Here is a 112,449-nt window from a genome sequence, read left to right as displayed (position 1 = left end):
TCTCGAAAGGCCTGCCGCGAGATGCTCCGACCGCGCGCCAGTTCTTCGACCCCAGCCTGCGCAAGGTCTGGAGCAGCCAGCGGAGCGAGCCCTACGATTTCCTGGTGCAAAGCCAGACCTGGACACTCGGCCCGGTCGCGATCTCGGTGCTTCGCAAGCAATACGACAAGACCTATGTCGCGGCGCTGTTCGACAATAACGGCCGTCGGGTGACGCTGAACTTCATCCTGGTCGACGGGCCGGAAGGCTGGCTGATCACCGACGTCGAGAGCCCGCATGACAGCCTGCGGATGTTTCTGGAGCAGTTCAGGAACTAGCGGGCCCCTGTCACACTCGCCGCTGTCATGCCCCGCGCAGTGATCTGTCCGGTCTAAACAGCAGGCGGGGCATCCAGTACGCCGCGGCTTATCGATTCAATCACAGCCGTCTCGGAGTACTGGATCGCCCGGTCGAGCGATGACAACTGAGGATGTGGCGGGATGACCTACTGGTTCGCGCACATGCGTGAATACGTGCCGCGATCGGCTGGGCTAAGCCCCGCCCCGGCAGCGTCATCGAGGCATTTGCTGATGCGGTCGCTGAATGAGGATCGTGGCGCCGGTCTGTAATTGTTGCTCGGCCGCGCATCGAGCTGCGGGACTTTCGGTATCTCGATCTTTGGCGGTGGCGGCGGAGGAGGCGGTGGTGGCAGCAATAGCGGCGAGGTGCCCGGCACCAGCGTCTGCGCGAAACTGCCCTGCCCCGCCGCGAGCGCAGCTAGAACCACCAGGATGGAGAGCGTCGCCTTCATGGAGGACATGTCGTGCTCCTCCCGTGGTCGCGCAAGCGGATTACTCCTCCGGCGCGTTCTCGATCGGATCAAATCTTGTTGCGTCGAGGCCAAGCAGGTTCCACGACTGCTGCATGTGCGGCGGCAGCGGAGCGCTGGCGTCGATGACCCCACCGCGCGGATGCGGAATGACGATACGGCGCGCGAGCAGATGCAGCCGGTTTTGCAGGCCGCCCGGCAATTCCCAGTTCTCGATGTTGAAGTATTTGGGATCGCCGATGATGGGATGGCCGATATGGGCCATGTGGGCGCGAAGCTGGTGCGTGCGCCCGGTCACCGGCTTCAGCGACACCCAGGTGAGCTTGTTGCCGGCGGTCTCGACCACCGCATAGTAGGTCACCGCGTGGCTCGCGCCCTCGTCGCCATGTTGGGCGATGCGCATGATGGTGTCGTCCTCGCTCTCCTCTTTCGCGAGGAAGGTCGAGATGCGGCCCTGCTTCGGCTTCGGCAGACCCGGCACCAGCGCCCAATAGATCTTCCGTGCCGAACGCGAGCGGAAGGCACCGGTGAGATGGGTCGCGGCAAAGCGCGTCTTCGCGATCAACAGGCAGCCTGACGTGTCCTTGTCGATGCGATGCACCAGGCGTGGCTTCTGCCCCTTGGCGTCCCGCATCACTTCCAACATCTGGTCGATGTGCCGCGTGGTGCCGGAGCCCCCCTGCACCGCAAGCCCCGCCGGCTTGTTGAGCACGAGGACGTCGTCGTCCTCGTAGAGCGTCATCTCCTTGAGCGCTTGAAGCGTTTTTTGCGCGGCTTCGGAGAGCGCGCCGGGCAGCTTCGGCGTATCCAGCTTCAACGGCGGAATGCGGACGCTCTGCCCCTCCTCCAGCCGGTCCTTGCTGTCGACCCGCTTGCCGTCGACGCGCAGTTCGCCTTTGCGCACGACGCGCTGGATGTGGGAGAACGACAGCCCTGGGAAACGCGCCTCCAGAAACCGATCGACGCGCATGTTGTTCTCGTCGGCCGTCACGGTGACGGTCTGCACCTTGGTCGGCAGCAGCGCCTCGACGGGCTTTGCGCTCGCCGGCTCAGGCGCACGCCGCTCGGTGCGCTCGCTAGCGAAACGTGGCGGCTTCGAACCCGGCTTGCCGCCCGGCCGCGGCCCTGCCTTCTGCGCGCTACGCGCCTTGAACGGACGCGCTTCCTTGCGTTCATCACGCGAGCGGGGCTTTGGGTTGGTTCTCTTGATGCGGCGGCTCATGGTTGTCTGCCTAGCCTAAAAGCGGCTTCTCGTCACGACGAAATGGCCGATTTCAACGCGAGCCGCCCCGCTCCTTCCGCAGCTTCGCCCAGTAATCCAGCCGCTTCCTGATCTCCCGCTCAAACCCGCGCTCGGGCGGGTCGTAGAAGGTCTGGCGTCCAAGGGCCTCCGGGAAATAGTCCTGGCCGGAAAACGCGTCGGGCGCGTCGTGGTCGTATTCGTAGGCTGCGCCATAGCCCTCCGACTTCATCAGACCGGTGGGCGCGTTGAGGATGTGCTTCGGCGGCAGCAGGGAGCCGGCCTGCTTTGCGGTCTGCATCGCGGCGCCGAAGGCAGCGTAGACTGCGTTCGATTTCGGCGCGGTGGCGAGATAGACGACGGCCTGGGCGATCGCGAGCTCGCCTTCGGGATGACCCAGGAAGTCGAAGGCGTCCTTCGCCGCATTCGCGATGACGAGCGCCTGCGGATCGGCAAGGCCGATGTCCTCGACCGCCATGCGCACCACGCGCCGCGCCAGGAACAGCGGATCCTCGCCGGCGTCCAGCATGCGCGCAAGATAATAGAGCGCCGCGTCCGGATCTGAGCCGCGCACGGACTTATGCAGGGCCGAGATCAGGTTGTAGTGGCCGTCGGCGGACTTGTCGTAGATCGGCGCGCGGCGCTGCAAGATGTCCTGCAACTGCTCGGCCGTGAATATCTCGCCGGCGCGCGCGGAACGCCAGACTTCCTCGACCAGCGTCAGCGCAGCACGGCCGTCGCCGTCGGCCATGCGTGCGAGCGCGGCGCGCGCCTCCGCATCCAGCGGCAGCTTCTTGCCCTCGACGACTTCCGCATGCGCGAACAGTTTTTCGATTGCTGCGGCGTCGAGCGAATGGAACACCAGCACGCGGGCGCGCGAGAGCAACGCCGCGTTGAGCTCGAAGGACGGATTTTCGGTGGTGGCGCCGACCATCACCACCGTTCCGTCCTCCATCACCGGCAGAAAGGAATCCTGCTGCGCGCGGTTGAAGCGATGCACCTCGTCGACGAACAGCAGCGTGCCCTTGCCCATCTCGCGGCGGGCGCGCGCGGCGTCAAAGGCCTTTTTCAGGTCGGCGACGCCGGAGAATACCGCGGAGATCTGCTCGAAATGCAGGTCGGTGGCGTCAGCGAGCAGCCGCGCCACGGTGGTCTTGCCGGTGCCCGGCGGTCCCCAGAACACCAGCGAGCCGAGCGTACGCGTCGCCAGCATGCGTGTCAGCGCGCCGTCCGGGCCGAGGATGTGGTCCTGACCCACGACCTCCGACAGCGCGCGCGGGCGCAGGCGGTCCGGCAGCGGATGCGGGGCATCGTGATCGAGCCCAGCCGCGGCGAAGAGCGTTGGCGTCCCCTGTGGTCGCTTCGCGCTCATCCGCCGAGCGTGACGTTGATCTGCTGGCCGCCGCGCAGCAGCGCGATACGCCAGAGCCGCGCGGACACGCCCGCCGCCTTCTCCAGATCGCTGGTCTGGCCGATCTTCTGGTTGTTGACCGAAAGAATGATATCGCCCTTCTGGAAGCCGACGCCTGCGGCCGTGGTGTCGTCGCCGATTTCGGTGATCACGACGCCCTCGGTGTCGGCATCGAGATGCAATTCGTCGGCGACCGCCGGCGTGATGGCCGAGATCTTCGCACCCTGGAATGGCGAGCGCGCGGTGATGACGATCTCATTGCGACCGGTGTCAGGCGCGGTCTCGAGCTGCACGGTGAGCTTGATCGGTTTGCCGGCGCGCTGCACGTCGAGTTGCGCGGTACCGCCGAGCGGACGGGTGGCCAGGCGGTAGTCGAAGGCATTGAGATCGTCGACCGTCTGCCCGTCGATCGCGACGATCAGATCGGAGGCTTTCAAGCCGGCTTTCGCCGCAGGCCCGTTCGACACGACGCTCGCGACCAGCGCGCCCGTCGGCGAGCGCAGGCCCAGGCTCTCCGCGATGTCGGGCGTCACCCCCTGGAGCCGCGCGCCGAGCCACGGCCGCTTCACCGCCTTGCCGCCGCTCCTGGCGGAGGCAACGACGACGCGCACCATGTTGGCAGGAATCGCAAACCCGATGCCCTGCGAGCCGCCGGAGCGCGAATAGATCGCGGTGTTGATGCCGGCCAGCCTGCCGTTCATGTCGACCAGCGCACCGCCGGAATTGCCGGGATTGATCGCTGCATCGGTCTGGATGAAGAACTGATAGTCGGTGATGCCGACCTGCGTGCGCGCGAGTGCCGAGATGATGCCGTGGGTCACGGTCTGGCCGACGCCGAAGGGATTGCCGATCGCGAGCACGACGTCGCCGACCATCAACTCATCCGAGTTGGTGAAGTCGAGGGTGGGGAATTTCTCCTTGGCGTCCTTGAGGCGCAGCACCGCCAGATCGGTGCGGGAATCCTTCAGCAGAATCTCGGCCTCGAACTCCCGCTTGTCCGAGAGCGACACCTTGACCTGGTCGGCGCCCTCGATGACATGGACGTTGGTAACCACGAGACCCGAGGGATCGACGATGACGCCGGAGCCGAGCGAGCGCTGCATCTGCTCGGGCTGCTGGCCCGGCACGCCGAAGAAACGGCGGAAAATCGGGTCGTCCAGCAGCGGATTGCGGTTCTGCACCACCTTGGCGGCATAGACGTTGACCACCGCCGGCTGCACCCGCTGCACGATCGGCGCATAGGACAGCTTGAGCTCCGCCGGAGACGACGGGACCCGACGGTCCTGCGCGAGGGCGGGATCTAGACTGCCCAGAAGGGTCATGCAGCTTGCGGCAATAACAGTGGCGCGGATCAATCGAAACATTCCTACCTCTCGGAAAAGACGCCGGAATATAGGCATGTTCGACCGCCAATAGAAGGGCGGCTCCCGCCAATATTCGCCCCCTTTTCTCCCCGCTCCGGCATGCAAGTCCCGCACGAGGGGCTGCGATTTTGCCGGTCCCGCGGGATTGGCATGACGCCCATCATCCTCCAGAGTGGAAGTTAAGCACGATTCGGTTGATGCGAATTTGCATCAGCGGGAACCGGGCTCGTGCGTGATATTCGTCGCGGGGCGGTCATCTGCCGATCGTACGATTCTCCGTGATGATCGGGACGCTGATCAGTAAGGGAGTGGATGACGTGAATAGGAAAAGATTCACAACCGCGGCGCTCGGCCTCGCCGGCGCGCTCGCGGCTTCGCAAGGCCACGCACAGACGGCGAGCAACAGCGATCAGGAGATCGCATTGTTGAAGCAGCAATTGAAGCTGCTCGAGCAGAAGCTCGATAAACTGCAAAATCAGACCGCGGCGAACACGGCGGCCACGGCGAAGGCCAAGGCCGAAGCGAGAACCGAAGCGAAGGCCGCGGTTGCCAACGCGCAAGCCGCCATTCCGGTCAAGGGCCCGGTGGCTCCATCCGGTGTCGTCGTGACCATGCCGAACAACCGGCCGACCATCTGCACCGCGGACGAACAGAACTGCGTCGCGATCACGAGCCGCGTCCACTGGGACGTCGGCGGCTACGACTACCGTCCCAACACCGCGGCGACCGTGCCGCAGAAGCTCGACAGCGGCGAAAATCTCCGCCGCGCGCGGATCGGCGTCGTCGGCAAATTCTTCGGCGACTGGAACTACGCGCTGATCTATGACTTCGGCGGCTCGTCCGACGGCTTCGGCGGCACAGCTCCGGGCTCGCTGCCCGGCGGCGGCACGTCCGGCGTCGAAAACGCCTATCTGAGCTACACCGGCCTGAAACCGTTCGGCGGCAAGATGGCGGTCGAAGCCGGCATCATGGACCTGCCCTGGACGCTCGACGAATCGACCAGCTCCAACGACATCCTGTTCATGGAGCGTGCTTCGGTCGGCGTCATCGCACAAAATATCGCAGCCGGTGACTTCCGTTCGGCCGCCGGCACCCGCTGGTGGAACGACCAGCTCTGGGTCGGCGCCTATGTCACCGGACCAACCACGGGTCAGATCCACTCTGCGTCCAGCGTCTCTCCGCCCGGGACAAGCGAGCAATATGGCGCCGTCGCCCGCATTGCCGGCAATCCCATCAGCGGCAATGGCTACTCGTTTCATATCGGCGCCGATGCGGAGTGGCTGATCCAGCCGCCGCGCAATCTGGTGACGCAGGCGCAGACGCTCACGCTCAGTGACCGGCCTGAGCTGCGGATCGATCCAACGTCGCTGATATCGACCGGTGCGATCGCCAACGTTTCCGGGGCGCAGGTCTACGGCGTCGAAGTGGCGGGGACCTATGGCCCGCTCATCGCGCAGGGCGAATACTACTGGTTCAATGTCGACCGCACAGCGAATACTGGCCTGCCGCCCTTCAGCGCGCCGAGCCTGAAATTCGACGGCGGCTACGCGCAGGTCGGCTACGTGCTCACCGGCGAGACGCGTGCCTACAATCCGGCGACGGCCTCCTACGGCGGCATCAAGCCGGCGAATCCGTTCTCACTCACCGGTGGCGGGTGGGGTGCCTGGGAAATCGCCGCACGCGTGAGCACGATGAACCTGAACGATCAGCTCGCAACTGCGGCCGGCATCGCGGGTGGACGGCAAACCATCTACACTGCCGCGCTGAACTGGTACGTCAACGGCAACATCCGCTTCATGCTGGACTACCTGCATGGCGACATCTCCAAGCAGGTGAGCTCCACCTCTGCGGCGAATGCGGGCTCGAAGTTCGACGCGATTGCGATGCGGACCCAGGTCGCGTTCTGATACGACCCTTCCGGGAGCGGCACGTCCGCTCCCGGACACTTACGCTGCGCGCTTCGCCTTCCTCACGACCACCGGCGGCGGCGCGCAGGACAGCCGTTCCTGGTGGCTTTCACCCCAGGCTTTCAGGATATCGATCACCGGCCGCAGGCTCTCGCCGAGCTCGGAGAGACAGTATTCCACCCGCGGCGGCACTTCCGCATAGACCTTGCGGATGACGAGCTTGTCCTCCTCCAGCGCGCGAAGCTGTTTGGTCAGCATGCGCTGGGTGATGCCGGGCATCAGGCGACGCAATTCGCCGAAGCGCTGCGTGCCGCCCTGGAGGTGATAGAGGATCACGCCCTTCCATTTGCCGTCGATCAGGTCGAGCGTGGCCTCGACCGAGCACCCCGGCCGCCGGGCAAAATTGCGCCGTTTCATGCGTGTTTTCCCAATAGTATCCAAACAGGGACTATATCCCCATTTTTACAGTACTTGCAAAATCGGAGCTACCCGGACACTTAACCTGGCGATCTCACCTTCTGATGGAGACTTGAGACATGAAGGCCGTCGGCTACAAAAAATCGCTTCCGATCGAGGATCAGGATTCCCTGATCGATTTCGAAACCGCAAAGCCGGAGCCGAAGGGGCGCGACATCCGCGTCGCGGTAAAGGCGATCTCGGCCAATCCGGTCGACTTCAAGGTGCGCAAGCGCGCTGCCCCGCCCGAAGGCGAGGTCAAGATTTTGGGCTACGACGCGGCCGGCGTGATCGATGCGGTCGGGCCTGATGCCACGCTGTTCAAGCCGGGCGACGAGGTGTTTTACGCCGGCTCGATCCTGCGCCAGGGCACCAATGCCGAATTCCACCTGGTCGACGAGCGCATCGTCGGCCTCAAGCCGAAATCGCTCTCATTCGCGCAGGCTGCCGCGCTTCCCCTCACCTCCATCACCGCGTGGGAATTGCTGTTCGACCGCCTCGGCGCCGTGCCTGGCAAGAGCGTCGATCCGCGCACGCTCCTGATCACGGGCGGCGCAGGCGGCGTCGGCTCGATCCTGATCCAGCTTGCGCGCCGCCTCACCGGCCTCACGGTGCTCGCGACCGCGACGCGGCCGGAGTCGCAGAAATGGTGCCTCGATCTCGGCGCACATGCTGTGATCGATCACGGCAAACCGATGAAGGAGCAGATCGGGAAACTCAAGCTGCCGCCGGTCGCGGTGGTGGCAAGCCTCACCTTCACCGACCAGCACTACAAGGCGATCGCCGAATTCATGGCGCCGCAAGGCAGGTTCGGCCTGATCGACGATCCCCCGGAATTCACGATGGCCGTGTTCAAGGGCAAGGCAATTTCGGTGCACTGGGAATCGATGTTCACGCGCTCCTCGTTCCAGACGCCTGACATGGTCGCGCAGCATCACCTGCTGGGTGACGTCGCCGACCTCATCGACAAAGGCGTGCTTCGCACGACGATCGATCAGACCTTTGGCACGATCAACGCGACGAACCTCAAGCGCGCACATGCGCTGCTCGAAAGCGGCAAGTCGCGCGGCAAGATCGTGCTGGAGGGATGGTAGTTACATCGTTGGTGCGAAGGGTGGGCAAAGGCGCTCTTGCGCCGTACCCACCATCTCTCCACGTGCGTGATAGAAGTGTGGGCACGCTTCGCTTTGCCCACCCTACGATTGCTACAATTGCTACGTTCTACGCTCTCACTTCGCCTGAGCGGCCGTCTGGAGCGCCTTCCAGTCGAATTTCTCGGCGAGCGCCAGTCCCTCCTCCTCGGTAAGGCCGTCAAAGGAAAGATTGAACAGCGCGTCCTTGCCGAGCGCCACGATGAGCGTGCCTGATTTCTGCGGGTTGTTGTAGTTCTTGAGCACCTGCATTCCGCGCATGGTTGCGGACATGACATGACCGTCCGGAGTCTGGATGTTCATTCCGCTCTGGATCGGCGCCAGCGCTCCAGTGGCCGCCTGCCCGACCATGACCGCGGCCTGCAGATGCGCCGAGCCGCGCGTGTATTCGCGCGTCGCCGTGGTCATGCTCGTATCGGACATCTGCATCGACATACCATCCGGCTTCTTGCCTTCCCATCCGGCAAGGTCGACCAGGAGCGGCAGCAGCCGCTGAAACGGCTGGTCGGCGTGTGACGGCGAAAGCGGCCACAAGATCACCAGTGCAACGAAGAAACAGAAAACCTTGAATCGCGACTGAAGCATTCTCTTCTCCCGGTTGGGCTAACCGGGCGAGCATAGCAACCCTTCGTTGCACCAGAAAGACCTCACCCAGGCGGTACGCCGTCGACAAATATCAGCCGTCGCTCCAGCGCAGTCCTCCGCAACTTCAGCGCCTCGGCATATTCGACCGAGGCGTACCATTGGCGCGCACGCACTATCGATGGAAACTCGACGATGATGATGGTCCTGGCCGGCGGACCGCCCTCCACGACCTCTGCGGCGCCGCCGCGTACGAGGTAGCGGCCGTCATATTGTGCGATCGTCTTTGCGGCGAGCGTGCGATAGGCCTCCATGGCGCTCTTATCGTGGACCTCGACCTCGGAGATAACATAGGCGGGCATGCGGCACCCTCTTGTTGAGCATGATCTTCTCGGAAAACCGCTGCGCACTTTTCTGGATCATGCCCTACGCAATGATGTTGACGATGGAAATGTCGGGCGCCATCGGCGGCTCCGCAATTGGCACTCACTCATGCGTGAGGAAGGCATTCCCGTAGGATGGGCAAAGCTTTGTAGGGTGGGCAAAGGCGCTCTCGCGCCGTGCCCACCACTTCTGCTGCGGCACGCAAAGTGGTGGGCACGCTTCGCTTTGCCCACCCTACAATTCTCTACCCGCAAAACAAAAGCGGCGCCCGAGAGCGCCGCTTTCTCAAACTCTAAACTGCCGACAGGCTTACGCCGCTTCGGCTTCCTTCGCCTGGGACGGACCGGAGTCCTGGCCCTTGGCATCGACGTCGCGGTCGACGAACTCGATCACGGCCATCGCGGCGTTGTCGCCGTAACGGAAGCCGGCCTTGATGATGCGGGTGTAGCCGCCCTGGCGGTCCTTGTAGCGGGTCGCGAGCGTGTCGAAGAGTTTCTTGACCATGTCGACGTCGCGCAGCTCCGCGATCGCCTGACGACGGAGCGAGAGGCCGCCCTTCTTGCCGAGGGTGACGAGCTTCTCGACGATCGGACGCAGCTCCTTCGCCTTGGGCAGCGTGGTGACGATCTGCTCGTGCTTGATGAGCGAAGCCGCCATGTTGGCGAACATCGCCTTGCGGTGCTCGGCCGTGCGGTTGAGCTTCCGATGAACCTTGCCGTGACGCATGTAACTATTCCTTATTTTAGAACTGCCGCGACGGTTCGTCGGACCAGTTGCTCAGGTGGGCTTCCTGCGTTCGCCCATAAAAATGACGGCCGGGGACGCCGGCCGTCACGGTGAAGTCAGATCAGTAGTGATCTTCGAAGCGCTTGGCGAGCTCGTCGATGTTCTCCGGCGGCCAGCCCGGCACTTCCATGCCGAGGTGCAGACCCATCTGGGCCAGCACTTCCTTGATCTCGTTCAGCGACTTGCGGCCGAAGTTCGGGGTGCGGAGCATTTCCGCCTCGCTCTTCTGCACGAGGTCGCCGATGTAGACGATGTTGTCGTTCTTCAGGCAGTTGGCCGAACGCACCGACAGCTCGAGCTCGTCCACCTTCTTGAGGAAGGCCGGGTTGAAGGCGAGGTCCGGGATGATCTCCTGGGCGACTTCCTTGCGCGGCTCTTCGAAGTTGACGAACACGTTGAGCTGATCCTGGAGGATGCGCGCAGCGTAGGCCACCGAGTCATCCGGCGTGATCGCGCCGTTGGTCTCGATCGTCATGGTCAGCTTGTCATAGTCGAGGATCTGGCCCTCGCGGGTGTTCTCGACCTTGTAGGAGACCTTGCGAACCGGCGAGTAGAGGCTGTCGACCGGAATCAGGCCGATCGGCGCGTCCTCGGGACGGTTACGCTCGGCGGGCACGTAGCCCTTGCCGGTCGAGACCGTGAACTCCATGCGAATCTCGGCACCGTCGTCGAGGGTGCAGATCTGCAGGTCCGGGTTGAGCACGGTGACGTCGCCGACGGTCTGGATGTCGCCGGCGGTAACCACGCCCGGGCCCTGCTTCTTCACGACCATGCGCTTGGGGCCTTCGCCCTGCATCTTGATCGAGATGTCCTTGATGTTGAGGACGATGTCGGTAACGTCCTCACGGACGCCCGCGATCGAGGAGAACTCGTGCAGCACGCCGTCGATGTGCACCGACTGCACGGCGGCGCCCTGAAGCGACGACAACAGGATGCGGCGCAGCGCGTTGCCGAGTGTCTGGCCGAAGCCACGCTCGAGCGGCTCGGCGACGATGGTCGCAAAGCGGGCCGGATCGCTACCCGGGGATACCTGGAGCTTGTTCGGCCGAATCAGTTCTTGCCAATTTTTCTGGATCGTCACTGTTTCACCCATACAGGCCAGTCAGTCTGCCATTGCCGACACTGGCGTTGGAGAAAGGCCGCAAGTCACGCTTGCGGCTTCGCAAAGCAAAGTCATCGCGGACGACGACGGCGCCCGCGACCTCGTATCAAACACGCCTACGCTTGCGCGGGCGGCAACCATTGTGCGGGATCGTGGTCACGTCGCGGATCGAGGTGACGGTGAAGCCCGCAGCCTGCAACGCGCGCAGCGCCGACTCGCGGCCCGAACCGGGACCGGCGACCTCGACTTCCAGCGTGCGCATGCCGTGTTCCTGCGCCTTCTTGGAAACGTCCTCCGCAGCGACCTGCGCTGCATACGGGGTCGACTTACGCGATCCCTTGAAACCCATGGTGCCCGCCGACGACCAAGCGATCGTGTTGCCCTGCGCATCGGTAATGGTGATCGTCGTGTTGTTGAACGACGAGTTCACGTGCGCAACGCCGGAGGCGATGTTCTTGCGCTCACGACGGCGAACGCGGGTGGCTTCCTTGCCCATAGAGTACCTTTCCTGGAGATCTCAAACGCCGCCGTAATGCCAGCGGCTACACCTGTGAAAATGCGAGTGGCGAATGGCGAGTAGCGAATGCAATCATTCGCCACTTCCTATTCGCCATTCGCGTCGAATTACTTCTTCTTGCCGGCGATTGCCTTGGCCGGGCCCTTGCGCGTGCGCGCATTGGTGTGGGTGCGCTGACCGCGCACCGGCAGGCCGCGACGATGGCGCAGGCCGCGATAGCAGCCGAGGTCCATCAGACGCTTGATGTTGATGCCGACCTCGCGACGCAAATCGCCCTCGACGAGATAGTCGCGGTCGATGACTTCGCGGATCTGGAGCACTTCCTGGTCACTGAGCTGATTGACGCGACGATCCTCGGGGATCTTCACCTTCTCCATGATGTCACCGGCGATCTTGGGGCCGATGCCATGGATGTACTGCAGCGCGATCAGCACGCGCTTGTTGGTGGGAATGTTTACGCCGGCAATACGGGCCACGGCCTTCTCTCCTGTTGCCGATCCCTCGTCAGGAATCGGGCTTTAAGTGCTTGCTTTCTCGGGCAGGTGTTCACAAACGCGAACACGACGCCCACCCCCGGTCTTCCTGGGGCCCGGCATCGTCTGAAACTATCCGACTTGGATGCGGGGCTTATTAAGGGATTCCGGGGGGTTTCGTCAACCGCTGCTAGCGCTTAGCTCGCTTTTTCGTGACCTTTTTTTGACCCTTCTTCGGACCCTTTTTGGCGGTCTTTTTGACGGTCGTCTTGGCGGTCTTTTTTGCGGCTTTCTTGGTTCCTTTGGCGGCCTTCTTGGCGGACTTGGCCGCCTTCTTGGCTACTTTTGCGGGCTTTTTGACCGTTTTGGTAGCCTTTTGCGCACCCTTCCTGGCTGGAACCACCCGGGCCGCAGTATCGACCGCAGTCTTGGCATGGGCGGTCTTGGCGTGGGCAGTTTTGGCGTGGGCGGTTTTGGCGTGGGTCTTGGGCTCGACCGCCCCCAGCGCCAGCAGAAGGCGGTGGATGGCGCGGCTGACCTCCTCGATGGTCATCATGCCATCGACGGTCGAGAGCTTGCGCCGCTCGGAATAGTAGTGAATCAGCGGTTCCGTCTGGCTGCGGTAGCTGGCGAGTCGCTTGGTCAGGACCTCCGGGGTGTCGTCAACCCGGACCTCCTCGCCGCGTTCGCGCATCTGGGCGACGCGGGTCTCGACCCGATCGAGCAGTGCGCTTTCGTTGACCCTGAGCTCGATCACGCCGTCGAGCTTGAGGTGCCTGTGCTTCAACAACTCGTCCAGCGCCTCAGCCTGCGGCACGGTGCGCGGGAAGCCGTCGAGAATGAAACCCTTCTTGGCATCGGGCTGCTCGATCCGGTCGGCGATGATTCCGACCACGACGTCGTCGGGCACGAGGCCGCCGCCAGCCATGATCTCCTTTGCCTTCAGCCCGACCGGCGTTCCCGCCGCAACCGCAGCGCGAAGCATCTCGCCGGTCGAGAGCTGCACGATGCCATAGCGTTCGATCAGCCGTTGCGCCTGGGTCCCCTTGCCTGACCCCGGCGGTCCCAGAAGGATAATTCTCATCGGCGTTCGCCCCCCGGATCGGTGAGCGATAGGTCGCGCACCTGTGTTTGAAGATCGAGACCAGTGCAAACCACAATCAGCGCCGTACCACCACCCATAATGACACGGCGACGCCTTGCCGCAAGCGACGAAGGCTTTGGGAATCGGTCTGCACGGTCAGGTAGACGGCTCGAGCCGCCCCCGTCAACGCTACCAACGGAATAGTTCTGAACGGGGAGCAGCCACCGATCGCAACGGCGACCGGGACGCAAGTCCGAACTTACCTGTTGCGGCGGCCGCGTAGCTTCGACTTCCGGATCAACCCCTCATACTGGTGAGCCAGCAGGTAACCCTGAACCTGCGCCACCGTGTCCATGGTGACACTGACCACGATCAACAGCGACGTGCCACCAAAGTAGAAGGGCACCGAGGCGTAGGAAATCAGAATTTCCGGGATCAAACAGACAATCGCGAGGTAGATCGCGCCGATGACGGTGATGCGCGACAGCACGTAGTCGATGTATTCGGCGGTGCGCTCGCCGGGACGGATGCCCGGGATGAAGCCGCCGTGCTTCTTCAGGTTGTCAGCGGTCTCGGTCGGGTTGAACACGATCGCGGTGTAGAAGAACGCGAAGAACACGATCAGCGCCAGGTACATGATCAGGAACAGCGGCCGGCCGTGGCCGAGCTGCGTCGTGAGCCACTGGAACCATTCCGGTCCCTTGCCGGCGTTGAAGTTCGCAACCGTCGTCGGCAGCAGGAGCAGCGAGGACGCGAAGATCGGCGGGATGACGCCCGAGGTGTTGAGCTTGAGCGGCAGATGCGAGGACTGGCCCTCGAACATCTTGTTGCCGACCTGTCGCTTCGGATACTGGATCAGGAGCCGGCGCTGCGCGCGCTCCATGAACACGATGAAGGCGATCACGGCGACCGCCATGATGATGACGATCAGGATCAGGCCGGTCGACATCGCGCCCTGACGGCCGAGTTCGAGCATGTTGGCGAGCGCCGAGGGCAGCTCGGCGACGATGCCGGACAGAATGATCAGCGAGATACCGTTGCCGATGCCGCGCGAAGTCACCTGCTCGCCCAGCCACATCAGGAACATGGTGCCGCCGGTGAGCGTGATCGCGGTGGAGAGACGGAAGAACAGGCCGGGGTCGCTGACGACGTTGCCGGCGCCTTCCAGACCGACCGCAATGCCATAGGACTGGAACGCGGCCAGGATCACGGTGAGGTAGCGGGTGTACTGGTTCAGCGTCTTGCGGCCCGCCTCGCCTTCCTTCTTCAGCGCCTCGAGTTGCGGCGAGACGGTGGTGAGGAGCTGGATGATGATCGAGGCCGAGATGTACGGCATGATGTTCAGTGCGAAGATCGCCATGCGGTGGATACCGCCGCCGGCGAACATGTTGAACATGCCGAGGATGCCGCCCGCCTGCGAGCGGAACACCTGCTCCCAGATGTTGGGATCGATACCGGGCAGCGGGATGTAGGTGCCCAGCCGATAAACGAGCAGCGCACCCAGGGTGAACCAGATGCGCTTCTTCAGTTCGTCGGCCTTGGCGAGCGCGCCGAAATTGAGATTGGCTGCCAGTTGTTCCGCTGCTGAGACCATGTTGGGCTTTCTCCCGCCGCCTACTGCGCCGTCATACCCGCGGCCGGGCTACTTGGGCGGACGCCGGACATTATCTGGTGCACGGCTTCGATAAGTCCATCGTCCAGCATGCGTAAAGGCCCGCGAGCCGCGGGCCAATGACGCAGATGTTACGCCGCCTCACCTTCTTCGGTGGCAGGCGCGAGGATCTTCACCGAGCCGCCGGCCTTCTCGACCGCCGCGATCGCGGACTTCGAGGCGCCGTGCACTTCGATGTTGAGCTTGGCCTTGAGCTCGCCGCGGCCGAGCAGCCGGACGCCAGCCTTGGAGCGGCGCAGCACGCCGGCCTTCACCAGCGCTTCGGCATTCACGACGCTGCCAGTGTCGAGCTTCTTGGCATCGACGGCATCCTGGAGCCGATCGAGATTGATCTCGGCGAACTCGACGCGGAAGATGTTGTTGAAGCCACGCTTGGGCAGACGGCGATGCATCGGCATCTGGCCGCCTTCGAAACCCTTGATGCGCACGCCCGAACGCGCGGTCTGGCCTTTGCCGCCGCGGCCGGACTGCTTGCCCTTGCCCGAACCGATGCCGCGGCCGACGCGCATGCGCTTCTTGCGCGAGCCGGGATTGTCGGCGATATCGCTGAGCTTCATCGCCCTTCTCCTTGTTTCTTGCGCATGATCCTACCCGAAAACCGGTATCCAGTTTTCGAGATCATGCGCCGCTTGCTTACTTCCCGTCGACGATGCGGACGAGATGGTGAACTTTCTCGATCATGCCACGAACCGCCGGGGTGTCCGGCAGTTCGGCGACACGGCCGATCTTGTTGAGCTTGAGCCCGATCAGCGTCGAGCGCTGCGAGTGATGGCGGCGGATCGCGCTGCCGATCTGCTCGATCTTGATCGTCTTGGCGGCCTTGGCCATTTTTTAAAACTCCGAAAAGCTTCCGTTAGTCGGCAGCCGCCTCGGCATCGCCGCCGATACGACGGGACTGCAGGGTGGACACCTTGATGTTGCGGCGGGCCGCGACCGAGCGCGGCGAATCCTGGTGCTTCAACGCATCGAAGGTCGCGCGCACCATGTTGTAGGGGTTCGACGAGCCGATCGACTTCGCCACTACGTCCTGGACGCCCAGCGTCTCGAACACGGCGCGCATCGGACCGCCGGCGATGATGCCGGTACCGGCCGGGGCGGCACGCAGGTAGACACGGCCCGCGCCGTGACGGCCGGCGATGTCGTGATGGAGCGTGCGGCCCTCGCGCAGCGACACGCGGGTCAGGTTGCGCTTGGCGGATTCGGTCGCTTTCCGGATCGCCTCAGGCACTTCGCGCGCCTTGCCGTGACCGAAGCCGGCACGGCCCTTCTGGTCGCCAATCACGACCAGCGCTGCGAAGCCGAAGCGCTTGCCGCCCTTGACCACCTTGGCGACGCGGTTGATGTGGACGAGCTTGTCGACGAACTCGCTGTCGCGCTCCTCGCGCTCCTTGCGTTCACGTCCGCCGCGGTGTTCGCGTTCACCTGCCATGGTTTTTCCAATCCTTCAGAGGCTTACGCCTCAATCCTCAAATTCTGTTAGAAGCTCAGGCCGCTCTCACGCGCAGCATCGGCAAGAGCCTTGACGCGCCCGTGATAGAGATAGCTGCCGCGATCGAACACGACTTCCTTGACGCCCTTCTCCGCGGCGCGCTCGGCGAGCAACTTACCGACCGCCTTCGCCGCATCGATGTCGGCGCCGGTCTTGCCGCCATCGCGCATCGACTTCTCGAGCGATGAGGCAGAGGCCAGCGTCTCGCCCTTCAGGTCGTCGATGACCTGGGCGTAGATGTGCTTGGACGAGCGGAACACCGACAGGCGCGGACGGCCGCCACCGGAGCGGCGCAGCTTCAGTCGCACACTCCGCTTGCGCCGGGCATTCGTAACCTTGGCTTTGGACATGACCGGCTCCGTTACTTCTTCTTGCCTTCCTTGCGGAAGATGAATTCGCCAACATACTTCACGCCCTTGCCCTTGTAGGGCTCCGGCGGGCGATAGCCGCGGATCTCGGCCGCGACCTGGCCGACGCGCTGGATATCACTACCCGACACCGTGATCTCGGTCGGCTTCGGCACGGCGATCGTGATCCCTTCCGGGATCGCATAGATCACGTCGTGGCTGTAGCCGAGCGCGAGCTGCAGGTTCTTGCCCTGCATCGCGGCGCGGTAACCGACACCGGTGATTTCGAGCTTCTTCTCGAAGCCCTTCGTGACGCCCTCGACGAGGTTCGCAACCTGAGCGCGAGCGGTGCCGTACAGCGCCCGCGCGCGATTGGTGTCGAGCCGCGGCTTGACCTTGACCTGGCCGTTCTCGAGCTTCACCTCGACGTCGTCATGGACGACGAACTGAAGCTGGCCCTTTGGCCCCTTCATCTTGACGGTCTGCCCATCGACGGTCGCGGTAACGCCCGACGGCACCGTCACAGGCTTTTTGCCAACACGTGACATGGATCGAAAATCCTTCTCAGAACACCGTGAAGAGGACTTCGCCGCCCACATTCGCGTCGCGCGCGCTGTGGTCGGCCATGATCCCCTTTGGCGTCGACAACACCGAAATGCCGAGCCCGTTGTTGACCCGCGGCAGGTTCTTCACCGAGGCGTAAACGCGACGCCCGGGCTTGGAGACACGTTCGATTTCGCGGATGACGGGCTCGCCGTCGAAATACTTCAGCTCGATCTCGATCTCGCTGCGGCCCGAGGAATGCTCAAGCGTGGCATAGCCGCGGATGTAGCCCTCGGTCTTCAGCACCTCGAGCACATTCTCGCGCATCTTCGAGCCAGGCGTGGAAACCTTGGTCTTGGAGCGCATCTGCGCATTGCGGATGCGGGTGATCAGATCGCTGATTGGATCGTGCGTAGACATCTAAACGACCCTCCTTACCAGCTCGACTTCACGAGGCCCGGGACCATGCCCTTGGAGCCAAGTTCACGCAGCGCGATACGGGACAGCTTGTTCTTGCGATAGTTCGAGCGCGGGCGGCCCGACAGCTCGCAACGCAGACGGATGCGGGTCGCCGACGAGTTGCGCGGCATTTCCGCCAGCTTCAACGTCGCAGCGAAGCGCTCCTCCATCGGGAGCTTCTTGTCGGCGATGATCGCCTTCAACCGCTCGCGCTTGGCGGCGGCGTTCTTCACCATCCGCTTGCGCCGGTTGTTCTTCTCGATTGAACTCTTCTTTGCCATGCTTGGCTCCTGGGTATCCGCGTTTGAGAGGCTTTTGGTCAGCGTCTCACTGCCGGAACGGGAAATTGAAAGCGGTCAACAAGGCCCTCGCCTCTTCGTCGGTCTTGGCCGTGGTGCAGACGGTGATGTCCATACCGCGGGCTTCCGTGACCTTGTCGAAGTCGATCTCGGGGAAAATGATGTGCTCCTTGATGCCGAGCGAGTAGTTGCCGCGGCCGTCGAAGCTCTTCGGGTTCAGGCCGCGGAAGTCGCGGACGCGCGGCAGCGCGACCGTCACCAGGCGATCGATGAACTCGTACATGCGGGCCTTGCGCAGCGTGACCTTGCAGCCGATCGGCTGGTTCTCACGCAGCTTGAAGGTCGCGATCGCGATGCGCGAATAGGTCACGATCGCCTTCTGGCCGGCGATCTGGGTCAATTCGGCAGCGGCGTTCTCGGCCTTCTTGCGGTCGTTGACGGAATCGCCGACGCCCATGTTCAGCACGACCTTGTCCAGCCGCGGAACCTGCATGACGTTCTCGTAGCCGAACTTCTCGGTCAGGGCGACGCGGATCTTCGCGTCATATTCCGCGCGCAGGCGCGGCACGTAAGCTGTCTCAGCCATCGATCTCAGCTCCCGAGCTCTTGGCGATGCGGACCTTCTTGCCGTCCGCCTGAATCTTGAATCCGATGCGCGTCGGCTTTCCGTCCTTGCCGAGATACGCGATATTGGACAGTTGGATCGGCGACTCTTTCGAGATGATGCCGCCCTCCTGGTTCTGGGTCTGCTTCTGGTGGCGCTTGACCATGTTGATGCCACGCACCAGCGCCGTGCCGGCGTCCGGACGCACCTCGAACACCTCCCCGGTGCGACCCTTGTCGCGGCCGGTCAGCACGACGACCTTGTCGCCCTTGCGGATCTTCGCAGCCATCACAGCACCTCCGGCGCGAGCGAAATGATCTTCATGTGGTTCTTGGCGCGCAACTCGCGCGGCACCGGCCCGAAGATACGGGTACCGACCGGCTCGGCCTGGTTGTTGATCAGGACGGCGGCGTTGCGGTCGAAGCGGATGACCGAACCGTCGGGGCGGCGGATGTCCTTGCGGACACGCACCACGACGGCCTTCATCACGTCGCCCTTCTTCACCTTGCCACGCGGAATCGCTTCCTTGATCGATACGACGATGATGTCGCCGATGGTGGCGTAGCGGCGCTTGGAGCCTCCGAGCACCTTGATACACATGACACGGCGTGCGCCAGAATTGTCGGCCACGTCGAGGTTGGTCTGCATCTGAATCATTGATGCACCTCGTCCTCTTTCTCTTTTGCGCCAGCCTGGCCAGCGCTCAACATTTCCCTGAAGTCAGTCGGCTAAGTGCCGGCAGCTCAGGCGCTTTTCTTGTGTTCGCCCCGGATCACGACCCAGCGCTTCAACTTCGAAATCGGCTTCGATTCCTCGATCCACACCACGTCGCCCGGCTTGAACTGGTTGTTCTCGTCGTGCGCGTGATAGTTCTTCGAACGGCGGATCGTCTTCTTGTAGATCGGGTGCGTGAAGCGGCGATCGACGCGCACCACGATGGTCTTGGCTTGCTTGTCGCTGACGACCACGCCCTGCAAAGTACGTTTCGGCATCTTCGTAAGCCTCTTACTTCTTCTTCGCGCGCTGCTGCGCGGCGACGGTCTTGATCCGGGCGATGTCACGGCGAGCCTCGCGCAGGCGCGAGGTGTTCTCGAGCTGCCCGGTGGCACGCTGGAAGCGCAGGTTGAAGCGCTCCTTCTTCAGGTTCAGGACGGCGTCATCCTGCTGGTCGGGGCTCATCGCGCGGATGTCTTCGATCTTCATCTGGGCCATGGCCATTACTCCGCAATGCGCTCGACGAAGCGCGTCTTGATCGGCAGCTTGGCGGCAGCCAAAGTCAGCGCCTCGCGCGCGGTCTGGTTGTTGACGCCGTCGATCTCGAACAGCACCCGGCCGGGCTTGACGCGCACGACCCACAATTCCGGCGAGCCCTTGCCGGAGCCCATGCGGACTTCGGCCGGCTTCTTCGACACGGGAACGTCGGGGAATACGCGGATCCAGACGCGGCCGGCGCGCTTCATGTGGCGGGTCAGCGCGCGGCGGGCGGCCTCGATCTGGCGCGCGGTGACGCGCTCAGGCTCGGTTGCCTTCAGCCCGAACTGGCCGAACGCCAACGTCGCGCCCGAAGACGCAACGCCGTGGATGCGGCCCTTATGCGCCTTCCGGAACTTCGTTTTCTTAGGTTGCATCATGGCTTTAAGCCCTCAAATTCTGTGCTGGCTCAGGCCGCAGCGTCGCGACGCTGCCGGCCGCCACCGCTGCCACCACCCTCGCCTTCGGCCATTCTCTTGTCCTGGGCCATCGGATCGTGCTCGAGGATCTCGCCCTTGAAGATCCAGACCTTGACGCCGCAGGTGCCGAAGGTCGTGAACGCGGTCGCGACGCCGTAGTCGATGTCAGCGCGCAGCGTGTGCAGCGGCACGCGACCTTCGCGGTACCACTCCATGCGCGCGATTTCCGCACCGCCCAGACGACCCGAGCAGTTGATGCGGATGCCCTCCGCGCCGAGACGCATCGCCGACTGCACGGCGCGCTTCATGGCGCGACGGAACGCAACGCGGCGCTCGAGCTGCTGCGCGATCGATTCGGCGACCAGCGTCGCATCGAGCTCCGGCTTGCGGATCTCGACGATGTTGATCACGACGTCCGACGAGGTGATGTCGGCCACCTTCTTGCGCAGCTTGTCGATGTCGGCGCCCTTCTTGCCGATCACCACGCCCGGACGAGCCGAGTGGATGGTGACGCGGCACTTCTTGTGCGGACGCTCGATCACGATGCGGGCGACGGCCGCCTGCTTGAGCTCCTTGTGCAGGATCTCGCGGATCTTGACGTCCTCGTGCAGCAGCTTGCCGTATTCCTGCTTGCCGGCGAACCAGCGGGAATCCCAGGTCCGGTTGATGCCGAGACGCAGACCGATCGGATTGATCTTTTGACCCATCGTTTTCTCCTGCGTCCTTAAGCGGCCGCTTCGGCTTCGACCTGACGAACGATGATCGTCAGCTGCGAAAATGGTTTGTAGACACGGCCCGAGCGACCACGGCCGCGGGCGGCAAAGCGCTTCATCACCAGCCCGTTGCCGACGAAGGCCTGCGCCACGACGAGATCGTCGACGTCGAGATCGTGATTGTTCTCGGCGTTGGCGATAGCCGATTCCAGGCACTTCTTCACGTCGACAGCGATCCGCTTGCGCGAAAACTGCAAATCGGCGAGCGCAGCAGACGCCTTGCGGCCGCGAATGAGCTGGGCCACCAGGTTGAGCTTCTGCGGGCTCACCCGCAGCATCCGGGCGACCGCCTTGGCCTCGTTGTCGGCGAGGCTCCGTTCGCGCTTAGGTTTGCTCATGACTTAATCCTCAAGCCTTCTTGGCTTTCTTGTCGCCGGAGTGGCCATGGAAGGTCCGCGTCGGCGAGAACTCGCCGAACTTGTGACCGACCATTTCCTCGTTGACCGCCACCGGCACGTGCTTCTGACCGTTGTAGACGCCGAAGGTCAGGCCGACGAACTGCGGCAGGATGGTCGAGCGACGGCTCCAGATCTTGATGACGTCGTGACGGCCGGACGCACGCGCCGCATCTGCCTTCTTGAGCAGCGACGCCTCGACGAACGGGCCTTTCCAGACTGAACGAACCATGTCCGGCGTTCCTTACTTCTTCCGCTTGTGGCGGCTTAGGAGAATGAATTTGTTGGTCGACTTGTTGGTGCGGGTCTTCTTGCCCTTGGTCGGCTTGCCCCACGGGGTGACCGGGTGGCGACCGCCCGAGGTACGACCTTCACCACCGCCGTGCGGATGGTCGATCGGGTTCATGGCAACACCGCGGTTGTGCGGGCGACGGCCCATCCAGCGCTTGCGGCCGGCCTTGCCGATCGAGGTGTTCATGTGATCCGGGTTCGACACCGCGCCGATCGTGCCGCGGCAACGACCGTGCACCAGGCGCTGCTCGCCCGAGTTCAGGCGGATGATCACGTAGTCCTGGTCGCGACCGACAAGCTGGGCGTAGGTGCCGGCCGAACGCGCGAGCTGGCCACCCTTGCCTATCTTGGTCTCGATGTTGTGGATGATCGTGCCGACCGGCATGTTGCCGAGCGGCATGACGTTGCCCGGCTTCACGTCGACATAGTTGCCCGCGATGATGGTATCACCCACGGCCAAGCGCTGCGGCGCCAGGATGTAGGCCTGCTCACCGTCCTGATACTTGATCAGCGCGATGAAGCCGGTGCGGTTCGGGTCGTACTCGAGCCGTTCGACGGTCGCGGGAACGTCGATCTTTTCGCGCTTGAAGTCGACGGTGCGCAGCGTCTGCTTGTGGCCGCCGCCGCGGAAGCGCACGGTGATGCGACCGGTGTTGTTGCGGCCGCCCGAGGACTTCTTGCCTTCGGTAAGCGCCTTGACCGGCTTGCCCTTGTAGAGGGCCGAACGATCGACCATCACCAGCTGGCGCTGGCCCGGCGTCGTGGGATTGAATGTCTTCAGTGCCATCGTCGTAGGACCTTACAGACCGGTGGTCACGTCGATCCGGTGACCCTCTTCGAGGGTCACGATCGCGCGCTTGGTGTTCGACTGCGAGCCGAGATTGCCGCGGAAGGCCTTGACCTTGCCCTTGCGGACAAGCGTGTTGACGCTCTTGACCTTGACGTCGAACAGCTTCTCGATCGCTTCCTTGATCTGCGGCTTGGTCGCCTTGGCGGCCACCTTGAACAGAACCTTGTTGTGCTCCGAGGCAATCGTCGCCTTTTCGGTCACGACCGGCGACAGGATCACGTCGTAGTGGCGAGCCTCGATGTTCTTCGTCATTTGAAGCGCGCCTCCAGCGCATCGATGGCGGCCTTGGTCAGAACGAGCTTCTGACGGCGCAGGATGTCGTAGACGTTGATGCCCTGGATCGGCAGCACGTCCATGTTCGGGATGTTGCGGGCCGCCGCGGCGAAGCCCTGGTTGAGCTCGGCGCCGTCGATGATCAGCGCGTTGGTCAGGCCCAGGCCCGAGAAGTGGCCGAGCAGCGCCTTGGTCTTGGCGGCCTCGAGCGCTGCCTTCTCGATAACGACGAGATCACCGTCCTTGGCCTTGGCCGACAGCGCATGCTTCAGCGCCAGCGCGCGGACCTTCTTCGGCAGATCGGAGGCGTGCGAGCGCACCACCGGACCGAATGCACGGCCACCGCCACGAAACTGCGGCACGCGGGCCGAACCGTGACGAGCACCGCCGGTGCCCTTCTGCTTGTACATCTTCTTGCCGGTGCGCCAGATCTCGGCGCGGCCCTTGGCCTTGTGGGTGCCGGCCTGACGCTTGTCGAGCTGCCACTTCACGCAGCGCGCGATGATGTCCTCGCGCGGCTCGAGGCCGAAAATGGCGTCGGAGAGCTGGACCGAACCGGCTTCCTTGCCCTCAAGGGTGGTGACTTTCAATTCCATCTCACGCACCCTCCTGCTGGGCCGCAGCCTCGGCTTCGCCGCCGGCAACCTTGAACTTGCCCGGCTTCGGAGCTTCCTTCGGCAGCGGCTTCTTGACGGCGTCGCGCACGCGGATCCAGCCGCCCTTGGAGCCGGGAACGGCGCCTTCGACGAGGATCAGGCCGCGCTCGACATCGGTCTGGACGACGCGAAGGTTGAGCGTGGTGATGCGATCGACACCCATGTGGCCGGGCATCTTCTTGTTCTTCCAGGTCTTGCCGGGATCCTGACGGCCACCGGTCGAACCGATCGAGCGGTGCGAGATCGACACACCGTGCGTGGCGCGCAGACCGCCGAAGTTCCAGCGCTTCATACCGCCGGCAAAGCCCTTACCGACCGAGGTGCCGGTGACGTCGACGAACTGGCCGACGACGAAGTGATCGGCCTGGATCTCGGCGCCAACCGGGATCATGGCATCCGCGGTGACGCGGAATTCCTCGACCTGCCGCTTCGGCTCGACCTTGGCGACCGCGAACTGACCGCGCTCAGCCTTGGGCATGTACACGGTCTTGCGGCTGCCAGCGCCAAGCTGGAGCGCGACGTAACCGTTCTTCTCTTCGGTGCGGTGGCCTACGACCTGGCAATTGCCGAGCTTCAGCACGGTCACGGGGATATGTTCGCCGGCCTCCGTGAAGACCCGCGTCATCCCGACCTTTTGTGCGATCACTCCGGAGCGCATCGGCTTGCTTCCTGTTCTTTCTGTCCGCTTTCGCGAACGGGATCCAAAAATCTTAGAGCTTGATCTCGACGTCGACACCGGCGGCCAGGTCGAGCTTCATCAGAGCATCGACGGTCTGCGGGGTCGGATCGACGATGTCGAGCAGACGCTTGTGGGTGCGCATCTCGAACTGTTCGCGGCTCTTCTTGTCGACGTGCGGCGAACGGTTGACGGTGAACTTCTCGATGCGGGTCGGCAGCGGAATGGGTCCGCGAACCTGCGCGCCGGTGCGCTTCGCCGTATTCACGATCTCACGGGTCGACGTATCGAGAATACGATGGTCGAACGCCTTGAGACGAATGCGAATATTTTGGCCGTTCATTGCCGTGGTCTTTCTTCTCAGGTGAGTGGCGAGTAGCGAGTAGCGAGTAGAGATCTACTCGCCATTCGCCATTCCCTATTCGCGTAATTATTCGATGATCGAGGCGACGACGCCGGCGCCGACGGTACGGCCGCCTTCGCGGATCGCGAAGCGGAGCTTCTCTTCCATCGCGATCGGCACGATCAGGTGCACTTCCATCGCGATGTTGTCGCCCGGCATCACCATCTCGGTGCCTTCCGGCAGGTGCACGACACCGGTCACGTCGGTGGTGCGGAAGTAGAACTGCGGACGGTAGTTGGTGAAGAACGGGGTGTGGCGACCGCCCTCGTCCTTGGTGAGGATGTAGGCCTCAGCCTTGAACTTGGTGTGCGGCTTGACCGAACCGGGCTTGCAGAGCACCTGGCCGCGCTCGACTTCCTCGCGCTTGGTGCCGCGGAGCAGCGCGCCGATGTTGTCGCCGGCCTGGCCCTGGTCGAGCAGCTTGCGGAACATTTCGACGCCGGTGACGGTGGTCTTGGTGGTCGCACGCAGACCGACGATCTCGATTTCGTCGCCGACCTTGACGATGCCGCGCTCGACACGGCCGGTCACCACGGTGCCGCGACCCGAGATCGAGAACACGTCTTCCACCGGCATCAGGAACGGCTGGTCGATCGGACGCTCCGGCTGCGGGATGTACTCGTCGACGTTGCGCATCAGCTCGAGGATGGCCTCGTGGCCGAGCTTCTTGTCGGAGTCTTCGAGAGCGGCCAGCGCCGAGCCCTTGACGATCGGGATCTTGTCGCCGGGGAATTCATACTTCGAGAGCAGCTCGCGGACTTCGAGCTCGACGAGCTCGAGCAGCTCCGGATCGTCGACCATATCGCACTTGTTGAGGAACACGACGAGCGCGGGCACGCCGACCTGGCGGGCGAGCAGGATGTGCTCGCGGGTCTGCGGCATCGGGCCGTCAGCGGCCGACACGACCAGGATCGCGCCGTCCATCTGGGCAGCGCCGGTGATCATGTTCTTCACGTAGTCGGCGTGGCCGGGGCAGTCGACGTGCGCGTAGTGGCGGTTCTTGGTCTCGTACTCGACGTGCGCGGTCGAGATGGTGATGCCGCGCGCCTTCTCTTCCGGCGCCTTGTCGATCTGGTCGTACGCCGTGAACGTCGCACCACCGGTTTCAGCGAGGATCTTGGTGATCGCCGCGGTCAGCGACGTCTTGCCATGGTCGACGTGACCGATGGTGCCGATGTTGCAGTGGGGCTTGTTACGTTCAAACTTTGCTTTGGCCATTTGACTCTCCGTTCAATCGTCAGCTCGAGACCGACGACAATCAGGCAAACTTCTTCTGGACTTCTGCCGACACGTTGGCCGGCGCTTCTGCGTAGTGGTCGAACTGCATGGTGAAGGTCGCGCGACCCTGGCTCATCGAGCGCAGGTTATTCACGTAACCGAACATGTTCATGAGCGGCACCATCGCGTTGATGACGTTGGCGTTGCCGCGCATGTCTTGACCCTGGATCTGACCGCGCCGGGAGTTCAGGTCGCCGATGACCGAGCCGGTATAGTCTTCCGGGGTCACCACCTCGACCTTCATGATCGGCTCGAGCAGGACGGACTTGCCCATCTGCAGCGCTTCACGGAAGCAGGCGCGCGAAGCGATTTCGAAGGCGAGCGCCGACGAGTCGACGTCGTGGTACTTACCGTCGACGAGCTGCACCTTGACGTCGACCACGGGGAAGCCCGCGACCACGCCGGAGGAGAGCACGCTCTCGAGGCCCTTCTCGACGCCGGGGATGTATTCCTTCGGCACCGCGCCGCCGACGATCTTCGATTCGAACTCGAAGCCCTTGCCGGCTTCGTTAGGCTCGACGATGAACGACACGGCCGCGAACTGGCCGGTACCGCCGGTCTGCTTCTTGTGAGTGTAGCTGTGCTCCACCTTCCTGGTGATGCGCTCACGGAATGCCACCTGCGGCGCGCCGATGTTGGCATCGACCTTGTAGGTGCGCTTGAGGATGTCGACCTTGATGTCGAGATGGAGCTCGCCCATGCCCTTGAGGATGGTCTGGCCGGACTCGTGGTCGGTCGACACGCGGAAGGACGGATCCTCCGCGGCGAGCTTGGCCAGCGCCACGCCCAGCTTCTCCTGGTCGGCCTTGGACTTCGGCTCGATCGCGATCTCGATGACCGGCTCGGGGAATTCCATCTTTTCCAGAATCACCTGCTTGTCGGGATCGCACAGTGTGTCACCGGTGCGCGCTTCCTTCAGGCCGGCCAGCGCGACGATGTCGCCGGCATAGGCTTCCTTGATGTCCTCGCGGTTGTTCGCATGCATCAGCAGCATGCGCCCGATGCGCTCCTTCTTCTCGCGGGTCGAGTTCACGACGCCGGTGCCCGACGACAGAATGCCCGAATAGATGCGGCAGAAGGTGATGGTGCCGACGAACGGGTCGTCCATGATCTTGAACGCGAGCAGCGCGAGCGGCTCCTTGTCGTCCGCCTTGCGCACGACTTCGTTGCCCTTGTCGTCGGTGCCCTTGATCGCGGGCACGTCGAGCGGCGACGGCAAATAGTCGACGACGGCGTCGAGCAGCGGCTGCACGCCCTTGTTCTTGAACGCCGAGCCGCACAGCACGGGATAGAAAGCGCCGGTGAGCACGGCCTTGCGGATCAGCCGCTTCAGCGTCGCTTCGTCCGGCTCCTTGCCATCGAGATAGGCGGCCATGGCATCGTCGTCGAGCTCGACGGCGGCTTCCACCATCTTCTCGCGGTATTCCTTGGCCTGGTCGACGAGGTCTTCCGGAATGTCGACATAGTCGAACTTCGCGCCGAGCGCTTCATCGTTCCAGACGACGCCCTTCATCTTCACGAGGTCGACGAGACCCTTGAAGTTGTTCTCGGCACCGATCGGAAGCTGGATCGCAACGGGCTTGGCGCCGAGGCGGTCGACGATGTCGGACAGACACTTGAAGAAGTCCGCGCCGATCTTGTCCATCTTGTTGGCGAAGACGATGCGCGGAACCTTGTACTTGTCGCCCTGGCGCCAGACCGTCTCGGTCTGGGGCTCGACGCCCTGGTTCGAGTCGAGCACGCAGACGGCGCCGTCGAGCACGCGAAGCGAACGCTCGACCTCGATGGTAAAGTCGACGTGGCCGGGCGTGTCGATGATGTTCAGACGCTTGCCGGCCCAGAACGCCGTGGTCGCAGCCGAGGTGATCGTGATGCCACGCTCCTGCTCCTGCTCCATCCAGTCCATCGTCGCGGCACCTTCGTGCACTTCGCCGATCTTGTGGCTCTTGCCGGTGTAATAGAGGATGCGCTCGGTCGTCGTGGTCTTGCCGGCGTCGATATGCGCCATGATACCGAAGTTACGGTAGTCCTCGATGGCATGTTGGCGGGGCATGGGTCGTTCCTTGCGAGTCCGTTAGGTGTCGCCGTTACCAGCGATAATGCGAGAAGGCACGGTTGGCTTCGGCCATCCGGTGCACGTCTTCACGCTTCTTGACGGCGTTCCCCCGGTTATTCGATGCGTCCAAGAGCTCCGCCGAGAGCCGCTCGGTCATCGTCTTCTCGTTGCGCTCGCGGGCCGCGGCGATCAGCCAGCGGATGCCCAGCGCCTGCCGGCGGGTCGAGCGGACCTCAACCGGAACCTGATAGGTCGCACCGCCGACGCGGCGGGAGCGCACTTCGATCGTGGGCATCACGTTCTCAAGCGCCTGCTCGAACACGCCGAGCGGGTTCTGCTTGGTCTTGGTTTCGATGATGCCGAGCGCACCGTAGACGATGCCTTCGGCGACCGACTTCTTGCCGGCGTACATCACCGAGTTCATGAACTTCGTGATCACGATGTTCCCGAACTTGGGATCCGGCAGAACTTCGCGCTTTTCCGCTGAGTGGCGACGAGACATGGAAGAGGTTCCCGCTTACTTCGGACGCTTCGCGCCGTATTTCGAACGACGCTGCTTACGGTTCTTGACGCCCTGGGTATCCAGCACGCCGCGGAGGATGTGGTAGCGCACGCCGGGCAAGTCCTTGACGCGGCCGCCGCGGATCATGACCACCGAGTGCTCCTGGAGGTTATGGCCCTCACCAGGGATGTAGCCGATCACCTCGAAACCATTGGTCAGACGCACCTTGGCGACCTTACGAAGCGCCGAGTTCGGCTTCTTCGGCGTCGTGGTGTAGACGCGCGTGCACACGCCGCGCTTCTGCGGCGACTGCTGCAGCGCCGGCACCTTCTTGCGCGACTTCTGCACTTCACGCGGTTGTGCGATCAGCTGGTTGATCGTCGGCATCCTGGCCTTCACCCTTTTTCTGCCGCGGTCCCTTTCAGGCCCGCAAATTCTTCTTCCGGACTACCCGCCCGATGGGGCCGCTTAGCACGGAACGATCCGCACAAAGCGAAATCGCGCCAACCGCTCCATCAACGAGCGGAAAGCGCTTCGACGCCACAGAGGACCGCAGTCTTTGAACCGATCAGCATAAAGCCGACGGCCGCGTACCGAGGTCATGCATCCGAGTTTGATCTCAAGAGAACGAGCTCTAGAGAACTAAAATCGCACTGGCATTGCCTAGCTATGATCGACAGCGTTTGAGCGGCATTCGTCGAGGTTGGTGCCCACTTTACGATCCCAATGGGATCACGCGGGTGGCCCGTTCCGACGTTGGCGATGCTCACCGCCTGTCGTTAAGTGACGCGCTTTCTATAAGTGGGAATCACCTGAGTCAAGGTGAAACACAGCAAGCGAAGAGCTTCTCGCGCTTAAAGAATTGGCTCGTTCGGCGCCCTCGCCGCCTCCGTGATGTAGGTTCCCGCGCCGCGATCCGCTAGCCCCAGACCCTATTTGTACCCGGATACAATATACTTTTATGGCGCGCGCTAAGGTTTTCTTTCCTGTTCCTGCGGCAGGGTGCCGCGCCGGGCGGAGAAATACCCATGCTGTATACCGATATTGCGATCATCGGCGGGGGTATGGCCGGCTCCGCCGCCGCCGCAATGCTGGGTCGCGCCGGCGTCCAGACCATCTTCATCGACCCCCACACCGAGTATCCGCCGGACTTCCGGGTCGAGAAAATCAGCGGTGACGTCCAACTCGAGCGCTTCCGGCGGACCGGAATCGCAGAATCAGTGCTGCGCCGTACGACATTTTGCGGCGAGAACTGGATCGCGCGATTCGGCCACCTGCTCGACAAGGCGCCGAGCCAGCAGTTCGGCTTCCGCTACGAGGCCTTCGTCAACGCGATCCGCGCGGAAATCCCCGACACGGTCGAGCGGGTCTGCGCCAAGGCGCTATCGATCGCGACGAGCCCTGACCGGCAGAAGATCACGCTTTCCAATAACGAAGTCGTCTCCGCCCGCCTCGTCGTGCTCGCCAATGGATTGAACGTCGGCCTGCGCCACCAGCTCGGCATCGAACGCGAGATCATCAGCGCCTGCCATTCAATCTCGGTCGGATTCGACGTCGTGCCGCTCGGGCGAACCGCATTTGATTTTCCCGCGATGACGTATTTCTCCGAGCGGCCCGGCGACCGCATCCCCTACATCACGCTGTTTCCGATCGGCACGCGGATGCGGGCAAACCTGTTCGTCTACCGCGCCTTCGACGATCCTTGGCTGCGCGATCTGCGGCGGGCACCGGTCGCGACCCTGAACGCCGCCCTGCCGCGCCTCTCGCGCATCACCGGCGCCTTCGATATCGCGAGCGAGATCAAGATTCGTCCCGTCGATCTTTATGTGCATCGGGCCTGCCGCCAGGCCGGCATCGTGTTGATCGGCGACGCCTTCGCGACCTCCTGCCCTGTCGCCGGCACCGGCAGCGACAAGGTGTTCACCGACGTTGAACGGCTCTGCGGAGTGCACATCCCGGCCTGGCTTGCGACCGAGGGCATGGACGAGGACAAGATCGCTGCCTTCTACGACGACCCGATCAAGCGGGCCTGCGATGCCTGGTCGGCCGCCAAGGCATTCGACTTCCGTGAAGTGTCGCTCGCAACGAGCCCCTACTGGAGAGCGCAGCGCTGGGCGCGCTTCGTGGCCTGGTTTGCCCAAGGTGCGGTCCGCCGGGCGGCGCGACTGGTCCACCTCGAGCCGAACATCCTCGGTCACTCCTCGTCGTCATCCTCCTCGTCGTCCTCGTCTTCATCATCATCGTCGTCGCTGTCGTCGTCATCGACCTGAGCCGCGCCGCCATGCGGCTGGTGGATCTGGTCGTCCCACAGCTTGCGATAGGTACCGTTCTTGGCGAGCAGCTCGGCATGCGAGCCGCGCTCGATGGCGCGGCCGCCTGAAATCACGATGATCTCGTCCATCTCGACGACAGAGGTCAGACGGTGGGTCGACCAGATCATGGTGCGGCCCTTGGCGACCTTGAGCAGCGTGCGGTTGATCGCAGCCTCAGTCGTCTGGTCGAGCGCCGAGGTCGCCTCGTCGAGCAGCAGCACCGATGGATTGCGTATGATGGCGCGTGCGATCGCGAGGCGCTGGCGCTGGCCGCCCGACAGCGTATCGCCGCGTTCGCCGACCGGCGTGTCGTATTTCTGCGGCAGGCTCATGATATAGCGGTGGATCTCGGCCTTCTTGGCGGCCTCCGCCACCTCCTCGTCGGTGGCGCCCTCCTTGCCGAGCCGGATGTTCTCGCGGATCGACATGTTGAACAGCATGTTCTCCTGGAACACCACGGCCATGCTCCGGCGCAGCGAATCCAGCGTCACTTTCCGCACATCGACGCCGTCGATGGTGACGCGACCTTCGTCGGGAACGTAGAGGCGCAGGACCAGATTGAGCAGCGTGCTCTTGCCGGAGCCGCTGGGCCCGACGATCGCGATGCTCTTGCCGACCTTGAGCTTGAGGCTGAGATTGTCCAGCACCGGCGTCTGGCTGCCTTCGTACTGGAAGGTGACATGGTCGAAAGTGATATCGTTGGTGATGCGCGGCAGATCCGGCGCGCCGGGACGATCGGCGCCGCGCGTCGGTTCGTCCAGCAGCTCCTGGATATGGCGCACGGCAGCGGCCGAGGAGATCGACACCGGGATGAAGTGCATCACATGGGCGATGTTGTAGGAGACCTCCCAGAACGCGCTCTCGAAGGTGACGAAGGTGCCGATGGTGATCTGCCCCTTGGTCGCAAGATACGCACCGATCGCGAGCACCACGAGGTGCAGGAGCAGGACCGAGATCGTGACCGTCCGCTCCACCATGGTCGACAGGAATGCGGCTGACGCGATCCTGTTGCGGGTCTCGTCGTTGCGGAAGGCGAAGAAGCCGAACATCTTGCGCTGCAGGCTGAACGCCTTGATCACGGCCTGCGCCGCCACGTTCTCCTGCACCATGCCGAGCAGCCCGCTTTCGTTGAGCTTCTGCTCGTAATTTGCCTGCACCGCCTTCGGCGTGAGGATGCGCGGTCCGATCAGCGTGATCGGAAACACCAGCAGCGCGACCACGGCGAGCTGCCAGTTCAGGAACAGCAACAGGATGATGCCGGCTATCAGCTCCATGAACGGCAGTGCAGCGCTGTTGACAAATGTCTTGACCGAGCCTTCGAAGGCCGAGAGATCGACGGAGAAGCGTGACAGGATCTCGCCGCGCTTGGTGCGACCGAAATAGGCCGCCGGCAGGCTCTGCACGTGCTCGAACAGCCGCTTGCGCACGTCGGAGATGATGCAGGCTGCCAGCCGCGCGTCCCAGCGCTCGTACCAGACTGCGACGATCGAGGTGAAGATGCCGGCGACCGCGAGCACGCCGAGGATCTTGTAGAGAGCCTGAAAGTCCTCCTCGCCGAGCGCGTCGTCGATCAGGAACTTCAGGCTGAGCGGCATGATGACGTTGAAGAGCGTCTCGATCAGCACGCCGAACGATACGAAGGCCAGGATCCGCTTGTAGTTGGAGAGGTAGGGCTTGACGAAGCCCAGGATGGTTGCGAGCGCGCCGGCGGCTTCGCGCGCCGTGAAGACAACGAGGTCCTCGTCCTCATCGTCGTCATCGAGCTCCGGAAGCTCGTCGTCCTCCTCCTCGTCATCCTCATCGTCTTCCAGGTCCGGCTTGACGGCGGATGCGAGCTTGTCCTCAAGCTCGGTCGCTTCTTCCGCGGCGAGCTTCTGTTTGTCGGGCGAGAGAGGCCTGGATGCCATGAAACCAACCGATGCTGACGGCCGGCATGACCGCAGAAAATCAGGAAAACAGCGGAGAACCGCTATTGCACCGATTCTATGCGATCAGGATCAATTCGGCAAAGCAATTGGCGAATTCGCGAGGCAGCTATTCGTCGTCCTCGACCTTGTCGAAGAAGGAATAGCGCAAGCTGTCGGCGTCGGCGTACCACTGCCCCGGCCCCTTGTTGGCGGCGAGCGTCGCCGCCCACAGCGCATCGGTGCAGTCGTTGCGGTGCATCGACAGGTCGAACCCGTTGCCGAAGAACAATTCCGACCATTCCCACCAGGTGCCGAGCTTCTTGACCCCGCGCAGGAGGTCGTAGCGATCAATCAGGCCAGGCGCCATGTCGGAGGTGATCGAGCCGAACACCAGGCCCGTCTTGACCACGCGGTTCAATTCGCGGATCGCGCGGACGACCTGCTTCTCGGAGAGGTGGCAAAGGCTGGTCTCGAATACGAAATCGAACGCGCCGTCCTTGAACGGCATGTCAGCGATCGAACCGAGCTTGTTGTATTTCTTGAGCGCCTTCGGCGTCCTGGCATGGATGGTGCGGTTGTTCTCGATGCCGAAGGCGTCGATCCCGCGCTCGCGCAGCGCGCCGACGAGCTCGCCGCTGGCAGAGCCCGCCACCAACAGCTTGGCACCCTTCGCCTTGCCCCAGACGATGCCGATGAGTTTCATCAGATAGTCGGGGTCGGTGAACTGGCGCCACGCTTCGCCATAGGGACCCTGACCGCGATAGTTGTCGAAATAGTCGCGGTCGATCTTGTCGGACAGCGGTGTCTCGCTCTGGCTGCGCGCGCGACGCAGGCGCATCATCTCGGTCAGGATGATGTCGGTCGCAGCGTCCGAGGAGTCGAGCAGACCGTTCAGCGTCGAATCGAACAGATAGTCGCCGACCACGACGATGCCGGGATGCTCCTTCGGCTCGGGCCGGTGATTGGTCATGACATCGCGCACGGGCAAGCCGCCCGGCAACGCGTTCACCGAAGACAGCCAGCGGTGGATCTTGCCCTCCATGAAATGCGCACGCGCATCGCCGAGCGAGGCGGGCAGCGATTTCAGCGCGGCATCGATCAGCTCCTGGTCGGAGAGATTGGCGAAGGCCAGCGCATCAGAGCCCGGAATGAGCCAGTTCAACACGCCGTGCTTGCCGACGTCGTGGCGGGCGCCCTCGTTGTAGACGCAGCAACCGCCGAAGGCTTCCGACATGAACCAGGCGCCGGGGATCTTGTCGCCCCAGAACGGGGCGTCGAACAGGATCGAGACGCGCAGGTAATGCGCGGGACGGTCGAAATAGGAGACGTGCTTGACCATCGACTTGCGGAGCTGCTCGCCTTCCCAGCCAAGCGTGGCGAGCCAGGAATGCGGCAGGCAGACCAGCACGAGGTCGAAGTCGCGCGTCTCCGGCCCCTTGCCGTTCATCATCTTGAGCTGGTAGCGCCCCGTCGGCGCCTTGCCGACGGCGAGCACGCGATGATTGAGCTGGATGTCGGCGTTGACCTCCGACTGGAGACACTCGACGAGCTGCTCGTTGCCGTTCTGGATCGAGTAGAGGCCGATATAGCCATCGACATCCATCAGGTAGTTCTTGAGCGCATTGAGCCCGTTGGTGTTGTGGCTCTCCGTCGCGATGTCGGAGCGCGCCATCACCTTGAAGAATCGCTTGGCGGTCGCGTCATCGACCTCCTCGTCGAGCACCTGCTCGGCCGTCTTGTAGGCCCAGGGATGCTCGTTGTCGTGCGCGCCGACGCCTTCGTAATATTCGATCGGCGACATCATGTCGGAGCAGCGCTTGCGGAACGCTTCGATGGCAGCCGCGGTCTTGGCGCCGTATTTGCGGCGCACGCCGGGTACGTCGTTCAGGAGCTCGCCGCCGAACTGGACCTGCTCGGCGTCCATGGGAATGGTCTGAAGCCCGAAATGCTGGATCAGTTCCCGCAATGGATCCGGTCCGGTCATCGAGTAATCGTAGATCTCGGCAACGCCCGCCTCGTACATCGCAGGCGCCGAATCGAACTTCCGCGTGACGATCTTGCCGCCGAGCCGGTCGGACGCCTCATAGATGGTGATGCGGCAGAGATCGCCGAGTTTGCGCTTCAAATACCAGGCGCTCATCAGCCCGCCGGGGCCGCCGCCTACGATTGCGAGGTCAAGCATGTCAGGTCCGTGGTCTCCGGCCGCCCCCCGTGTCGGGACCACCGGTCTAAGCTCTCTTAACAGAAGCGCTTTTTTGGCTGAAGGAAAGATGAACAAACGACGTCCCTGCACCGCAGCAAGGAAACAAAGCAGCAAAAAGGCCGGCAAAAGCCGGCCTTTTCATTGTCCTCGGGAATCGTACGGATGAACCATGTTTCGGCCCGGGCCGGGCTCCCCGGCGGCCCGGCTAGCCCGTGGGTGGGACGGGCCAATCGAGCCGCCTCCGGCTATTTCAGGATGAACCTCGTCAGCAGCACGGCCAGTTCGCTTTGCCTGGAAACCCCGACCTTGGAAAACACCCGCTTCAGGATCGTCCGCGCCGTTTCCTCAGCAATACCTAGCCGTTCAGCCGCTTCACGGGGCGAAAGGCCCGCACCGACCAGCGAGGCCACCCGGGCCTCCCCCATGGTCAGGCCCAAAACATCCCTGATCAAGGCAGGCTCGGTCGGACGATCATTGTCGGGATCAATCAGAAGCACGATGGCCCGGGCCTGGGTCAGAAAGTTCGTGACCGCACATTGTCCGGCCGGGATCGGGAGAACATAGAGCGTCAGCGGGCGAATTGAACACTTGCGATGGACTAGTATCGGCCGGTGCTTCGCCAACCAATCGTCTCTCCGATAATCCGCGAGGCTAGCCAATCTCCCCGGCCCCTGCAGGCTGATCGGCGAAGCCCCCACGACCAGCTTGTCGCCGGCGAGATTGAGACCATCGCCCAACCTCGCCTGGGCAGCGGGATTCGAGAACAACACGCGCGCCAGCGAATCGAGGATAAAAACCCCGATGCCTACGCGTTCAAGGGCCGTACCAAGCTCCACCCTGCCAAGCTCTGCATCCATAAGGCGGATGCTCAGGCGAAGCGAGCGCTCGATATGGGGACCGAATCTGGTCAGCAACGCCAGCTCTTCGTCGGTGAATTCCGGCTTGCCGGCTTCACGCTGCACAACGACGCCCACCTCCACGCGGGGATCGGGCGATACCATTGCTGCGGCGAAATATTTCAGACCGTACTTTGCGAGCAAGCCAACGTAGAGTGGATCTGTCTCGACCTCTGCCGGCGACACGAGGTGCCGATCGGTGACCGCGTCGCCGCTGAAAAAGTAGCCTCGCTCTCGTGAGCGAATAGCGCGGATATCACGGAGTCCCCAGTTCTGCCGATATTCCTCGCAGAGCGCCTGCATGGAATCGGAGCCCAGGGCACTGAAGCTGCCATCGTCCTTGCTGTAGACCATCGTGGCGCCGCGATCGCCAAAGCAATCGGCAAGGGCCTGCAACGCCTGCGGCCAGTGTACAGGCTCCGATGCGGATTGATAGATCGCCTCGATTGCATGCTCAAAACACTCAGAAGTAAGGTTCAAGCAGCCCCGCCCAATCGACAAAGTATCAAAATCGTCCGGACGCTGCCAAATCGCGCCAAACCAACCAATCGAAATCGTATGTTTGGCACGGGGGCCGTGGCAAGTGCTTTGTCGACGGCCGCTAGCCGGAGCAGACGCACCCTCGTCCACCGGGAGCCGGGCAAACAGGCCTTCGGGCCGCGCTGCGCAAGCACGGAGCCTGCCGGTCACGATTGACGGCGAGACTGGTCCTCCGACCAGCTGGCCATAGCGAAGTCCGATCTTTGCTTCTCAGACGGCGCCGGCCCAGCCGCGAACGCTCGTCTCGCCTGAATAAGAGCTTCTGCAAGAACCGACTGGGCAAATCTGCAATGTTCGGCGGTGTGGTCCGCCATCACCTGCAGGCGGAAGCGCGCCGCGCCCCTGGCAACCGCGGGATACTCCACGAGATTGGCCGCAAGTCCGCGCTCGCCCAGATGCCGCGCGGTCAGACGCGCCTGGGCTTCGTCCCCGACGACGACCGGTACGATCGGCGACGGTGCTCCCAAACACTTCAAATCAGCGGCCGATAGGATCGAGCGCAATAGGACAATCCGGTCGAGAAGGGCCCGGCGGCGCTTTTGTCCTTCCGGAGATCGAATAATCTCCAGCGCCTCGTGGACCACGGCACATTGAACCGGGGAAAGGGCATTCGAGAAGATGTGAGGTCCGGCGAAGACCTTGAGATATTCGAACGTGCTTTCACTGTTTGTTGCAACGAAGCCGCCATTTGACGCAAACGTCTTGGAGAAGCTGCCCATCACGATGTCTATCTCGCCCATGAGCCGCTGCGCCGCCAGATGTCCTCCTCCGCCGGGTCCCAGACAACCGAGATCGTGCGCACAGTCGACCATCAGCGTGGCGCGGAATTCGCGACACAATCGCTGAACAGCGCCGATGTCCGGCGTGTCGGAATTCATCGAAAACAGACTTTCAGTAACGACCAAGATTCCACCATTGGCATCCCTGCTCCTGATCTTGTGCAGAATTCGCTTGAGGCTCTCCGTTTTGAGATGGCCAAAAACATGAACATTCGGAGTCGAGCAATGCGCCCCCTCCTGAAGACACGCGTGCGACAATCCATCGAGAACGACATGATCACTCGGCCTCACGAGCGCACGGAGCACCCCGAAACCCGCTGCCCAGCCGGTCGGAAATAGCAGGACTCGATCATATTCGAGAAACTCGCAAAGCGCCTTTTCGAGCCGCACCGCGGCCTCAGTACGCCCCATCAACGCCGCCGATCCGGCGCTGTGCACACCATACTCGTTGATCGCAGCATGAGCGGCTGCTCGGATGCCCGGATGATTGGAGAGCGCGAGATAGTCCTGGGACGCAAAGTTGACGGTCTCTCGCCGATTAATCCCGTTGGTCCCCATGATCTCGCACTCGGGTCCGGGCTGCGCACGAGTCGCTCTGAAGTAGGGCCAAAGCTGCTTCTTGGCGCGCCCACTGACCCAGGCAAGGTACGCTCCGGTTCGCCGAAGCAGGTCGTGGCCTTCGAGCTCCCGAAACTCGGCAATACTTCCGGTCAAGCTCGATGCCATCGCCGACGAGTCTGGATGAGATTCCATGAGAGGCCTCCCCTCAATAGGCCGACGACCGACATGAAAGCGGCCGGCCTCGGCCCATCGGGCATCGATTCAGGTGTGAAAGTCATTCCGGCTGCACCGGGCGTTCCGCTCGACGACCGCGGTGCATTTCCCGGCTTCATCCGCCACATTCGTCATCCAGATTCGAACCAAAGACTCCGCATGCCGATGCTCCCGCTTGAAGTCGATGACGAATCCCGGGAAGTGGCCAGCCGCGAGCGCTGGTGAACTTTCAAACGTGAAGCGTTCCGGCGTCGTCTTTCCGCAGATGGGAAAACCAGATTGGCGGAAGAACCGGTTGAGCGGGCTCAAGCCACCCGCGAAGCTGCGCTTGTGGCCCCTGGCGTCGCCGAGCGCGAAGAGTGCGATCTGTCGGCTTCGGCTGATAGCGGTTGCCACCTCATGGGAATGCTTGTCCCAAAGGTAGTGCCAATTGCCCTGGCCGTAGGTGGGCGTTCCCAGAAACGCCAGGCTGTATCGCTTGCCGTAGATGCGAGGCGCCCAGTCATCCCATTCCGCGAGGTCGACCAGATCGACTTCGATCGCGGAACACCCTGCGATGAGATGCGCCACGGACCGCGTAGAACCTGAAGTCGATGCATAGATGACGCAAGCGCGCCTCGCTGAAGAACCTGCGTGAAACTCAGGCATCCAGCGCTTCCGCTGTATTGCCGGTGTCGGCGAATGGCTTAGTCCCGGTCACCGACGCGATAGCTCCACGCTCGAGAGCCGCCGCCAAACGGGCACCGCCGAACTCGTTGTCGCCATAGAACTGGCGGGCAATGGGCTCCAGCGGACTGCCAACCGCCTTGAACCGGGAAATCTGGTCGGCCGGGCAGCACAACGGTCGAACCGAGCCGTATTCCCGGTGAAAAACCCAGCCGCGATAATCGAGGTAACCGAACCGACAGAAGAACTGGATCAAAGGCTTGTTGCAGTCGAGGAAATCGATCTTGCATCCATTGCCGTAGTGAAAGTGTCTTGCGTAATGCAGGATGAGCTTGATGGGATGAATCGACTTCTGAAGCTCCGGCTCGAACATCAATTTCGTCGTCAGCGACATTTCGCTAGCGGCATAGTCGAAGCGATCGTCGACCCCATATAGAGTTCGATAGTAATCCGTGTGGGGATCGGAAAAACGGTTTCCTCTGATCGTTCCGATGATCCTTCCGTCCAGATGGGTCGCATAAATGGTCCCGCTCGCGTCGAGCGGCTCTATGACCGTTTTGCGCACGTGGTCCGCGTATTTCTGCCGGCGCTGCATTTGCTCGACATAGACGCGATATCTGAAGCGATAGACCTCCAGCCGTGCATCATCGTCCGATGCCTCGCGAATCTCGAAGCGTCCGGCCCTCGGCGCACCCGTCATGGAGATCACTCCGCCGCGACTGCCATCCAACAACTGCGAGCTGCTGGGCTTCTCCGGGTCGACACCGAGGTCTTCGACAAATTCTCTCTGCACGACAACACGATCCTTGAAATTCTTCTCTACTGGACAGGAGGCATCGGGACTCACTTTTCGACGGTTGCCCGGCGATACGCCTCGTCCCAAACGGGAAGCGGATAGACGGCATTGAAATAGTCAAAACATCGAAACATTGCCGCGGAGCTCTCCGGATACCGCGTCGCGACGTCGAGGATCAGATGCCTCAAGAACGTCGCATGCCTGGCGTCTTCAGTCGCGTGCTCAATGAGGAAACGCAGCCCTTCGCGAGGGAGCTTTCGCGCCTCAATGACTGGAAGAGCTGCCTGCGTGACCAACGCCGTAAGTTGCTCGAACAAGTACTCCGCACCGAGGTAGCCGAATGGGCTTTCGACCCGAGCCATTCGCCACCAAACTGCGGCAACCGCAAACGTTGCTGGTGACGCTGCGGCAACGACTGCATCCTCCTGATGACCGCCGAGCTTGCCATGATCTTCAAGGGCCCAAAGGCCGTGCTCCGCTTCTTCCGCCTTGTGCGCCGAGAGCATCTGCATCAATTTGACTTCGTTCTTGGGGAGCCGCCCAAACATGTGAAAGCCGGCTTCCGTAGTATGCGACTGATACCAACACACTGACCTGAATATCTCACGAACCAGCGCGAGTATGTGCTCGGCAGGCGTCGAGGGATCGGAAATCATGCGCCAGCCACGCCAGGCTTTTACATTGGCGAAGACTTCATTCACCCGACGGTCCAACTCCTCGAACGTCGCCTGCGCATCGAGGGAATACCCATTGATGGGTTGAGCTGAGATCGTCATGCTGTCACCAACTTGGTGTGAGTGCGGGATTGGCAAACGAGCTTCTCTGCGTAGGTGAGCAGTGGCGAAGCGACTTTTTTGAGATGCGCTAGATCATACGGATTGAGATTGAGGTTATGAATCCGGCCGGCAATCGGATCGCGAATATGGAATCCCGTCTCCCTAAAGCCGAACCGCTCGAAGATTCCAACGAGGTCGCTCCGCGTCCCGATGACACAACAGGTTGCTCCGGCGAGCATTCCAGTTCTGTAGACTTCACAGAAGAGCGGTACGATCACTGCACGCGCGCGAAGCTCGGGCCGCACCACAAAGCGGGAATTTACCACCGCCGTCGAAAGACACGCGATTCGTGCCCCCTCGACCAGAGGCCTCAAATGGAGATCTAGCAGCGCATCTGGTGCCCATGTGACCCGCACTGCCGCCAACAGGCGATCATCCTGCTTGACTTGAAAATTCAAGCTGACGTCATCGACAGGCTCAAGAAGGCATCGACGCACGTGGTCCGCATGGGCATACGCCTTCTGATCGCGCTCGACGTAAAGATCATAACGAAGCCGACCGATAGCCTCGAGTTCGGCGGCGCTTTTCGCCACGCTCACTTGCCCTGCTCGAGGCAGTGCCTGCTTTGGCCAGCGCCTCGCTAATTCTTCCCTTTCATCGGCCCCCTTCAAGATTTGCTCCCCACAGACTTCGATGTAAAAAAGACATCGTCCCCGAGGCATCCGGCAGCAGACACCGCGCGCCCGAGATCACTCCGCCGCGACCGCCATCGACCGTTGAGCAATGGCGCGCCGATAGGCCATGTTCCAGGCGGGCATCGGATAGACGTGATGGAAATACTCGAAGCCGTAGCAAATCGACGCGCGCGATTCCGGATACCGCTCGGCGACATCGCGAATGAGCTGGCCGATCTGTTGCGCATGCTCGATGTCAGCCGTGGCGTGATGATCGATGAACTCAAGCCCCTTCGGGGACAATCCCCTGCGATGAAGGATATGCCTCACTTCCTCTGTCACCAACGGAGTCAAGGCGTCAAAAAGATAAACGGCGCCCAAATAGACGAACGGGTCACGCTTCAGCGCAATGTAATTCCACACGCCGGCGATCGCGAACGAAGACGGGCTCATGCGACGCGATCTGGCAAACTCCTCATTCCCGCCGAAGCCCTTGTAGTCACGAAGGGCCATTTCGTTATGGTCGAACTCCTCGGACTGATGATGCAACATCTCCTCGACCCAAGGAATCGGCATAGATCTCGGCATCTGTCCGATCGCCCAGAGCGCAGCCGCGAGCGAGTCGGGCTGATACATGACTATCTCGAGATAGATCTCCTTCAGTATCGCGATGATCGTTGCGACCGGCGTGGAATCGTCCGCAACGAGACGCCACGGAGCCGATTCCTTGATTTCCGCGAAGGTGTCATCGACCCGGTTCGCAAGATGGGCCAGAACCTGCGAACTGCTCAACGTTTCCGGATCGACACCCAAATCCTCAATATACTCGGCTCGCATGAAATCCCCCTCTGCCTCAGCGATAAGGACGACGATCACAATCGCCCAATGCGCACTTACGTTTGCCGGGTTTACCCGCCGGCTTCAGCCCCCATCTGGGGTATGACGAGCAATACATGTGGCGTGTCCCGAGTGATGGTTCACCGCGTCAAGGTGCCGTCACAAGCGGAGCGCGCTTCAACCGACGTCTCGACGCGACCAGTGGCGACCCGACCGACCTCATGTGGGCGATATCGGCCAGGTCCAGGATCAGAACATCCTGCGGGCCCGCGACCGGGTCATCCAGCTTAGTACCGGACCTGCAATATCCAATGCGCTCAAACAGCGGCACACGGTGCGGGAGGGTCGACAGCACCGAATGCGTGCAACCCGACAGGACGCCGATCTCGTAGGCGCGTCGCAAGATCACGACCAGATTGGCCAGATCCGCCCGTTCGCTCGACGCAACGATGAGTCGGCTGCAGATGATGGTTTTGCCGCAAGCGATATCTGCGGGGAGACTGCCGCGCAGAAGCGAGAGATAGTCGCTCGCAACGACGTCGACAGACCACGACATCCGCAAGGCCACCGATATCGTCGCGCCATTGCCGATAAAGAGATTGAGCGACACCGGATCAATGGGATCAAGCAGCGTTCGGTCGGCTCCCGCCACCGCATAGGGTTGGGCTTGTTCGACCACGAAGCGCTGGTAGCGCAGTCTCCCGATGCATCCGAGTTCTTCGTCAGTGCTGGCGACTCGAACGCTGGAGTGACCGGCCAGAATTGACAGGCCCGGCCAGCGGGCCGAACGTTCGAGGTTGCACGGGACAAGAGACATCTAGCCGCCGGCTGCGACGGCTCTTTCGAGCGCCTCCTCCCAAACTGGCAGCGGCCAGACGCAACGGAAATAGTCGAAACAGCGCGTCATCGCTGTTTCACTGCCCGGATACCGGGTGACGGTATCGAGAATGAGGTGCTTCAGAAACGTCGCGTGTTTGGCGTCCTCGGTCGCGTGCTCGATCACGAACCTGAGCTCGTCGCGCGGCAAGTTTCGGCTCTCGATGATCGGCAATGCGGCCTTGGTCGCGAGCGCGGTCAGTTGCTCATAGAGATATTCCGCGCCGAGATAGCCAAGCGGCTCCTCGTGCTCGGCCATTCGCCACCATACTGCCGCGACGGCAAAGGTCGTCGGGGAAGTCGCGGTCAGATCCTTGGCGCCCAGCTTGGCCATGTCCTCGCGCGCCCATAATCCGTGCTCGGCTTCTTCGGCCTTGTGGCATGCCAGCGACTGCATCAGTCGAACCTCTCCCTTCGGAAAGCGCCCGATCATATGGAACGCTGCTTCGGTAGTATGCGGTTGATACCAGCAAACCGAGCGATAAAGCTCCCTGACGAAGGCAAGGATGGTAGATGGCGGTGTCCGCGGATCACGGATGACCTGCCACCCCTTCCACGCCTCGACGGCAGCAAACACCTCCGAAACGCGATGATCGAGTGCTCGGAAGCTCTGCCACGCCTCTTCCGGATAGCTGGCTTTGCTTGCGACGCTGGATGCACTTTCATAAACGTTCATCACGGCACTCCCAGAAGGCAACGGGGTCTGGCAACGGCTGGCATTGCCCGTGATGCTCGCAGGTAAAGCGCGTCCGCTTCAGCCCCCATCTGGGGTACGGAATGAATCGTTCACGGGGATTTTCGCCGAAAGCATTGCGGGCGCGGCGACGGACCGCATGGTCCGCCGGACTATCTCAGCACCAGCTTTGCCAGCAGGGCCGCAAGCTCGCTTTGCCTGCTGACTCCGACCTTGGCGAATACACGCTTCAACGTCGTGCGTGCGGTCTCTTCAGAAATGCCCAGTTTTTCGGCAGCCTCGCGCGGCGACTGACCGGCACCAACCAGCGCGGCAACGCGCGCTTCACCCAACGTCAAACCGAGAATGTCACGAATGAGCGAAGGATCTGGCGGGCTGTCCACGTCGGGATCGATGGCGAGCACGATAACCCTGGCCTGGGTCAGAAACAGGTTCATAGCGGTTTCAGCCATCGGTATCGGCAGAAAGTAGAGAGTCAGCGGGCGATTGGACGAACGGCGATGGACCAAAATCGGACGTTGCGCGGCAATCACGTCTTCAGATCGGTAATTGACGATGCGCTTCATCGCTTCGGATGCTTGCGAATTCAGCGCCAGCGACTGCACGCTCAATTTGTCGCCGATGATGTCAAGGCCGTCGCCCAGCATCGTTTGCGATGCAGGATTGGAAAAAATCACGCGCCCGAGCGAATCGAGAATGAAAATGCCCATCCCCAGACGGGACAGCGCCGCGCCCAGCCCCATCTTGCTGAGTTCGGCGTCCATGAGGCGTATACCGAGACGCAGGGCTCGTTCGACATGGGGGCCCAGCCGGGCCAACGTATCGAGCTCGGCGTCGGTAAATTCCGTTTTTTTTGGGCTCCGCTGAATGCTGAGAGCGACCTCGACCCAAGGATCAGGCGACACCATAGCTGCTGCGAAATACTTCAAGCCGTGCCGCGTCAGCAAGTCAGTGTAGAACGGATCGCTCAACATCTCCTGGCGTGAGACGACGTCACGGTCGGTAATGACGTCGCGTTTGAAGAAGTAGCCGCGTTCGCGCGACCGAACAGCCCGGATGTCGCGATCACTCCAGAGCCGACCGTATTCGAGACTGACCGAAGTCAACGACGCGGATTCGATGACACCGAAACTGCCGTCATCCTTCCCATAGAGCAGGATCGCGCCGACGTCGCCGAAACAGTCGGCGATCACTTGCAACGCCTGGGTCCAATAGGAGGGTTCGGCGGCGGATCGATAAATGGCCTCGACCGCGCGGACAAATGGCTCTGACATAAAATCGAACAAGAAAATTGACGCGTGCTGGAAAGTTGACCCGAGCGTCCCAACCTTGTCAACGCACCACCCCTCCCTACGCTCAGCAAAAAGGCCGGCTTTCGCCGGCCTTTTCATGATCCTCGGTATTCCTACGGATGAACCATCATTCCGCAGGCGGCAACGCCACCGGCTCCGCTTCCGGCGCCGGCGAGACGACCGAGGTCTGCTTCTCGCGCTCGTCGAGGATCAGCTTGTCGCGCTTCATGGCAACTTCGCGGATCTTGGCCATGGAGGCGCCGGTGCCCGCCGGGATCAGCCGGCCGACGATGACGTTCTCCTTGAGGCCCTCGAGCGGGTCGACCTTGCCGTTGACCGCCGCCTCCGTGAGGACGCGGGTGGTCTCCTGGAACGAGGCCGCCGAGAAGAACGAGCGTGTCTGGAGGCTCGCCTTGGTGATGCCGAGCAGAACCGGCGTTCCCGTGGCGGGCTTCTTACCCTCTTCCTTCGCCTTCTCGTTGAGCGCGTCGAACTCGATCTTGTCGACCTGCTCGCCGGAGATCATGTCGGTCTCGCCCTGGTCGGTGATTTCCACCTTCTGGAGCATCTGACGGACGATCACCTCGATGTGCTTGTCGTTGATGAGCACGCCCTGGAGCCGGTAGACCTCCTGGATCTCGTTGACCAGATAGGCCGCGAGCTCCTCGATGCCCTTGACCGCCAGGATGTCGTGCGGCGCCGGGTTGCCTTCCACGATGAAGTCGCCCTTTTCGACGACGTCGCCGTCCTGAAGGTGAATGTGCTTGCCCTTCGGGATCAGGTACTCGCGCGGCTCGTCGGTCTTGTCCACCGGCTCGATCGAGATGCGACGCTTGTTCTTGTAGTCACGTCCGAACCGGATGGTGCCCGCGATTTCGGCGATGATCGCCGCATCCTTCGGACGCCGTGCCTCGAACAGTTCCGCCACCCGCGGCAGACCGCCGGTGATGTCACGCGTCTTGGCGCTTTCGGTCGAGACACGGGCGAGGATATCACCCGGCGCGACCTTGGCTCCGATATCGACCGAGAGAATGGCGTCGACCGACAGCATGTAGCGGGCATCGCCGCCGCGGGCGAGCTTGAGCACCTTGCCATCCTTGCCCTTGATCACGATGGCCGGACGCAGGTCCGAACCGCCACGCGTCGATCGCCAGTCGATGACCACACGCTTGGCGATACCGGTGGCTTCGTCCAGCGTTTCCGAGATCGACTGCCCTTCGACCAGATCCTCGAAGCCGATGGTGCCTTCCACCTCGGTGAGGAGCGGACGGGTGTAGGGATCCCACTCGACGATGCGCTGGCCACGCTTGACGTTGTCGCCCTCATCGACGTGCAGGCGCGAGCCGTACTGAATACGGTGCGTCGCACGCTCGGTGCCGTCGCCATCGACGATCGCCACCACCATGTTGCGGACCATTGCGATCAGGTGACCTTCGCTGTTGCGGGCGATGGCCTTGTTCCTGATCACGATCTTGCCGTCGAAGTTGGATTCGACGAACGACTGCTCGTTGAGCTGCGCCGCACCACCGATGTGGAAGGTGCGCATGGTGAGCTGGGTGCCCGGCTCGCCGATCGACTGCGCCGCGATGACGCCGACCGCTTCGCCGTGGTTGACCGGCGTGCCGCGGGCGAGGTCGCGGCCGTAGCACTTGCCGCAGATGCCGTTGACGAGTTCGCAGGTCAATGCCGAGCGGATCTTCACCTCCTGCACACCACCCTGCTGGATGGCATCCAGATGGCTCTCTTCCATCAGCGTACCGCGCTTGATGATCACCTTGCCCGAGCCGTCACGCACGTCTTCGCAGGCCACGCGGCCCAGGATGCGCGAGCCGAGCGAAGCGACCACGGTGCCGGCATCGACGATGGCGCGCATCTTGATGCCGAGCTTGGTGCCGCAGTCGTCCTGCGTGATGATGCAGTCCTGCGCGACGTCGACCAGACGGCGGGTCAGGTAGCCGGAGTTCGCGGTCTTCAACGCGGTGTCCGCGAGGCCCTTGCGGGCGCCGTGCGTCGAGTTGAAGTACTCGAGCACCGAGAGGCCTTCCTTGAAGTTCGAGATGATCGGCGTCTCGATGATCTCGCCCGACGGCTTGGCCATCAGGCCGCGCATGCCGGCGAGCTGGCGCATCTGGGCCGGCGAGCCACGCGCACCGGAGTGGGCCATCATGTAGATCGAGTTGATGTCGGCGTCTGCTCCGCTGGCCGTCTTCTTGGTCGCAGAGATCTCCTTCATCATCGCCTTGGCGATTTCTTCGGTCGCCTTCGACCAGGCGTCGACGACCTTGTTGTACTTCTCGCCATGGGTGATCAGACCGTCATTGTACTGCTGCTCGAAATCCTTCGCCAGCGTACGGGTGGTGTCGACGATCTTCCACTTGCCGTGCGGCACGACCATGTCGTCCTTGCCGAACGAGATGCCGGCCTTGAACGCGTTGTAGAAGCCGAGCGCCATGATGCGGTCGCAGAAGATCACCGTCTCCTTCTGGCCGCAGTGGCGGTAGACCTGGTCGATGACGCCGGAGATCTCGCGCTTGGTCATCAGCTTGTTGATGATGTCGTACGAGATCTTCGAGCTCTTCGGCAGCACGTTGCCGAGCATGATGCGGCCGGGCGTGGTCTCGATCCAGCGGCGGGCCGGCTTGCCGTCCTCGCCGACGCCTTCCCACCGGTACTTGATCTTGGTGTGGAGGTGGATGACCTTCGAATGCAGCGCGTGCTCGAGCTCGGCCATCTCGCCGAACACCTTGCCCTCGCCGGGCATGCCTTCGCGCAGGATCGAGAGATAGTAGAGTCCGAGCACGATGTCCTGCGACGGCACGATGATCGGCTGGCCGTTCGCCGGATGCAGGATGTTGTTGGTCGACATCATCAGGACGCGCGCTTCGAGCTGCGCTTCCAGCGACAGCGGAACGTGCACGGCCATCTGGTCGCCGTCGAAGTCGGCGTTGAACGCGGCGCAGACCAGCGGGTGGAGCTGGATCGCCTTGCCCTCGATCAGCACGGGCTCGAACGCCTGAATGCCGAGGCGGTGCAGCGTCGGCGCGCGGTTGAGCAGCACCGGATGCTCGCGGATCACCTCGTCCAGGATGTCCCAGACCTCGGGCCGCTCCTTCTCGACCAGCTTCTTCGCCTGCTTGACGGTGGTGGACAGGCCCTTGGCGTCAAGCCGCGAATAGATGAACGGCTTGAACAGCTCGAGCGCCATCTTCTTCGGCAGACCGCACTGATGCAGGCGCAGCTCGGGACCGACCACGATCACCGAACGGCCCGAATAGTCGACGCGCTTGCCGAGCAGGTTCTGGCGGAAGCGGCCCTGCTTGCCCTTGAGCATGTCGGCGAGCGACTTCAGCGGACGCTTGTTGGCGCCGGTGATGACGCGGCCGCGGCGGCCGTTGTCGAACAGCGCGTCGACGGCCTCCTGAAGCATGCGCTTCTCGTTGCGGATGATGATATCAGGCGCGCGCAGCTCCATCAGCCGCTTCAAACGGTTGTTGCGGTTGATGACGCGGCGGTAGAGGTCGTTGAGGTCCGAGGTCGCGAAGCGGCCGCCGTCGAGCGGCACCAGCGGACGCAGATCCGGAGGGATCACCGGAACGACGGTGAGGATCATCCATTCCGGCTTGTTGCCGGAGTGACGGAACGCCTCCACGATCTTCAGGCGCTTGGCGAGCTTCTTGTGCTTGATGTCGGAGTCGGTCTCCTGCATCTCGGCACGCAAGCTGACCTCGAGCTTCTCGAGCTCCATGCCCTTGAGCAGTTCGCGGATCGCCTCGGCGCCGATCATGGCGGTGAAGGAATCCTGGCCGTACTCGTCCTGCGCCTTCAGATACTCGTCTTCCGACAGCAGCTGACGGTCCTTCAGCGCGGTGAGGCCCGGCTCCAGCACGACGTAGTATTCGAAGTAGAGGATCCGCTCGAGATCCTTCAGCGTCATGTCCAGCAGGAGGCCGATGCGCGAGGGCAGCGACTTCAGGAACCAGATGTGGGCGACGGGCGCTGCGAGCTCGATGTGACCCATGCGCTCGCGCCGGACGCGCGACAGCGTGACCTCGACCGAGCACTTCTCGCAGATGATGCCCTTGTACTTCATGCGCTTGTACTTGCCGCACAAGCACTCGTAATCCTTGATCGGCCCGAAAATGCGCGCGCAGAACAGGCCGTCGCGCTCGGGCTTGAAGGTCCGGTAGTTGATGGTCTCCGGCTTCTTGATCTCGCCGTAGGACCAGGACAGAATCTTCTCTGGAGACGCGATCGAGATCCGGATCTGGTCGAAGACCTGAGCCGGCGTCGTCGGGTTAAAAAGATTCATAATCTCTTGGTTCATCGTCTTCTCCTCGCGTGCCGGTCGAGGCCGGCAGCAAATTCGAAAATCTTAACTCGCGGAGCGCCCTGCCCTCACCGCGCGGGACAAGGCGCCGATGCCCGGCCTCTTCGGCCGGGCATGAAGAGTCGCGTTACTCGGCCGCCTCGGAGGTCGGCGCCGGTCCCATCTTGGAATTGTGCAGGTCGACGTTGAGGCCGAGCGAGCGCATTTCCTTGACCAGGACGTTGAAGGACTCCGGAATACCGGCCTCGAACGTGTCGTCGCCGCGCACGATCGCCTCGTACACCTTGGTACGGCCGGCGACGTCGTCCGACTTCACGGTCAGCATTTCCTGGAGCGTGTAGGCCGCGCCGTAAGCTTCGAGCGCCCACACCTCCATTTCGCCGAAGCGCTGACCGCCAAACTGCGCCTTGCCGCCCAGCGGCTGCTGGGTAACGAGCGAGTACGGACCGATCGAACGCGCGTGGATCTTGTCGTCGACGAGGTGGTGCAGCTTGAGCATGTAGATGTAGCCGACCGTCACCTTGCGATCGAAGGGATCGCCGGTACGGCCATCATAGACGGTCGACTGGCCCGAAGCGTCGAGACCGGCGAGCTTAAGCATCTCCTCGATGTCGGCTTCCTTGGCGCCGTCGAACACCGGCGTCGCGATCGGCACGCCGTGGCTCAGGTTGCGGCCGAGTTCGATCAGCTCATTGTCGTTGAGCGTCTTGATCGTCTCGTCCTCGCCGTAGATCTTCTTCAGCGTCTCCTTCAGCGGCTTCATGTCCTGCTTCGACAGATAGGCATCGACCGTCTGGCCGATGCGCTTGCCGAGGCCGGCGCAAGCCCAGCCGAGATGCGTCTCGAGGATCTGCCCGACGTTCATGCGCGAGGGCACGCCGAGCGGATTGAGCACGATGTCGGCATGGGTACCGTCCTCGAGGAACGGCATGTCCTCGATCGGCACGATCTTCGACACCACGCCCTTGTTGCCGTGGCGGCCGGCCATCTTGTCGCCGGGCTGGATCTTGCGCTTCACCGCGACGAAGACCTTGACCATCTTCATCACGCCGGGCGGCAATTCGTCACCGCGCTGCAGCTTCTCGACCTTGTCGAGGAAGCGCTGTTCAAGCCCCTTCTTCGACTCGTCGTACTGCTTCCGCATGGCCTCGATCTCGGCCATCAGCTTGTCGTTCGGCGAAGCGAACAGCCACCACTGCGACTTCGGGTACTCCTCGAGCACCGCACGGGTGATCTTGGTGTCCTTCTTGAAGCCCTTCGGACCGGCAATGCCCTGCCGCCCCTCGAGGAGCTCGGCAAGACGGTTGTAGACGTTGCGGTCGAGGATCGCCTGCTCGTCGTCGCGGTCCTTGGCGAGACGCTCGATCTCTTCCCGCTCGATCGCCAGTGCACGCTCGTCCTTGTCGACGCCATGGCGGTTGAACACGCGCACTTCAACGATCGTGCCCTGCACACCCGGGGGCACGCGGAGCGAGGTATCGCGGACGTCCGACGCCTTCTCGCCGAAGATGGCGCGCAGGAGCTTTTCTTCCGGCGTCATCGGGCTCTCGCCCTTCGGCGTGATCTTGCCGACCAGGATGTCGCCGGCGCGCACTTCCGCACCGATGTAGACGATACCGGCTTCGTCGAGGTTCTTCAGCGCTTCTTCCGAGACGTTCGGAATGTCGCGGGTGATTTCCTCGGGACCGAGCTTGGTGTCGCGGGCCATCACCTCGAATTCCTCGATATGAATCGAGGTAAACACGTCGTCCTTCACGATCCGCTCGGAGAGCAGGATCGAGTCTTCGAAGTTGTAGCCGTTCCACGGCATGAACGCGACCAGCACGTTGCGGCCCAGCGCGAGCTCGCCGAGATCGGTCGACGGACCGTCAGCGATGATGTCGCCCTTCTTGACGATGTCGCCGACCTTCACCAGCGGACGCTGGTTGATGCAGGTCGACTGGTTGGAGCGCTGGTACTTCATCAGACGGTAGATATCGACGCCCGACTTGGTCGGATCGAGATCTTCCGTCGCGCGGATGACGACGCGGGTCGCGTCGATCTGGTCGATCACGCCCGAGCGGCGCGCCGCGATCGCAGCACCCGAGTCACGCGCAACCACGCCTTCCATGCCGGTGCCGACGAACGGCGCCTCGGCACGAACCAGCGGCACCGCCTGGCGCTGCATGTTCGAACCCATCAGCGCGCGGTTGGCGTCGTCGTTCTCGAGGAACGGGATCAGGGCCGCGGCGACCGAAACGAGCTGCTTCGGCGACACGTCCATGTAGTCGACCTTGTCCGGCGTCACCGGCAGAACTTCGCCGGCGTGACGGCAGACCACGAGGTCCTCGGTGAAGCGGCCCTTGGCGTCGAGCGGCACGTTGGCCTGCGCGACCGTGTAGCGGCCCTCCTCCATCGCCGAGAGGTACACGACCTCGTCGGTGACACGACCGTCCTTCACCTTGCGATAAGGCGTCTCGACGAAGCCGTACTTGTTGACGCGCGCGAAGGTCGCGAGCGAGTTGATCAGGCCGATGTTCGGACCTTCCGGCGTCTCGATCGGGCAGATGCGGCCGTAATGCGTCGGATGCACGTCGCGCACCTCGAAGCCGGCGCGCTCGCGGGTCAGACCGCCCGGTCCAAGCGCCGAGAGACGGCGCTTGTGGGTGATCTCCGACAGCGGGTTGGTCTGGTCCATGAACTGCGAGAGCTGCGAGGAGCCGAAGAACTCGCGCACGGCGGCGGCCGCCGGCTTGGCGTTGATCAGGTCCTGCGGCATGACCGTGTCGATGTCGACCGAGGACATGCGCTCCTTGATCGCGCGCTCCATGCGGAGCAGACCGATGCGGTACTGGTTCTCCATGAGCTCGCCGACCGAGCGCACACGGCGGTTGCCGAGGTGGTCGATGTCGTCGATCTCGCCCTTGCCGTCGCGCAGGTCCACCAGCGTCTTGATGACGGAGAGGATGTCTTCCTTGCGCAGCGTGCGCTGGGTGTCGGGCGCATCGAGGTCGAGACGCATGTTCATCTTGACACGGCCGACCGCCGAGAGGTCGTAGCGCTCGGCGTCGAAGAACAACGACTGGAACATGGCCTGCGCCGAATCCAGCGTCGGCGGCTCACCCGGACGCATCACGCGGTAGATGTCGAACAGCGCGTCCTCGCGCGTCATGTTCTTGTCGGCCGAAAGCGTGTTGCGGATGTAGGCGCCAACATTGACGTGGTCGATGTCGAGCAGCGGCAACTCCTTGTAGCCCTGCTCGTTGAGGGCCTTCATCAGCTTGTCGGTGATTTCCTCACCGGCTTCCGCATGGATCTCGCCCGTCTTCGGATTGACGAGGTCCTCGGCAAGGTAATTGCCGACCAGCTCCTCATCGGACATGCGCAGCGCCTTCAGCCCCTTCTCCTGGAGCTGGCGGGCGGCGCGCACGGTGAGCTTCTTGCCGGCCTCGAGCACGACCTTGCCGGTGTCGGCATCGATCAGGTCGGAGGTCGTGGAATAGCCGCGGAAGCGGTTGGCGTCGAACGGAACGCGCCAGCCTTCCTTGGTCCGCTTGTAGAGGATGCGCTTGTAGAAGGTGTTGAGGATCTCCTCGCCGTCGAGCCCGAGCGCGAACATCAGCGACGTCACCGGAATCTTGCGGCGACGGTCGATACGCGCATAGACGATGTCCTTGGCGTCGAACTCGATGTCGAGCCAGGAGCCGCGATACGGGATCACGCGGGCGGCGAACAGCAGCTTGCCCGAGGAGTGGGTCTTGCCCTTGTCGTGGTCGAAGAACACACCGGGCGAACGGTGCATCTGGGAGACGATGACGCGCTCGGTGCCGTTGACGATGAAGGTGCCGTTCATCGTCATGAGCGGGATGTCGCCCATGTAGACGTCCTGCTCCTTGATGTCCTTGACCGACTTCGCGCCGGTTTCCTCGTCGATATCGAACACGATGAGGCGCAGCGTCACCTTGAGAGGTGCAGCGAAGGTCATGCCGCGCTGGCGGCACTCGTCGACGTCATACTTCGGCGGCTCGAACTCGTAGCGGACGAATTCCAGCATCGAGGTACCGGAGAAGTCCGAGATCGGGAACACCGAGCGGAACACCGCCTGCAAGCCCTCATCCGGCCGCCCGCCCGTGGGTTCGTCGACCATCAGGAACTGGTCATACGATGCCTTCTGAACCTCGATGAGGTTCGGCATCTCGGCGACTTCCTTGATGTGTCCGAAAAATTTGCGAACGCGTTTGCGACCGGTGAATGTCTGCTGCGCCATCGTGGCCTCTCATTTCGGCGCCCGCCCTGGGCGCGCCTTCCGGGCCACGGCTGCCACCGCTCCCCGGGTTGAATTTTTCGAACCCGTTTTGAGGATCGGAAACTCAGTCTCGGACCGCCAAAGTCCTGAACCGTTCTTCAGACCTTCAAAACGCAAAACGACGCGCGGGGCGCGGAGGCGCACCCGCCCGTCACAACGATCGTCTTCACGGACTGCAAAAGCCCGAAATAGCCTGCTCTCCCAACGGCTTGCGGGAAACTCCGCCTTCCACGCCCACCGTGCTTTCGTGCTGTCGACCCGATATGGGGCGACAATAGTGGAGATTCGAGGGGTAAGCCCTCAAATCCCCACACTTTTTCGTGTTCGGCCTGCGTCGGAACGTCCCGTCGCACGCCTTTTGCATCCAGCCCGCCTGCCGAGGCCGGAAACCCGACCACCGACCTTGCGGGCCAAGATCCCGGGTCTCGCTGTCGCTCGCCCGGGATCTCGCTCAAATAAGCTTCGCTTACTTGAGCTCGACCTTCGCGCCAGCCTTCTCGAGCTGGGCCTTGATCTTGTCGGCTTCTTCCTTGTTCACGCCTTCCTTGACCGGCTTCGGGGCGCCCTCGACGAGATCCTTCGCCTCCTTCAGGCCCAGGCCGGTGATGGCGCGGACTTCCTTGATGACCTCGATCTTCTTGTCGCCGGAGGCAGCGAGAACGACCGTGAACTCGGTCTTCTCTTCAGCCGGAGCGGCGGCAGCGCCACCGGCAGCCGGGCCAGCCACCGCGACGGCGGCAGCAGCGGACACGCCCCACTTCTCTTCGAGGAGCTTGGCGAGTTCAGCGGCTTCGAGCACGGTGAGGCTCGAGAGGTCGTCAACGATCTTCTGCAAGTCAGCCATTGTATTGTTTCCTTAAGTGTAAGTCTGGTTCGGGTTTGAGTTTTGCGAAGGGCGTCAGGCCGCTTCGCCCTTTGAGGCATGAGCCTGAATGACGCGTGCGAGCTTGCCCGCCGGCGCGTTCGCGAGCTGGGCGAGCTTGGTCGCCGGAGCCACGATGAGGCCGACGATCTTGCCGCGCAGTTCGTCAAGCGACGGCAGCGAGGCAAGCGCCTTCACACCATCGACATTCAGGACGGTCTTACCCATCGAGCCGCCAATGATGACGAACTTTTCGTTCGCCTTGGCGAAATCGATGGCGACCTTCGGCGCCGCTACCGGATCGTTCGAAGTTGCGATCACGGTCGGCCCCTTCAACATGGGGCCGATGGCAACGACGTCAGTGCCTTCAAGAGCAATTTTGGCGAGACGGTTCTTCGAGACCTTCACCGAGGCACCCGCCTGCTTCATCTGCTGGCGCAGCTTCTGCATCTGGGCAACGGTGAGGCCGGAATATTGAGCAACGACCGCGACGCTCGTGGTCTTGAAGACCTCATTGAGCTGTTCGACCGCTTCCTTTTTTGCCGCTCGTTCCACAGCAAGCTCTCTCCGGTTGGCGGTCATCGCGCGAAAGGCGGGACCGCCGGGTTGCACCCGTCGTCCCACCCAAACCTGAACCTCTGGGCCAAAACCCCAAGGACACGCCGGGCAAGACGACAATTCAAAGCCTGCCCTCCCGGAACCCTTGAGGGGCCCACGGGGTGTCGAGGTCCGAACCAAACCCATTTCGAGCCGCCCAGAGGTGGCCGCGAAGTGAAATCCGGTCTTCACCCGTCTATGCAGGCCATGCGATTAAGCCATTGGAAAATCTAGATTTCCCGCTGGCGCCTGCAGTCTTGGACAGGACGAGGCCAGCCGGCATGCCGGTTGACCTCTGCCCGCATTCCACCAACTTGATGAGGTCGCTTCCTTTTCGGACAAATCCTTGCGGACGTCCTGAGAAGGAATGATCTCCTATCGTGTCGGGTTTTCGGAATGCGTGCACAGACACGCCAGCAACTCGCCAGCACGTCCGGAGGCGGTTCTTTAACCGCTCTTGACGGCCTTGCCAAGAGCAAAATTCACACCAGTTCCAATCGATTGGCGCGGACACTTGGCGTGGCAGCGAACTGGCCGATTCAGACCAGTTTGACCGCGTAAGGCAGCGGCCGCCCCTCAAAGAACGCGGTCAGGTTCGCCAGTACGCAGTCCCGCATCGCGATGTGGGAGTCCAGGGTGTGGCCGCCGATATGCGGGGCGAGCACCACATTGGGCAGCACCGTCAGTGCGTCCGGCGCGTGCGGCTCCTTCGTATAGACGTCGAGGCCGGCGCCGGCGATGGTCTTGTCGGAGAGCGCCGCCACGAGTGCTTTCTCATCAATGACCGAGCCGCGGGAGATATTGACGACATAGCCGTCCTCGCCCAACCGCTTGAGGATGTCGCCATTGACGGCGTGATGCGTCTCGGCGCCGGCGCGCACCGCAATCATGAGCACGCTGCACCAATCGGCGAGCGCCTCCAGCGACGAGAAATATTGGTAGGGCACGTCGTGGCAGGAGCGGCTGAAATAACCGACCTCGCTTTCGAACGCCGTGCAGCGCGCTGCGATCTTGCGGCCGATCTCGCCCATGCCGTAGACGCCGATGCGGCGACTGGGCATGCCGGCCTGCGGCCGCATCATCAGTGAAGGTCTTGACGCGGCCCAATCGCCGCTGCGGACGTATTGATCCGCAACCAGGATCCGGCGGGTGGCGGCGAGCATCAAGGTCATCGCGATATCGGCGACCGAGGCCGCATTGGCGCCAGGGCTGTGGCCGACCGCGATGTTGCGCGCGGCAGCCGCCTTCAGGTCGATGCCGTCATAACCGGTGCCGTAGCAGACGATCGCCCCAAGATTCGGCAAGACGTCCATTGCCGCCGCGCCGAGCGGCGTGGCGCCTCCGGCCAGCAGCGCACGGACGCCACCTAGCGCATCGCTTGAAAACACCTCTTGCGCCGGCTTGCCAGCGGTGTCGAGCAATTCAAATCGCTCGGCGAAGGGCGCCGTCATCGTCTTCGGGAAGCGCGAGTAGATCAGGACCTTGTCAGCCATTGTTATCGCTTCCCGCGAACGACGCCTCACAAATGGCAGGGGCGGAATCGGTTGCCCAATTCCGCCCCTGTCCGCATTTCCAGATCTATTGCCTTAGCCGAGGATCGTGCCCGGCTCGACCTTCACACCCGGGCCCATGGTCGAGGACACCGCGACGCGCTGGATGTAGGTGCCCTTGGAGCCGGCCGGCTTCGCCTTGGAGACCGCGTCCGCGAGTGCCTTGACGTTCTCGACCAGCTTCTCCTCGGAGAACGAGGCCTTGCCGACGCCGGCCTGCACGATGCCAGCCTTCTCGACGCGGAACTCGACCGAGCCGCCCTTGGCGCCCTTCACGGCGCTGGTGACGTCCATGGTCACGGTGCCAATCTTCGGGTTCGGCATCAGGCCGCGCGGGCCGAGCACCTTACCGAGGCGGCCGACCAGCGGCATCATGTCGGGAGTCGCAATACAACGGTCGAAGTCGATGGTGCCGTTCTGCACCTTCTCGACCAGGTCCTCGGCGCCGACCACGTCGGCACCGGCGGCCTTGGCTTCGTCCGCCTTGGCGCCGCGGGCGAACACGCCCACGCGCAGGGTGCGGCCTGTGCCGTTCGGCAGGTTCACGACGCCGCGGACCATCTGGTCGGCGTGACGGGGATCAACGCCGAGATTGATCGCGATCTCGATCGTCTCGTCGAACTTCGACTTGGCGCGCTCCCTGACCATCTTGATGGCTTCCGCGAGCGGGTAAAGCTTCTCGCGATCAACGCCCTCACGGGCCTTTTTCAAACGCTTTCCGATTGCCATGGCCCGTTACCCCGCAACTTCCAGACCCATCGAACGGGCGGAGCCCTCGACCATCTTCATGGCCGATTCAATGGTGTCGCAATTCAGGTCCTTCATCTTCTTCTCGGCGATCTCGCGCACCTGCGCCTTGGTCACCTTGCCGGCCTTGTCACGGCCCGGCGCCTTCGAACCGGACTGGATTTTTGCAGCCTGCTTGAGGAAGAAGGACATCGGCGGCGTCTTCATCTCGAAGGTGAAGGAACGGTCCGCATAGATGGTGATGATCACCGGGATCGGGGTGTTCTTCTCTTCCTTCTGGGTCTGGGCGTTGAACGCCTTGCAGAACTCCATGATGTTGAGACCGCGCTGACCAAGCGCGGGACCGATCGGGGGCGAAGGATTCGCCGCACCGGCCGGGACCTGAAGCTTCAGGTATCCGGTCACTTTCTTTGCCATGTATCACTCCTGTTGTGCCGGCCTTTCGGCCAGCGGTTTCAGGTTCGTGGTCGGGATCAGTTGCGGCTGGCGACCGCCCCTCTCCTCCCACGGCCCATTTTCGCGCCAAGCTTTCGCTTCGCGCGTAGTTCGGTCAGACCTTCTCGACCTGACCGAATTCCAGTTCGACCGGCGTTGCGCGGCCGAAGATCGACACCGCGACCTTCACGCGCGAGCGCGCCTCGTCGATTTCCTCGACGACACCTGAGAACGATGCGAACGGACCATCGGCCACGCGCACGTTCTCGCCGATCTCGAACGACACCGACGCCTTCGGCCGCTCCACGCCCTCCTGCACCTGGTGCAGGATGCGCATCGCCTCGGCTTCCGAGATCGGCATCGGCTTGTTTTCCGCGCCAAGGAAGCCCGTGACCTTCGGCGTGTTCTTGATCAGATGAAACGCCTCGTCGGTCAGCTTCATCTTCACCAGCACATAGCCCGGGAAGAACTTGCGCTCGGCGTCGATCTTGCGGCCGCGGCGCACTTCCGTGACCTTCTCGGTCGGCACCAGCACCTGCTCGAAGAGTTCCTCGAGGTTGCGCTGCTTGGCCTGCTCACGGATCGATTCGGCGACCTTCTTCTCGAAGTTCGAGTACGCGTGAACGATGTACCAGCGCTTGTCGGACGATTGAGTTGCTGCGGCTGTTGCCATCAGTGAATGCCCAAAAGAAGGGTGACGAGATAACGGATGATCTGGTCGGCGGCGAAGAAGAAGATCGACGCCAGGGCAACCATGACGAACACCATGATCGTGGTGATCGTCGTCTCGCGACGGGTCGGCCAGGTGACCTTCGCGGTCTCCGAGCGCACTTCCTGCAAGAACTTGAACGGGCTGACTGCCATCGTTGATGTCCAACGTCCGTCGTGAGACGAGAAAAGATTTAAAGGGATCCGAACAGCCGCCGTCTGCCCAACCCTCTTCGCTTGAAGGATGAGCCGGAAACCGGGCTCGATTGTTCGGGGATTTCAAGGCCGCGCCGGAGATCCGCGTCTAACGGGCCGGCTGCAGGTGGCGGGTATCTACTGCGGATGGGGGCAAAGGTCAAGGTGCGGGCAAGCCTTCCCGTCAGGCCCTACTCTCGGGCAGCCATACGAGAGCCGATCAGGATCAAGGACTTATCGGGCCACGATGAAGCTTCGTCGCAGCTTCATGGCTGGGCTTGCCCTGCGTCACCGGTGATCGATGCTGTCGGATTTGGCTGGCTGACTTGGCTGGCAGGAGTGGCAGGGCTCGAACCTGCGACCCCCGGTTTTGGAGACCGGTGCTCTACCAATTGAGCTACACTCCTACGGACCTGCGTCACCACGGGTCAGGCCGCTTTCAAGCACAGGGGGCGGCCGGTTTGCAAGGGAGAAGCGCAAGCGAGGCGCTTGTTCACACCGCGCCTTCCGGGTCACAGTTCATCCTGAACCAGAACAACAACCCGGACGTGACAATGAGCGCTCAAACCGCCTCGAAGCCGAAGATCGCCGTTCAAACCCCGCCTTTGCCGGAGGCGAGGCCCGAAACGCTAGGTCTGTCGCGCCCCCGCCTCCAGGCGATGTCGGATGCCTTCAGGCGCGAGATCGACAAGGGAACCGTTCCCGGCGCGACCGTGCTGGTGGCCCGCCGTGGCCAGGTCGGCTGGTTCGAGGCGCTCGGCCGACAGACTCCTGCCGCCACAGTGCCGATGGCGCGTGATTCGATCTTCCGCATCTTCTCGATGACGAAGCCGATCGTGTCGGTCGGCATCATGACGCTGGTCGAGGACGGCCATGTCCTGCTCGGCGATCCCCTCGCCAAGTACATCCCCGAATTCGCCAACCCGCAGGTCGGCGTCGTCAGCGGTGGCAAGCTCGAGCTGGTTCCGGCCCACCGGCCGATCACGGTCCAGGATCTGCTCCGCCACACCTCCGGCATCACCTACGAGCACCAGGGCGACGGCCCAGTGCACAAGCTCTATCAGGAGTCCCGTGTCCGAAGCCGCAAGATCTCCAACGCCGAGCACGCCGCCCTGGTCGCGAGCTTCCCGCTGGTCTGCCAGCCCGGCGCGGAGTTCAACTACAGCCGCTCGACCGACATTCTTGGTCGCATCATCGAGGTCGTCAGCGGCAAGTCACTTGGCGCCTTCCTGGGCGAACGTATCCTCGGCCCCCTTCAGTTGACCGAGACCGGTTTCTCGACCGGCGAGGCCAACGCAGCCCGCCTCGCCGAGCCCTTCCCCGCTGATCCCTGGACCGGCGACAAGATCGTCCTCTTCAACATGCTGGAGCGGCCGGCGATGGAGTCCGGCGGCGGCGGTCTGGTCTCGACCGCAATGGACTACGCCCGCTTCGCGATGATGCTGCGCAACGGCGGCACACTGGACGGCGCGCGCATCATCGGCCCCAAGACGCTGGAGCTGATGGCCTCCGATCACCTCGGTGCAAGCGTGAAGGTCAATGGTACACTGCTCGCACCCGGTCACGGTTTCGGCCTCGGCTTCGCCGTACGCAGGGACGCCGGCATCGCGCCCTTCCCTGGCAGCGTCGGTCAGTTCTTCTGGAGCGGCATCGCCGGCACCTTGTTCTGGATCGACCCGAAGGAGGATTTGATCGCAGTGTTCATGACGCAGGGCCCGGGCCAGCGCGACTACACGCGGACGTTGGTGCGAAATCTCGTGTATGCGGCGGTGGAGTGAGCCGACGCTGCCGCAACATCCTCGGTGTCATGCCCCGCGAAGGCGGGGCATCCAGTACTCCGCGGCTGGAGTTGGTTTACCCAACCACCGCCGCGGAGTACTGGATCGTCCGCCTTCGCGGACGATGACTGAGTGAGGGCGGCTTGCTTGCCTTTTCCCACTTCCGCACGCGAACGCGTCAACTAATCGTCGCGCCGCCGTCGATGACCATGGTCTGGCCGGTCATGAAGTCGCCGGCCTTCGATCCAAGGAACACGGCAGCGCCCGCGATCTCGTCGGGGATGCCGATGCGCAGGAGCGGCGAGCGCGAGGTCGAGGCCTTCAGGTTCTCCGGATTGTCCCACAGTGCCTTGGCGAAATCGGTCTTGATCAGGCCGGGCGCGATGCAGTTCACGCGGATGTTGTGCTTGCCGTATTCGCAGGCCAGATTGCGCGCGAGCTGCATGTCGGCAGCCTTGGAGATCGCGTAGGCGCCGAGAATGGTCGACCCTTTGAGGCCGCCGATCGAGGAGACGATGATGACCGAACCGTCTTTGCGCTCGATCATCTGCGGCACCACCATCGAGATCAGCCAGTTATTGGCGACGATGTTGTTGTCGAGGATCTTTCGGAACTGATCGTCGGAGATGCCGGCGAGCGGACCGTAATAAGGGTTCGAGGCGGCGTTGCAGACCAGCACGTCGATCTTGCCGAAGGCGCGGTTGCTCTCGTCGACGAGGTTTTGCAGATTTTCCTTCGAGGAGATGTTGGCCGCGATCGCTACCGCGGTCCCCTTGCCGAACCTGTCGTCTATTCCCTTCGCGACCTCCTCGCAGACGTCGGCCTTGCGCGAGGAGATCACGACCTTAGCGCCGTGCTCGGCCATACGCTCCGCGATCGCAAGCCCGATGCCGCGCGTCGATCCCGTGATGACGGCGACTTTTCCCTTCATGTCGAACAAGGTCATGTTTTTCTCCCAGAATTGACGACGTTGGTTTGATGCGTGAGCCGCGGCCGCGCTCGGCGGCAATGGCTCACGCGAGCTTCTTGACTTCCGGCCCTGCAGGCTGGTGCATCGCGTTGTGCCTGTCGTCCGCGATCCACGGCTGCTGGTTCACCATCGGCAGGCGCCAGACGACGCGCTCTGCTGTTGCGAAACGATCGAGCCGCGTCACCGAGACATTATCGATATCGAAGGAGAGCCCCTTCTCAGGCTCGCCGCCGAGCGCAAGCCCCAGCGCCGCCTTGATCGTGCCGCCATGCGTAACCGCGATCACGTCCTGCCCCGCCCGCTCGCGATTGATCCGTTCGATCGTGCGGCAAGTGCGGTTGTAGAGATCCATGAAACTCTCGCCTCCTGGCGCGGGCTCGTTGATGTCGGCGAACCAGCTAGTGCCCGCGGGGCGGCTCGCGACGAAGGCTGCACGATTCATGCCCTGCCAGTCGCCGAGATTCTGCTCGGCGAAATCCGCTTCCCACGTCATGCTGGCTGGCTTCGGAAAGCCGGCCGCCCAGATCGCCTCCGCCGTCTGATGCGTGCGCATCAGATTGCTCGAGTACCAGACTGCATTGCGCGGCAGGATCTTTGCGACCGCCTCGAACACCTCCAGGTCGCTGGTGTCGCAGGCGAGATCCTTCTGACCATAGATGTTGCCGCCGTCATTGCGCACCGGCGCATGACGGACCCACCACCACCGCGTGGTGACGACTTTGGACCTGTCGGAATCGGACATCATCGAAACCCTTCCATCCCGTTTGATGTCGCTGTACGTGAGTAGCGAACGTGTCTCAAGACACTTTGCCGTTTGAAATTCTGTTTGAAATTCCGCCGCGCGGCAAGCGTCGCGTGAAAGCTACAAGGGAGAAACGCATGGGCCGTCTGCAAGGCAAATCCGTCATCATCACCGGCGCGGGCAGCGGCATCGGCCGCGCGGCCTCGCTGCTATTCACGAAAGAAGGCGCAAGACTGATCGCGGTCGATCGCACCGAGGGCGTGAAGGAGACGGTCGAGGAGATCAAGCGCGCCGGCGGCACCGCTGAGGCCGTGATGGCTGATGCGGGTTCCGAGACGGACGTCATGGCCGTCATCGACAAGGCGGTGAGGACGCATGGCCGGCTCGACGTGATCTGGGCCAATGCCGGCGTCTCCGGCGGGCTCGTGCCGCTCGCCGAGCAGACGGTCGAGCATTGGCAGGAGGTTCTGCGCGTCAACCTGATTGGTCCCTTCCTCGCGGTGAAGTATGCGATGCCGCACATGGTGCAGCAGCAGTCGGGCGCGATCGTGCTGACGGCATCGGTCGCGGGTCTCAAGGCTGGTGCGAGCGGTCATCCCTATGCCGCGAGCAAGGCCGGCGTGATCAGCCTGGTGCAGACCACAGCCTATTCGCTCTCCGGCACCGGTGTGCGCATCAACGCGGTGTGCCCCGGACTCATCGAAACCGGAATGACAAAGCCGATCTTTGACCGTGCGAAGGAGCGCGGTACCGCCGACAAGATCGGCCAGCTCAATCCGCTCAAGCGCCCCGGCCAACCGCACGAGCTCGCGGCGATGGGCTTGTTCCTGGCAAGCGACGAGGCGTCGTATGTCAACGGCCAGGCTTTCCCCGTCGACGGTGGCCTCACGGCCTCGATGCCGTATACGGGCAAGCCGGTTTAGCTTTCTCGTGCCCCGGACGCTGCGCGACAGCGATGCGCTGTTGAGCCGGCCCATGCTTCCGACGACACGGCCGGAGCGTGTAGGGTGGGCAAAGGCGCACTTGCGCCGTGCCCACCATTTTTTCCACGAGGAAGTATACGCGGTGGGCACGCTTCGCTTTGTCCACCCTACGATTGCCGAGACCAAGCATCTAAGCGATGTCTTTTTCTCGAAAACAACCCCATGCAAAGTAGGATCGCCCCAGACTACCGGCAGGTGATTTGCCCGACGGGCGCCACCGTTGGTATGGTTCGTGCAGGCGGCAGAGCTGCCATCCTCCCTTCCCAAGAACCCGACAATGACAAGCCAAAGACCCGACCGTATTCGCAAACTGCTCGCCGACCTCGTTGCCTTCGATACCGTCAGCGATCGCTCCAACCTTGCCCTGATCGCCTACATCGAAAGCTACCTCGCATCCCTCGGCATCAGCGGACAGCGGATCGTCGACGAGACCGGGCAGAAGTCCTCGCTCTGGGTCACCATTGGCCCGAACGACCGTCCCGGCTTCGTGCTGTCGGGGCATACCGACGTGGTGCCGGTCGTGGGCCAGACATGGACCCACGATCCGTTCAAGCTGATCGAGCGTGACGGCCGTCTCTACGGACGCGGCACCACCGACATGAAAGGCTTTGTCGCGGTCTGCCTTGCGATGGTGCCAGAGATGGTCGAGGCGAAGCTGACAACGCCGATCCATCTTGCGATCTCCTATGACGAGGAGATCGGCTGCGTCGGCGTGCGGCCGATGCTGCGCGAAGTTGCCAAGAAGCCCGTCACGCCGCTCGGCTGCTTCGTCGGCGAGCCGACCGAGATGAAGGTCATCATCGGCCACAAGGGCAAGCACGGCGTGCGCGCGACCTTCAAGGGTCTCGCCCGCCACTCCTCGATAGCGCCCGACGGCGTCAACGCCATCGAATATGCGGCCGAGCTGATCACCGAGATCCGCCGCCGCGCCGTCGCGCTTGCCGCAAAGGCGGAGCAGGACAGCCTCTACGACGTCCCACACGCGACGCTGCTCACCAGCATCGTGCATGGCGGCGCCGCACTCAACATCGTGCCGGATACGTGCACCGTGGAGTTCGAGTGCCGTGGGCTTGGCATCACTGAGTCGCGAGAGGTGACGGACGCGATCGTCGCCTGGGCCAAGGCGGAGATCGAGCCGGCGATGAAGAAGCGGCATCCCGAGTGCGGCATCGATTTCGCGGAGATTCTCGACTATCCCGCACTCGACATCCGGGCCGACGACACCATCGTCACGCTCGCCAAAAAGCTCGCCGGCCGCAACGACCACGCCAAGGTTGCCTTCGGCACCGAAGCGAGCCTGTTTGCCAGCATGGCCGATATCCCCTCGGTGGTGATCGGCCCAGGTTCGATCGCCCAGGCGCACACGCCGGACGAGTTCGTGGAGATGTCGGAGCTCGAGAAGTGCGGTAAGTTTGTCGAAAAGCTGATCGCGCATTGCGCGAAAATGGGGGCGTAACTGGCGCAGCGTAGCCCGCATAAGCGAAGCGACATGCGGGATCAATTCCCCGGGTATCGCTGCGCTCACCCGGGCTACGATACTTGCGCCGCGCCGCTAACGCAACAAGCTTCGTGACGGTGAATAATCCACCGGCGCAAGCAGCCGATCCTCGATCTGGCCGACCATCAGCCCATGCTCGGCGTGCGTCACGCGCTTGATCTCGGACCACTCGGTGTCCGCCATGAAGGCAGCCCAGGCGGCAGCCTTGGTCGCTTCGTCCGGCCACTCCAGCAGATAGGCGAACTCAGTTCTGTCGCCGAGCCTGGTTTCCCACATCGCCACGATCTGGAAGCCGTATTTACTTCGCATGATGCGCGCGGCGTGATCGCGAAACCGGGCGTGAAACGCAGTCTTGTTCTTCTCAAAAATCTCGTAGATGCGCAGTTGCTGGATCATGACCGTCTTCTGATGAAGGAGATAGGGACGAAGCGCCGACTCGCAACCGGCAAGTCGCAGAGGGCAAAGCGACTTGTCCGCCGTAGCTCGAAGAGCGAAGGCGGAAGCGTGCCCGTCTGCGCCTCGGCTCCGGTCGCGGCCAGTGCGTAGGGTGGGCAAAGCGAAGCGTGCCCACCACTTCTGTGTACGTATAAGCGGTGGGCACGGCGCTGACGCGCCTTTGCCCACCCTACGAGAGCTGGACGGGTTTCAACAAACTCGTCATTGCGAGGAGCGGAGCGACGAAGCAATCCAGACCGTCGCCGCGGATACATTCCTGGATTGCTTCGCTTCGCTCGCAATGACGGAGAATGCCGGAACGTTCGCGAATCACAACAACAAAAGAAAAAAAGCGCGGCTCAATCGAATCGCGCCTCTTATTTCGTCTGGCGTTCCCTAAACCGCGCCCGCCTTCTGCGCGTACTCCCATGATGCCTTCGACAGCGGCACGGTGCGCTTGGCGGATTCGAGCGCTTTTGCATTCGCGGCGGTGCCGTCGCGGATTCGACCCGCGATTCCCTGCGTGATGCCCGCGAGGCGGAAGAGATTGTACGAGAAGTACCAGTTGAGATCAGGCACGCTCATCCCGGTCGCGTTGCAGTAGATCTGCGCCGCTTCTTCCAGGCTCGGAATGTTCAGCGCCTTGATGTCGGCGCCTTCAAGCCCCGGCATGATCCACTGCATCAACAGATAGGTGAAGTCGGCCATGGGATCGCCGAGTGTCGACAACTCCCAGTCCAGCACCGCCTGCACGCGCGGTTCCCTCGCGTGGAAAATCATGTTGTCGAGGCGATAGTCGCCATGGACGATCGAGACGCGCGCCTGCTCCGGCACGGTGCGCGGCAGCCATTCGGCAACCTTCTCGAACTCCGGAATGTGCTGGGTCTCGGAGGCCCGGTACTGCTTGGTCCAGCGATCGATCTGCCGCGCGAAATAATTGCCGGGCTTGCCGAAATCGCCAAGGCCGATCGCGGCGGGATCGAACATGTGCAGCTTCGCCAGCGTCTCGATCTTGCTGGTGAAGATTCGTCGGCGCGCGTCCGGCGTCTGGCTCGGCAGCGTCGGATCCCAGAACACCCGGCCCTCCTCCATCGACATGATGTAGAAGGCAGCGCCGATGATGCCGTCGTCCTGGCAGAGCGCATAGGCTTTCGCGACCGGAAAGCCCTGCTTTCCGAGCGCTGCGATGACGCGATATTCGCGATCGACCGCATGCGCCGACGGCAACAGTTTGCCGAATGGTTTTCGGCGCATCACGTAGGAACGGCCGGGCGTATCGAGCCGGTAGGTCGGGTTGGACTGGCCGCCCTTGAATTGCAGGACGACCAGCGGGCCCTGATAGCCTTCGACGTTCTCGCGCATCCAGGTCTCGAGGCGCAGCTCATCGAAACGATGCCGCTCCTCGACGGGCTTGGTGCCCGAGAACTCCTCATCTTTCCTGACGCCGTCAGCCACGATGACGCTCCCTCACGGTCTTCTCGATCTTATTCGGGAACGCCGCCGGGCACTCCCTTTTAGTGCTTGGGAGAGTTTGCATACTTCCGGATTTCAAGTCTGGCAATGGCGCGATTGTGCACCTCGTCCGGACCATCGGCGAGGCGGAGCGTGCGGATGCCCGCATAGTCCTTGGCAAGACCGGCTTCATCCGAGACGCCCGCGCCGCCAAAGGCCTGGATCGCCTGGTCGATGATCTTCAGCGCCATGTTGGGAGCTGCGACCTTGATCATGGCGATCTCGAGCTGCGCGGTCTTGTTGCCGACCTTGTCCATCATGTCGGCGGCCTTGAGGCACAAGAGGCGGTTCATCTCGATGTCGGTGCGGGCCTCGCCAATGCGCTGCTCCCACACCGAGTGCTCGATGATCTTCTTTCCGAACGCGGTGCGCGACATCAGCCGCTTCACCATCTTCTCCAGCGCCTCCTCGGCCTTGCCGATGGTGCGCATGCAGTGATGGATGCGGCCGGGGCCAAGGCGGCCCTGCGCGATCTCGAAGCCACGACCCTCGCCGAGCAGCAGGTTCGACGCGGGAACGCGGACGTTCTCCAGCAGAACCTGCGCATGGCCGTGCGGCGCGTCGTCGAAGCCGAACACCGGCAGCATCTTCTCGACCTTGATGCCGGGCGTGTCGAGCGGCACCAGGATCTGCGACTGCTGCTGATGCTTGGCGGCGTTGACGTCGGTCTTGCCCATCAGGATCGCGATCTTGCAGCGGGGATCGCCGACACCGGACGACCACCATTTGCGGCCGTTGATGACGTAATGATCACCGTCGCGATCGATGCGGGTCTCGATGTTGGTGGCATCCGACGAGGCAACCGCCGGCTCCGTCATCAGGAAGGCGGAGCGGATCTCGCCGTCCATCAGCGGACGTAGCCATTTGCGCTTCTGCTCCTTGGTGCCGTAGCGGAACAGCACTTCCATGTTGCCGGTGTCGGGAGCCGAGCAGTTGAACACTTCCGAGGCCCAGGAGATGTGGCCCATCTGCTCCGACAGCAACGCGTATTCGAGATTGGTCAATCCCGCGCCGTGAAATTCGTCGTCGTCATGCTCCTTGGACGGCGGCAGGAACATGTTCCAGAGGCCTTCGGCCTTGGCCTTCTTCTTCAGATCCTCCAGCACCGGAATGACCTTCCAGCGCTCGCCGCTGTGATCCTGCTGATTGTAGACGGGAACAGCGGGGCGCACGTGCTTGGTCATGAAGGACTGCACGCGTTCGAGCCATTCCTTCTGCTTGGGGGACATGTCGAAGTCCATGGGACGCTCCTCGTTTCTCTCTTTGAACGATCTTTTTGCCGGACTGTCCTCCCGCCTCGCGCGGCCCGCAAGCACCTTGCGGAGCGCTTGGGAACTCCAGGTCGCAATTGCGAACGGCTCCCGATTGCGGATTGACTTTTCCCGGCCTTCAAACGATAGTTTCATACAACTGTTTGAATTGCAACTCCCTCCGGCGCGCGCCCCTCATCGTCATTCCGGGGCAGCCCGCAGGACTGAACCCGGAATCCGGAAGTTGTGGCGCGAAATTCCGGGTTCGCGACTTCGTCGCGCCCCTGAATGACGAGAAAAGGCTCTCAGCCATGGCCAGTGATCAGACCAGATCTGCCATTCTCGCCGCCGCCGAGCGGCTCTACGCCGACCGTGGCTTCGGCGACGTGACGCTGCGCGACATCGTCGCCGAGGCCAACGTCAACCTGGCTGCCGTGAATTACCATTTCGGCTCGAAGGACGAATTGATCGCCGAGTTGTTCGTGACGCGGAGCATCGCGCTCAATCGCGAGCGGCTGGCGGAACTCAAGGCAGCGGAAGACCAAGGCGGCGGCCGCGCGCCGATCGAAATGATCCTGCGCGCCCTGGTAGGCCCGACCCTGCACGGCTGCCTGGGGCCGGCGAACCAGCGTTCCACCGCGGCGCGGTTCATGATCCGCGCCTCCATTGAATCGGTGCCGCCGATCCGCCGCATCAAGAACCGCGAGATCGACCACTTGCGGAAATTCGCCGCCGCGATGCGCCGCGCGCTGCCCGACCGCAGTGATGAGGAGATCTATTGGGGCCTGCACTTCGCTCTGGCCATGGCGCACCACACCATTCGCGAAAGCGAGCGGCTGACCAAGCTGTCGGACGGCAAATGCGACCTCGACGACGTCGAGGGCATCATCGAGCGCGTGGTGAGCATGGCGGTGATGGGGCTGACCACCGGCAAGGCGGGGAGCAAGGCGCCCGCGAAGGTCGCTGCGCGCTAAGCCCCGTTACATCATCGCGATGCAGTCGATCTCGATGTCGAACGGCCCGGTCCATTCGGGAATGCAGACGAATATCCGCGCCGGCGGTTGCTCCGGGAAGTAGCGGGCGTAGACGCCGTTGAAAGTCGCAAAATGCTTCGCCGACGTGCAATAGACGTTGCACTTCATGACATTGTCGAGGCCGGCGCCGGCGGCCTCGAGGCAGAGCTTCATCTGCTCCATGACGAGCTCGCTCTGCCGCTCGATCGAAGCCGCTGCGATCTCCCCTGTCTGGGGATCGAGCGGCGGCAGCCCCGACACGAATATCATGTTGCCGGCGCGCGTCACCGGTGAGGCCGGCGCCTTCCAGCGGTCGAGAAAGGTCGAGATCGGCTCGACGCGAAGCGTTTCGCGTTTCATGGGCGGTTACCTTCGTCTGTAAACGTAACGGCAGCAGCCTACATCATCTCAAGGCTGCGACGTTTCGCTCAAGATCGAAGCGTGCTCGCGAGCTTCCCCCTGACTACATCCTCTGTGGCATCTCCTCGGCTTCTTCCTTGGCGAGCAGCAGCAGCATTTCGATGCCCATGTCGCCTTCCTGCGGCGAGCGGATGAACTTGATTTCCTCAGCCGACTTTTGCAGCGCTGCGACGATCGCCACGGCCTGGTTGGCCGTCGCCGCCTCGGTCGCCAGGACAGCCTTCTGGTTCTTCACTTGATAGCCGATCGTGTAGGACATTCGAATCCTCCCTGCCGGACATCAGTTCGTCAGATGAAGAGATCGAATACGAGTCCGGATTGCGACGAAAGCCGGGGCAACTACGGATCATCTGTGGACAATGGAACGAAAGGCCCCTCACCCTTCCGTTGTCTCTCAACGGTTCACTGGAATGTTCGGGTTCCGGCATCGCTTTGATTGCCGTCGGCGAACTCGCCGGTGAAGCGCGCCGAGAGTTCCGACTGGCGGCGCGCTCCTTCCTCGCCGTAACGTCGTGGCTAGCAGCACAGAGTTGTCTCGAGATGACATCGACCCGCGCGGCGGGGCTGACGGCGGGCGTCAGGCGAGCCCGAGCATGGCGCGCGCGTCGTCCGAGCTCGCGACTGTCGCACCGAGGCTCTTCAGGATCGCAGCCGCATGCGCGACCAGCTCGGCATTTGTCTTCGCCAGCACACCCTTGGACATGAAGAGATTGTCCTCCATGCCGACTCGGACGTGGCCGCCGAGCAGATAGGCCTGCGCGACCATCGGGAATTCGGCGCGGCCGATGCCGAAGCCGGACCAGATCGCACCCGGCGGCAGCAGACTACGGGCATAAAACATCGTCTCCGACGTGGCGGAGAAGCCGTACTTCACCCCTAACACGAGGGAGAACAGGCCCGGCCCTTTCAACGTGCCGTCGGCAAGGAGGTCGCGCGCGAGGTGACAGTCGCCGGAATCGAACAGCTCGATCTCCGGCAGCACGCCGGCCGCCTTCATCCGCTCGGCCATGATGCGGACGTTGCGCGGGGTGTTGATTACGACCTCGCCGCCGGAGTTCATGGTGTTGAGATCGAGCGTGCAGATGTCGGGCCTGAGCAGCTCGATATGCTCGACGCGCTTTTCCGGCTGGACCAGAGTCGTGCCAGGGCCGGCGATACGGGGATCGTCGTGCGAGGGAACATAACGTCCGCCTGGCCCGGTGGTGAGATTGATGACCAGGCTCTTGTTGCGGGCGCGGATGCGCTCGATGACCTCGCGGTAGAGATCGATCGACATCGACGGACGCCCGGTCGCGGGATCGCGCACGTGGATATGGGCGATCGCTGCGCCGGCTTCTGCCGCTTCCAGCGCGGATGTCGCGATCTGCTCGGGCGTGATCGGAAGATATGGCGATTGCTCGGGCTTCGTGAGATTGCCGGTGATCGCGCAGGTGATGATGGTTTTGCCGGTGGTCATCGATTCTCCTTCACCTCTCCCATCGGGAGAGGTCGGCATAGGCGGCCTCAGGGCGCCGTTCCAAGAAGACGCCGATGCTTGCATCGGCCACGGCGCCCGGTGGGGGTTACGCACTCTGGTGAGACCTGAGCCCCTCACCCGATTTGCACTCGACGATGCTTCGCATCGCGAGGAGCAAATCGACCTCCCCCCGCCGGGGAGAGGTGAAGGGGAGATCGCTGCTAGATCACGCCCTGCTTCTTCAAGGCCTCGATTTTCCCAGGATCATACCCGAGTTGTTCGCCGAGAACCTCCTGCGTGTGCTCCCCAAGCAGCGGCGGCGCGCGATAGTCCGTCACGGGGGTCTCCGAGAACGTCAGCGCGTTGCGGATCAGCGACAGTTCGGGCTCGAACTTATGGTTGACCTTCACCCGCATGCCACGCGACTGGACGTGCGGATCGCTAAACACCTGCTCGAAATTGTTGATCGGACCTGACGGCACGCCGGCCTCCTCCAGCTTTTCAAGCCAGTAGACCACCGGCTTCTTCAGGAACAGACCAGCGAAGATCGCCATGATCTCCTTGCCGTGCACGACGCGGTCGTTGTTCTTGATGAAGCGCTTGTCGCTCGCAAGCTCGGGCTCACCCAGCACGGCGCATGTCCGCTGGAACTGACCGTCATTGCCGACCACCAGCATCAGTTCGCCGTCGGTGCAGCGGAATACGCCGGCCGGCATGCCACCATTGCCCCAGGTGCCGCGGCGCGGCGGTGTCTTGCCGTTGACGAGGTAGATCTGTAGCCAGTGCGACAACGATGCGATGACGGTATCGAACAGGCAGACGTCGATGTGCTGTCCTTCCCCACCATTGACGTCGCGATGGTAGAGCGCCGAGAGAATTCCGATCGAGGTGTTCATGCCGGTCATGTAATCGACGATCGACGGGCCGACCTTCATCGGGCCCTCGCCGGGCTCGCCGTCGATATGGCCGGTGACGCTCATCAGGCCGCCCATCGCCTGCAGGATCGCATCATAGCCGGCGCGCGGGGCGTAGGGTCCGGTCTGGCCGAAACCGGTCACCGAGCAGTAGATGATGCCGGGGTTGATCGCCTTGATCGTCTCGTAATCGAGGCCATAGCGCTTGAGATCGCCGACCTTGTAGTTCTCCATGAAGACGTCGACGTCCTTGGCGAGCTCGCGAATGATCGCCTGCCCTTCCGGCTTGGCGATGTTGACGGTGACCGACTTCTTGTTGCGATTGGCGCAGAGGTAGAAGGAGTTGTTGTTGTTCTGCTTGCCTTCGGGGTCAGCGAGATAAGGCGGGCCGAAGGCGCGCGCGTCGTCGCCGGTGCCGGGCCGCTCGATCTTGATCACCTCCGCGCCGAGATCGCCGAGCATCTGGGCCGACAAGGGCCCGGCGAGCACGCGCGTAAGGTCAAGGATCTTGATGCCTGAGAGCGGCAAGGCCGACATAAGGTTTCCTCCGGGAACTGGTGTTGGCGCGGCGGCCGAGGCCGGGCCGCGCTCCCTGCGGATACACTATTTCGAGCCCGCGAGTCCTGCACTGGCGGCATGCCACCATCGTAGGCTCGTCTTACGACATCACACCGCGGCAGCCGTCGCGGCCCGTGGCCGGCGGCGGCCAAGAGCGATCAGGATCAACACCGTTGCGCATGAGCAGAGCATGGTCAGGCCGAGCAGGCCGCGACTGCCGAAGTGGACCAGCAGGGCTGCGAGAATCGGCGGCGACACGGCGGCGGCGAGGTTGACCGGCATGGCGATCATCGACATCGCCTTGGCGAATTCGGTCTGGTCGTAGAAGACGAGCGGGATCGTCGCCCGCGCCACCGCCATCGCGCCGCTGCCGAGGCCATAGAGCAGGATGAAGAGCGTAACGACCCAATATGCGCCGTTGCCGGCCATCAGAAGCAGCATGGCAAGCGGCAGCGCCGTGCCCGCGACCAGCCCGGTCGTGATGCCGTCCCAGCGTCCGCCGCCGAGGAAATCGATGCCGCGCGCGCTGACCTGGATCACGCCCAGCATGGAGCCGAAGCCGACGGCCTCCGCCGGCGAGAGCCCCTCGGCCTTCAGGAGCTCGATGAAGATGGCGCTCAAGCCGAAGTTCACGAATGCGTTGAGCGCGACCGCTGATACCACGAGATGGAAGGTGCGCCTGGGCACCGGAGACGGCGGCACGTCTCGCGCCTTCGCGGTGACCTCCTCGCTCGCCTTGCGCCGGCGCGGTGCACCGAAGGCAAGGAGCGGCAAGCAGACGACGACCATCATGGCCGCATAGATCAGACACGTTCCGCGCCAGCCGACGAGGCTGCTCAGGAACGACGTCGCGGGCCAGAAGAGGCTGTTGGAAAGGCCGGTCACCAGCATCAGCGCGCCGATCGCGCTCTTTGCGCGCCGGCCGGCAACCTCGTTCAGCATGATGTACGCGCCGGTCGAGAGCGTGGCGCTGCCGGCCACACCGAGAATGATCCACGACGCGAAATAAAGTATCGACTCCTGCGCGAAGGACAGCAGCACAAAGCCCGGCGCGGTCACCAGCGTGCCCACCATCATCACACGGCGCGCGCCATGCCGCGTGAAGGACTTTGCGAGCCAGGGCGCGCACAGCCCCATCGCCACGTACAGAACCGACGTTCCCGCGAATACCGCCGGAAGGCTCATATTGAGATCGGCTGCGAGATCGCGGCCGACGATGGCGGGAAGCCCGATCGTCCCCCATCCGACGAGTTGGGTGACGGCGAGCACCGCCATGACGCCAATCAGCTTCGTATCGAATTTCAAGCGACGCATTCCGCCCCGGGGCCGGATCCGACCGATCCGGTCATTTCCGGATACACCATCTCCACCCCGCTCTGCACTGCGAACGCGGTATGACCCTATCCGCCACAATGCCATTGACATGACGACAACGGCCATCAGCGCGATTTGACAGCCCCGCGCGTCGCGGGCAACTCTTGCTCGTTTCGAGAATCACTGATGTCTCACGCCGAGTATGCTCCCAAACAGCTCCCAGTCCTCACGAGACTGGCGATAGCGCTGCGCCGGATTCCGGCGGTTGAATTTGCGTTGGCGAAATTCAAGTCGCTGCTGCGTGGTCGAACGAACGACGAACCGCTTGTCGTCAGCGAGTTTCAGGCACCGGCTGCGGACCTCACGAAGGACGACGTTGCGCGCGGCGCGATCGAGACGGAAACGGTTGAACCCGACACCGTGCAGGCGGCTCCCGATGGAACCGAGGCCGCGGCGGCCGAGCCCGTCGAGACCGACACGGTCGAAGCTGAGGAAATGGAGGCTCCTGCGACGGATGTCGCAGAGACCGCAACAGCGGAGACTGGCGCTGCCGAGATCGATGCAGATGAGCCGGTCACGACAAGCAACCGCGATGCTGTCTCCTCTGCAATCACGTCCGACGATCTCTCCCGGAGTGAGATCGAGGCCGTTGAAAGCGATGAGCTTCCCGTTGAGGCCGAGATAGCTGAAATCGAATCTGCTCAGGCGCCTTTCGTCGCAATCGAATGCGCCGAGGCCGACGCGGTTGAGGCCGAAACAATCGAACCCGTCGCGCTTTGCGCTGACGACGTTACGGCGCATGTCGCGCCATCAGAGGACTCATGTGAGGCTGTTGCTACCGGGTCCGGCGTTCTCCCGCTCGATGCTGCCGAGGCCGACATTATCGAGGTCGACGCGATTGAGACGGCGCCTTTTGAAACCAAGGCCGAGAGCGACGCCACTCGGCCCGATGTGCTTGAGCCCGAGGCAGTCGAGGCTGCCCCGACGCTGATCGAAACTTTCGAGACCGACGCGGTCAATTCCGATGCCGCAGAGACTTCCGAAGCCATCGCTGTCGAGACGGACGTGGTTCAACGCGACCTCGTCGAGACCGATGCCGCCGAAGCGGCCCCAGTCGAGGCTGTCATCGCCAAAGCCGACATCGCCCCGGCCGCCGTCACGAAATCCGACGATCCCTGTGATCGGGAGACGCTTATTCGCAGGCGCTGGAAGGAAACCGGGATCAGGATGTGGCGTGGCACTGGACAGTCCGTGCTGTGCATTCAAGGTCGCATCGCGCTGCTGCCGCCGAAGCCCGGCGAGACGATGCCGGGCTACGACAGGCTAGAGTTCAGGCTGATCAACGGCCTCATCATCTGCGAAGGGTTCGTCGTCGATCCACCGGAACCGCCGCGACCTAGCCAGTTCGCGTAAGACCGCTCACTCCGGCGGATTGAACGTGCGCACGAAATACACCGGCTCCCTGCCCTTCTTCAGGCGATAGAGCTGCGCCGGGCGGTTCGGGCCACGCCGCATCTTGGCGATCGGCTCGATCATGTCGGCTGCGAGAATCCGCGTGCGGAAGGCGCTCTTCTCCAAGGGACGGTCCAGCACGATCTCATAGACCCGCTGAAGATCAGGTAGTGTGAATTCCGCCGGCATCAGGTAGGCCGGCAGCGAGGTGTATTCGACCTTGTTGCGCAGGCGCTCGACGGCTGCAGTGAGTATCTCGCCGTGGTCGAAGGCGAGCTTCGGCTTGATGCTGCCGGCGACGATCGGAAACCATTGCGCGTCGGGTGCGAGTGCGGCCCGACCCGCCTCCTCCGGCATCAGGGCGAAATAGGCGTGCGTCGCCGACCAGCCACGCGGATCGCGGATCGCGCTGCCCCAGCTTCCGAGCTGCTCGAGATAGGGGCTGGTCACGCCGGTCTTCTCCTTCAGCTTGCGCACCGCGCAGGCCTCCAGATCGCGGTCCTTGGCGATATCGACGAAGCCGCCCGGCAGCGCGAAGGCGAGCGGGAACGGCTCGCCAGCGCTGGCCGGCCGCTGCACCAGAAGGACGTGGAGGCCTTCGTTCCGGATCGCGAAGATCACCACGTCGACCGTGGCCAGCGGTCGCGGGAAATCCAATTGTCCCGAACTTTCAATGTCCTGGGCCTGGTCTTTCGGCGCCATTGTGACCTCCCTCTCCTGCCGCTTGACAGTAGCCGACTTAGTTGTACAGTGCAACTTACTTAGTTGCTCAGAACAACTTACTAGGGAAGACTATGTTCGGCGTCAGGTTCATCAAGGCCCAGCCCACCACTTATCTCATGAAGTACCGCGCCGGCACCGTCGTCGCCGAGGGCGCGGGACTATCCGCGTTCTATTACGCGCCGGCCACCTCGCTCGTCGCCGTCCCCATCGGCAGCCGCGACGCTTCCTTCATCTTCCAGCAGATCGCCCGCGACTTTCAGACCCTCACCGTCCAGGGCCACGTCACATATCGCGTCAGCGAGCCGAAGAAAGCGGCCTCGATGCTCGACTTCACGCTGAAGAGCGACGGCAAGACCTATGAGACCGACGACCCCGAGAAACTGCCGCAGCGCATCCTCGGCACGGTCGAGGTACTGGCCCAGCAGGCGGTGAAGGAGCTGACCTTGAGGGAAGCCCTGCAGGCCTCCGACCGCATCGCCGACATCATCGCGACCGGCTTGCGGGCCCGCGCCGACATCGCCTCGCTCGGCCTCGAAATCCTCGGCGTCTCCATCCGCGGCATCAAGCCAACGCCGGACACGGCCAAGGCGCTGGAGGCCGAAGCGCGCGAGGCAATCCTGAAGAACGCGGACGAAGCGATCTTCGCGCGCCGCAATTTTGCGGTCGAGCAGGAGCGCGCCATCCGCGAGAGCGAGCTCGACACTGAGATCGCGGTCGAGCAGAAGAAACGCTCGATCCGCGAAACGCAGATGGACGCGGAAGCCAGCGTCGCCGCCAAGAAGAACGAGCTGCGCCAGGCCGGCATGGTCGCGGACATCGCCCTCGAAGGCAAGCGCAAGGACTTTGTCGAGCTCAACGCCGAGAACACCCGCACGCTGGCCGACGCCGAGGCCTATCGCGTCGGCGCGCTGATGAAGATTTTTGAGGGCGTCGATACCCGCGTGATCCAGGCGCTTGCCTCTGCCGGAATGCAGCCGGGCCAGCTCATCGCGCAGGCCTTCACCGGCATTGCCGAGAAGGCGGAAAAGATCGGCCAGCTCAACGTCTCGCCGGACCTGCTCAGCCAGTTGATGGAGAAGCCCAGGGCGATGGAGGCCGCCAATGCCCGCCGGCAATGACCGCAAGATCGTGCTGGTGACGCGCAAGACCAGGCTGGAGGACCTGGTCGCGCGTTACCTGACGGCGGCGCAGGCGCGCTTCTATGTCGAGCATCTCGGCGCCGACTTCTCCGACTATGAGCGCGAGCACGAGGTCTATCACGCGCAACAGCGCCTCGCGCTCCAGGCGCTGGAGCAATGGGGTCGCTACCAGGTGATCGAGCGCAGCTTCTTGCCGAACTTCATCTTCGCGCCCTCCGACATCGTGGTCGCACTCGGCCAGGACGGCGTCGTCGCCAACACCATGAAATATCTCGACGACCATCCGCTGATCGGGCTCAACCCGGATCCCGCGCGCTACGACGGCATTCTCCTGCCCTTCGCGCCGCGCGACCTTGCAAAGCTCCTGCCCGAGGTCGCCGCTGAGGAGCGCGACAGCCAGGCGGTGACGATGGCAGAGGCCCGGCTCTCCAATGGTCAGGTGCTCCATGCCGTGAACGACCTCTTCATCGGCGCCCGCACGCACACCTCCGCGATCTACGAGATTGCGACCGGCGAGACGAAGGAGCGGCAGTCTTCGAGCGGGCTCATCGTGTCGACCGGACTCGGCTCGACCGCCTGGTTCAAGAGCATCGTTACCGGCTCGTTCGCGATCGCAGGACAGTTCGGCCAGCCGTCGGAGCCTACCGCCTACGCCGCCCTGCCCTGGGATGCGCCGGAGCTGCGCTTCGCGGTGCGCGAGCCGTTTCCCAGCCGCAACTCGCAAGTGAGTCTCGTCTGCGGCTCCCTCACCTCCTCAGGACAACTACGCATCCGCTCGCTGATGCCCGAAAACGGCGTCATCTTCAGCGACGGCATCGAGGCCGATCGCCTCGAATTCAACGCCGGCGCCGAAGTCGCGATCGGGATCGCGGCGCGACGGGGACGGCTGATCGTGTGATCTACCGCGCGATCCTCAGTGCCGATCTCGCCTCCGCAGGTGTGGCGACGCGTCGGCCGTGACGGGTCACCGCCTCACAGGCGAGGGTCACGAGCTCAGCGTTGCTCTTGGCCAGACGGTTCTTGTCGATCCTGATGTTGTCCTCGAGCCCGGTGCGAACCGCATCGGCAGCGCGCGACAGCGCCCAGCCCATGACCTCGGCTTGATGGCGCCCGATCCCGGCCGCGGTCCAGGTCGCTTTCGGCATCAGCCGCTTGAGCTCGGCCAGAAGAATGTCGAGGACATGCTCGTCCGCCGGCATTGCGTTCTTGACGCCCATTACGAACTGCACGTGGGGATGCTCATCGATCAGGCCCGCCTCGATCAGGCGGCGCGCGCCATGCAGGTGCGACAGATCGAAGATCTCGATTTCAGGACGGATGCCGCCGGCCTTCATCCCGGTGGCCAGTTGCTCGACCAGGGCGGCGCTGTTCTCGTAGACGATGGTCGGAAAGTTCACCGATCCGGTCGAGAGAGACGCCATCTCCGGCTTCAGATAGAGCGACGACCCGCGCGCCGATGGATCGCGGCCGCGCCCACCGGTCGAGAACTGAACGATCATTCCCGGACAATGCTTCCTGATACCCTCCTGCACCTCCGCAAAACGCTGGGGGTCGGAGGACGGTGTTTCGTCGTCGTTGCGAACGTGAATATGCGCAAGCGTTGCGCCCGCCTCGAAGGCCGCGTGCGTCGACTCGATCTGCTCGGACGGCACGATCGGCACCGCCGGATTGTCCTTCTTGCGCGGAACGGAACCGGTGATCGCGACAGCAACAACAACGGGATTCATTTCTCAACTCCTTGGTAGCCGGCGCGCCGCCGGTCGAAGATCGCTATCGCTCCAATGGCTTTGCCGATCAAGCGTCATCCGGTTGGCGGGAGCCCTGCCGCTGCTGGCGGGCTTGGCCGCAGCGGCAGTTCTTCCTTCATTTGCAGCAGGACGGCAACATCCGAGATCATGGCGCCGCCATCACCTCCACTTCCCGGGGCCGTCAGGTCAGAGCCGCGGCAGCCTCACCGGCCGTCTCCGCACGCCTCCGCTCATAGTCCGCCCTTGGCATCGGCACGGCATCCGGATTTCCGAGATCGTCAAGGCTGATCCGGTACGTCTCCCTGGCAGTCACCGCTGCGAGGGCGGCAATCACCGTAATGCCGAAGGCGATGGCGCCCACCGTCAGCGGGATGTTGGCCGAGCCGGGAGGCGCCACGGTCGCAAACAAAGCGGGAAGCAGCGCGGTGATGGTGGTGCCGATGTTTTGCGAGATCGCCATCGCCGAAACCCGGGTGCGCGTCGGAAACAGTTCAGGATAGAAGCTCGGGAAGATCGCGTTGTAGCCCTGATAGACCACACCCCACATCAGGAGTGACAACACGATCGCCAGTGGCACGTTCCTGATGCTGATGGCATAGAGGTATCCGAACGCGAGCAGACCGGAGCAGAGCGCGCCGACGATGATCGGAGGCTTGCGGCCGACCTTGTCCGAGAGGTTGCCGACGAAGGGAATGACGAACACCGCCAGCATGTTTCCGAGGACCGGAATCCAGAGGTAGACGTCCTTCGCAAAACCGATTCCGTAGGCAGACTGGACGGCATAGGCCGCGCCAAAAATCGTCGTGACGACCGGAATGACATTCATCAGCGCCATGCAGATGACCCTGAGCATGTCCTTCCAATTCAGCTTGATGGCCTGAATGATCGGAGCACGCGGGGTTTCGCCGCGCTCATCTTCCCTGGCAAAGGCAGGCGTCTCGTCAACCTCGCGGCGGATGATGTAGCCCGCGACGATGACGAAGAAGCTGAGCAGGAAGGGTATCCGCCAACCCCAACTGTTGAAGGCCTCGGTGGGCATGTAGGCCGCGAGCGGCAGAAAGACCGCCGCCGCAAGGATCTGTCCGGCCTGCACGCCCTGGAGCGTGAAGCTCGCATAGAATCCGCGCCGCCCGAATGGCGCATGCTCCAGGATCATCGAGCTTGCACCGGAGATCTCGCCGGCAACGGCAAAACCCTGCACGAGACGTAAGGTGACGAGCAGGATCGGCGCCCAAATGCCGACCTGCTGGTATGTCGGCAGGATGCCGACGGCCATGGTCGAAATGCCCATCAGGAACATGCAGACGATCAGAACCGTTTTCCGGCCGTGGGTATCGCCCCAGTGCCCGAGAACGAAGGCACCGATCGGCCGGGCCACATATCCGACACCGTACGTTGCGAGCGATGCGACGATGGCAACGGTGGGATTGTCCGACGGGAAGAAGATCTGCGGGAAGATCAGCGACGCTGCGGTCGCGTAGATAAAGAAGTCATAATATTCAAGCGCGGATCCAATCCAGCCGCTCGCAGCAGCCTTCTTGGATTGACCCATGTCGTGGATCGCTCGAGCCGTGGTCATGTGCAAGTTTCCTCCGACCTATTTTGCTGGCGTCCCGTAAGCGGGCTTCATAGATGTGTGTTGGGCAGCATTATCCGATCGCGCGGCGGGCTTTCCGCTTGCGCTTGTCGACTGCCGGGACGTGTCTGGTTCGGTGTGACAATAGGCTTTCGGCGAGCTAACACAATTACCGTGTTATGCGATAAACCTAACATCATGTTATTCGCGGCAGACGCGGGGCCGGGTGGCGAATACGCGAAAGGGGCAGTGCGAGCGACGTCGATCGCGCGCTCGCAATCGGCGGCGCGTGGATGGGCAAATTGCGCTCAAGTGCGATGTGCGGCGGTGTTGCGCCAGCAGAAATTCCCTCAATTTGGAGGCCTGCTTCGCATGCTCAATAGAATCCGGATGGGAAGTCTTCAGGCCGAATTCATCTCATGGAGATCGTGATCGCGCTAAGGTTGGCGGCGACTTCCAGTCCGGCCTTCGGCCCTTGCAGCACGATCGTCACGCCCTTCTCGTTGCGCAAATGGACACCGTTGACACCGCCAACCAGGGCGAAGCCGCCGCCAACCGAGCTATAGGTGCCAGCGAAATCATTGATCTCGCGGATGCCCGAGGCCCAGCCGTCCAGGCGGCTGATCGTGGCGCCAGCCGTGATTCCAAGGCTCAGACCGGAGACGCGAAAGGGATAGTTGCGGCCACGCCAGGTCAGCACGCCGCTGCCGGTGCCGCCGCCGACCAGGAGGCCCGCCTTCACGATCTTGACGCGGACCTGGCCGGCGGCCTGTGCGAACGACGGCGTTGCTGGGACAACGAAGGCAAGCAATGTCATCGCCGTCAGCCAGCCAAGGAAAAAGCGCCGCGCTATTTTCTCATTGTTTTGCGGCATCGACCTTCTTCCAGGTCTGGTCCGGATTGAACAAGATCATGCGGCTGGCAATGCTTTCGGTGCGAGGCCCGAGATCCTTCTGGTAGACGGTGCCGCCGTGATTGACCACGAAGGTCATGACGCCGGAATTGCCGTACTCGGCGGGATAGGCGACGAGCGCATAGCCGCCGATCATCTTGCCCTTGACGACGTAGTCGAGGGTGCCGCCGGGCGCGTTGGGGCCCTGCCCCTTGAGGATCCTGAAGTAGTAACCGTGATAAGGCGCACCCTGCCCTTCCATCTTGTAGCCCTCGCGCGAGGCTTCCGCCGCAAATTCGCCGAGCGGGCTCGGGTCAGTATCGTCGCGCCAGAACAGCCCATCCTTCTTTCCGGGCGTCGAGACGATGCGTTGCGCATAGACACCGACGCCTTCGCCGCGGTCTTTCTCCGCATAGTCGTTCTGGGCATCGACATAGGCGAGCGCGGCCTGGATCGCATCGAGCTCATTGCGGCCGATACGGCGATAGAGCACCTCGATCCGCCCCTCGTCCACGTCGAATTCCCAGCCCGCTTTGGAGTTGACCAAGGGAATCGGGAACGGAAAATCGTCCGCGCCGAGCATCAGCGTGGCCTTCTTGTTGCCCTCCGCCTTGATCGCATGCTTGGCATCGTACATCGACGTGAAGCGTTGACGAATGTCGGCGTCGGCAACTTCGTCACCGGAGGAGACGATGTCGTCTGCGTTCCTGCCGAGCACTTTCAGGATATCGCGCGGTCCGCTCTTCACAGCCGCGGCGAGCGCTGCGGCTGCGTCCTCAGGAGTGGGATACGATTGCTGCGCCTGCGACGGCAAGCTGAACAGCACGACCGCCATGATGGCCGGCAAAGCTGGGCGCCGAAGCGACTTCAGACCGATCATGGCATCACCTCCGCAGGGATTTTTGCGCCGCCGGCAAGCCAATCGCTGTACGTGCGGAATTTCAGACCGAGCTTTTCGTAATAGACCCGCAGATAGCCGTCGCTGCCTCGGGTCACCGCTTCCGGAATCACGCGCTCGACCTCCTGCGCCATGACGCCGACATAGGCCTTGTGGCTGCCAAGATAGCTGAAGCGGTAGTAGCCAAGGCCACTCGCGAGATGACCGAGCAGGACGATGTCGTGCTTCAGCGCGATATCCGAACGCCGGCCACCGCCGCCGCCACCGCGCCCGCCTCCACCAAAGCCGCCTCCTCCACCGCCGCGCATCGCCATTCCGCCACCACCGCCGCGCCCGGCAAAGCCACCGCCACCGCCGCCGCGTGGCATGCTCGCCATGCTCGAGCGCCCGCGTGCTGATGCTGCGGCAGCCGCACGGCCGGAGGAGACGTTCATGGCGCCACCGCGATTGCCGCCACCACGGTTGGCATTGGCAGCGCGATTGCCCGCGCCAGCACCGCCGCGGTTGGCGGCCTTCGCGCGGTCGCCACCGCCCTTCGCGCCAGCTCGATCGCCACCACCCTTGGCACGGTCGCCGCCGCCCTTGGCGCGATCGCCAGCGCCGGCGCGATCTCCGCCACGATCACCTGCACGATCGCCGCCGCGGTCTCCCGCTCGATCGCCCGCGCGGTCCCCTGCACGATCTCCCGCGCGATCACCTGCGCGATCACCTGCACGGTCTCCAGCGCCTGGCCGATCCTGTCCGGACTTCAGGACCTGCTGCCCATCGCGGCCGCGAAAATCCATCCGGTCGGCCGCGCCTGCCTTGATGTTGTTGTTGCCGAAACGCTGCTGCACGTTCACGTTGTTGTAGCGCACGCCCTGGCGATGCGCAGGATTGTGCTGCCAGCCGTTTGCGATGTTGGTGGTTCGGTGATTGACGTAGACGTTGCGGTTGCCCCAGTTGCAGCCGCCGCCCCAGTAGTTGCCCCAGCGTCCAATGGCCCAGGCGGTGCCGAAAGCGAGGCCTGCCGCCACCACGCCTGCGCCGATATAAGAAGGATATCCAAAGTAGTACGGCGGATACTCGGCGTAGGGCCACGCGCCATAAACGGTCGCCGGCTCGTAATAGGGTACGTACATCGTACCGGCGTCGGCCGGCTCGATGAGGATGACCTGCCTGTTGTCCTGAGTCTGGACGCTGACCTTCTGCTGCTTGGTCGTGACCAGTTTCTTGTTGTCATAGGCCTTGTTGCGCAGCCGCTGGATTGCATCCATCACGTCAGGCTGTTGCGCGAGAAAGGCGTCGCCGAGGCTCTTGGTCCATTCGAGCTTGTCGCTCATCATGGCCAGGACGTCGGCCGTGCTGGCGAGTGCCTTGATGCTGTCGTCCCAAGATTGCTTCTCGACCTCGCCCCTCAGCGCATCGCCTTTCAGTTTCTTGCGCTCCTTGAGCCAGCGATCGGCCTGCACGACCTCCAGCGGATAGGTCGATGCCGCCAACACGTTGGCAAGCAACTCGTCCGGATAGAGCGCGATCGGCGCGACCAGCGCCTCGAGCTGCTCCGGCTTCAACAGCTCCGCGGCCGGCAGAGCCTGACTTGCTGGCGGCGCTTGACTTGCTGGCGGGGCCTGGCTTGCTGGCGGCGCCTGGCTTGCCGGCGCGTTCGGCGCGGCCGGGTTCTGCGCCGATACGGCGATGGGCATCGCCATCATCAGCGCAAGCGCGATCAGGGTCTTGCCACAGCGAAACATTGCACACTCTCCGTTGGTATTGCGGCGGGGAGCATCGGGCCGGGACGGATGTGTTCCTTTGACGAAGATCAAAGAAAGGGGATGCCGGGTTGTTGCGGCGCGAAAATTCCGCGGCCGATGCGTTGTCTAACGCGTGATCGGCAGCTTGATCGTAAGCAGCGCACCGCCCGACAGCCTGTTCTCGGCAACGATCTGTCCGCGATGGGCCTCGATGATGGTTCTGGCGATGGCGAGTCCCATGCCCATGCCTTGCGGTTTGGTGGTGAAGAATGGATTGAAGACGTTCTTGAGATCGCCGGCGGCTATGCCGGGTCCGCTATCGCCGATCCTGATTTCTGCGAAGGAGCCGGACAGCGCCGTGGTGACGGTCACCTCCCGCACCTTCGCCTCCGCCTCGGAGATCGCGTCGATCGCATTGATGATCAGGTTGAGAATGACCTGCTGAAGCTGGACCGGATCGCCCCTGACGCGCAGCGCGCTTGCGGCGGCCGTGAACTTCAGGGCGATCTTGTGCCGGTCGGTCACGGCGGTCAGAAATCCGATCGCCTCGCCGACGGTTTCGTTCAGATCGATATCGGCGATCTCAAACGGCGTCTTCTTCAACACGCTGCGTAGCCTGCGGATCACTTCGCTCGCCCGCTGATCGTCGCGCCTGATGTCGGCAAGGATCTCCCTGATCTCGCCGAGATTGGGGGAAGCCCCCTTCAACATGAGCTCGGCCGTCTCGGCATTGGTGAGGATAGAGCCGAGCGGCTGATTCAATTCGTGCGCGATCGACGTCGTCAGCTCGCCGGCCGCCGCGTAGCGGTTGACATGCGCCAGCTCGGCCAGACGCTGGCGGGATTCGACCTCCGCGACACGGCGACGCCAGCGCTCGTGAAGCAGGCCACTGATCAGGCCGGCCTGCACCAGGATCACCGCTGCGATCAGCGCCATCTGCCAGCGATAGACCTCCCAAACACTCGGCTCGCGAAACAGGATCTCGCTGCCAGGAGGCAGATTGCTTTCGCTGATGCCCCAGCGCTGCATCTCACGCCAGTCATATCGCGGTGGCGCAAATTGGAGCGTTTCGATCTTGATGTTGCCCGGCTTCTCGCCACCGAGGATACGGATGGCAACGTCGACGGTTTTCCGGCTGGTTGCGGCCGTAGAATGCATGGGGCCACCGACGGTCTGGCCATCGAAGAAGGCATCCTGATAGGAAAAGATCGGCGCGTTGGCGACAGCTCGCAATTGGCGCAAGGCGATGTCGCCTTCATGCGTGACACCTGCACCGTCGACCGACATCAGGCCCCAGAACAAGACCGTGTGCGGCGCGAGCGATGACGCGCGCTTGAGGATGTCCTGGAACGAAAGCCCCGAATACCAATCAAACGACACTCTGTTTTCGAACGGCTTCGCATCCTTCTTGACCTCCTCAAGCCAGAACTTCTCAACGGGAGAGGCTCCCAGCACGACGGCGATCTTCTGCGTGGCAGGCAGGACCTGAAGGATGCCGGCAAAAGATGCCTGAAAGTCATTGTGGATCGCGATGACCGTGTCGTTGTCGGTCAGTCCCGTGCGATCGACCAGGCGCTGCTCGACCGCGGTCAGGACCATCGGTGTGTCGGGGAAAAGCTGCTTGCGATACTTCTGGGCGAATTTTGCCGCAGGCGCCCCGACGCTGACGACGATATCCGGCGGACAACTCTCGTAGAGCGAGCGCAGATAATCGACGAAGGGCTCTTCAGGACCTGGATTGTTGAACCGCGCCGTCAGGAGCGTGTGCTCCTGAATGTCCAGCGGCCACGGCGCCTGCCGCTCGAGATCGGCCTTGATGGCCCGCGCGAATTCACTCCACGGACGAAATTCCCGTCCGAAGGAATGAAGCAGCAGCACCCGCTTGGGCTGGCCCTGATCGGCAGCGCTCGCCGGTCCGAGCCCGGCTAGGGCCAAGACCAGTACACACAGACAGAGCCGTGCGGCCGCCGCCGGCCAGCCCCGCCTGACCGCAGCAACGATTGGGATGCGCCCGCTCATCCTCTTCCTCAGCAGCTTCGACCGGCTGCACCTTCATCTCATTCTAACGCAAAACGGCCCACGGCCAACGCTTTTGCCGGGGCCCTCCTCGGCGTCAGTGGCCGCTCAGCACGAGCGTCTTGATCGGCAGCAGGAGCGCCTGGATGCGAAGCAGCAGTGCGTGCACAAGACCGACACCGTCGACGACGTGGAGCGCGATCGCTCGCCCGGTGCTAGTGTCCTTTGCGGAAATCTCCTCGTGATTGCTGGTGTAGGCGTTGACGAGGCAGCTACTCCCCGGTGTCACGCCTTCGAGCCCGCCCTTGTAGAGTGGCTCCAAGAAGACGAGGATCGTGCCGGGCTTCGGGCCATTCTGTGCTTCGAGCAGTTGCTGCCCGCCCTGGAACTGTCCTGCCGCAATGTAGTCCTGCACTGTCGTCACCACCATCGGGATGATGACCCAGGGCCTCGATATGCAGGTCGCTTCCGCCACCATGCCTTCCTTCATCACGCCCGCCTCGATCTGGCCGAAGCCGGCCTGAAGCACCTTTCTGCCGGCGCCCTCCGGAATTAGCACGCCCGCCGGCCGCATCAACTGATTGACGACGTCGCCGACACGAAGCAGGAATTGCTCGACCCGGCCGTCGACGCCGGCGCGGACGATGGTCTTGTCGAGGTCGACCTGGGCCTGCTCGAGAGCGGCTTGAGCACTCGCCTTCTGGGCCGGCAGGAGCGTCGACACCTGCAAGGCGGCCGTTTCCCTCACGGCGGTCGCCGCATCGATCCCGGCCTGCCGTTGATCGACCAGCACCTGGAGCTTTTCGATGTCGCGTTGCGGCACGATACCGGGGTTGCGGCGCTGCAATTCGGATTTGGTGTCGAGTTCGTCCTTGGCTTGCTGATAATTGGCCTTGGCTTCCTGGATCTGGGCTTCGGCCTTGACGACATCCGACTGCGCCGAGGTCATTGCCGCATCGACCTCGGCGACCTTCCGCCGGGCGGTCTCGTAGGCGGCCTGTTGCTTGGAGCTGTCCAGCGTGAACAGCACGTCGCCCTTCTTCACCTCCTGGCTGAAGCCGACCTTGACCTCCGCAACCCGCCCCGATCCTTCGGGCAGGATCGGCACGGTGCGGAAATAAAGCGTCGCCGAGTCGGTCGCCGGATGGAAATAGAAGATCATGGTGATCAGCGACACCGTGAGCATCAGACAACCGGTGATGCCCCATCGCAGCTCATACCAGATGGAGAAGAACGTGATCTCCTTGCCGAAGCGCTTGCCCTGGACATAACGGCGATAGAGGTAGTCCGGCACGATGGTCAGGAGCGAGCAGAACATGAGCTCAAACATGGCTGGGCTCCTTCTGCCTGACGGGGCTCGGCTCATCCGCCGGTAGTGGGCTCGCCGAGCCGGCCTCTCCCGGCGTCGCATCGGCAATCTTTTCGACGGAGTCGGCGATGCTGCGCAGCGGCGTGCCGAAATCGGGAATGTCGATCAACGCAAGCAACAGGCCCGCGACCCAGAAGATATGCATATGGGTAAAGAGCGAGATCAGGCCGAGCACCGCGACGAATTCGAATTGCAGTTTCTGTGATTTATGCGCCATCCGCTCGGGCAGGCTGTGCAGCTTCCAATAGAGCGTGCCGACCCAGAGCACGGTGCCAATCAGGAATATTCCCATCACCACCATCAGCGGGTCGACCCCGCTTCCAGGCGCGAGATAGAACGGTAGATGGTGCGGAGCCATCGGATGAAGCTGGTCGTTCAATGGTCTCTCCCCAATCTGGAGCGGAGTTGCGCATTGCGTTGCGGCCAGTCTGACTACCCCGGTGTGGATTTTGCTTGATTTGAATCAAGGGAAGCCTCGCCGCCGGGCCTAGCTTACCTCGAACGCTGAACTGCCAACACCCAATCAGGAGCCGTCAGCCATGCCCGGCCTCGATGATCTCATCCCCAATGCCACGCAGATCCGGAAAGAAGCAGCGCTCAAAGAGGCTCAGAAGGCCGAGGAATATGCCCGTCTCGCCGCCGCCGCCGAGGCCGAGAAGCACGCCCTGATCGACCGGCTGAGCAAGCCGTCCGGCAAGACCGAAGAGGAGAAGATCAAGCTCGCCTCGACCATCATCCAGCGTGCAGTGCGAAACGGCCTGACCGAGGTCCAGGTCTATCGCTTCCCCAACACGCTGTGCACCGACAAGGGCCGCGCCATCAACCAGCGGGAAAAGGGCTGGGAGAACACACTGACCGGAATCCCCAAGGAAATCTTCCAGCTCTGGACCGACCACCTGAAGCCGCGCGGCTATCGCATCGCCTACCAGATCATCGATTTTCCCGGCGGCGTTCCGGGCGATATCGGCGTCACCATCTCCTGGGGAGACGATTGACGGCCATTCGGCCGCGTCGGAGCTGAAACAGCGAAAGGACAGGCATGGCCAAGGATGATGAGTCCGACACACGAATGAAGCGCAAGGAGTACGAGAAGGAGCTCGAAAAGCTCCAGGTCGATCTTTGCCATCTCCAGGATTATGTGAGGGAGAAGAAGCTGCGGGTGATCGTCCTGTTCGAAGGTCGGGATGCCGCCGGCAAAGGCGGCACCATCAAGGCGATCACCGAGAAGGTCAGTCCGCGCGTGTTTCGCGTCGTTGCCCTTCCGGCGCCGTCGGATCGCGAAAAGACCCAGATGTTCTTCCAGCGCTATATGGAGCAGTTTCCCGCCGGCGGCGAGATCGTGATCTTCGACCGGAGCTGGTACAACCGCGCCGGCGTCGAATACGTGATGGGCTTCTGTACGCCCGCCGAGCACGATCGCTTTCTCGCCCTCTGCCCCCAGATGGAAAAATACGTCATCGAGGGCGGCATCATCCTCGTCAAGATCTGGCTCGAGGTCGGGATGGACGAGCAGGAGCGTCGATTCAGGGCCCGCATCGACGATCCGGTGCGGCAGTGGAAGCTGAGCCCGATGGATGTGGAATCCTACCGGCGCTGGTATGACTACTCGCGGGCGCGCGACCTGATGCTCAGGAAGACCAGCACGAAGCACGCGCCCTGGCACATCATCCGCTCCGACGATAAGCGGCGGGCGCGGCTGAACTGCATCGCGCACCTGCTCAAGGCGATCCCCTACAAGCGCGTCAAGAAAGACAAGATCAGGCTGCCGCCGCGCTCGGACAAGGGCCGTTACAACGACCAGGCCAGCCTGCGCGGGCTGAAATTCGTCGAGGAGCGTTATTGAGCGGATCAGGCCGCGTGGTGGCGGCCTGATGCGACCTTTGCCTCAATAATTATAAGGATACTGCTGCGGGCAGACCCAACTGCCGTAGGAGTCCTGATAGCAGCCGTTGTTGTAGTAGTTGTTGTTGTAATAGCCATACGCACCGTACGCACCGGCCGCTGCGGCTCCAAGAGCGGCGGCGCCATAAGCGGGTCCACGCCAGCCATAGCCATAGCCCGGACGATAGCCGGGATAACCGGCGATCGGACGCCCCGGATAACCCGGCCGGCCTGCGATCGGACGGCCCGGACGACCGGCTATCGGATGACTCGGACGCACGCCTCCGGCGACGCGATAGCCGCCACCGCCAACGCGACCGGCATGAACGGCACCGCCGCGGTACCCACCGCCTGCCCGCATACCACCACCGTGGAAGCCACCACCGCCGCCGCGGAAGCCACCACCACCACCGCCGCCCCGGCGAGCGAAGGCATCATCCGGAATGAGGCAGGTCGTGAGAAGAACGAGCGCCGCAAGAGCAGCGAGAAGATAACGAAGCATGGCGTGTCCTCCATTGATTGGGGTGCCGTCGTTCGCTCTTCGATGATGCCACGCGACATGCGATCAGCACCCGACGTTACCGTCGGCCGCCGATCGCGTCAGAACTTGACCTAGATCAACGGAACCGAAGCATTTGAACAAAGCGCAGTGTTCCGTCAGACCGCGCGGGCGCGGCCCGATCACCAGGACCTATTTCAGTTTGATCGTGACGCCGCCGACCGCGGCCGACAATTCGGCACCGACCTTCGGCCCGCTGAGTTGCAGGATCACGCCGTTCGCGTTTTGCAGCTGAACGGCACCGGCGCCCGCGGCAACCGCGCCACCCGCTCCACCCACCGCGTACGATCCTTCGATCGACGCGGGTCCCTTAAGATTGAGAGCTCGTCCGACAAATTTTGTCGTCGAGGCGCCAATTGTGAAGCCGACGCTCATGCCGGACACTGTGAACGGATAGTCCTTGCCCCGGAGTCTGAGCACACCATCGCCGCCGCCGACCCCGACGATCAGCCCGCCTTTGGTGAAGACGACTGCGACCTGGCCGGTCTCGGCCCGTGATGGCGTGCTGAAACCGGCAACGCCTGCGAGCAAGGCGACCAGAGCGGCGCGGATGGCAAGCTTTCTCATGACTTTGGTTTCCCCTTTGGTTTCTACGTCGAACTGTTGAGCCAAAATTATCGCGAAGTAGCCGAACACGGTAAGCAGGACGCCCGAGACGGCACGTCCCCTACCTATCTCAAGAGGCAGCCTTCAGCTTCGGCTGAGCACCGGGCTTTGGCCTGCCGATCTTCGCCAAGGCCTCCGTGCGTACGAGCTTCAGTCCCTCCTTGGCGTCGTAGCCGTGGATTTCCTTCACATCGAGCTTGCGCATGAAGTCGATGGTCTCCTGCGTGATGACCTGCCCCGGCACCATGATCGGGAAGCCCGGCGGATACGGGATCACGAAGTTCGCCGAGACGAGCTCGGGTCCGGCTTTCAGCCGTCGGTCGATCTCGGGATCGTTGAGACGGATGTGTTCGCAACCCGCCGCGTCGTAAGCGGCATAGAAGCCGCCGCGGATATCGCCCTCGTTGGTCTTGGCGCCGGCATCGCCGCGGAAGCTCGGGTGGAAATGCGAGAAGTTCGGCAGGTCGGGCACATCCTTCATCAGGCTATTGACCCGCGCCTCGAACGTCTTTTTCGCGTTGGCCCCGCCCTGAGCCAGGCCGCGATCGACCTCACCCGCGATCTCGGCCAGGACCCGGACGAGATGCGCGACGTCGCTGCGCGTGTTGTTGATGTTGGACTGGAGCAGGACCGAGTTCCGGGAGGTCTTGTTGACCTGAATGTTGTACTCGTTCGCCAGAATGCCCTTGAACTGCGTGCCGTCGTAACCGGCCGTACCGCACACCAGCGTCATGCGGGTCGGATCGAGGCAGAACTCGTCGTCGTCCAGGCTCTTCAGGGTGTTCGCCCAGTTCACGCCGGGTGCGAGATAATCGGTAAAGCCGCTCTGGCGATATTGCGACGGCACCATGGCGTCCGCACCGAGGATGCGGAAATACTTTGAGATCAGCGGGTTGTTGTTGACCGCCTGGCGGATCGCGAGCGCGATTTCCATGGCGTTGGCGACCAGACCATATCCCTCGAGCTCCATCTGCCGCCGCGAGACGTCGAGGCTCGCGATGAGCTGCTGGTTTGGACTGGTCGAGGCATGGGTAAACACGGCCTCCTTGAACTGTTGCTCGACCGTATGGAATTCGACGTCCTTGACCGAGAGCATGGAGCCTTGGCGGATCGCAGACATCGACTTGTGGGTCGAATTGGTCTGGTAGACGCGCAATCGGATCTGGCGCGGATCGGGAATGAGCCGGGTCTTGAGCAGCACCTCGTCCGACGGGTTCTTGCCGAGCTCGGCCTGCTGCTTCTCATAGGCTGCGACCGACTTCGGGTCGTGCATCCAGGCTTCGATCTCGTTGGCCGCGCCCATCGCGGTACGCCGCCGCAGGAACGGCGAGAACCGTGCAAAGCCAAACCAGGCCTCGTCCCAGAGGAAGATCAGGTCCGGCTTGATCGCAAGGCATTCTTCCATCACCCTGCGGGTGTTGTAGATGTGGCCATCGAAGGTGCAGTTGGTGAGGTCGAGCAGCTTGACGCGGTCGAGCCGGCCGTCGGCCTTCGCACCGAGCAGCGCCTGCTTGATCGTTTTCAACGGCACCGCGCCATACATCGAATATTCCGTCATCGGGAAGGCTTCGACATAGAGCGGCTGAGCGCCGGCCAGCACCATGCCGTAGTGGTGCGACTTGTGACAGTTGCGATCGACGATCGCGATGTCGCCGGGCGCGAGCAGCGCCTGCACCGCCATCTTGTTGGACGTCGAGGTGCCGTTGGTCACGAAGAACACGCGATCGGCGCCGAGCGCGCGCGCCGCCTTGTCCTGCGCTTTCTTGATGGTGCCGGTCGGCTCCAGGAGGCTGTCGAGGCCGCCGGTGGTCGCGCTGCTCTCGGCCAGGAACAGGTTCGGCCCGTAGAACTCGCCCATGTCTCGGATCCAGTCCGACTTGAAGACGGATTTGCCGCGGGCGATCGGCAGCGCGTGGAAGGTGCCGATCGGACGCTGTGCGTATTTCTTGAGATTGTCGAAGAACGGCGTGTCGTAGCGATCCTGAATGCCTTCGAGGATCGACAGATGCAGCTCGAGCAGTTCCTCGATGGAGTAGAAGATGCGGCGGACCACGTTGGTTTCGGGGTTACCGGCCATTTCCTCAACGTCGCGGTTGGACATCAGATAGATGTCGAGCTCGGGCCGCACCCGCTTGATGATATGGGCGAGCCGGAGAGCATCCGCGTCGGATTCATCGTTGAGACCGGCCGCGGCCGCGATGGAGCGGAGGATCGGCGCATTGTGGCGTGAGCGCAGGCCAAAACCCTCGTTGATGACGACGGCCGCGATATTGGGGTTGAGCATGGTCGCGCAGAACGCATCTTCCAGGCTGCCGACGATGACCGGCTCATAGACGAAGGAATCGACCGGGCGACGCAGCTTGCGCCATTCGGCGGCCAGCGCAGGCCATTGGCCGGACGACAGACCGGTGACGATCAAGGTCTCGAAATAAGGCCGCCGGGCCGCATGCGAGCCGAAGGTCGGCGGCAGCAGATCGGGCGCCTCGCCATTGCCTTCGTCCTTGAGATTCCAGTCGCCGGCGTGCTGGCGGAATGACCGCGTGGTCAGCGCCTGCGTGATCCGCGTCGCAAGGGCCAGTGATGTTGCCGCATCGCCCGCTGAAGCGGCCTCTCGCAATGCCGCCATCAACTGCAGGCCGGGATAGCCGTGAAACTCCTCAGTCACCGACAGATCGGCCAGCGCCGCATCGTATTTCGCGCGATCACCGCCGCGGGCCCATGCCTTCGCGGCCTCCACCAGATCCCGCCAGTCGTCTGCCCGCCCTCCGGGCCCGGAAAAGAACTGATCGATGCGCTTTTGCGCGGACTTCGTGTCCTTGGACATGGTTGTCTCCCGATCCCTGAGGCAGGTGATGCGGGATCGTGAGTGCAGCGCGGCGGGGTCCATTGATCCAAGTCAACGGTCGCGCACGACGCAATGAAGCCGTTGAGCCCATGAGCGACCTTCCTTCGCAATGCAACACCGCGCCGGCGAACGATGACGAGCCAGTCCGGAGATCAGGGCGTTCTTTGGCCAGTGTCAGGCTGTCCCTCACCGAGAACGCTGTCGAGCGAGCGCAACCATTGGCCGCTGTCGGTCTTCTCCGCCAGCCCTTCGGCCCGCAGCAGGTCGCGCAGCTGCGCATGCGCGCCGACGATGCAGAAGGTGACCCGACGCGTTGCGAGCTCGTCGTAGAGATCGTGCAACATGCGCGCACCGGCGAGGTCGATATAGGGCGATGCCGAGAGATCGCATGCGACCAGTCGGATGTCCGCCGACCTCTTGAGCGCGATCAGGACCGTATCGAGGATCGTCTCGGCATTGATGTAAAGCAGCGAAGCTTCGGGCCGGAACGCGATGACGCCAACGAGGGGCTCGACACCCTGGTGTCTTGCGCTGTCGGAGTAACGACCACTGCCGGGCAACCGGCCGAGGAATGCCACGTTCGGCTGCGAGGCGCGCGCCAGCAGCAGGAAGATCGAGGCAATCGACGCCAGCAGGACGCCTTGCAGGATGCCGAGCAGCAGCACGGACACGAGCGCAATCGCCGCGGCGTAGAAGTCGATCCGGCTGACCTGCCACATTCGCAGCAGCGCTCGAACGTCCACCAGCTTGTAGACGGCGGCAAACACGATGGCCGCGAGCACGGCCTTGGGCAGGTTGGTCAACAGCCCCGTGAAGAACAGCAGACACAGGCCAAGCGTCACCGAGCAGATGACCAGCGCCAGCGGCGTCCGCGCGCCCGCGTTGTCATTGACGGCGGATTGCGACAGGCCGCCGGCGACGGGATAGGCGTGGCCGAAAGATGCGGCCAGGTTCGCCGCCCCCAGCCCCAGAAACTCCTGCCGCACGTCGAGGGGATAACCGTGCTTGGCGGCAAAGCTGCGCGCCGCAGAGACACCTTCGATGTAGGCCAGCAGCACGCATCCCGCCGCGAGCGGAAAGAGATCGTCGAATTCCAGAAGACCAAATGTCGGCAACCCAATCGCAGGCAGCCCCTCGGGAATCTTGCCGGTCACGGGGACGCCATGGGACGCAAAGCCGAGGAGCGTCGCTACCGCGATCGACAATGCCACGATGGTGATACCGACCGGCCGTCCCGGCAGAAAGCGTTCGCCAAGCAGGAGAAGCACGAGCGCGACAGCGCCAATCGCCAGGATCAGGAGATTGATCTCGCTAAGCTGGCTGGCGAGTTTGAAGACGCGATCGAAGAAGTTGTGACCGCCGCCGGGGACGCCGAACAGGCTCGGCAACTGGCTCATGATGATGGTGAGCCCGGCGCCGGCCTTGAAGCCGACCAGGATGCTGTCGCTGACCAGGCGAACGAGAACACTGAGCCTGAACAGCCAGGCGATGAAGCACAACACCGCCACCGCGAAGGCTGCGAGGCTTGCAATCTGCGCGTATCGCACGACGTCGCCGCCGGCGAGTGTGCCCACGGTGCCGGCGATCATCAGCGAGATCGCCGAGGTCGGGCCGACCGCGAGTTGCCGCGAGGAGCCGAGCAGCGCATAGCCAATGCCGCCGAGCAGATAGCCGTAGACGCCGACCTGCGGCGCCAGGCCAGCCAGTGCGGCATAGGCCAGCGAGACCGGAATGGCGTACGCGGCGAGCGTGACGCCAGCGATTGCGTCCGGCCGCAGCCAGGCCGCTTGATAATTGGCGAGCCATCGCACCGGAGGGAAGAACCTGAGCCAATCGTCAGGCTGTCCGAAGGGCCCCGTCACGGCCGCCCTCCACCACGATGAACCTCGCAGCGCAACAGCACGATCAAGAGAGCGATCACCGGAATGCCAAGCGCAAGTTGCGGGATTTGTTTGTTCGCAAAGGCGCCAACGGCCGGGATTGATCTGGATCAAGCATTTCGCCGCTTTTGGGGACTGACTTGCCGCAAACGCGCCCCCGGGGAAATGCGATCATGGATACCGCCAGATGGATCATCTCCGCCGCTCCGGAATCTTTCTGCCGTTGGCGGTCGCGCTCGGGACCATTCTCGGTCGGATCAAGATTTGCGGATTTGCCGTTCTTGGCCCGATCATCGTCGCCTGCACGTTCATGGGCTGAAGGAATGGAGAGCTGAGCCATGCGTCAGCAAACCCTGCGAAACCTAACGGCCCTGCTGTTGCTTGTGTGCGTCGGTCTGTTCGCGCCAGCGCACGTCGTGGCGGCGGAGGATCGCTCCATTCAAGAGGAGGTCTGGGCGCTGCCGCTGCCGCTTCCGATGTTCGCGTACGTGGTGCGCCCGGTGGGAGACGGCCCCTTTCCTCTCGTGATCATGAACCACGGCGTGTCACTCAACCCGACCGACCGCAGCTTCTTCCCGCTCGTGGAGTTCCGCGACGCCGCCAAGTGGTTCGCCAGGCGCGGCAACTTCGTGGTGGCCCCTGTCGGCACCGGATATGGCGCCACCGCCGTCGATATTCCCGAACGCGGCGGGCCGTTCTTCTCAAAGGTCGGAAAATGCACCCATCCAAACTTCCGTGATCCCGGGCTCGCAGTCGCCCAAGTCGACCTCTGGATCATTGACTACCTGGCCGCCGAAAAGCGCATCGTGCCGAAGGACGTCATCGTCGTCGGACAATCGGCCGGCGGCTGGGCGTCAATCGCGCTCTCAAGCTTCAATCCCCCGCAAGTGAAGGCCATTATCGTCCTTGCGGGAGGGCGTGGCGGCCGTGTCGGCGGCTTGCCGAACCACAATTGTGCGTCCGACAAGCTCGTCGCGCAGACCGGCGAATTCGGCCGCACCTCGCGGGTGCCGATGCTGTGGATCTATATCCAGAACGACACGTATTTCGGTCCGGTCCTGACGAAGCGCATGCACGAGGCCTTCACTGCCGCCGGCGGCAACGCCGAATACCACCTGATGCCGCCATTCGGCAACGAAGGACACTTCTTCATCGGCTCGCCCGATGTGGTACCAATCTGGTCGCCGCTGGTGACGAAGTTTCTCGACGCACAAAATTGACCGGAATGGCCAGAGACTTGGAGGCGAACCATGGTCCACGCTCGTTATTGTCTCGCGGGAGTTCTGATCGTCGCTATCGCCGGCGTCCCTACTACTCCTGACGCCGCCACGCGCAAGAATGCGCAAAACGAAAAACCAGCGGAAGTCGCAACGCGCGGCCAGCGCGAGGCCAAGGACATCACCTACGGAGATTGGCAAAAGCTCTGCTTCAAGGCAGGCGGCGCGCCGACGCTGTGCCGGACCTCGATCACCGGCAAGTTTCCGACCGGGCAAATGGCAATGCGGGTGGACCTGATCGAGCGAGAAGGCGACCGGGCAGCGCGGCTGCAATTGTTCGTGCCCGTCGGCATGTACCTGCAGCACCCTGCCAAGCTGACCGTCGACCAGGGCACTCCCTACCAGGTGCCCTATAGCTGGTGCCTCGCGAACGCCTGCATCGCAGCCGATGTTGCGGATCCAAAGATCGTCAAGGAGATGGAAGCAGGAAAGACGCTGGTTCTCGAGGTTGTTGATTCCAACCTTCTGGCGCTCACGACATCAATGCCGCTCGCACAATTCGCTTCCGTTCACAAGGGCCCGCCCACGAAGACGCTGGAGCAGGACATCGAGGAATGAACCGGCGCGAAACCGCCTCTGGAGCACGATCCGGAAACGTATGCAGCGGTATTCCCTTGCGGCAAACTCGGAACGCGTTTGCGCGGAAATCCTGCTCAAGCAATAACCTAAAGCGCGATGACGGTTCATCCCAATCCCATCGCGCTTAGATCCTGTTTTCGCGGGCGCGTTCGATCAGATCGACCAGTGATTTCGCGGTAAAGGGCTTGGTCAGGTAAGCCACGCATCCCGATGCGACCGCGGCCGATCGATTCCGCTCGCAGTCATTTCCGGTGATATAGATCACGGGGGCCGAGATGCCCTTGTCTGCGATCCGCCGACGCAGGTCGATGCCGGATTGATCGGTCAGATCAATGTCGATGATGATGCACATGGCGCTCTCGAACTCGGCATGATCGAGCAGCGCGGCCGCGGAGTCGAACAGCAGCGTCGTAAAGCCGTGCTCGCGCAGAAGCCGTTTTATGCTGATGCGCACCGACACATCGTCGTCGACGACGAACACGGATCTGCGGGTCGGCACGAGGGGCAGCCTTCTGTTGAACGAGGATCTAACAAACCAGGTAGAGCTACACCCTCCATAGAACACGTCGTCATTCACATTTCATATTGTCCCTGGGTATAGGTATGCGGCACGACCCCGACGAACGGGTCCGGATTAGCCGCTTTGCTCGTTTTTGGGATCAAGCATGCCAAGGCGCTCCGCGATCGACACCAGTTCCGCGAGTGAATGAACCTGCATCTTTTCCATCACCTGGTGGCGATGCGCCTTTACGGTGCGCTCCGTGGTTCCGAGCTCGTGAGCAACCTGCTTGTTGATCTTGCCGCGCACGATCAGATCGAACACCTGCCGCTCGCGCGGGGTCAGTGCGGCCACCAGCGCCTTGAGCGAGTCGAGCTTGCTGCGCTGGCTGCGCGCGGCTTCGTGCCGGACCAAGGCGCGCTCGATCGCGTCGATCAACTGCTCCGACGAGACCGGCTTGGTCAGAAAATCCTCGGCGCCTGCCTTGATGGCCCGCACGGTCGTTGCCGTGTCGGCGTGCCCGGTGAGGAAGACGATCGGCAGCGTCGAACCGAGCTCGATGAGACGGCGTTGCAACTCCGGACCGCTCAGTCCCGGTATCTGCACGTCTAGCAGAATGCATCCCAGCCTGTCGGGATCAGGCAATCGATCGAGCAACTCCTGCGCCGCTGCGTACGTCGCAACATCGTAGCCGGCAAGCTTCAGCCGGCGTTCAATCGCCGTCCGAAACGAAGCGTCGTCGTCGACCACGTGCACCAGCCCTGGCAAGTTCACCTCTTAGCCGCGACGACCATTGGAGTTTCCGCCGCACTGAAACGCAGAATCAATCGGCGATCGAGTAGCCCATATGGATGATAGCGGGCATAGCGGACAATTCGTAAGTAGTAGTACCAAGAGCATCAAAATGCATTTTACAAAGACCGCTTTTTCTCACTCCGCGCAAGATATTGCAGCGCCTGTCCTTTGGTACAATGGCCCTCGAGACAATGGCTGGAAATGCCGCCTTCGTCGTAAAGCAACCCAAGCGGGAGTGGGGTAGCGCGGCACATTCCTCGCCATGAATAGCCTGAGACCAATTCAGCAATGGATTGAGGAGTTGGCCCATGTTCGTACGCATCATCAGCGATCCCCTGCCCCGTCCCAATTCGCTGCACGATCTTGGAATGAGCAGTGACTCAAATCCGATCGTGAGTTTAAGCGAATTTACCTACAAGAAGGGCAATGAGATCTACGGCGAGAAGGAGCCTGCCGAGTACATCTATCAGGTCAAGACCGGCGCGGTGCGAAGCTACAAGCTGCTGTCTGACGGACGCCGTCAGATCGGCGCGTTTCACCTCGCCGGCGATATCTTCGGGCTCGAGAACGGCCGCACGCATCGCTTCACTGCAGAAGCTGTCGTCGATACCACCGTGCGCCTCATCAGGCGGCAGAGCCTGGAGACCGTGGCCGAAAGTGACGCCGTGGTGGCCAAGAACCTGCTCCGCATGACCACGACCAATTTGCAGCACGCGGAAGATCACATGCTGCTGCTCGGCCGCAAGACATCGCTGGAACGGGTCGCGGCCTTTCTGATCGAGATGGATACGCGGCTAACTGCCGCAGGCGTCCTGGCGCTGCCGATGTCGCGGCGCGACATCGCCGACTATCTCGGCCTCACCCTTGAGACGGTCTCGCGGGCGATATCGCACCTGCATGAGCTCGGCATCCTCGGCTTCGTCGGCAACACCCAGCGTCAAATCGTGCTCTTGGACCGCCGACAGCTCGCTAGTCTCGATCTCCAGAACTGAAATCTTTGGCGCTGACGGCCGCAAGGTGCCCCAGCGTCTTGCGTAGCACCTCGAACAGCACCGCAGTCGACCAGCCGAAGAGCAGGATGCCATTCATCGCGGTCATCGGACCGACCAGCCGCCAGTCCGGCACCGGCGTGATATCGCCGTAGCCGAGCGTGGTATAGTTGACGAAGGCGAAATAGAGCAGATCGCTTCCGGCGGGCGCTGCACCGACCACTCGATATGCAAGCGCCCATACGAGAATTTCGAGCGTGTGAGCCACCATCAGGGCAGCCGCAGTCGCCACCATCACGGCCATCAGATGCACTCGCGGCCACGCAGCGTCACGTAACCCCGCCGCACGCGCAATGCCGATGGCGCCGACGGTCACCAGCGCGTGAATCATGATGTTGGCGAGGCTGATGACGGTGCCGACCAAGAATTGAAGCGCCATCATCCTGTCTCGTTTCGCCAAGTGGCGGAGCCGTTCTCCTCGAAGGAGATTTCGTCTATGATGCCTTCGGCGTGAACATGCCGCTAGCCGCCTTCATCGCGGACTCGCCCATGTTTCTGGCCTGATCGGTCAACGAGCGCATCTGGTCCTGGAAGAACTCGGACTGGATCCTGAGCGCTTCCTGCATGTCTTTGGCCTGGACGAGCTTGTCACCGAGATCGAAGGTCGCGGAGACGTTGCGCTGCATATGGCTGCAGAACTCCTTGGCTTGATTCGCGATCGGCAGCGGTGAGGAGCTCAGGCCTTTCTCCAGCAGATCAAAATATTCAGTGTTGGCCTTGCGCAGGCGGCCAAGCGCTTCGCTCATCATCGTACGCATATTCTCGGTCGATGGGATTTCCGCCATGATGTTGCTCCTCAAGGGTTACGCTGCAAGCCCGCCGAACCAAGCCCCAAAATAGCCAGCATACAGAGCTGGCAGTTCAAGATTCATCGAATGCCCAATGCGGGGCACCACCACCAGCCGGCAGTCCGGCATCGCCTCGGCCATGGCGCGCAAGTCAGAAGGCGGAATCCAGCCGTCCCATTCGCCCCACAGCACCAGGTGCGGGTGCCGGATCTCCGCCATGCGGCGCTCCAGCTCCCGGCTCTCTTTTTCCCGCGTGAGGTTGACGGGCGTCCCGATCCAGATGCCTTCAGAGACGCCAAAGGTCTGCTCGATGATGCGGTCGAACAGCGCCGGGATATCACCCAGCCCATCACGGAATCGAGGAACTTCGCCCGGCGCCATGCTCTCCGGCACGAACAGCGAGGAAGCCGCTGTCGCCATCACGGTTCGTGTCAGCTCCCTGCTGGCCATCATCGCACGGAAAAGCCCGATCTGATCGGCATTGAAGGCCATGCCGAGCGGCGTCACCGGATCGAGCGCGAACACGCGGCCGAAGCGCTGCGGCTGCATCAAGAGCATCCGGGCGGCAATGATGCCGCCGGTCGAATGCGTGGCGAGATGGCAATAGCTGACGCCCAGCGCATCGAGCGCCGCGAGCATATCCTGCGCATGCTGCTGCATCGAGTAGTTCGCATAGTCGGCCTTGGGCTTCGGCCGGTCGCTGTCACCGCAGCCGCGCCAATCGATGCCGATCACGCGGAGGCCTGAGGGAAACATCGGCGCGGCGAGCTCGATCCAGTCCTTGCTGGCGAGATTGCCGTGGATAAAGACGACGGTGACGTCGCCTCCTCCCCACTCTCGCCAGCTCAACTGAACCTCGCCCGCCTGCACCCTTGGCATGAGCAGCCCTATTTGTTCAGGCCGGCCGTCGGCGCAGCACCCGCCGGGGTCGGCGCCACCGGCAAGGCCGATACCACGGCCCCCTTGATCATGCGGTCGATACCCTGCGGCGACGACGTGTCGACGCTGCCCTTGGTCACGAAGTCCACGACGTCAACCGAGAACTCGACGGGATTGTCCGTGTGGATGAAATGTCCGGTTTCCGGATAGATCTTCAGGATCGGCCGGTTGCCGGCATTCGTCATCCGCGTCATGAACGGCGAGATGACGTCGCGCCCCAGATCCGTCAGCCCGTTGAACGCGGGCGTCGGGATGAAGGGCTCCTTGTCGCCGAACGCGAGGAAGATCGGCGCCTTGATCTGGGTGAGCCGCTCGTAGAGATTCTTCGGGTCATCCTGCTGCAGCTCAGAGCCGATAGTGTAGATGTCGTAGATGAAGACGTTGCACCATTGCTCGAGCTCCTTCGGATTTCCCTTGGTCAGCCCGACGCGCTGCTCAGTATGGAAGCGGGCGTATTCGCTGTCGTTGAAGAAGTAGCCGCTCTTGGCCGCCGACACAGCGCCGGTGTTCGGATCACGCTTCTTGAAGTAGAAGAAGTCGCGGATGTTCTGCTCATCGCGTGCCATCTCCGCGGCCAGAATGCCGGTCTGGTCCCAGGTCGCCTTCCACTTGTCGAAGTCATGGTCGAAGGCCTGGTCGAACAGGCGGGCCTTCTTGTCCTTGGCGATGGTGATGTCGCGCGGATATTCCTCGAGGCCGGACGGCGCTTCCAGCGCAAGGCCCTGCACCGCGTCGGGCCAGGTCAGGGCGTAGCCCATCACGAACTGCCCGCCGAGCGAATGGCCGTGATAGTAGGCCTTCTTGACGCCGAGTTGATTGACGACGAGGTCGTAGATGACCTCGCGCATGTCTTGCATGGTGCGGGCCGGGCTCTTGTCGAGATTGCCGGGCCCCGACATGCCGTAATGTGGCAGGTCGGGCACGATCACGCGCAAGCCGCTGCGCAGGGCGTATTGCATGATATTGCCGTAGTGCCCGCCGAACGCACCCTTGCCATGGATGATGACGAGCACCTTCGGATCCTTGGCCGTGCCGGCATATTCATCCATGTAGCCGATCTGCCAGGCATTGCCGCTCTTGTCCTTGGCGTTGGCGAACTTGACCGGATATGGATAGGTCACGAAATCCTTCCAGAAGGATTTTTTGGGATCGATGTTCTCGGCGACGCCCGGCACGCGATAGTTCTTGTCGACGAACTGTTGCGCGCGGTCGAGGCTTGCGACGTCGTCCATGAACGCGACGAACTTGGGATCGTTCTTGCGGTTGTTGATGAGTGGGAAGACGCCATAGTGGGCAACCGGGCTTTCCTCGGCGATGAGGTCCGCACCGGGCACACGATCGACGGCCTGCTGCGCGAGCTTGAAGTTCAACCAGAGGTCATTGGTGATGTGCATCACCAGCGTGCGCGCCTGGATACGGCCGAGATAGGCATTGATGTTGTGCGTTTCGCCGACCCGGTTGCGCCAAACGAGATCCACGGCATCGTAGAGTTTGGCACGGTTGGTGACGCTCAACCCAGCCTTCTCATTTGGCGGATCCCAGTAGAAGATCTCGGGCTGGACTGCGGTGAAATTCTGGGTCGTGCGATAACCAAAGTCATACCCGGTCATTCCAAGGATGGACCAGCCGAACGCAACGCCCGGCACCGGATGCTTTTCCTTGGGAAGCTTGTAGTAATCGCCGTTCGTGGCCTGCCATACGGGGTCGGACTCGATCGCGGCCGTCATCATCTGGAACGTCCAGTTGCCGACGGGATCGCCCGCGTCTGACTGCGTGGTGCCGCCGATCGGCATCAGCGCGCCGATGAACTCCGGATGCATCACGCCCCAGACATAGGTCTGCGTGCCGCCCATGGAGACGCCGGTCACCAGTGCCACGCGCGCGACCTTCAGATGATCGCGCAGCAGGCGGTAATTCGCCTGCACCATGTCGAAGTAGCTGTACTGCGGGAATTTCACGCCTAACCCGTCGGACGGCTTGCTGTCGCCCCAGGTGCCGAGCGGATCGACCATGATGACGAAATAGCGATCGGTGTCGATTGGCCGCCCCGGCCCGATGATGGGCACGCCGCCTGACAAAGCAGCGCCCTTGACCCACTGCTCGAACATGTCGGTGGAGTCGCCGGAATAGTAGGAGTTGATGACCACGGCGTTCGTGATCTCGTCATTGGCATTGCGCCGGGCCTTGCCGATCGCGATGTAGGAGGCGCGCAGCTTGCCGGCACCGAGCGATTCCAGCGTCACGCCGCCCTCGCCGCCATTCTCCCATTTCGAAGGATCGGACAGATCGTACTTGCCGCCGAGGCGGAAGTTGGCGATCTCGTATGTCTTCTTCAGCCCATCATGCTGCATCTGCGACGAACGGCGGGTGAAGGGTTGCGCGACAGCGAGCGCCGTGCCGACCAGCAACACGATCAGGCTCACGAAGCAACGTTTGAGCATGTCTCTCCCGGTCATGGCAGATTCCTCCTAGCGGTGTTTTGCGAAAACGCTAGGGATGTCACCCGGGAGAGCTTTGATTTAGCTCAATGGAATCCCCGACCGGAGATTGAAGATCGCAGCGATCAGACACTGCAGCCGGTCGTCGCAATGCCCTTCCTCAATCACGGCTCATATCGGATACGCTATGAGCTCGAAGGGCCGCCCGATGCCCCTGCCTATGTTCTGGTTAACGGGCTCACGCAATATGCCGAGCTCTGGGCTGCCTATCGCGAAGCGCTTGTCGCCCGGCATTTCCGCGTGGCGACCTTCGATCTGCTCGGCCAGGGCGGCTCAGACAAGCCGGCCCTGTTCATCAACCAGGACGACCAGGTTACCGCGCTTCATCGCCTGATCGGCGAGCTCTGCGATGGACCCATCTTCCTCAGTGGCATCAGCTTTGGCGGACTCATTGCACTGCGCTACGCGATTGAGCACGGCGAGCGACTGTCCGGCCTGGTGCCGATGAGCTGCTTTGCGGAGCTCTCCCCACAGCTGCTCCTGATCGGCAACGCCTTGCGCACCGGCCTGATCCTGGGCGGCACCGGCTATCTCCAGGACCTGTTGCTGCCGATGAACCTGTCCGACCAGTGGCTGAAGCCGCTCCTGGACAAGCTCGACAGCGTCAAGCGACAGGGCTGGCTCGTCAACGACCTCTACGCGCTCCAGAACCTGATGGAGTCCTTTCTCGACTTTCGGCCGTTGACGCCGCAGCTTTCGTCGATCACGCTCCCGACCATGATCCTGAACGGCGAGTTCGACTTCCTGACGCCACGTGCGCTGCACGAGACCCTGCGGCTTGAAATCCCCAACAGCTCGCTGGTGATCATCCCGAAGGCCTATCACGCCTTCACGCTCGAAAAGGGGGCACTGACGGCCGATCTGCTGGCGCGCTTCGCCAAGGACGTGCTCGCCGGACGCTGGCGGGGCAACAAGGCGGTCTGGGTCGCGCCGGAACAGCCCGGCGGCGAACTCACTCCCTTTCCCGAAGGCTATGATCATCTCCGCGCGATCCCCGTCCAGAGAGGCGCGACATGAGCGACTTCTTCGGACCGCTCGATTCTGAGGGTCGCGTGCCGCCCCACCAGCAAACGCGTGTCGCCGCATTCCTTATCTCCGCCCACGGCGCGCTGGCACGACAGTCCGCGTTCACCTTGCCCACAAAGCTCGAGTCCGCTTGGCAGACCGAGCTGAACACACAGCTCTTCCGCGAGACCGAGATCGTCTCGCTTCTGATGCGCGCGACGAGTTGGGCGCCTGATCCTGGCCTGGGCTATATGACCGTGGCCTGGGAAAGCGCCTGGTTTCCGGCGCCCGTCTACGAGATTTCGGACTGGCCGCTGGCAGTGGCAGCCGGTCTTGCGACGCTCGCCCACGCTGTTCACGCGGCCATCCGGCCGGCAGCACTGTTGCCGGCCGAAGCAAATCCCGAGGATCCATTCGCAATGGCGCTGCGCCGCATCGAGTTCGAAAGCGGCCGTCTGCTGCAGGCACAAATCCTGTCGCTGAAGGGGCCCGACCTTGTGCCTCATCGCGAGGCCGTCAACTCCGCCCTCGAACGGCGTCACACCGAGGTGCGCAAGCTCTGGCGCGACATGCTGCAAAGCGTCGGCATCGCCATGGCCGATTCAAATGACGATAAGCCTTGATGCAAATCAAAGCACCGCGGTGACAGCCGGCAAACATCCGCTCGCTGCTGTCCTCAGCGTCTGATCGGAGTTGCCGCCATGAAGGCCGTTTCCGTCGAAGAAGCCGTTGCGATGATCCCGGCAGGCGCAAGCGTCATGGTCGGCGGGTTCATGGGTGTCGGGACACCGGAGCGCCTGCTCGATGAGGTCGTCCGGCAGCAGAAGACCGGCCTGACGCTGATCTGCAATGACGCAGCCATCCCCGGCAAGGGCGTCGGCAAGCTGTTCGATGCGACGCTGGTCTCGCGGCTGACCGCGACCCATATCGGCCTCAATCCGAAGGCGCAGCAGCAAATGCTCGCTAACCAGATCGCGGTCGATCTCGTTCCGCAGGGCACATTCGTCGAACGCATTCGCGCGGGCGGGTGTGGCCTTGGCGGCGTTCTGACCCCGACCGGCGTCGGCACGCTGGTCGCCGAAGGCAAGCGACAGATCGAAGTCGACGGCAAGCCGTTCCTGCTCGAGACTGCGCTGCGGGCGCAGTTCGCGCTGGTGCATGCCTTTCTCGCCGACTATCTCGGCAACCTCTCCTACGCCCTCACCTCGCGCAACTTCAATCCCGTCATGGCGATGGCCGCCGACACCGTCATCGTCACGGCTGACAACATCGTGCCGGTCGGCGTCATCGCGCCCGACCACGTCGTGACGCCGGCGCCGCTCGTCGATTTCCTCATTACCAACGGGTGAGATCATGGATGCACAGACCATCATCGCCCGGCGCGTCGCCAAGGAACTGAAGAGCGGCAACCTCGTCAACCTCGGCATCGGCATTCCGACGCTGGTCGCGAACTACGTCCCGCCCGATCTAAAGGTGTTCTTTCAATCGGAGAACGGTCTCATCGGCACCGGCCCGATCCCGGAGCAAGGCATGGCTCATCCGACTCTGACGGACGCCGGTGGGCGCCCGATCAGCGCCCTGCCCGGCGCCTGCACATTCGACAGCGCGATGTCGTTCGGGCTGATCCGCGGCGGCCATGTCGACGTCACCGTGCTCGGCGGCCTCCAGGTCGACGCACACGGCCACCTCGCCAACTGGATGATCCCCGGCAAGATGGTGCCGGGAATGGGCGGGGCGATGGATCTCGTCAGCGGCGCCAAGCGCGTTATCGTTGCGATGCAGCACGCGGCCAAGGGCAAGTCGAAGATCGTCGCAAAGTGCACGCTGCCGCTGACGTCGGCGCGGCCGGTGAGCCTGGTGGTCACCGACATGGCCGTGATCGCCTTTCCCGACGGCAGGGCGACGCTCCTGGAAACCGCGCCGGGTATCAGCGTCGGCGAGGTGATGGCCGTGACGGACGCCGAGCTCACGGTTCCCGATACCGTACCGGAAATGAAAATCTGACGGGCACGACCATGCGGATATTCAGCGATTTCGCAGAGATCAAATCCGCTGTGGGCACCGAGATCGGCGCCAGCGACTGGATCGAGATCAGCCAGGACCGCATCAACCAGTTCGCCGAGGCGACCTGCGACGAGCAGTGGATCCATGTCGACCAGGTGCGCGCGAGCAAGGAGATGCCGGGCGGCAAGACCATCGCGCACGGGCTGTTGTCGCTTGCACTCGCTCCGCTCTTCATCCGTTCCGTGATCGGCCTGAAGGGCCTGCGCAACACGCTCAACTACGGCGCGGACCGCATACGCTACCTGGCTCCGGTCCCGGCCGGTTCGAAGCTGCGGGGCCGCGTCACGGTCGCCGAGGCCGAGGACGTGCCGCCCGATGGCCTGCGCGTGAACTATCATCTCGTGATCGAGATCGAAGGCGGCAAGAAACCCGCCTGCGTCGCCGAGTTGATCGCCCTGCACTACCGCTGAATACAAAAACTGAAAAACAACCCCATGCAAAGTAGATTCAGAGGCGGCACGACAAACTGCTGAATAACCGAAATTGCTTGACACGTCGGGCAAATCACCGGCATGGTGCCATGATCAGCCAGAAGCGTCCCAACCGGATGTCCCAGATTGGCTCCTGCGGCGCGCGTCGCGCCACCTCTCCTCAATCGATGATGTGATAGCCGCCGTCGATGTAGATGACGCTACCGGTCATCAGCTTGGCGCCGTCGAGCGCCAGGAACGCCGTGGCATGACCGACGTCGTCGATGCTGACGAGGCTCCGTGCCGGAGCCTTCGACTGCGCCTTGTCCATGAGCTCGTCGAACTCCGGAATGCCCGACGCCGCGCGCGTCGCCAACGGTCCCGGTGAAATCGCGTGCACCCGGATGCCCTTCGGCCCGAGCTCCGAGGCGACGTAGCGGACGGCCGATTCCAGCGCCGCCTTCGCCACGCCCATGATGTTGTAGTTCTCCACGACCATCTGGCTGCCGTAATAGGTCATGGTGAACATGGTGCCACCATTCTTCATCAGCGGCTCCGCCAGATGGGCCATGCGCAGGAACGACCAGCAGGAGACCTCCATGGTCTTGAGAAAACCCTCGCGCCCGACATCGACCACGCGTCCGTGCAGCGCTTCCTTTGGCGAGAAGGCGATGGAATGCAGCAGGAAATCGAGCTGGCCCCACTCTTTCGCGATGCGCTCGAACACCTGCTCGGTCTGGCCTTCGACCATCACGTCCAGCGGCATGAAGATCGGTGCTTCCAGTGCCTGCGCCAGCGGCTCGACGTGCTTCTTGGCACGATCGTTCAAATAGGTCACGGCCAGCTCGGCGCCGAGCGCGCGAAACGCCCGCGCGCAGCCCCAGGCGATCGACTGATCGTTGGCGATGCCAACGACGAGGCCTTTCTTTCCCTTCAGCGCAACCTTCGTCTCCGGAAACACGGGAATCATGACACCCTCATAGATCTGGCGTTTTGCGATTTTCCGTTCATCAGCAGCGCCAACGTGTGCTGCGCGATCATCAGTTCCTCGTCGGTCGGCACGACGTAGACGGGAACGAGACTGTTCGGTCGCGAAATCAGCCGCGAGTGACGCGCGTTCTCGGCGGCATCGAGCACAACGCCCAGCCAGCCGAGTTGCTCCGCGATGCGCGCGCGAATGCTGACCGAGTTCTCACCGATACCGGCGGTAAAGACGAACGCGTCGAGGCCCTGCAAGGCGGCAGCGAGCATCCCGGCGGCAAGACCGATCCGATAGACGAAGTAGTCGATCGCGAGCTTTGCGCGTGGGTCCGCACTCGTCTCCAGCTCCCGCATGTCGTTGCTGACGCCGGACAGGCCCTTCAACCCGCAATCGCGATAGAGGAAGTCCTGCACTTTCGCGGGCGACATGCCCTTCTCCGAGATCAGATAGAGCACGACGCCGGGATCTAGCTGGCCGGGACGCGTACCCATTGGCAGACCATCCAGCGCCGTAAAACCCATCGTGCTCTCGACGCTCTGCCCACCCTTCATCGCGCACATTGAGGCGCCGCTGCCAAGATGCGCAACGATCACCCGCCGTTTCGCGATGTCGGGCGCGATCTGCGGCAAGGTCTTCGCGATGTATTCGTAGGAAAGTCCATGAAAGCCATAGCGCCGCACGCCTTCGGCATGCAGCTGATGCGGGATCGCGTAATGATCGGCAAGCGGCCCATGGCTGCGGTGAAACGCGGTGTCGAAGCAGGCGACCTGCGGAAGCGAAGGAAAGTTGGCAAGGATCGCACGGATTGGCGCCAAATTATGCGGCTGATGCAGCGGCGCCAGCGGGACAAAGCGTTCCAGGCGCCCCACCACGCCGTGGTCGATCAGGACCGGCCGCTCGTATTCGGGCCCGCCATGCACGACGCGATGCCCGACAGCCAACGGTTGGAGGCGAGCCTCATCTCTCAGCCACTCGCCCGCGACCTGCATCGCGGCCGGAACGTCCGGAATCGCCTCGATCGGATAGGCGCGATCGGCCATGGGATCGCCACCCGCCCCGCTCGCCCGCAAACGCGGCCGGCTGCCAATGCCGTCCATCTGCCCCTTGATCTGCCGGCGAAGCGTGCCCTCGCCCTCGACCGAGTAAACCTGGAACTTGACGCTCGAGGAGCCGGCATTGATGACGAGAATGGTGTCCATGGCGGTCACGCGGCAACTGTCGGCGCCTTTTGGCGCCGTGCATGGGCGTAAAGCGCGGCCACGGCGCAGGACGCCATCCGCGCCCGCGGGCTGTCCGCGCGCGAGGTGAGCACCACCGGGACGCGCGCGCCGAGCACGATGCCGGCGCCATCGGCCATGGCAAAGTAAGCGAGATTCTTCGCCAGCATGTTGCCGGCCTCGAGGTCGGGCACGACCAGGATCTGCGCCCGGCCGGCCACCTCGGACTTGATGCCCTTGATCCGCGCGGCCTCGGGATCGATGGCGTTGTCGAAGGCCAACGGTCCGTCGAGCAGACCGCCGGTGATCTGGCCGCGATCGGCCATCTTGCAGAGCGCGGCGGCCTCGATCGTGGACGGAATTTTTGACGTCACCGTCTCGACCGCCGAGAGGATCGCGACCCTCGGTATCTTGCCGAAGCCGGCAAGATTGTAGAGGTCGATCGCGTTCTGGATGATGTCGCGCTTGGCGTCGAGATCGGGGAAGATGTTGATGGCCGCATCGGTGACGAAAATGGTCTCGGCATAGGCCGGCACGTCCATGACGAAGACATGGCTGATGCGCCGGTCGGTGCGCAGGCCGCCGGTTTTGGCCGTGACGGCCCGCATCAGCTCGTCGGTGTGCAGGCTGCCCTTCATCAGCAATTCGCCGCGGGCCTCGTGGATCAACTCGACGCCCTTGGCTGCGGCCGCGTCGCTGTGCGGCGCATCGACGATCTCATAGCCGGCAATATCGAGCCCGAACTTGCTCCCTGTTTCCTTGATCTTCCGCTCCGGGCCGACCAGCAGCGGCCGGATGATGCCAGCTCTCGCGCTGTCGACGGCGCCGCGCAACGATGTCTCGTCGCAGGGATGGACCACGATGGTCGTCGAGGGCGGCACGGCCTTGGCGGCCGCGATCAGATGGTCGTATTTGCTGCCCGCTTGCGTTTGCGTCGTGTCGGCCGACATGATGCTACTCCCAATTCTGACAAGCTGCGCTACGACGCTTTTGCCTTGGGATCGAAAGGGGCGACGTTCGACTCGCCTTCCTCACCGACACCGAAGAGCCCGGCAATCTGCTTCAAGCGCTTTGCCCGCTCGCCTGTGATGTCCTCGCTCGCGGACAGCACCTCGCGCATCGCCGCGAAAGCTCCGCGCCGCTGATTGACGTCATCGGGCAACATCTTCGGGATCGCAGCCAAGGCACGGTCCCGGTCGAGCAGCAACATGAAGAATTGCTCGCGAACCAGCATCTTGAACTCAGCCAGCGTCAAGCGGGCTCCAGCATGGTCGCGCCGAACCTGGCGCAGCGCCTCGATGCTTCGTTCGTCCACCATGCCGCGGGCGGAACCGACATAAAGCAGTGCACGAATGGCAGCCTCGCGAAGGCCGCCCTCACCGATCTTCGACTTCAGCTCGGCGATCCGCTTCTCCAACATCGCTCGGTGTTCGGCCGTCATCTCCCGCCGGCCGGATGGCGCGGCGTTCGGATCCACTCCGACCGCCGCCTGCAATGCGGGCGAACCATAGACGTTGAGGAAAACGGCTTCGCTCAGCGCCTCCTGCGAATCCCGCCAGCTATCCAGCGCGTGAACGATCTGCTTTGACATCTGTTCCTGGAACGCCAGGAACGGATTGTCCTTCGAGGCCGGCTTGCGCTTGTCCTCGACCGCGTCGGCCGCCGATTTCACCACGGACATCCACGGATTCTGACTGCTGAAGGCCTCGTATTGCAGCCGCAGCGGATGAATGTTGCGCGCCCATTCCGCCATTTGCGGTGTCACCATGCCCTTGATCCAGGGCTGAACGTACCTTTGATAGGCGGCAAGATTGAGTTCCGAGACGCGCTTGGCGGCGGCAAAGCGGCGCTCGTCCTCCGGCGAGTTGCCGCCCATCGCGCGAATATCGTCCAGCGTCCGCGCCTCGCAGCGCATGATCCACTGACCAGTCGCGAGATCGGCATTGACGGTATCGGAACCCCTCGCCTCGAACGTGGCCTCATAGAGTCCCGGTGGCAGCACGTCGATCAAATCGATATTGCTCGAGAATTCCGCGTGTTCCTTCTTGGCGACGCCGCCAGACACGAAGATGCCGAGATGGCCGACACTTTCGTGCACGGTATAGACGATGGTCTGCCCATAGGCCCTGATCTCATCGCAATCGGCATAGCAATCGAGGATCCAGTGCAACGCCTGCTGCGGCGGAGTAATGTTGTCGCCCTTTGAGCAGAACACCACGATCGGCGAGCGGATGTTACGCAAATCCACCTTCCGGCCGTCGGACATCTCGATCTTGCCGGCCGCGAGATTGTTGCCGACGAACAGCTCGTCGACGATGAACTGGATCTCCTCGGCATTGAGGTTGACGTGACCGCCCCACCACCGCTCGAATTCGAGGTAGCGGTCCGCTTCCGTGTCGACCTTGGAATAAACGTTATATTGCTTGGTCCAGAGCGTGTTCGAAGGATTCTGGTTCTCGAAGTTCTGCACCAGCCAGGCACCATCGAACTTGCCACCGCCGAGATCGCTCGCCAGCGCCGTAAGCCAGCTTCCGCCGAGCAGCCCGCCTGAATAGCGCATCGGGTACTTGCCGTGTACGCCCGCCCAATAAGCGAGCGGCGCGCCAGCAATGATGAGCGGCCCGAACAGTTCCGGCCGCAGCGAGGCCAAAATCATGACCGCCCAGCCGGCTTGGCAGTTGCCGATCACGCAGGGTTTGCCGTCTGCCTCGGGATGGCGGCTGATCACCTTCTCGATGAACAGGGCCTCCGCCCGCGCGATGCGCTCGATGGTTTGTCCCGGCATCGGTTCCGGAAGGAAGCCAATGAAATAGCAGGGATGTCCCGCCTTCATGGCGACGCCGATCTCGCTATCGGCCTTGAAGCCACCAATGCCCGGCCCATGGCCGGCGCGGGGATCGACCACGATGAATGGCCGCCGCTTTGTATTGATTTCGACGCCCTTGGGCGGAATGATACGCACCAGCGCATAATTGACTGGCTCGTCCAGCTTGCGGCCGTCCATGATCAATTCGGCGGCATATTGCAGAACGTGCGGCGCGGTTTGTGCGACATGTTCCCGGTACTGGTCGCCACGCTGACGCATGATGTCCAGAAAGAGGACGCTGCGCTGGCCTGCATCCACCAGATATTCGACTGCCGACGCAACCAACCCAGACATGGGACCGCCGGGGAGTTGTGCTGTGTCCATGGACATGTTCCGACCTCGCTGTCGCGCTGCATCATTCAAGTTGCACGGCCCGCGGCTGACGTTGATCTAGGTCAACGTCGGACGCCCTTTGAAGCGGTGTCGAGATATGACGCTCGGCAGTGATCGAGGCGAGATGGTATCGGGACCCATGACAGAGGCGGCAAACTATACAGCCCAGGAGATTCTGAAGGACGGAAGCCCGGTCGAGATCAGGGCGCTGCGTCCCGAGGACGAGGCGGAGATGCTGGCCGCGATCGAGCGGACCAGCCCGCAATCTCTGCAGCGTCGATTCTTTGCCATGAAGCGCCACTTCTCGGACAAGGAGCGTGCCTTCTTCCTGCAGGTCGACTTCAAGAATCACGTCGCGCTCGCTGCACTTGTCCGCGGCGGCGACGGACAGATGATCGTCGGGGGTGGCCGATTCATCGTGTTCGAGCCAGGCGTCGCAGAAATGGCCTTCGTCGTGACCGATGCGTACCAGGGGCGTGGACTGGGCTCGCTCCTCATGCGGCACCTCATCCAGATCGCGCGCGACGGCGGATTGCGGGAGCTGACGGCAGAAGTCCTTCCCGGGAATACGGCCATGCTACGCGTCTTCGAAAGGTCCGGCTTCAAACCGGCCGCACGCCGTGATCCGCAGACGGTTCATCTTGTGCTTCAACTCGGCTAGGCAGCAGCTTCAGTCGCCTGTCGTTTTTCGCACCGGCGCGCCGCTGTCGATACGGATCCACGCCACGGCGAGTTCCCAGGCCACCGATAGAATGATCG

The 112,449-nt window shown here is 62.8% G+C and carries 116 protein-coding genes, 1 tRNA gene and 1 pseudogene (2 of these 118 running past the window's edge); 22 read left to right on the top strand and 96 right to left on the bottom strand.

What is annotated here, in order from left to right; translation table 11 throughout:
- On the top strand, window positions 1-317 hold the 3' portion of the coding sequence (locus SO139_RS02975) for a hypothetical protein (protein ID WP_449377254.1). The gene continues 130 nt to the left of window position 1, outside the view; only the last 317 of its 447 coding nucleotides appear in the window; its start codon lies beyond the left edge, outside the window; its stop codon occupies window positions 315-317.
- 167 nt (window positions 318-484) lie between these two features.
- Here the strand turns inward: SO139_RS02975 and SO139_RS02970 are convergent, their stop codons facing one another.
- The 4 genes from SO139_RS02970 to SO139_RS02955 are packed head-to-tail and all read right to left on the bottom strand — an operon-like array spanning window position 485 to window position 4,823.
- Window positions 485-799 carry a hypothetical protein gene (locus SO139_RS02970; RefSeq protein WP_449377255.1) on the bottom strand — a complete coding sequence of 105 codons (315 nt, stop codon included), beginning with the start codon at window positions 797-799 and terminating at the stop codon, window positions 485-487.
- Between the two features lie 31 nt (window positions 800-830).
- Window positions 831-2,030, bottom strand: a complete 1,200-nt coding sequence (locus SO139_RS02965; RefSeq protein ID WP_449377256.1) for an RluA family pseudouridine synthase — start codon at window positions 2,028-2,030, stop codon at window positions 831-833.
- A gap of 52 nt (window positions 2,031-2,082) precedes the next feature.
- Entirely contained in the window at window positions 2,083-3,420 is a 1,338-nt protein-coding gene (locus tag SO139_RS02960) for a replication-associated recombination protein A (RefSeq protein WP_449377257.1), read from the bottom strand.
- Entirely contained in the window at window positions 3,417-4,823 is a 1,407-nt protein-coding gene (locus tag SO139_RS02955; RefSeq protein WP_449377258.1) for a DegQ family serine endoprotease, read from the bottom strand. Before SO139_RS02955 ends, SO139_RS02960 begins: the two co-directional genes overlap by 4 nt.
- 317 nt (window positions 4,824-5,140) lie before the next feature.
- On the opposite strand from SO139_RS02955, the gene SO139_RS02950 reads away from it, so the two are divergent.
- Complete coding sequence (locus SO139_RS02950) at window positions 5,141-6,730, top strand: OprO/OprP family phosphate-selective porin (protein ID WP_449377259.1); 1,590 nt, start codon at window positions 5,141-5,143, stop codon at window positions 6,728-6,730.
- A gap of 39 nt (window positions 6,731-6,769) precedes the next feature.
- Here the strand turns inward: SO139_RS02950 and SO139_RS02945 are convergent, their stop codons facing one another.
- The gene (locus tag SO139_RS02945) at window positions 6,770-7,147 is read right to left on the bottom strand and encodes a winged helix-turn-helix transcriptional regulator (RefSeq protein ID WP_449377260.1); all 378 of its coding nucleotides are present in this window, start codon (window positions 7,145-7,147) and stop codon (window positions 6,770-6,772) included.
- Between the two features lie 119 nt (window positions 7,148-7,266).
- Here SO139_RS02945 and SO139_RS02940 point away from each other — a divergent pair, with 119 nt between their 5' ends.
- Window positions 7,267-8,280 carry a zinc-binding alcohol dehydrogenase family protein gene (locus SO139_RS02940; protein WP_449377261.1) on the top strand — a complete coding sequence of 338 codons (1,014 nt, stop codon included), beginning with the start codon at window positions 7,267-7,269 and terminating at the stop codon, window positions 8,278-8,280.
- Between the two features lie 135 nt (window positions 8,281-8,415).
- Here the strand turns inward: SO139_RS02940 and SO139_RS02935 are convergent, their stop codons facing one another.
- The 33 genes from SO139_RS02935 to rpsL all read right to left on the bottom strand — a co-directional run bounded on the left by SO139_RS02935 (window position 8,416) and on the right by rpsL (window position 28,888).
- Window positions 8,416-8,922 carry a hypothetical protein gene (locus tag SO139_RS02935; protein WP_449377262.1) on the bottom strand — a complete coding sequence of 169 codons (507 nt, stop codon included), beginning with the start codon at window positions 8,920-8,922 and terminating at the stop codon, window positions 8,416-8,418.
- A gap of 62 nt (window positions 8,923-8,984) precedes the next feature.
- Window positions 8,985-9,281 (bottom strand): DUF1330 domain-containing protein, encoded by a 297-nt coding sequence (locus SO139_RS02930; RefSeq protein WP_449377263.1) that lies wholly within the window; start codon window positions 9,279-9,281, stop codon window positions 8,985-8,987.
- 331 nt (window positions 9,282-9,612) lie between these two features.
- Complete coding sequence (rplQ, locus tag SO139_RS02925) at window positions 9,613-10,029, bottom strand: 50S ribosomal protein L17 (RefSeq protein WP_027520940.1); 417 nt, start codon at window positions 10,027-10,029, stop codon at window positions 9,613-9,615.
- Between the two features lie 121 nt (window positions 10,030-10,150).
- The gene (locus SO139_RS02920) at window positions 10,151-11,182 is read right to left on the bottom strand and encodes a DNA-directed RNA polymerase subunit alpha (RefSeq protein WP_449377264.1); all 1,032 of its coding nucleotides are present in this window, start codon (window positions 11,180-11,182) and stop codon (window positions 10,151-10,153) included.
- Window positions 11,183-11,297: 115 nt separating this feature from the next.
- The gene (rpsK, locus tag SO139_RS02915) at window positions 11,298-11,687 is read right to left on the bottom strand and encodes a 30S ribosomal protein S11 (RefSeq protein WP_007603045.1); all 390 of its coding nucleotides are present in this window, start codon (window positions 11,685-11,687) and stop codon (window positions 11,298-11,300) included.
- Between the two features lie 128 nt (window positions 11,688-11,815).
- The gene (gene rpsM / locus SO139_RS02910; protein ID WP_283036034.1) at window positions 11,816-12,184 is read right to left on the bottom strand and encodes a 30S ribosomal protein S13; all 369 of its coding nucleotides are present in this window, start codon (window positions 12,182-12,184) and stop codon (window positions 11,816-11,818) included.
- A 187-nt stretch (window positions 12,185-12,371) separates the two neighbouring features.
- Complete coding sequence (locus SO139_RS02905; protein WP_449377265.1) at window positions 12,372-13,265, bottom strand: adenylate kinase; 894 nt, start codon at window positions 13,263-13,265, stop codon at window positions 12,372-12,374.
- Between the two features lie 259 nt (window positions 13,266-13,524).
- Window positions 13,525-14,859, bottom strand: coding sequence for a preprotein translocase subunit SecY (gene secY, locus SO139_RS02900; protein ID WP_449377266.1), 1,335 nt, complete (start codon window positions 14,857-14,859; stop codon window positions 13,525-13,527).
- Between the two features lie 149 nt (window positions 14,860-15,008).
- Window positions 15,009-15,494 carry a 50S ribosomal protein L15 gene (gene rplO, locus SO139_RS02895; RefSeq protein WP_283036038.1) on the bottom strand — a complete coding sequence of 162 codons (486 nt, stop codon included), beginning with the start codon at window positions 15,492-15,494 and terminating at the stop codon, window positions 15,009-15,011.
- A gap of 76 nt (window positions 15,495-15,570) precedes the next feature.
- Window positions 15,571-15,765 carry a 50S ribosomal protein L30 gene (gene rpmD / locus SO139_RS02890; protein ID WP_027520947.1) on the bottom strand — a complete coding sequence of 65 codons (195 nt, stop codon included), beginning with the start codon at window positions 15,763-15,765 and terminating at the stop codon, window positions 15,571-15,573.
- A 25-nt stretch (window positions 15,766-15,790) separates the two neighbouring features.
- Complete coding sequence (rpsE, locus tag SO139_RS02885) at window positions 15,791-16,366, bottom strand: 30S ribosomal protein S5 (protein WP_027520948.1); 576 nt, start codon at window positions 16,364-16,366, stop codon at window positions 15,791-15,793.
- 47 nt (window positions 16,367-16,413) lie between these two features.
- The gene (gene rplR / locus SO139_RS02880; RefSeq protein WP_007603036.1) at window positions 16,414-16,776 is read right to left on the bottom strand and encodes a 50S ribosomal protein L18; all 363 of its coding nucleotides are present in this window, start codon (window positions 16,774-16,776) and stop codon (window positions 16,414-16,416) included.
- 11 nt (window positions 16,777-16,787) lie between these two features.
- Entirely contained in the window at window positions 16,788-17,321 is a 534-nt protein-coding gene (gene rplF, locus SO139_RS02875; protein ID WP_449377267.1) for a 50S ribosomal protein L6, read from the bottom strand.
- Between the two features lie 16 nt (window positions 17,322-17,337).
- Window positions 17,338-17,736 (bottom strand): 30S ribosomal protein S8, encoded by a 399-nt coding sequence (gene rpsH / locus SO139_RS02870; RefSeq protein ID WP_027554158.1) that lies wholly within the window; start codon window positions 17,734-17,736, stop codon window positions 17,338-17,340.
- Between the two features lie 14 nt (window positions 17,737-17,750).
- On the bottom strand, window positions 17,751-18,056 hold the full coding sequence (gene rpsN / locus SO139_RS02865; RefSeq protein WP_027520952.1) for a 30S ribosomal protein S14: 306 nt from the start codon (window positions 18,054-18,056) through the stop codon (window positions 17,751-17,753).
- 46 nt (window positions 18,057-18,102) lie between these two features.
- Window positions 18,103-18,660 carry a 50S ribosomal protein L5 gene (gene rplE, locus SO139_RS02860; protein ID WP_449377268.1) on the bottom strand — a complete coding sequence of 186 codons (558 nt, stop codon included), beginning with the start codon at window positions 18,658-18,660 and terminating at the stop codon, window positions 18,103-18,105.
- Window positions 18,653-18,967: a 50S ribosomal protein L24 gene (gene rplX / locus SO139_RS02855; RefSeq protein ID WP_449377269.1), complete on the bottom strand. Its 315-nt coding sequence runs from the start codon at window positions 18,965-18,967 to the stop codon at window positions 18,653-18,655. The genes rplE and rplX overlap by 8 nt, the downstream gene beginning before the upstream one ends.
- Window positions 18,967-19,335, bottom strand: coding sequence for a 50S ribosomal protein L14 (gene rplN, locus SO139_RS02850; RefSeq protein WP_027520955.1), 369 nt, complete (start codon window positions 19,333-19,335; stop codon window positions 18,967-18,969). Before rplN ends, rplX begins: the two co-directional genes overlap by 1 nt.
- An 86-nt stretch (window positions 19,336-19,421) precedes the next feature.
- Window positions 19,422-19,670: a 30S ribosomal protein S17 gene (gene rpsQ, locus SO139_RS02845; RefSeq protein WP_027520956.1), complete on the bottom strand. Its 249-nt coding sequence runs from the start codon at window positions 19,668-19,670 to the stop codon at window positions 19,422-19,424.
- 13 nt (window positions 19,671-19,683) lie between these two features.
- Window positions 19,684-19,890 carry a 50S ribosomal protein L29 gene (gene rpmC / locus SO139_RS02840; RefSeq protein WP_027520957.1) on the bottom strand — a complete coding sequence of 69 codons (207 nt, stop codon included), beginning with the start codon at window positions 19,888-19,890 and terminating at the stop codon, window positions 19,684-19,686.
- A gap of 5 nt (window positions 19,891-19,895) precedes the next feature.
- Window positions 19,896-20,309 (bottom strand): 50S ribosomal protein L16, encoded by a 414-nt coding sequence (gene rplP, locus SO139_RS02835; protein ID WP_027520958.1) that lies wholly within the window; start codon window positions 20,307-20,309, stop codon window positions 19,896-19,898.
- A gap of 29 nt (window positions 20,310-20,338) precedes the next feature.
- A complete protein-coding gene (gene rpsC / locus SO139_RS02830; protein ID WP_027520959.1) occupies window positions 20,339-21,055 on the bottom strand; it encodes a 30S ribosomal protein S3 in 717 nt (238 codons plus the stop codon).
- 17 nt (window positions 21,056-21,072) lie between these two features.
- Window positions 21,073-21,459 (bottom strand): 50S ribosomal protein L22, encoded by a 387-nt coding sequence (gene rplV / locus SO139_RS02825; RefSeq protein WP_008549264.1) that lies wholly within the window; start codon window positions 21,457-21,459, stop codon window positions 21,073-21,075.
- A 10-nt stretch (window positions 21,460-21,469) separates the two neighbouring features.
- The gene (rpsS, locus tag SO139_RS02820; protein WP_008963465.1) at window positions 21,470-21,748 is read right to left on the bottom strand and encodes a 30S ribosomal protein S19; all 279 of its coding nucleotides are present in this window, start codon (window positions 21,746-21,748) and stop codon (window positions 21,470-21,472) included.
- Window positions 21,749-21,760: 12 nt separating this feature from the next.
- The gene (rplB, locus tag SO139_RS02815) at window positions 21,761-22,594 is read right to left on the bottom strand and encodes a 50S ribosomal protein L2 (RefSeq protein ID WP_027520961.1); all 834 of its coding nucleotides are present in this window, start codon (window positions 22,592-22,594) and stop codon (window positions 21,761-21,763) included.
- A 12-nt stretch (window positions 22,595-22,606) separates the two neighbouring features.
- Entirely contained in the window at window positions 22,607-22,909 is a 303-nt protein-coding gene (locus SO139_RS02810; protein WP_027520962.1) for a 50S ribosomal protein L23, read from the bottom strand.
- Complete coding sequence (gene rplD / locus SO139_RS02805) at window positions 22,906-23,526, bottom strand: 50S ribosomal protein L4 (protein ID WP_027520963.1); 621 nt, start codon at window positions 23,524-23,526, stop codon at window positions 22,906-22,908. The genes SO139_RS02810 and rplD overlap by 4 nt, the downstream gene beginning before the upstream one ends.
- A gap of 1 nt (window position 23,527) precedes the next feature.
- Window positions 23,528-24,244, bottom strand: a complete 717-nt coding sequence (rplC, locus tag SO139_RS02800) for a 50S ribosomal protein L3 (protein WP_449377270.1) — start codon at window positions 24,242-24,244, stop codon at window positions 23,528-23,530.
- Between the two features lie 52 nt (window positions 24,245-24,296).
- Entirely contained in the window at window positions 24,297-24,605 is a 309-nt protein-coding gene (rpsJ, locus tag SO139_RS02795) for a 30S ribosomal protein S10 (protein WP_002712302.1), read from the bottom strand.
- Between the two features lie 87 nt (window positions 24,606-24,692).
- Window positions 24,693-25,883: an elongation factor Tu gene (gene tuf / locus SO139_RS02790; protein ID WP_449377271.1), complete on the bottom strand. Its 1,191-nt coding sequence runs from the start codon at window positions 25,881-25,883 to the stop codon at window positions 24,693-24,695.
- A gap of 40 nt (window positions 25,884-25,923) precedes the next feature.
- Entirely contained in the window at window positions 25,924-27,996 is a 2,073-nt protein-coding gene (gene fusA / locus SO139_RS02785; protein WP_449377272.1) for an elongation factor G, read from the bottom strand.
- A gap of 34 nt (window positions 27,997-28,030) precedes the next feature.
- On the bottom strand, window positions 28,031-28,501 hold the full coding sequence (gene rpsG / locus SO139_RS02780) for a 30S ribosomal protein S7 (protein WP_063701818.1): 471 nt from the start codon (window positions 28,499-28,501) through the stop codon (window positions 28,031-28,033).
- A gap of 15 nt (window positions 28,502-28,516) precedes the next feature.
- A complete protein-coding gene (rpsL, locus tag SO139_RS02775) occupies window positions 28,517-28,888 on the bottom strand; it encodes a 30S ribosomal protein S12 (protein ID WP_007603006.1) in 372 nt (123 codons plus the stop codon).
- Window positions 28,889-29,529: 641 nt separating this feature from the next.
- Between rpsL and SO139_RS02770 the strand changes: the two genes are divergently transcribed.
- Complete coding sequence (locus SO139_RS02770) at window positions 29,530-30,771, top strand: FAD-dependent monooxygenase (RefSeq protein WP_449377273.1); 1,242 nt, start codon at window positions 29,530-29,532, stop codon at window positions 30,769-30,771.
- Here the strand turns inward: SO139_RS02770 and SO139_RS02765 are convergent.
- The 22 genes from SO139_RS02765 to SO139_RS02660 all read right to left on the bottom strand — a co-directional run bounded on the left by SO139_RS02765 (window position 30,696) and on the right by SO139_RS02660 (window position 58,636).
- On the bottom strand, window positions 30,696-32,720 hold the full coding sequence (locus tag SO139_RS02765; protein WP_449377274.1) for an ABC transporter ATP-binding protein: 2,025 nt from the start codon (window positions 32,718-32,720) through the stop codon (window positions 30,696-30,698). The two genes, SO139_RS02770 and SO139_RS02765, sit on opposite strands and share 76 nt — an antisense overlap.
- Before the next feature lie 127 nt (window positions 32,721-32,847).
- Entirely contained in the window at window positions 32,848-34,902 is a 2,055-nt protein-coding gene (locus tag SO139_RS02760; RefSeq protein ID WP_449377275.1) for an FAD-dependent oxidoreductase, read from the bottom strand.
- A gap of 266 nt (window positions 34,903-35,168) precedes the next feature.
- Entirely contained in the window at window positions 35,169-36,299 is a 1,131-nt protein-coding gene (locus tag SO139_RS02755) for a helix-turn-helix transcriptional regulator (RefSeq protein ID WP_474799858.1), read from the bottom strand.
- 206 nt (window positions 36,300-36,505) lie between these two features.
- On the bottom strand, window positions 36,506-37,696 hold the full coding sequence (locus SO139_RS02750) for an aminotransferase class I/II-fold pyridoxal phosphate-dependent enzyme (RefSeq protein ID WP_449377277.1): 1,191 nt from the start codon (window positions 37,694-37,696) through the stop codon (window positions 36,506-36,508).
- Between the two features lie 264 nt (window positions 37,697-37,960).
- A complete protein-coding gene (locus SO139_RS02745; RefSeq protein WP_449377278.1) occupies window positions 37,961-38,560 on the bottom strand; it encodes a flavodoxin domain-containing protein in 600 nt (199 codons plus the stop codon).
- Window positions 38,553-39,425 carry a hypothetical protein gene (locus tag SO139_RS02740; protein WP_474799862.1) on the bottom strand — a complete coding sequence of 291 codons (873 nt, stop codon included), beginning with the start codon at window positions 39,423-39,425 and terminating at the stop codon, window positions 38,553-38,555. Before SO139_RS02740 ends, SO139_RS02745 begins: the two co-directional genes overlap by 8 nt.
- The gene (locus SO139_RS02735; protein WP_449377280.1) at window positions 39,422-40,150 is read right to left on the bottom strand and encodes an iron-containing redox enzyme family protein; all 729 of its coding nucleotides are present in this window, start codon (window positions 40,148-40,150) and stop codon (window positions 39,422-39,424) included. The genes SO139_RS02740 and SO139_RS02735 overlap by 4 nt, the downstream gene beginning before the upstream one ends.
- Entirely contained in the window at window positions 40,147-40,821 is a 675-nt protein-coding gene (locus tag SO139_RS02730) for an N-acyl amino acid synthase FeeM domain-containing protein (RefSeq protein WP_449377281.1), read from the bottom strand. Before SO139_RS02730 ends, SO139_RS02735 begins: the two co-directional genes overlap by 4 nt.
- A 78-nt stretch (window positions 40,822-40,899) precedes the next feature.
- Complete coding sequence (locus SO139_RS02725; protein ID WP_449377282.1) at window positions 40,900-41,700, bottom strand: iron-containing redox enzyme family protein; 801 nt, start codon at window positions 41,698-41,700, stop codon at window positions 40,900-40,902.
- Between the two features lie 109 nt (window positions 41,701-41,809).
- Window positions 41,810-42,340 carry a hypothetical protein gene (locus SO139_RS02720; protein ID WP_474799865.1) on the bottom strand — a complete coding sequence of 177 codons (531 nt, stop codon included), beginning with the start codon at window positions 42,338-42,340 and terminating at the stop codon, window positions 41,810-41,812.
- A gap of 138 nt (window positions 42,341-42,478) precedes the next feature.
- Window positions 42,479-43,213, bottom strand: coding sequence for an iron-containing redox enzyme family protein (locus tag SO139_RS02715; protein ID WP_449377284.1), 735 nt, complete (start codon window positions 43,211-43,213; stop codon window positions 42,479-42,481).
- A 170-nt stretch (window positions 43,214-43,383) separates the two neighbouring features.
- The gene (locus SO139_RS02710; protein WP_449377285.1) at window positions 43,384-44,622 is read right to left on the bottom strand and encodes a helix-turn-helix transcriptional regulator; all 1,239 of its coding nucleotides are present in this window, start codon (window positions 44,620-44,622) and stop codon (window positions 43,384-43,386) included.
- 28 nt (window positions 44,623-44,650) lie between these two features.
- Window positions 44,651-48,847: a DNA-directed RNA polymerase subunit beta' gene (gene rpoC / locus SO139_RS02705; RefSeq protein ID WP_449377286.1), complete on the bottom strand. Its 4,197-nt coding sequence runs from the start codon at window positions 48,845-48,847 to the stop codon at window positions 44,651-44,653.
- A 130-nt stretch (window positions 48,848-48,977) separates the two neighbouring features.
- Window positions 48,978-53,096 (bottom strand): DNA-directed RNA polymerase subunit beta, encoded by a 4,119-nt coding sequence (gene rpoB / locus SO139_RS02700; RefSeq protein ID WP_449377287.1) that lies wholly within the window; start codon window positions 53,094-53,096, stop codon window positions 48,978-48,980.
- Window positions 53,097-53,601: 505 nt separating this feature from the next.
- On the bottom strand, window positions 53,602-53,979 hold the full coding sequence (gene rplL, locus SO139_RS02695; protein WP_027520973.1) for a 50S ribosomal protein L7/L12: 378 nt from the start codon (window positions 53,977-53,979) through the stop codon (window positions 53,602-53,604).
- 54 nt (window positions 53,980-54,033) lie between these two features.
- Window positions 54,034-54,552 carry a 50S ribosomal protein L10 gene (gene rplJ / locus SO139_RS02690; protein ID WP_283036052.1) on the bottom strand — a complete coding sequence of 173 codons (519 nt, stop codon included), beginning with the start codon at window positions 54,550-54,552 and terminating at the stop codon, window positions 54,034-54,036.
- A gap of 581 nt (window positions 54,553-55,133) precedes the next feature.
- Window positions 55,134-56,087 (bottom strand): 2-hydroxyacid dehydrogenase, encoded by a 954-nt coding sequence (locus SO139_RS02685; RefSeq protein ID WP_449377288.1) that lies wholly within the window; start codon window positions 56,085-56,087, stop codon window positions 55,134-55,136.
- A gap of 93 nt (window positions 56,088-56,180) precedes the next feature.
- A complete protein-coding gene (rplA, locus tag SO139_RS02680) occupies window positions 56,181-56,873 on the bottom strand; it encodes a 50S ribosomal protein L1 (protein WP_449377289.1) in 693 nt (230 codons plus the stop codon).
- Between the two features lie 6 nt (window positions 56,874-56,879).
- Window positions 56,880-57,308, bottom strand: a complete 429-nt coding sequence (gene rplK, locus SO139_RS02675; RefSeq protein ID WP_027554142.1) for a 50S ribosomal protein L11 — start codon at window positions 57,306-57,308, stop codon at window positions 56,880-56,882.
- A gap of 133 nt (window positions 57,309-57,441) precedes the next feature.
- Window positions 57,442-57,999, bottom strand: a complete 558-nt coding sequence (gene nusG, locus SO139_RS02670; RefSeq protein ID WP_027520977.1) for a transcription termination/antitermination protein NusG — start codon at window positions 57,997-57,999, stop codon at window positions 57,442-57,444.
- On the bottom strand, window positions 57,999-58,190 hold the full coding sequence (gene secE, locus SO139_RS02665; protein WP_027520978.1) for a preprotein translocase subunit SecE: 192 nt from the start codon (window positions 58,188-58,190) through the stop codon (window positions 57,999-58,001). Before secE ends, nusG begins: the two co-directional genes overlap by 1 nt.
- 370 nt (window positions 58,191-58,560) lie before the next feature.
- Window positions 58,561-58,636 (bottom strand) — tRNA-Trp (locus tag SO139_RS02660).
- 147 nt (window positions 58,637-58,783) lie between these two features.
- On the opposite strand from SO139_RS02660, the gene SO139_RS02655 reads away from it, so the two are divergent.
- On the top strand, window positions 58,784-60,007 hold the full coding sequence (locus tag SO139_RS02655) for a serine hydrolase domain-containing protein (protein ID WP_449377290.1): 1,224 nt from the start codon (window positions 58,784-58,786) through the stop codon (window positions 60,005-60,007).
- Window positions 60,008-60,185: 178 nt separating this feature from the next.
- On the opposite strand, the gene SO139_RS02650 is transcribed toward SO139_RS02655, so the two are convergent.
- Both SO139_RS02650 and SO139_RS02645 read right to left on the bottom strand, forming a co-directional pair.
- Window positions 60,186-60,953 carry an SDR family NAD(P)-dependent oxidoreductase gene (locus SO139_RS02650; protein ID WP_449377291.1) on the bottom strand — a complete coding sequence of 256 codons (768 nt, stop codon included), beginning with the start codon at window positions 60,951-60,953 and terminating at the stop codon, window positions 60,186-60,188.
- 67 nt (window positions 60,954-61,020) lie between these two features.
- On the bottom strand, window positions 61,021-61,719 hold the full coding sequence (locus SO139_RS02645) for a histidine phosphatase family protein (protein WP_449377416.1): 699 nt from the start codon (window positions 61,717-61,719) through the stop codon (window positions 61,021-61,023).
- 137 nt (window positions 61,720-61,856) lie between these two features.
- Between SO139_RS02645 and SO139_RS02640 the strand changes: the two genes are divergently transcribed.
- The gene (locus SO139_RS02640; RefSeq protein WP_449377292.1) at window positions 61,857-62,642 is read left to right on the top strand and encodes an SDR family NAD(P)-dependent oxidoreductase; all 786 of its coding nucleotides are present in this window, start codon (window positions 61,857-61,859) and stop codon (window positions 62,640-62,642) included.
- 337 nt (window positions 62,643-62,979) lie between these two features.
- Window positions 62,980-64,158: an acetylornithine deacetylase gene (gene argE / locus SO139_RS02635; RefSeq protein WP_449377293.1), complete on the top strand. Its 1,179-nt coding sequence runs from the start codon at window positions 62,980-62,982 to the stop codon at window positions 64,156-64,158.
- A gap of 96 nt (window positions 64,159-64,254) precedes the next feature.
- Here argE and SO139_RS02630 read toward each other — a convergent pair whose 3' ends face one another.
- The 3 genes from SO139_RS02630 to SO139_RS02620 form a co-directional block, all read right to left on the bottom strand.
- Window positions 64,255-64,596 (bottom strand): NIPSNAP family protein, encoded by a 342-nt coding sequence (locus SO139_RS02630; RefSeq protein WP_449377294.1) that lies wholly within the window; start codon window positions 64,594-64,596, stop codon window positions 64,255-64,257.
- A gap of 435 nt (window positions 64,597-65,031) precedes the next feature.
- The gene (locus tag SO139_RS02625; protein WP_449377295.1) at window positions 65,032-66,090 is read right to left on the bottom strand and encodes a phosphotransferase family protein; all 1,059 of its coding nucleotides are present in this window, start codon (window positions 66,088-66,090) and stop codon (window positions 65,032-65,034) included.
- Between the two features lie 59 nt (window positions 66,091-66,149).
- Complete coding sequence (locus SO139_RS02620; RefSeq protein WP_449377296.1) at window positions 66,150-67,388, bottom strand: acyl-CoA dehydrogenase family protein; 1,239 nt, start codon at window positions 67,386-67,388, stop codon at window positions 66,150-66,152.
- A gap of 320 nt (window positions 67,389-67,708) precedes the next feature.
- Between SO139_RS02620 and SO139_RS02615 the strand changes: the two genes are divergently transcribed.
- Window positions 67,709-68,371, top strand: coding sequence for a TetR/AcrR family transcriptional regulator (locus tag SO139_RS02615; protein ID WP_449377417.1), 663 nt, complete (start codon window positions 67,709-67,711; stop codon window positions 68,369-68,371).
- A 6-nt stretch (window positions 68,372-68,377) separates the two neighbouring features.
- Here the strand turns inward: SO139_RS02615 and SO139_RS02610 are convergent, their stop codons facing one another.
- From SO139_RS02610 to SO139_RS02590, 5 genes are all read right to left on the bottom strand, one after another.
- Window positions 68,378-68,770 (bottom strand): Rid family hydrolase, encoded by a 393-nt coding sequence (locus tag SO139_RS02610; protein ID WP_449377297.1) that lies wholly within the window; start codon window positions 68,768-68,770, stop codon window positions 68,378-68,380.
- A 103-nt stretch (window positions 68,771-68,873) separates the two neighbouring features.
- Window positions 68,874-69,089, bottom strand: a complete 216-nt coding sequence (locus tag SO139_RS02605) for a hypothetical protein (protein ID WP_449377298.1) — start codon at window positions 69,087-69,089, stop codon at window positions 68,874-68,876.
- A 318-nt stretch (window positions 69,090-69,407) separates the two neighbouring features.
- Window positions 69,408-70,286 (bottom strand): beta-keto acid cleavage family enzyme, encoded by an 879-nt coding sequence (locus tag SO139_RS02600; RefSeq protein WP_449377299.1) that lies wholly within the window; start codon window positions 70,284-70,286, stop codon window positions 69,408-69,410.
- A gap of 221 nt (window positions 70,287-70,507) precedes the next feature.
- On the bottom strand, window positions 70,508-71,737 hold the full coding sequence (locus SO139_RS02595; protein ID WP_449377300.1) for a CaiB/BaiF CoA transferase family protein: 1,230 nt from the start codon (window positions 71,735-71,737) through the stop codon (window positions 70,508-70,510).
- Between the two features lie 129 nt (window positions 71,738-71,866).
- Window positions 71,867-73,072, bottom strand: a complete 1,206-nt coding sequence (locus tag SO139_RS02590) for an MFS transporter (RefSeq protein WP_449377301.1) — start codon at window positions 73,070-73,072, stop codon at window positions 71,867-71,869.
- Window positions 73,073-73,258: 186 nt separating this feature from the next.
- Here SO139_RS02590 and SO139_RS02585 point away from each other — a divergent pair, with 186 nt between their 5' ends.
- Entirely contained in the window at window positions 73,259-74,485 is a 1,227-nt protein-coding gene (locus tag SO139_RS02585) for a hypothetical protein (protein WP_449377302.1), read from the top strand.
- Between the two features lie 6 nt (window positions 74,486-74,491).
- On the opposite strand, the gene SO139_RS02580 is transcribed toward SO139_RS02585, so the two are convergent.
- Window positions 74,492-75,226: an NUDIX hydrolase gene (locus tag SO139_RS02580; protein ID WP_449377303.1), complete on the bottom strand. Its 735-nt coding sequence runs from the start codon at window positions 75,224-75,226 to the stop codon at window positions 74,492-74,494.
- Window positions 75,227-75,318: 92 nt separating this feature from the next.
- Here SO139_RS02580 and SO139_RS02575 point away from each other — a divergent pair, with 92 nt between their 5' ends.
- Both SO139_RS02575 and SO139_RS02570 read left to right on the top strand, forming a co-directional pair.
- Window positions 75,319-76,365 (top strand): SPFH domain-containing protein, encoded by a 1,047-nt coding sequence (locus tag SO139_RS02575; RefSeq protein WP_449377304.1) that lies wholly within the window; start codon window positions 75,319-75,321, stop codon window positions 76,363-76,365.
- Window positions 76,349-77,284, top strand: a complete 936-nt coding sequence (locus SO139_RS02570; protein ID WP_449377305.1) for a diacylglycerol kinase catalytic domain-containing protein — start codon at window positions 76,349-76,351, stop codon at window positions 77,282-77,284. Before SO139_RS02575 ends, SO139_RS02570 begins: the two co-directional genes overlap by 17 nt.
- Window position 77,285: 1 nt before the next feature.
- Here SO139_RS02570 and SO139_RS02565 read toward each other — a convergent pair whose 3' ends face one another.
- The 8 genes from SO139_RS02565 to SO139_RS02530 all read right to left on the bottom strand — a co-directional run bounded on the left by SO139_RS02565 (window position 77,286) and on the right by SO139_RS02530 (window position 86,976).
- Entirely contained in the window at window positions 77,286-78,113 is an 828-nt protein-coding gene (locus SO139_RS02565; protein ID WP_449377306.1) for a 3-oxoadipate:acetyl-CoA acetyltransferase, read from the bottom strand.
- 202 nt (window positions 78,114-78,315) lie between these two features.
- The gene (locus SO139_RS02560; RefSeq protein ID WP_449377307.1) at window positions 78,316-79,713 is read right to left on the bottom strand and encodes an MFS transporter; all 1,398 of its coding nucleotides are present in this window, start codon (window positions 79,711-79,713) and stop codon (window positions 78,316-78,318) included.
- A 409-nt stretch (window positions 79,714-80,122) separates the two neighbouring features.
- Window positions 80,123-80,584: a lipid-binding SYLF domain-containing protein gene (locus SO139_RS02555; protein ID WP_449377308.1), complete on the bottom strand. Its 462-nt coding sequence runs from the start codon at window positions 80,582-80,584 to the stop codon at window positions 80,123-80,125.
- Window positions 80,568-81,482 carry a DUF2950 domain-containing protein gene (locus tag SO139_RS02550; protein WP_449377309.1) on the bottom strand — a complete coding sequence of 305 codons (915 nt, stop codon included), beginning with the start codon at window positions 81,480-81,482 and terminating at the stop codon, window positions 80,568-80,570. Before SO139_RS02550 ends, SO139_RS02555 begins: the two co-directional genes overlap by 17 nt.
- Complete coding sequence (locus SO139_RS02545; RefSeq protein ID WP_498539587.1) at window positions 81,479-83,233, bottom strand: DUF3300 domain-containing protein; 1,755 nt, start codon at window positions 83,231-83,233, stop codon at window positions 81,479-81,481. Before SO139_RS02545 ends, SO139_RS02550 begins: the two co-directional genes overlap by 4 nt.
- A 126-nt stretch (window positions 83,234-83,359) precedes the next feature.
- Window positions 83,360-85,252: a sensor histidine kinase gene (locus tag SO139_RS02540; protein ID WP_449377310.1), complete on the bottom strand. Its 1,893-nt coding sequence runs from the start codon at window positions 85,250-85,252 to the stop codon at window positions 83,360-83,362.
- 94 nt (window positions 85,253-85,346) lie between these two features.
- A complete protein-coding gene (locus SO139_RS02535; RefSeq protein WP_449377311.1) occupies window positions 85,347-86,579 on the bottom strand; it encodes an HlyD family secretion protein in 1,233 nt (410 codons plus the stop codon).
- Window positions 86,572-86,976 (bottom strand): hypothetical protein, encoded by a 405-nt coding sequence (locus SO139_RS02530; RefSeq protein ID WP_449377418.1) that lies wholly within the window; start codon window positions 86,974-86,976, stop codon window positions 86,572-86,574. The genes SO139_RS02535 and SO139_RS02530 overlap by 8 nt, the downstream gene beginning before the upstream one ends.
- 181 nt (window positions 86,977-87,157) lie before the next feature.
- Here SO139_RS02530 and SO139_RS02525 point away from each other — a divergent pair, with 181 nt between their 5' ends.
- Both SO139_RS02525 and ppk2 read left to right on the top strand, forming a co-directional pair.
- Window positions 87,158-87,613, top strand: a complete 456-nt coding sequence (locus SO139_RS02525) for a hypothetical protein (RefSeq protein WP_449377312.1) — start codon at window positions 87,158-87,160, stop codon at window positions 87,611-87,613.
- 44 nt (window positions 87,614-87,657) lie between these two features.
- Window positions 87,658-88,461, top strand: a complete 804-nt coding sequence (gene ppk2 / locus SO139_RS02520; protein ID WP_449377313.1) for a polyphosphate kinase 2 — start codon at window positions 87,658-87,660, stop codon at window positions 88,459-88,461.
- Between the two features lie 42 nt (window positions 88,462-88,503).
- Here the strand turns inward: ppk2 and SO139_RS02515 are convergent, their stop codons facing one another.
- The 6 genes and pseudogenes from SO139_RS02515 to SO139_RS02490 all read right to left on the bottom strand — a co-directional run bounded on the left by SO139_RS02515 (window position 88,504) and on the right by SO139_RS02490 (window position 94,729).
- Window positions 88,504-89,001: a hypothetical protein gene (locus tag SO139_RS02515; protein ID WP_449377314.1), complete on the bottom strand. Its 498-nt coding sequence runs from the start codon at window positions 88,999-89,001 to the stop codon at window positions 88,504-88,506.
- Between the two features lie 189 nt (window positions 89,002-89,190).
- Entirely contained in the window at window positions 89,191-89,625 is a 435-nt protein-coding gene (locus tag SO139_RS02510) for a hypothetical protein (protein WP_449377419.1), read from the bottom strand.
- A 109-nt stretch (window positions 89,626-89,734) separates the two neighbouring features.
- Complete coding sequence (locus SO139_RS02505) at window positions 89,735-92,488, bottom strand: decarboxylase (RefSeq protein WP_474800203.1); 2,754 nt, start codon at window positions 92,486-92,488, stop codon at window positions 89,735-89,737.
- Window positions 92,489-92,661: 173 nt separating this feature from the next.
- Window positions 92,662-94,371: a SulP family inorganic anion transporter gene (locus tag SO139_RS02500; protein WP_449377316.1), complete on the bottom strand. Its 1,710-nt coding sequence runs from the start codon at window positions 94,369-94,371 to the stop codon at window positions 92,662-92,664.
- Window positions 94,368-94,484: pseudogene (locus SO139_RS02495) on the bottom strand (DUF1275 domain-containing protein); the annotation flags it as partial. The pseudogene SO139_RS02495 and the gene SO139_RS02500, both read right to left, overlap by 4 nt.
- Window positions 94,427-94,729 carry a hypothetical protein gene (locus SO139_RS02490; RefSeq protein ID WP_449377317.1) on the bottom strand — a complete coding sequence of 101 codons (303 nt, stop codon included), beginning with the start codon at window positions 94,727-94,729 and terminating at the stop codon, window positions 94,427-94,429. The pseudogene SO139_RS02495 and the gene SO139_RS02490, both read right to left, overlap by 58 nt.
- Here SO139_RS02490 and SO139_RS02485 point away from each other — a divergent pair.
- Together SO139_RS02485 and SO139_RS02480 are read left to right on the top strand one after the other, a co-directional pair.
- Window positions 94,728-95,609 (top strand): alpha/beta hydrolase family protein, encoded by an 882-nt coding sequence (locus SO139_RS02485; protein WP_449377318.1) that lies wholly within the window; start codon window positions 94,728-94,730, stop codon window positions 95,607-95,609. The genes SO139_RS02490 and SO139_RS02485 overlap by 2 nt on opposite strands.
- 30 nt (window positions 95,610-95,639) lie before the next feature.
- On the top strand, window positions 95,640-96,224 hold the full coding sequence (locus tag SO139_RS02480) for an invasion associated locus B family protein (RefSeq protein WP_449377319.1): 585 nt from the start codon (window positions 95,640-95,642) through the stop codon (window positions 96,222-96,224).
- A gap of 145 nt (window positions 96,225-96,369) precedes the next feature.
- Here the strand turns inward: SO139_RS02480 and SO139_RS02475 are convergent, their stop codons facing one another.
- Together SO139_RS02475 and SO139_RS02470 are read right to left on the bottom strand one after the other, a co-directional pair.
- Window positions 96,370-96,822: a response regulator gene (locus tag SO139_RS02475; RefSeq protein WP_474800200.1), complete on the bottom strand. Its 453-nt coding sequence runs from the start codon at window positions 96,820-96,822 to the stop codon at window positions 96,370-96,372.
- A 57-nt stretch (window positions 96,823-96,879) separates the two neighbouring features.
- Window positions 96,880-97,512 carry a response regulator transcription factor gene (locus SO139_RS02470; protein WP_449377321.1) on the bottom strand — a complete coding sequence of 211 codons (633 nt, stop codon included), beginning with the start codon at window positions 97,510-97,512 and terminating at the stop codon, window positions 96,880-96,882.
- A 335-nt stretch (window positions 97,513-97,847) separates the two neighbouring features.
- Here SO139_RS02470 and SO139_RS02465 point away from each other — a divergent pair, with 335 nt between their 5' ends.
- Window positions 97,848-98,531 carry a helix-turn-helix domain-containing protein gene (locus SO139_RS02465; protein ID WP_449377322.1) on the top strand — a complete coding sequence of 228 codons (684 nt, stop codon included), beginning with the start codon at window positions 97,848-97,850 and terminating at the stop codon, window positions 98,529-98,531.
- Here SO139_RS02465 and SO139_RS02460 read toward each other — a convergent pair.
- From SO139_RS02460 to SO139_RS02445, 4 genes are read right to left on the bottom strand one after another with little or no spacing between them, the layout of a single operon-like run.
- Window positions 98,509-98,967, bottom strand: a complete 459-nt coding sequence (locus SO139_RS02460; RefSeq protein WP_449377420.1) for a potassium channel family protein — start codon at window positions 98,965-98,967, stop codon at window positions 98,509-98,511. The two genes, SO139_RS02465 and SO139_RS02460, sit on opposite strands and share 23 nt — an antisense overlap.
- A gap of 55 nt (window positions 98,968-99,022) precedes the next feature.
- Entirely contained in the window at window positions 99,023-99,373 is a 351-nt protein-coding gene (locus SO139_RS02455) for a phasin (protein WP_474800197.1), read from the bottom strand.
- Window positions 99,374-99,391: 18 nt separating this feature from the next.
- Window positions 99,392-100,255 (bottom strand): alpha/beta fold hydrolase, encoded by an 864-nt coding sequence (locus tag SO139_RS02450; RefSeq protein WP_449377324.1) that lies wholly within the window; start codon window positions 100,253-100,255, stop codon window positions 99,392-99,394.
- An 8-nt stretch (window positions 100,256-100,263) separates the two neighbouring features.
- Complete coding sequence (locus tag SO139_RS02445) at window positions 100,264-102,771, bottom strand: alpha/beta hydrolase (protein ID WP_449377325.1); 2,508 nt, start codon at window positions 102,769-102,771, stop codon at window positions 100,264-100,266.
- Window positions 102,772-102,903: 132 nt separating this feature from the next.
- Between SO139_RS02445 and SO139_RS02440 the strand changes: the two genes are divergently transcribed.
- The 5 genes from SO139_RS02440 to SO139_RS02420 all read left to right on the top strand — a co-directional run bounded on the left by SO139_RS02440 (window position 102,904) and on the right by SO139_RS02420 (window position 106,292).
- A complete protein-coding gene (locus tag SO139_RS02440; RefSeq protein ID WP_449377326.1) occupies window positions 102,904-103,830 on the top strand; it encodes an alpha/beta fold hydrolase in 927 nt (308 codons plus the stop codon).
- The gene (locus SO139_RS02435) at window positions 103,827-104,441 is read left to right on the top strand and encodes a hypothetical protein (protein WP_449377327.1); all 615 of its coding nucleotides are present in this window, start codon (window positions 103,827-103,829) and stop codon (window positions 104,439-104,441) included. The genes SO139_RS02440 and SO139_RS02435 overlap by 4 nt, the downstream gene beginning before the upstream one ends.
- A 78-nt stretch (window positions 104,442-104,519) precedes the next feature.
- Entirely contained in the window at window positions 104,520-105,167 is a 648-nt protein-coding gene (locus SO139_RS02430; RefSeq protein WP_449377328.1) for a CoA transferase subunit A, read from the top strand.
- A gap of 4 nt (window positions 105,168-105,171) precedes the next feature.
- Window positions 105,172-105,822, top strand: coding sequence for a 3-oxoacid CoA-transferase subunit B (locus tag SO139_RS02425; protein ID WP_449377329.1), 651 nt, complete (start codon window positions 105,172-105,174; stop codon window positions 105,820-105,822).
- An 11-nt stretch (window positions 105,823-105,833) separates the two neighbouring features.
- Entirely contained in the window at window positions 105,834-106,292 is a 459-nt protein-coding gene (locus SO139_RS02420) for a MaoC family dehydratase (protein ID WP_449377330.1), read from the top strand.
- Between the two features lie 181 nt (window positions 106,293-106,473).
- Here the strand turns inward: SO139_RS02420 and fabI are convergent, their stop codons facing one another.
- From fabI to SO139_RS02400, 4 genes are read right to left on the bottom strand one after another with little or no spacing between them, the layout of a single operon-like run.
- A complete protein-coding gene (gene fabI, locus SO139_RS02415) occupies window positions 106,474-107,262 on the bottom strand; it encodes an enoyl-ACP reductase FabI (protein WP_449377331.1) in 789 nt (262 codons plus the stop codon).
- The gene (locus tag SO139_RS02410) at window positions 107,259-108,473 is read right to left on the bottom strand and encodes an acetate/propionate family kinase (protein ID WP_449377332.1); all 1,215 of its coding nucleotides are present in this window, start codon (window positions 108,471-108,473) and stop codon (window positions 107,259-107,261) included. Before SO139_RS02410 ends, fabI begins: the two co-directional genes overlap by 4 nt.
- Before the next feature lie 5 nt (window positions 108,474-108,478).
- The gene (locus SO139_RS02405) at window positions 108,479-109,441 is read right to left on the bottom strand and encodes a phosphate acetyltransferase (protein ID WP_449377333.1); all 963 of its coding nucleotides are present in this window, start codon (window positions 109,439-109,441) and stop codon (window positions 108,479-108,481) included.
- Between the two features lie 29 nt (window positions 109,442-109,470).
- Complete coding sequence (locus SO139_RS02400) at window positions 109,471-111,687, bottom strand: DUF3141 domain-containing protein (RefSeq protein WP_449377334.1); 2,217 nt, start codon at window positions 111,685-111,687, stop codon at window positions 109,471-109,473.
- A 142-nt stretch (window positions 111,688-111,829) separates the two neighbouring features.
- Here SO139_RS02400 and SO139_RS02395 point away from each other — a divergent pair, with 142 nt between their 5' ends.
- The gene (locus SO139_RS02395) at window positions 111,830-112,351 is read left to right on the top strand and encodes a GNAT family N-acetyltransferase (protein WP_449377335.1); all 522 of its coding nucleotides are present in this window, start codon (window positions 111,830-111,832) and stop codon (window positions 112,349-112,351) included.
- 9 nt (window positions 112,352-112,360) lie between these two features.
- Here the strand turns inward: SO139_RS02395 and SO139_RS02390 are convergent, their stop codons facing one another.
- Window positions 112,361-112,449 carry the 3' portion of an AI-2E family transporter gene (locus SO139_RS02390; protein ID WP_449377336.1) on the bottom strand. Its footprint extends 1,000 nt past the window's final position, so 89 of the gene's 1,089 nt are visible here — the last part of the coding sequence; its start codon lies off the right edge, out of view; it ends in the stop codon at window positions 112,361-112,363.

It is taken from the genome of Bradyrhizobium sp. UFLA05-89 (assembly GCF_059803475.1).
This window is presented reverse-complemented; position numbering and strand designations above follow the sequence as displayed.

Coding starts and splice junctions, on each gene's coding strand:
- SO139_RS02970 (WP_449377255.1), bottom strand. CDS start 799: ATGTCCTCCATGAAGGCGACGCTCTCCATCCTGGTGGTTCTAGCTGCG.
- SO139_RS02965 (WP_449377256.1), bottom strand. CDS start 2,030: ATGAGCCGCCGCATCAAGAGAACCAACCCAAAGCCCCGCTCGCGTGAT.
- SO139_RS02960 (WP_449377257.1), bottom strand. CDS start 3,420: ATGAGCGCGAAGCGACCACAGGGGACGCCAACGCTCTTCGCCGCGGCT.
- SO139_RS02955 (WP_449377258.1), bottom strand. CDS start 4,823: ATGTTTCGATTGATCCGCGCCACTGTTATTGCCGCAAGCTGCATGACC.
- SO139_RS02945 (WP_449377260.1), bottom strand. CDS start 7,147: ATGAAACGGCGCAATTTTGCCCGGCGGCCGGGGTGCTCGGTCGAGGCC.
- SO139_RS02940 (WP_449377261.1), top strand. CDS start 7,267: ATGAAGGCCGTCGGCTACAAAAAATCGCTTCCGATCGAGGATCAGGAT.
- SO139_RS02935 (WP_449377262.1), bottom strand. CDS start 8,922: ATGCTTCAGTCGCGATTCAAGGTTTTCTGTTTCTTCGTTGCACTGGTG.
- SO139_RS02930 (WP_449377263.1), bottom strand. CDS start 9,281: ATGCCCGCCTATGTTATCTCCGAGGTCGAGGTCCACGATAAGAGCGCC.
- rplQ (WP_027520940.1), bottom strand. CDS start 10,029: ATGCGTCACGGCAAGGTTCATCGGAAGCTCAACCGCACGGCCGAGCAC.
- SO139_RS02920 (WP_449377264.1), bottom strand. CDS start 11,182: ATGGGTGAAACAGTGACGATCCAGAAAAATTGGCAAGAACTGATTCGG.
- rpsK (WP_007603045.1), bottom strand. CDS start 11,687: ATGGGCAAGGAAGCCACCCGCGTTCGCCGTCGTGAGCGCAAGAACATC.
- SO139_RS02905 (WP_449377265.1), bottom strand. CDS start 13,265: ATGAGAATTATCCTTCTGGGACCGCCGGGGTCAGGCAAGGGGACCCAG.
- secY (WP_449377266.1), bottom strand. CDS start 14,859: ATGGTCTCAGCAGCGGAACAACTGGCAGCCAATCTCAATTTCGGCGCG.
- rplO (WP_283036038.1), bottom strand. CDS start 15,494: ATGAAGCTCAGCGATATCGCCGACAATCCCGGCTCGCGCAAGAAGCGC.
- rpmD (WP_027520947.1), bottom strand. CDS start 15,765: ATGGCCAAGGCCGCCAAGACGATCAAGATCGAGCAGATCGGCAGCGCG.
- rpsE (WP_027520948.1), bottom strand. CDS start 16,366: ATGGCAGGTGAACGCGAACACCGCGGCGGACGTGAACGCAAGGAGCGC.
- rplR (WP_007603036.1), bottom strand. CDS start 16,776: ATGTCCAAAGCCAAGGTTACGAATGCCCGGCGCAAGCGGAGTGTGCGA.
- rplF (WP_449377267.1), bottom strand. CDS start 17,321: ATGTCACGTGTTGGCAAAAAGCCTGTGACGGTGCCGTCGGGCGTTACC.
- rpsH (WP_027554158.1), bottom strand. CDS start 17,736: ATGTCTACGCACGATCCAATCAGCGATCTGATCACCCGCATCCGCAAT.
- rpsN (WP_027520952.1), bottom strand. CDS start 18,056: ATGGCAAAGAAGAGTTCAATCGAGAAGAACAACCGGCGCAAGCGGATG.
- rplE (WP_449377268.1), bottom strand. CDS start 18,660: ATGGCTGAGACAGCTTACGTGCCGCGCCTGCGCGCGGAATATGACGCG.
- rplX (WP_449377269.1), bottom strand. CDS start 18,967: ATGGCTGCGAAGATCCGCAAGGGCGACAAGGTCGTCGTGCTGACCGGC.
- rplN (WP_027520955.1), bottom strand. CDS start 19,335: ATGATTCAGATGCAGACCAACCTCGACGTGGCCGACAATTCTGGCGCA.
- rpsQ (WP_027520956.1), bottom strand. CDS start 19,670: ATGCCGAAACGTACTTTGCAGGGCGTGGTCGTCAGCGACAAGCAAGCC.
- rpmC (WP_027520957.1), bottom strand. CDS start 19,890: ATGGCCCAGATGAAGATCGAAGACATCCGCGCGATGAGCCCCGACCAG.
- rplP (WP_027520958.1), bottom strand. CDS start 20,309: ATGATGCAACCTAAGAAAACGAAGTTCCGGAAGGCGCATAAGGGCCGC.
- rpsC (WP_027520959.1), bottom strand. CDS start 21,055: ATGGGTCAAAAGATCAATCCGATCGGTCTGCGTCTCGGCATCAACCGG.
- rplV (WP_008549264.1), bottom strand. CDS start 21,459: ATGAGCAAACCTAAGCGCGAACGGAGCCTCGCCGACAACGAGGCCAAG.
- rpsS (WP_008963465.1), bottom strand. CDS start 21,748: ATGGTTCGTTCAGTCTGGAAAGGCCCGTTCGTCGAGGCGTCGCTGCTC.
- rplB (WP_027520961.1), bottom strand. CDS start 22,594: ATGGCACTGAAGACATTCAATCCCACGACGCCGGGCCAGCGCCAGCTG.
- SO139_RS02810 (WP_027520962.1), bottom strand. CDS start 22,909: ATGACGAAGAACATCGAGGCTCGCCACTACGACGTGATCCTGTCGCCG.
- rplD (WP_027520963.1), bottom strand. CDS start 23,526: ATGGAATTGAAAGTCACCACCCTTGAGGGCAAGGAAGCCGGTTCGGTC.
- rplC (WP_449377270.1), bottom strand. CDS start 24,244: ATGCGCTCCGGAGTGATCGCACAAAAGGTCGGGATGACGCGGGTCTTC.
- rpsJ (WP_002712302.1), bottom strand. CDS start 24,605: ATGAACGGCCAAAATATTCGCATTCGTCTCAAGGCGTTCGACCATCGT.
- tuf (WP_449377271.1), bottom strand. CDS start 25,883: ATGGCCAAAGCAAAGTTTGAACGTAACAAGCCCCACTGCAACATCGGC.
- fusA (WP_449377272.1), bottom strand. CDS start 27,996: ATGCCCCGCCAACATGCCATCGAGGACTACCGTAACTTCGGTATCATG.
- rpsG (WP_063701818.1), bottom strand. CDS start 28,501: ATGTCTCGTCGCCACTCAGCGGAAAAGCGCGAAGTTCTGCCGGATCCC.
- rpsL (WP_007603006.1), bottom strand. CDS start 28,888: ATGCCGACGATCAACCAGCTGATCGCACAACCGCGTGAAGTGCAGAAG.
- SO139_RS02770 (WP_449377273.1), top strand. CDS start 29,530: ATGCTGTATACCGATATTGCGATCATCGGCGGGGGTATGGCCGGCTCC.
- SO139_RS02765 (WP_449377274.1), bottom strand. CDS start 32,720: ATGGCATCCAGGCCTCTCTCGCCCGACAAACAGAAGCTCGCCGCGGAA.
- SO139_RS02760 (WP_449377275.1), bottom strand. CDS start 34,902: ATGCTTGACCTCGCAATCGTAGGCGGCGGCCCCGGCGGGCTGATGAGC.
- SO139_RS02750 (WP_449377277.1), bottom strand. CDS start 37,696: ATGGGGACCAACGGGATTAATCGGCGAGAGACCGTCAACTTTGCGTCC.
- SO139_RS02745 (WP_449377278.1), bottom strand. CDS start 38,560: ATGCCTGAGTTTCACGCAGGTTCTTCAGCGAGGCGCGCTTGCGTCATC.
- SO139_RS02735 (WP_449377280.1), bottom strand. CDS start 40,150: ATGACGATCTCAGCTCAACCCATCAATGGGTATTCCCTCGATGCGCAG.
- SO139_RS02715 (WP_449377284.1), bottom strand. CDS start 43,213: ATGAACGTTTATGAAAGTGCATCCAGCGTCGCAAGCAAAGCCAGCTAT.
- SO139_RS02710 (WP_449377285.1), bottom strand. CDS start 44,622: ATGAAAAGGCCGGCGAAAGCCGGCCTTTTTGCTGAGCGTAGGGAGGGG.
- rpoC (WP_449377286.1), bottom strand. CDS start 48,847: ATGAACCAAGAGATTATGAATCTTTTTAACCCGACGACGCCGGCTCAG.
- rpoB (WP_449377287.1), bottom strand. CDS start 53,096: ATGGCGCAGCAGACATTCACCGGTCGCAAACGCGTTCGCAAATTTTTC.
- rplL (WP_027520973.1), bottom strand. CDS start 53,979: ATGGCTGACTTGCAGAAGATCGTTGACGACCTCTCGAGCCTCACCGTG.
- SO139_RS02685 (WP_449377288.1), bottom strand. CDS start 56,087: ATGGCTGACAAGGTCCTGATCTACTCGCGCTTCCCGAAGACGATGACG.
- rplA (WP_449377289.1), bottom strand. CDS start 56,873: ATGGCAATCGGAAAGCGTTTGAAAAAGGCCCGTGAGGGCGTTGATCGC.
- rplK (WP_027554142.1), bottom strand. CDS start 57,308: ATGGCAAAGAAAGTGACCGGATACCTGAAGCTTCAGGTCCCGGCCGGT.
- nusG (WP_027520977.1), bottom strand. CDS start 57,999: ATGGCAACAGCCGCAGCAACTCAATCGTCCGACAAGCGCTGGTACATC.
- secE (WP_027520978.1), bottom strand. CDS start 58,190: ATGGCAGTCAGCCCGTTCAAGTTCTTGCAGGAAGTGCGCTCGGAGACC.
- SO139_RS02655 (WP_449377290.1), top strand. CDS start 58,784: ATGAGCGCTCAAACCGCCTCGAAGCCGAAGATCGCCGTTCAAACCCCG.
- SO139_RS02650 (WP_449377291.1), bottom strand. CDS start 60,953: ATGACCTTGTTCGACATGAAGGGAAAAGTCGCCGTCATCACGGGATCG.
- SO139_RS02645 (WP_449377416.1), bottom strand. CDS start 61,719: ATGTCCGATTCCGACAGGTCCAAAGTCGTCACCACGCGGTGGTGGTGG.
- SO139_RS02640 (WP_449377292.1), top strand. CDS start 61,857: ATGGGCCGTCTGCAAGGCAAATCCGTCATCATCACCGGCGCGGGCAGC.
- argE (WP_449377293.1), top strand. CDS start 62,980: ATGACAAGCCAAAGACCCGACCGTATTCGCAAACTGCTCGCCGACCTC.
- SO139_RS02630 (WP_449377294.1), bottom strand. CDS start 64,596: ATGATCCAGCAACTGCGCATCTACGAGATTTTTGAGAAGAACAAGACT.
- SO139_RS02620 (WP_449377296.1), bottom strand. CDS start 67,388: ATGGACTTCGACATGTCCCCCAAGCAGAAGGAATGGCTCGAACGCGTG.
- SO139_RS02615 (WP_449377417.1), top strand. CDS start 67,709: ATGGCCAGTGATCAGACCAGATCTGCCATTCTCGCCGCCGCCGAGCGG.
- SO139_RS02610 (WP_449377297.1), bottom strand. CDS start 68,770: ATGAAACGCGAAACGCTTCGCGTCGAGCCGATCTCGACCTTTCTCGAC.
- SO139_RS02605 (WP_449377298.1), bottom strand. CDS start 69,089: ATGTCCTACACGATCGGCTATCAAGTGAAGAACCAGAAGGCTGTCCTG.
- SO139_RS02600 (WP_449377299.1), bottom strand. CDS start 70,286: ATGACCACCGGCAAAACCATCATCACCTGCGCGATCACCGGCAATCTC.
- SO139_RS02595 (WP_449377300.1), bottom strand. CDS start 71,737: ATGTCGGCCTTGCCGCTCTCAGGCATCAAGATCCTTGACCTTACGCGC.
- SO139_RS02590 (WP_449377301.1), bottom strand. CDS start 73,072: ATGCGTCGCTTGAAATTCGATACGAAGCTGATTGGCGTCATGGCGGTG.
- SO139_RS02585 (WP_449377302.1), top strand. CDS start 73,259: ATGTCTCACGCCGAGTATGCTCCCAAACAGCTCCCAGTCCTCACGAGA.
- SO139_RS02580 (WP_449377303.1), bottom strand. CDS start 75,226: ATGGCGCCGAAAGACCAGGCCCAGGACATTGAAAGTTCGGGACAATTG.
- SO139_RS02575 (WP_449377304.1), top strand. CDS start 75,319: ATGTTCGGCGTCAGGTTCATCAAGGCCCAGCCCACCACTTATCTCATG.
- SO139_RS02570 (WP_449377305.1), top strand. CDS start 76,349: ATGCCCGCCGGCAATGACCGCAAGATCGTGCTGGTGACGCGCAAGACC.
- SO139_RS02565 (WP_449377306.1), bottom strand. CDS start 78,113: ATGAATCCCGTTGTTGTTGCTGTCGCGATCACCGGTTCCGTTCCGCGC.
- SO139_RS02560 (WP_449377307.1), bottom strand. CDS start 79,713: ATGACCACGGCTCGAGCGATCCACGACATGGGTCAATCCAAGAAGGCT.
- SO139_RS02555 (WP_449377308.1), bottom strand. CDS start 80,584: ATGCCGCAAAACAATGAGAAAATAGCGCGGCGCTTTTTCCTTGGCTGG.
- SO139_RS02550 (WP_449377309.1), bottom strand. CDS start 81,482: ATGATCGGTCTGAAGTCGCTTCGGCGCCCAGCTTTGCCGGCCATCATG.
- SO139_RS02545 (WP_498539587.1), bottom strand. CDS start 83,233: ATGTTTCGCTGTGGCAAGACCCTGATCGCGCTTGCGCTGATGATGGCG.
- SO139_RS02540 (WP_449377310.1), bottom strand. CDS start 85,252: ATGAGCGGGCGCATCCCAATCGTTGCTGCGGTCAGGCGGGGCTGGCCG.
- SO139_RS02535 (WP_449377311.1), bottom strand. CDS start 86,579: ATGTTTGAGCTCATGTTCTGCTCGCTCCTGACCATCGTGCCGGACTAC.
- SO139_RS02530 (WP_449377418.1), bottom strand. CDS start 86,976: ATGGCTCCGCACCATCTACCGTTCTATCTCGCGCCTGGAAGCGGGGTC.
- SO139_RS02525 (WP_449377312.1), top strand. CDS start 87,158: ATGCCCGGCCTCGATGATCTCATCCCCAATGCCACGCAGATCCGGAAA.
- ppk2 (WP_449377313.1), top strand. CDS start 87,658: ATGGCCAAGGATGATGAGTCCGACACACGAATGAAGCGCAAGGAGTAC.
- SO139_RS02515 (WP_449377314.1), bottom strand. CDS start 89,001: ATGCTTCGTTATCTTCTCGCTGCTCTTGCGGCGCTCGTTCTTCTCACG.
- SO139_RS02510 (WP_449377419.1), bottom strand. CDS start 89,625: ATGAGAAAGCTTGCCATCCGCGCCGCTCTGGTCGCCTTGCTCGCAGGC.
- SO139_RS02505 (WP_474800203.1), bottom strand. CDS start 92,488: ATGTCCAAGGACACGAAGTCCGCGCAAAAGCGCATCGATCAGTTCTTT.
- SO139_RS02485 (WP_449377318.1), top strand. CDS start 94,728: ATGCGTCAGCAAACCCTGCGAAACCTAACGGCCCTGCTGTTGCTTGTG.
- SO139_RS02490 (WP_449377317.1), bottom strand. CDS start 94,729: ATGGCTCAGCTCTCCATTCCTTCAGCCCATGAACGTGCAGGCGACGAT.
- SO139_RS02480 (WP_449377319.1), top strand. CDS start 95,640: ATGGTCCACGCTCGTTATTGTCTCGCGGGAGTTCTGATCGTCGCTATC.
- SO139_RS02465 (WP_449377322.1), top strand. CDS start 97,848: ATGTTCGTACGCATCATCAGCGATCCCCTGCCCCGTCCCAATTCGCTG.
- SO139_RS02460 (WP_449377420.1), bottom strand. CDS start 98,967: ATGGCGCTTCAATTCTTGGTCGGCACCGTCATCAGCCTCGCCAACATC.
- SO139_RS02455 (WP_474800197.1), bottom strand. CDS start 99,373: ATGGCGGAAATCCCATCGACCGAGAATATGCGTACGATGATGAGCGAA.
- SO139_RS02450 (WP_449377324.1), bottom strand. CDS start 100,255: ATGCCAAGGGTGCAGGCGGGCGAGGTTCAGTTGAGCTGGCGAGAGTGG.
- SO139_RS02445 (WP_449377325.1), bottom strand. CDS start 102,771: ATGACCGGGAGAGACATGCTCAAACGTTGCTTCGTGAGCCTGATCGTG.
- SO139_RS02440 (WP_449377326.1), top strand. CDS start 102,904: ATGCCCTTCCTCAATCACGGCTCATATCGGATACGCTATGAGCTCGAA.
- SO139_RS02435 (WP_449377327.1), top strand. CDS start 103,827: ATGAGCGACTTCTTCGGACCGCTCGATTCTGAGGGTCGCGTGCCGCCC.
- SO139_RS02430 (WP_449377328.1), top strand. CDS start 104,520: ATGAAGGCCGTTTCCGTCGAAGAAGCCGTTGCGATGATCCCGGCAGGC.
- SO139_RS02425 (WP_449377329.1), top strand. CDS start 105,172: ATGGATGCACAGACCATCATCGCCCGGCGCGTCGCCAAGGAACTGAAG.
- SO139_RS02420 (WP_449377330.1), top strand. CDS start 105,834: ATGCGGATATTCAGCGATTTCGCAGAGATCAAATCCGCTGTGGGCACC.
- fabI (WP_449377331.1), bottom strand. CDS start 107,262: ATGATTCCCGTGTTTCCGGAGACGAAGGTTGCGCTGAAGGGAAAGAAA.
- SO139_RS02410 (WP_449377332.1), bottom strand. CDS start 108,473: ATGGACACCATTCTCGTCATCAATGCCGGCTCCTCGAGCGTCAAGTTC.
- SO139_RS02405 (WP_449377333.1), bottom strand. CDS start 109,441: ATGTCGGCCGACACGACGCAAACGCAAGCGGGCAGCAAATACGACCAT.
- SO139_RS02400 (WP_449377334.1), bottom strand. CDS start 111,687: ATGTCCATGGACACAGCACAACTCCCCGGCGGTCCCATGTCTGGGTTG.
- SO139_RS02395 (WP_449377335.1), top strand. CDS start 111,830: ATGACAGAGGCGGCAAACTATACAGCCCAGGAGATTCTGAAGGACGGA.